Raw genomic sequence first — 90,376 nt, forward strand, 5'->3', positions numbered from 1 at the left:
TGGTCATGATTTCTGTCCTTGGAACCATGATTTCCTTGGCAACACGATCATCGAATTCAAAGATGTTGTTTACATATTTAAATTCCGACTGGTTAATCTCTCCGCTTTTATAGCTATCTGATAGGATGAAACGCAATTCTTCTTCCGTATGGGCTATTTCGCTTTCGGATGCTGGCTTGAAGCCAAATAAGCCGACAACTAATCGGGAAGAATGATTCAGGGCCCAGATGAAGGGAAAGGCTATCTTATGGAAAAATATCAGCGGGCCGGCTATTGCCAAGGCCACTTGCTCAGCCTTTTGGATGGCAACCGTCTTTGGAGCCAATTCACCTACAACCACATTCAGGAACGTAATCAGGGAAAATGAAATGACGAATGTCAGAATGCTTGTGACTTCTTGAGGGATATTCAAGGCATTGAATATTGGCCCAACCAATTTGAGGACGGTCGGTTGTCCAATCCACCCCAATCCAAGGGCGGTAACGGTAATTCCAAGCTGTGTCGCGGATAGGTACTCATCAAGATTGGATGTAACCTTCTTAGCCGCAATGGCTTTTTTGTTTCCCTCTTCAATCAATTGATCGATCCTGGAGCTACGAACCCTTATGATCGAAAATTCAGAGGCTACAAAAAAGGCCGTTAAAGCGATTAAAATAATGACGAATAAAAAACTTAATATGTCCAATTAGTGTGGGACTTGATTGAATCGCCAGTTGTGCCGAACGATTTAATTATCCCAGTCACCTCCCAAAACCAATAATGAATGAAATGATATTAAAGTATAAAATGTTAGATGAAAAATAAGTCTTGTCTATCTTGTATGAAAATTATGCTGGTTTATATTTTCAATCTATAGGATCATTCACCTCGATTAGTAGTGGAACCTACATATTAGTATAAGTAACTGGACGTCAATCAGTCAAAAATTTCACACTAAAAACCTAAGTAAAAAAGGATGTTTATCCATTATTTGGTTTTCAATTGTATGGAAAAGGTCGTTAGGAAATCGGTAGAGTGGCAGGTTAAGGTTCCTTGATGCTTTAAAACGATTTCTTTACAGACGAATAGTCCCAATCCCGTTCCTCTTTTTTTGGTGGTGATGAATGGTTCAAAAATATTCGGCAGGACGTCGTCAGGTATCTTCGGCCCGTTATTCGATATATTTAAAGTAAGAATGCCGGGTGGTGACTCAGAGCCTGAAATGTAAATGGATGGGGAAGGCATCCCTGCAACAACATCAAGAGCATTTAAAATAATATTAAGTAAAACTTGACGGAATTCTTCTTTAGAACCGGAAATTACGGCATCCTCGGCAATATTACATGTAATGGAAGCATTTACTTCCAAGATGCTGGGATATAAAAATTCGATCACCTCATTCACAAGCTGAGCAATGGAAAATAAATCAGGTGATGATGCTGAAGTTTCCTTTTTGGAAATATTAAGAAATTGTGTGATCCGGTAATTGAGCTGATCCAATTCCTTTGATATGATATCAAGGTATTTTATCTCGGGTTGTTCTGCCTGTAACAATTGTATGAATCCCATGATGGAAGTCAGTGGATTTCTGAATTCATGGACAAAGCTTGAGGTCATTTGGCCAAGGAGCGTCAAACGGTCTTTATGGTTTGGGCTTATGAATTGATAGCGTTCTTCCAGTTCCATCGTTTTCAATTCGGTATAATGGGATAATGCAAAATGAATGAGTTTATCGAAGTAAACGTTTATTTGCTTAATTAGATCCGATATTTCTTCTTTTGGTGCTTCAGAATTCAATACGTGCTCAATGATGATGGATCTCCCGATGGTTGAAGTGGAAAAGAAATTTTCCATATCCAATTGCTTATTGACTCGATCAGACGCAATCTTTTCCCCTACGACCTGCAGTACATCGCCTATTTCAGTATCCGATTTTCCAAGCTGATCCATTAGCAGATTAAAAATATTTTCCACTTCTCCTTTAAAATACCCCAGATATCCGTCCGGTAAATGCAGCAACTCATCTTTCCATTTGGAAATGATGCTGGTTTTTTGAGAAGATAAAAAGTGAATGGTCATTTCTCGATTAGATACCATTTTGCCCTCCATACTGTAGGAAAATGAATTTACTTTTGACCCAGTAAGTGCTTTATTAGAATAAAATTACAAAATATCAAAATAATTACATCTTGTTTTCATGATAACAGATTACTGTTACTTTAACATGTGTCAATTGGATAAATATTCGGCAATCATTCAATAAATCCCTTTTTTTGACACAGTTTTATTACAGTAATTACAAGAAATAATAGCAAAAAAAGGTATCCGTAAAGTTAATGACGGTTACCTTTTTTATGAAATGCATATGGTTCGATGTGAACGATCACATGCTGGATATTATATTCCTTCAAAAGATTCTCTTCGATTTTAACCGTAATATCATGACCTTGAATGACAGTCAAAAGAGGGTTAACATGAACGGTAGTTTCGAGCAGGATTTCACTTCCGTGCATCCGGGCTTTAATTTCACTCATGTCTTTAACACCTTCTGTCAATATAATGGTTTGTCCGATCTTTTGCAGGAGCTGCTCATCGAAACCATCGGTTAAAGAGATGGAGGCATCACGAAAGATATCCCAGGCCGTTTTGCATATGATGACCCCCACGACTGCTGCAGCTATCGCATCCAGCCAAGGGATTCCCATCTTGGTACCGATGATTCCAATGAAAGCACCAACACTGACAAGGGCATCGGAACGATTATCCTGTGCAACGGCATAGATGGAAGAGCTGTTGATCTTTTTACTTAATGATAAGTTAAAACGGTAGATTCCGTACATGAAGATTGCAGAGAATAGGGCGACATAACCGGTCAGCATACTGGGAACGGTTGTTGAATCTTGGTGAAAGAAGGATTCAATGGCACTGAATACAACCTGGAGGCCCACGGTGATCATGATGAAGGCAGCTACCAACGAGGCTACGGTTTCCGCCCGTAAGTGACCATATGAATGATTATCATCAGGAGGTCTCTTTGAAATTTTTAAACCGATCAATACGGCTACGGAGGCGATGATGTCAGTCGTATTATTTAAACCATCAGCCCAAAGGCCTTTAGAATCTCCGAAATAACCGAATGACAATTTAAGAGCAGACAAGAATATGTAAGCGGCGATGCTTATGTAGGCGCCTTTTTCAGCTGAAATCGAATGTTTATCCATGTCCATTCCCTCCCCAATGTAAATTAGGCTTAATAAAGATACCAAATCAAACCTTAGTGAGTCTATAGAAAAATTGTCGTATTTAGCCATCTAACTTGGTTAATAGCAGGTGTATTGAAGGTCTGTAAAGAAGTTGGATAAATGAAAGAATATCGCCATAAAATGGGGATGGCATGTTTTGATGACATGTACATTTACTTTAATTGTAATATTCTAACCGATGATCGAAAATTAAATACTTCCAAAGGGGAGCCAAAAAGGCTGAGAGTGAACGGTTTTAGTTCAGACCTTTTGAAACCTGATGGTTGGCACTGGTGCAGGGATGTGGTTTTGGATACAAGCAATACTGGGCGGCAATGGCGCCCCGGTGCTTTTGGGCTGCATCAATGTATTACTGAAAAATCCCATTAATAAAAAGGCCGGATTCTATTAGAATCCGGCCTTTTTTCGAAGTATGATCAACTAATGCCATTCAGGGAGAACCGGCTCAATCTTCATTTTGCAATGAATACCGAACAGGGTGCGTTTTTCGCAATGGAACTACTAGTACTGCCAAGGAAGAATTTTTCCAAACCGCTCTTAGCGCTATTGCCGACAACGATCAGATCAGCTGAAGTTCTTGCTGCAAAGTCACATACGCTATCTGGCGCATGTCCTTCCAATAGTTCGAATTTCCCCTGGACTTGACATTCACTTAACAATCTCAACGTATTACTTTCTGCGTTCAGAATACTATTCTCGACGGCGGAAGGGGTGTCATTTACCTTTTGATTTCGTGGCTGATCAACTTCAACAACGGGATGTGTTTGGACTGGATCCACATAAAATCCGGCAGCAGGCACGAACCCTGGAGCCGAGGCGTCACCCATGATCCGCTGTTCAACCTTATCATTTAAGACATGAACTACGGTCAACTCGGCTTTTGGAAAGGCCTTTTTCAATGTTGCTCCATATTCGACGGCCCGTTTACTCTCTTCATTTCCATCAAAAGCGACGACAATATGTTTTAAGTCTTTCATTAATATCATCTCTCCCCATTTTAAGACCTTAAAAGTGTTATACCCACTTTTAAATGGCTTCACGCCTTTAATCGGTATATAGATTGCTATTTACGGGTAAAGGATAGATACGGGCATAGTCAAAATGGTAGGATGAAATCTGGTCCTTCATTTACTTGGCATGCACGGAAGATGAGGGGATTCATCGGCAAAGGTGCCGATATCCGAGTATAGTGCAAAAAGAAAAGGGCGCCTAGCTTCGGCCTTTTATTCAATCGACGAGTTTTCTTTAATAAAAAGGGTAAAATATTTTTAATGAAACATGTCGCAGATGGGAAAATGGGGGTACAAATGAGAGGGTTAGTGAAATTAGGACTAATTATAATATTGGCAATTGTGGTTTTAGGCGCCGGTTCACTATTGTATTTCAGGCAGGGTGCAGATATAAGCCATCTTGAAAATAATCTTCAGCAACCGACAGGAATCTATGATCTGGATGGGAATCTTGCCAGTACGATCACGGCAAATAAATCCGAAGGTGTTGCGATAGATGAAATACCGGAACATATGAAACAAGCGGTGGTTTCCATTGAGGATCACCGTTTTTATGAACATCACGGCATAGATTATCAAGGGATTATGCGGGCTTTGGTTGAAAATGCGAAGGCTGGAAGTGTTGTTGAAGGCGGGAGCACGCTCACCCAGCAGCTTGTGAAGATCACGATGCTGGAATCGGATCGAACACTGAAGAGGAAGATAGAAGAGTTTTTTCTAGCACAGGAAGTTGAAGATAAATATACAAAAGATGAAATTCTGGAAATGTATTTGAATCAAGTATACTTTGGCCATGGGGCATGGGGAATCAAAAAGGCTGCAAATATTTATTTTTCCAAAGAAGTCTCTGAATTGACCGTTGCCGAGGGAGCTTTGCTGGCGGGTGTCATAAACTTGCCATCCAAACTTGATCCATACAAGAATTTAGACGGGGCAGTGAAGCGGCGTGATTTGGTTCTTTCCAGAATGGCGGAACATGGTTATTTGACGAAAGATGAAGAAGCAGCTGCAAAAAAAGATTCGGTGACACTTCTTATGGGGGAGAAGGAAACCGATCCACTAAGAGGTAAGTATCCTTATTATGTCGATCATGTTTTATCGGAAGCAACGAGTAAATATGGAATCAAACTTGAGGATCTGCTTTCAAAGGGCTATAAAATTTACACGACCCTGGACCAATCCATGCAGCAGGCTACAGAAACCGTGTATGGGAATCCAGCCAATTTTCCAGTTGGAACGAGTACCGAAGAACTGGTTCAAAGCGGGTCTGTCCTCCTTGATCCTGAAACGGGAGGCATAAATGCACTTGTCGGCGGTAGAGGCCAGCATCAATTCATGGGATATAACCGGGCAACCCAGCTGACAAGGTCTCCTGGTTCATCGATTAAGCCGCTTGTCGTTTATACGCCAGCTGTTGAAGAGGGATATGATATCACTGACCCTTTAAAGGATGAGAAAATGAGCTTCGGTGAATATGAGCCAACAAACCTGAGTGGTGAATATAAAGGAGAAGTCCCCATGTATGAAGCGGTGATGAATTCCTTGAATGTTCCAACGGTTTGGCTATTGAATGAGATTGGCATCGATAAGGGGCTTGATTCACTTAAGCGGTTTGGGATTCCATATGACAAGAATGATCGGAACCTGTCGATAGCACTGGGAGGGATGCAAAAAGGTGTGTCCCCGCTGCAGATGGCAGGAGCCTTTTCAGCTTTCGCCAACGAAGGGGAACGGATGGAAACCCATGCCATTGTAAGAATAGAAAATGCCGATGGAAAAGAGGTTGCCGCCTGGGAAGAGAAAAGCACCAAAGTGACCTCTGCAGGCGCCGTCGACAAAATGAATGCCATGCTGCTTGGAACAGTGGAATATGGCACAGCGAAAAACGCGGCAGTTTCCGGTTATGAAATAGCAGGTAAAACAGGTTCCACACAAGTTCCAATCGAAGGAATATCAGGAGTTAAAGATCAATGGTTCATCGGTTATTCACCTTCGCTGGTCGGTGCTGTATGGGCCGGATATGATAAGACGGACGAAAAACATTATTTAACGACACACAGCAGTCAGGGAAGTGCACTCATCTTTCAAAAAATAATGTCGCAAGCTTTACAGAATCAAGCGGCCCAATCTTTTAAAGCTCAAGATATCGGACCGCTAATAGCTGAACAAGAGGCACTTATAGCTGAGCAACAGGAAAGGGAAGAAGAGGAGAAAAGGAGACAATATTGGATTGATAAAGGAAATGAGATTCGGGAAGGTTTGAATAAATGGAGGGACTGGGAGGTTCCATGGTGATTCTCAGATAAGGGAAGTATGGCACATGCTCATTAAATAAAATTAACAAACTGAGACTGTCAATCATTTGACAGTCTCAGTTTGTCGGCGAAAGGGAGCGGATTTCTGAAATCAACTGAATAATTTATAAGAATAAACTGTAGGCAAACTGCTTTTGCTCCAAAAGGAGGTTCGCAATTTTAAAGGGAGAAACTTGGTTATCCTTCATGTTTTTTTATTTGTTTATACAGATGAAGCCCTCATTGAAGAAATTTGCGAGACTCCTGCCGAATAACTGGCTAGCCGAGACCCCACAGACGCTTGCGTCGAGGAGGCTTGGCAGACAGTCGGCGGAAAGGGAGCGGATTTCTGAAATCTATACGTTGTTAAAATAAAAAAACTGCAGGCAAACTCGCGTTTGGCTACAGTTTTTCATCATTTTAAAAAATTAGATTTGCTATTATGCTGATTACGACGATTGCGCCAATCACCATTAAAATGGTTCTCATTTCTATACACCCTCTTCATGAAGTAGTCGGAATCATTTAAATATTAACGGTTTGGTTCGATTGGAAACCGAAAGCACTTTCATCATTTTCTTCACAAATAGCCTGTACTTTTTCTAGCATGGCATGTACATTCTCGCCTTCAAGGATGACTTTCATGGTTGCACACTCTTGAAGAATGAGCACAAAGGATACGAAAGTCGAAAGTTTCTTGGCATCGACCAATTTATGGTTACAGATAAAATATATATTCCCTTTAAACTCTTTTGTTACTTGATATAGGTTCATGATTTGTCGCATGGATAATCTTTTATTTGTTTTAATGTCAGAAGAAATCACTTTATTCATGTCGTTTGCTCCTTTTGTTTTTATACTTTTGAAAAGCATAATCAAGATGTCAATTTGGCTACAACTTTTTAAAAAATGAACAAGTATGTTTGTTTTTTTATGTAATTGTTAGCGGGTCATGTTGTATATTTACCCGGGTAAAAGATTTTGAAACCTATTTGAAAATTCCTATTTTTGAAGGGAGAAGGAAAAATGCTCACACTTATAAAAAATGGGGAGCTTTATGGTCCGGAATATATGGGCCAAAAAGATATCCTCTTGGTTGGAAAGCAAATTGGCTTCATCGAGGACAAGATTGATGTACCTGCCAATTTCGTTGAATTCGAAGTGATTGATGCGAGTGGCCAAATCGTGGCTCCGGGTTTTATAGATGCTCACGTACATATTATCGGCGGAGGCGGGGAAGGGGGCTTTAAAACGAGGACTCCTGAAATCCAATTAACAGATGCCACTTTAGCGGGTATAACGACATTGGTAGGGGTAATCGGAACGGATGGAACGACTAGGACGATGCCAGCACTGCTTGCTAAAGCGAGAGCGCTTGAAGAAGAAGGAATTAGCTGCTTCGTTCAGACGGGTTCCTATCAAGTTCCAGTCAAGACGTTAACCGGCAAGATCGAAGACGATTTGATTCTTGTGGATAAAATTATCGGTGTTGGCGAAATAGCCATTGCCGATCATCGTTCCTCGCAGCCGACTGCAGCTGAACTGGCTAAACTGGCCTCCCAGGCGCGTAATGGAGGTCTGCTGTCCGGGAAAAGCGGTGTCGTCAACATTCATGTCGGCGACAGTCTAGATCATTTGCATGTAATTGAGGAAGTTGTCGAGACAACGGAAATACCGATCACTCAGTTCTACCCTACACATATAAACCGAAATCCGCATTTATTCAATGCAGGGGTGGAATATGCAAAAAAAGGGGGTTATATCGATTTTACGACAAGTACGATCGAGAAGTTCCTTGAAGAAGGAGAGGTCAAAGCAAGTACAGCAATAAAAAGGGCACTGGAAGAAGGCGTTGAAATCGGGCAGATCACCATAACTTCAGATGGACAAGCCAGCCTGCCTGACTTCGATGGAAGCGGCAACCTGCGCGGTTTGAACATTGGTACATGCATGTCCTTATATGATTGTGTTGTCGATGCCGTCCTCGAGGATGGAGTGACAATTGCCGATGCCATACGGGTTGCGACGGCAAACCCGGCAAACATTTTAAAACTTTCTGCAAAGGGACAGCTTGCGGTAGGTAAGGACGCCGATATCATCATTATGAATAAACAAACTTTAGAAATAAAATGTGTAATCGCGATGGGGCAGGTCATGGTCAAGGATGGTCAAGCAGTCGTGAAAGGAACATTTGAAAAATAGAGCTTTCTAATTTTGTTGGCAGGGCATTCCGCGAATGGATTGCGGTTATACCACGAGCTATTTCCGGTGCGTGTCATAGCCCCCATCAATCATGAAATGTAAAAAGACCCATAATTATATAATGGGTCTCAGTTTGTCGACAAAGGGGTTCGATTGATCTAATCCCAAACCATTATTTTAAAAGTAAACTTGGATTTATGAAACTCTCATTGGATTGAAGGAATTTGCGATATCTCCTGCAGGGAATAGTTGGCTAGCCGAGACCCCGGAGACGTTTACTTTGATGAGGCTTGGCAGACAGTAGGCGGAAAGGAAGCGGATTACTGAAATCAATTGGAACGTTTTTATTAGAAAAAACTGCAGGCTGTTCTATCCCGAAGCATGACTTTAAATAAGATTCTAGGACTGTCCTTAAAGGTTTTTTCCTGTAATCCTCATTGAATTGAAGAAATTTGCGACACTCCTGCCGAATAGCTGGCTAGCCGAGACCCCACAGCCGCTAACGGCGAGGAGGCTTGGCAGACAGTCGGCGGAAAGGGAGCGGATTTCTGAAATCAACTGGAATTTTTAAAAGGAAAAAAACTGCAGGCAAACTGGCTTTTCTTCGAGTTTGTCTACAGTCTAAGACCCATTTATTATATAATGGGTCTTTTTTTGTGCTGGATACTTTTTGGATAGGTTTTGAATCGACCGAGCATCTCAACAATTTGTAGGTAATCAATATGAAATTTCCCCACTAAAGGTTCTCGTTTTCAAAATGAAGGTGAGGTATCAGAAAACATATTCTAAATAAAGGTAATATGCGAAAAATTCATTCTATTTAACATATTATTAAAAACTTGGATGTATTATCCTTTTATATAAGGAAATGTAGTTTATGAAACAGCATTTAATCACAGACATAAAGACCGATAAAACATTTTGGGCTGTTATTTCATGACTGTTCAAAACCTTGGTAAGTTTGCGAAACAAATCTATCTTAAGGGGAGAAATGAAATGGAAAAGACGGGAAACCCAATAATGAAAGCGCATTCAGGCGGAACTGAGCCGGAAATGTTTCAAGTATTGACTCCTGATGGTGAAATCATTGAAGCGATTGATGGAAAAATCGATAAATCACTTATGTTAAAGATGTATGAGAGCATGCTTCTGCTCAGAACATTTGACCGAAAATCAATTAATCTCCAGCGCCAAGGCAGGATTGGAACATATGCACCTTTCGAAGGACAGGAAGCATCACAGGTAGGGAGCGCTTTAGCGTTGTCGGCTGGGGATTGGATGTTTCCCACATACCGTGATCATGGAGCGGCAATCATTCATGGGCAGGAATTATACCGTGTTTTCCTATACTGGATGGCGCATTTTGACGGCTCAATTTGTCCAGAAGGAAAAAGGATTTTGCCACCAAGTGTTCCTATTGCCACTCAAATGGTTCATGCGGTTGGAACGGCTTGGGCAAGTAAGATCAAAGGTGAAAAGAATGTTAGCATTGCTTATTTTGGTGATGGAGCCACTTCTGAAGGTGACTTTCATGAGGCACTGAATTTTGCTGGCGTTCATAAAACCCCGACAATCTTTTTCTGCCAAAATAATGGCTACGCAATCAGTGTGCCTTTTGAAAAGCAATCGGCATCCAAAACGATATCCCAGCGGGCTGTTGCTTATGACATCCATGGGGTGCGGGTGGATGGAAATGATATTTTTGCAGTATGGCTGACTGTAAAGGAGGCTGTCGAAAGAGCGCTTAAAGGGGAAGGACCTACATTAATCGAAGCCATTACCTTTCGCTATGGCGCCCATACTACTGCAGACAATCCGAACATTTATCGCGATCAGGACGAAATTTCAACGTTCTGGAGGGAAAACCGCGATCCCATTACACGTCTTAGAAAGTATTTGAATAAAGAGGGTCATTGGAATGACGAGCAGGAGGAATTGGTGTTAAAACAATTCAACGAACTGATCGATGCACACCTTCAAAGAGCCGAAGGGTATCCAAAATCCGACCCGCTCGAAATGTTTAACCATGTATATGCCGAGGAGTCATGGCATCTAAAGGAACAGAAGCAGGAATTGAACCAAATCTTAAGGAAAGGCGGGAAGAAATAATGGGCAAAAATTTAACGATGCTCCAGGCTATTACGGAAGCGCTCGACCAAATGCTGGGCCATGATGATCGCGTGATGATCTTGGGTGAGGATATTGGAGTGAATGGCGGGGTTTTTCGATCGACGGAAGGGCTTTATGAGAAGTATGGAAAAGATCGAGTTGTGGATACGCCATTAGCTGAATCCGGAATCATCGGCTCTGCGATAGGTTTAGCCCTTAACGGAATGCTGCCCATAGTGGAGATCCAGTTTCTCGCCTTTATTTATCCGGGATTCGAGCAACTCGTTTCCCACGCTGCCCGTATGAGGTATCGTACTCGTGGGCAATTTGGGGTGCCACTCGTAATCCGTACGCCATATGGTGCCGGTATCAGGGGTCCTGAACTTCATTCCGAAAGTGTCGAAACCTTCTTTGCCCATACTCCGGGTTTAAAGGTGGTTGCACCAAGTAATCCATATGACGCAAAAGGGCTGCTCATTTCAGCGCTCGAAGATCCAGATCCGGTGATTTTTTTGGAACCGACTAAATTGTATCGGGCTTTTAAGGAAGAAGTTCCCGACGAAATGTACCGAATACCAATCGGTCAAGCAAAAGTGGTCCAGGAGGGAAGCGACCTGACCATTTTTGCATGGGGGGCCATGTTAAGGGAGGCATTGAATGCCGCTAAAAAGATTGAAGCGGAAAAAGGCTGGAAGTGTGAAGTGGTCGATCTACGAACATTATACCCTCTGGATAGGGATACGATCGTGCAATCCATTAAAAAGACAGGTCGTGCATTAATCGTCCATGAAGCCCATAAGACTGCCGGATTAGGTGCCGAGATCATCTCCATTATTAATGATGAAGCTCTTATTTACCTGAAAGCGCCGATTAAGCGTGTAACAGGATTTGATGTACCGGTTCCGCCGTTTACGATAGAAGATCATTATTTACCGACTGTGGACCGTGTAAAACAAGGTATAGTCGAAACGATATCATTTTAATTGTGGTTTTAAGGGAGAAGGAGGATGACGCATGATGGAATTTAAACTTCCTGATGTAGGGGAAGGGATGCATGAAGGGGAAATTATCCAATGGCTCATCAAAGAAGGGGATGCGGTAAAACAGGATCAACCGATTGTTGAGGTGCAAACGGATAAAGTCAATGCGGAATTGACTGCTCCCGCACCGGGAGTGGTCAAGAAAATATTTTTTTCCGAAGGGGATATCGTGGAAGTGGGAACCACAATATTCACAATTCAGGAAGAGAACGATATTTCAGTTCCGGATGCAGGCATTATTGAAGAAGAAAACCAAGTCGTGCAATCTGACGATGTAAAAGTGAATCCAGAGCATATTACGACTAAACAGCATCATGAGGCAGTGCGTGCGTTGGCAACGCCATTCGTGCGTCAAATGGCGAGGGAAATGAAGGTTGATATCGAGAAGGTTAAAGGCACGGGTCCGGCTGGGCGAATTACCGAAAGTGACGTGAAGCAGTTTAAAGAAAATAACTCGATTATACGTGAAAATGCCAAACACGATAATGACAAGATTGTTCAAGATACGATGAAGGATGCCATCCAGGCAAAAGGAGTGGGAAATGAGCGGGAAGAGCGGATTCCGCTTAAAGGCATTCGTAAAAAAATCGCTGAACATATGGTAAAGTCGGTTTCGACCATTCCTCATGTAACCCATGTAGATGAATTGGAAATGGACCGATTGAAGGAATTTAAAAATCAATTAAAGGAGTACTCCGATGATAAGGATATTAAATTGACCTTTTTGCCATTTTTCGTTAAAGCCATTGTCATCGCCTTAAAGGAGTTCAAAACATTAAACGCTTCAATTGATGAAGGAACCAATGAAATCATCCTGAAAAATTATTATCATATTGGGATTGCAACGAATACAAAAGAGGGTCTCATTGTTCCAGTCATAAAACATGCCGATCAAAAAACCATTTTCCAACTGGCTGATGAAATCAGGCAATTGGCGGCACAAGCCCGTGAAGGAAAGTTGAGCATAGATCAAATCACAGGCAGTACATTTACCATAAGCAATGTTGGACCGATCGGAGGGATGCACGCGACCCCGATCATTAACTATCCGGAAGCGGCCATATTAGCTTTGCATAAAATGGAACATCGTATGGTCGTTCGCGATTTGGAAGGTGTTATCCGTTTAATGATGAATATGTCTCTTTCTTTCGATCATCGTTTGATTGACGGGGTAACAGCGGTGCAGTTTACCAATAGAATCAAGGAATTACTGGAAAATCCAATTCGTTTAGTTGTGGAGATGAGATAAATGGTAGTTGGGGAAGTTGCTGTAGAGACGGATGTTGTCATCATGGGAGGAGGTCCGGGGGGATATGCTGCGGCTATCCGTCTCGGCCAGTTAGGAAAATCGGTCGTGCTTGTTGAAAAGGATAAGCTGGGCGGGGTTTGCCTTAATCGGGGCTGTATACCTTCAAAGGCATTGATTCACGCAGCTGATCAATACCAAAGGCTTAACGATTTAGGGAAAATGGGAATCCGGCTGTCTCAGGAAAGAACCACTATGGACTTGGGAGTTTGGCAGGATTGGAAAGCGGGCATCACATCTCAGTTGGGGCAAGGTATTGCCCATTTGTGTAAGGAAAATGGAGTGACGGTGGTTAAAGGTCAAGCAACCTTTTTATCTGATGACCGCATTGGAGTCGAAACCGATGGCGATTTTGAAACCTATAAGTTTGAACAGGCAATTATTGCGACGGGGTCCAGGCCTTTCATTCCATCCTTCATTAAAGTCGATGGAGAATATATATTGGATTCGACCTCATCTTTGCAGCTGCAGGAAGTTCCATCAAGCTTGTCGATCATTGGCGGTGGATATATCGGAATCGAATTGGGTATGGCATTTGCAAAGCTAGGTACTAAAGTGTCCATCATTGAAATGGCCAATCGCATACTCCCCCAAGTTGCTGAAAACCTGGTAAAGGAAGTCATCCGGAATGCCAAGAAGCTTGGGATGAATATCAAAACATCCTCAAGGGTAGAAAAGGCGACTGTATTGGATGGCCATGTACATCTTCATGTGTCCTCGAAAGAACAGGGGACGGAAGTGGTCGTGAGCGAAAAGACCCTGGTTACAATTGGCAGGATGCCTAACACTGAAGAAATCGGCCTGAATCGGGCTGGAGTGACGGTTGGTGAAAAAGGCCATATAGCAGTTGATATGGAATGCCGTACAAATGTGCCGCACATCTTTGCCATCGGTGACACTACACCTGGTCCAGCTCTTGCCCATCGAGCCTCCAAACAGGGAATCGTGGCAGCTGAAGTGATAGGGGGGTTGCCAAGTGCCGTTGACTCACCTTATGTTCCCTATGTAATCTTCTCGGAACCACAAATAGCTGGTGTTGGTTTAAGCCGTGAAGAAGCTGAACAACAGGGATACAGCGTCAAGAGCGGCAAATTTCCGTTCAGTGCCAACGGAAGAGCGCTTGCAACGAATGAAACGGAAGGATTTGCTGAAGTGATCGTGGATGCTAATAGCCACATATTGCTCGGAATGCATATGGTAGGTGCCGATGCTTCCAACCTTATAGGTGAAGGGGTCCTTGCCCTTGAGCTGGCGGCTCGGGTCGAGGATATAGCCCTCAGCATGCATCCTCATCCAACTTTGACCGAGGGGTGGATGGAAGCGGCTGAGGCAGTTTTGGGACATGCGATTCACATCGTAAATAAATAGGAAAAAGTAAAGTCATGGGGATTGCCAATGTAGTCCCCGATTAGAGTGTTTTATTTTAATGGAGTCAGAAACCTGTCATTGGTCCCCGAAAGGCAAGGCTATCAGCAGCAAATTCACTCCATTTCGAAAATCTGGCCCGGCGTTTGACCAAACAGGAGCCGTATTAGCCTGCGATGATTCCTCTTGTAAAACTAACGGCATATTGATATCATTTTTACTTTGGGGAAGTATGAGAAAAGTTTTCAAGAAGGCTTTGCATCCTTCCACTCCTAAACCATAACGGTTGATGAGATAACTTATCCATTCGCCATTCAACGATTGAAATGGTTTTGATTTTTTATATGTGAAAATTATGGAATGAAGGAGGCAGTTGTAATGGATTCAAATGGCGGGTCACTGCAAAAGAAATTATTGCCGCGACATATTAGCATGATGGCAATGGGAGGGGCAATAGGTACTGGGATTTTTAAAGGAAGTGCCGAAACCATATCGTTAGCAGGGCCAGGAGTCATATTCACTTATATTTTTGCAGGATTATTATTGCTTGTAGTCATGGGTGCTATAGCAGAAATGGCAATTGTCTATCCAAATACGAATATGAAAGGTTTCGTTCAGAAGGCATTCGGTAAGCGCTTTTCCTTCATCGTAGGCTGGATGTATTGTTTCATGTGGCTGTCCGTATGTGTCATTGAGGTAGTGGTGGCAGGAAGCTTCTTGCAGTATTGGCTCCCAGCAATCCCGCTATGGATATTAAGTTTAGGGTGTACGGCTTTCATCATTGGGATTAACATGATGAATGTCAAAAATTATGGTGAATTTGAATTTTGGTTTGCTGGCATTAAAATTACCATGATCATCGTATTCATCATATTGGGAGTCTGTATTTTATTTGGAGTCATCCCAAGCGGCGGATCTAATTATCTGCAAAACTTCACAGGGCATGGAGGATTTTTCCCAAATGGGTGGATGTCCATCTTTTCGGCATTACTGATCGTCATGTTCTCGTATGGCGGTTCCGAGTTAATAGGGGTGACGGTAACGGAAGCAAAGGATGCGGAACGCATTTTACCGAAGGTCATTAAAAACTATATTTGGAGAGTCGTATTATTTTTCACCTTACCAATACTTGTAATCTGCGGTTTGATTCCGTGGAACGAAATTAGCGACCAGGCAAGTCCGTTTGTACAAGTTTTGTCAATGTCAGGTTTTCAGGGGTCTGCACATATCATGAATTTCATTTTGATTACGGCCGTCTTATCTGCTGCTAACTCTGGAATATATGGGTGTACTCGGATGCTGCATTCTTTAGCTGCAGAAGGGGAAGCTCCCAAGTCGTTCTCTTATGTATCAAAAAATGGCGTTCCCTTGTATAGTTTGATATTAAGTGCATTTGTATTGGTCGTCGGCTCCATGATTACTTTCGTTGCACAGGACAAGGCATTTACTTTATTAATGGCGTTTCCGGGTTTTGTAGTATCACTTGTATGGATCAGCATCTGTTTAGCGCAGCTAAAACTTCGCAATTCATATCCCAAAGCTCCGAGTTTTAAATTGTGGGGCTTTCCATATGTAACCTTGTTTGCCGTAATCACCTTAAGCATCATTTGTGTCACGTTCGTGTTCAGTGAACAGAATCGGATCAGTATCATTGCTTGCCTGATTGTATTGGCTGCATTAATCTCGATTTCGATTTTTAAATTTAAAAGTGTGGATGAACAGGAAACACCTATTATAGAAAAGGATATTGCTAAATAAATCCACGTAAAAGATACGGCATGGGCAAAGGCGTCCATGTCGTATCTTTCATTAATAATCATCGATATACTGTAACTTCATTTCAATCGGTCATGAACCAGATGTTTTATTGATTATATGTTGCAAGGATGCTATGAATCTCTCGTTTTCAAGCGGAGTGCCGATGGTCACGCGGATAGTATTATCATAGCCTAGCAAATGACCGGAACGGATGATGACACCTTGAATTAATAATTTCTCAAAAATATCCCTGCCAGGCTGGTTCAGTTTGACCATCAAGAAGTTGGCATGTGAAGGGAAGAATGTTAAACCCATCTTGCTTAGTTCGTTTTCTAAATATCTTCTTCCTTCCCCATTCTTACGAACACAATTCTCAACAAATGGATGGTCATCGAGGGAAGCGAATGCCGCAGCCTGTGCTAAACGATTGGTATTGAAGGGTTCCTTCACTTTAACTAGCTCTTGGATGATGGAAGCATCCATTAAACCGTATCCAATCCTTAATGCAGCAAGGCCATAAATCTTTGAAAAAGTGCGTAAGATAACCAGATTTGAATGCATATTTAGAAGTGGCAAGGTCTTTAAATATTCTGCATCATCGACATATTCATAGTATGCTTCATCAACGATCAGTAAAATATGTTTCGGCACCTTCTCGATAAAAGAGCGCAACTTTTCTTTTTGAACGATTGTTCCTGTTGGATTATTGGGATTACAGATAAATATCATTCTTGTTTTTTCCGTTATGGCCTCATACATGCCCTGCAGGTCATGTACACCATTAATAAGTGGTATCTTTACAGGTGTCCCGCCGTCAATCAATACATTCGTTTCATACCGTGGAAATGTCACATCAGCCATGATGACTTCATCATTTTGTTGGATATAGGTTCTTGTTAACAAACGTATCACTTCATCAGATCCATTGCCCAATATGATATGATCTTTATTGATATTCAATTTCCTTGCCAGCTTTTCAGCTAATGACGGGGCCATACCTTCAGGATAAAAGGAGGTTTGCTCCATTTCGGTAAGCATGGCTTCTTTTGCTAGAGTTGAGCAACCGAATGGATTCTCATTGGATGCCAATTTAACGATCGTTTCAAGACCGAGCTCACGTTGCACTTCTTCAATTGGCTTGCCGGAAACATATGGGCTAATGCTTTCGATGTTTTGCCGAACCGGGATTTTCGTAAAGGTCAATGCAGGTTCCTCCCTTTGGTAAATTCTGAATTTTCTTTTTCTATTTGATTATTTTAATGATAGAATATTAACTGGTAAAATTACATACAAAAATGAATGTGTTTTTCGCTATCCATACAACATTTTAAAGAAATATAAGCTTATATTCCTTCATTATGAAAGGCGGTTGCTTCATGGATGAAATAGATGTCAGTTTACTGGAACTTTTACAAAGAGATGGACGCATTACGATTAGTGAACTATCGAAGAAATTGGCGCTCAGTCGACCTAGCATCTCTGAACGTATGTATCGCCTGCAAGAAAAGGGGATCATTGAGGGGTTCAGTGCAAGGGTTTCACCTCTGGCAATAGGAAGGGGTGTACTTGTGTTCATCCAGGTGAGTGAACTTAAGGTTCCTGTTTCCGATTTTGAGCAATTGGTGAAAAATGATTTAGACATTATCGAGTGCCATCGTGTAACAGGAACGGTTGGATATTTTTTGAAAGCGGCTTTAGCTGATATGGACAGCATGAGATTACTGATAGATCGATTAATACCCTATGGACATCTGAATACATCCGTGGTTTTGACATCCCCGGTACCTTCCCGTGCCATTCTTCCAAGGATTAATGAAATGGAGGATCATGGGGCGAAATCCTAGGTGATAATTCAGCGGAAATGGATTCGGTGACCGGTCAAACTAGAAAGTAGGTTTTTTACAGAAAGGAACGAGGCGCGGCGCCTGTTCCTTTTTTGGTGTTATTGTAAATCCATCAATGCCCCGAAATATTGCTGGGCGGTTGTAAAACAAATGAATGCCAATAGTTCAGAAATCTCTTCATCACTGAATGCCTCCTTCAACACGTGGAAAAACTTTTCCTCTGTTTTTTCACGTTGCAAGAGGAATACTTCCGCAAAGGCGATTGCATAGCTTTCTTTCATATCTTCCGGCTTTAATGGAATTCCTTTTGCCTGACAGTATGAGCAGCCATTACCGTAGGCCAGCACCCTTCTGACGTTTTCCTTTAACTTTTTCGAAAGTTTCCCATCTGCAGATATGCAATCTGAGAGGTCCGACCATTTATTCGAAATCTCTTCAGAATGAAATAATCTTTGAAATGGACTGGATCCCTGCGATGATTTTTTTATTCTTGTCATATACATCTCCCCTTTGAGATAATCTTAATATAAAAAACCAGGAATATTAATTCCGTTTGTAAAGCTTTCCGGATGAATAATGAATAAATGTAAAGAAAAGAAGGGGAATAATAATAAAATGAAAATAGATGAAAAAGACCGGAGCATCCTTGCTGAATTAACGCTGAATAGCCGAATATCCATGAGGGAATTGGCAAAGAAAGTAAACCTCTCAGCCCCCACCGTTGCCGAGAGGGTACGGCAAATGGAGTCGTTCGGCATCATTAAAGGGTATGTTGCCGAGATTGATCAAAAAAAAATCGGCTTTCCGATTGAGTGCATCGTGGAAGCAACGATAAAAAATGGCGAATATGAGAAATTCAAAAAGTATATTTCCAAGGAGCCGAATGTCGACTTTTGTTATCGAATTGCCGGGCAGGCTTGCTTTATGCTGAAAATCCACAGTGAAAGCCTTGAAGAAGTGGAGGAATTCATCAATCGGACCATTCCTTTTGCGGCAACCGTTACCCATGTGATCCTTTCACAGGTGGAGCGGGAACTGGAATGAGTATGTGTGCAGCGCCTGGATACTTCCAGGTGTTTTTTTTGTGATCAATGCTTTCTGTGATTCAAGAAAGAATAAGCTGATGGAATAAGGGGTACATGTAATAACGATGAACATGGATTCTAATCAGAAAAGATGGGGTGAGGTATCATGGAGGGAACGAACGACTATAAACCTGAACTAGCCAGAGAAGCAGTTAATGTGATTGAAAATGTAGCTGGAAAACATCCTGGTTATCGGCGTGCACATGCAAGGGGGTATGTTTATGAGGGGGTTTTTACCCCAAACGGGAAAGCGTCCCCATTAACGGTGGCTTCGCATCTTCAGGGTGAAGCCGTGCCGGCGATCATTCGGTTTTCAAATAGCTCGCCGATTCCAAGCCATCCTGATGCCATTTCCCCTGTAAAGGGCATGGCCGTCAAGTTTCAATTGCCGAATGGAGAGGTGTCAGATCTTATTACTGTGACCATTCCGTTATTCTTCGCGAAAACACCGGAAGCGTTTGTAGATATTGCTGGTTTTTTCAAATCTGCCAAAGAAGGTTTCCCCAATCTGAAAGAGCTTGCAAAAATCCTGTGGAAATACCCTGAAAGCAGGGCAAGCCTGCAAATGCTTAAAGAAATGCGTTCTCCAGCCAGTTTTTCAACATGTCAATATTACTCCATTCATGCATTCTATTTCATTAATGCGGAAGGAAGGCGGCAGGCCATCAAGTACGAGTGGGTACCTGATGCCGGCCTTAGTATGCTAGATAAAAAGGATTTGGCCAAGCATTCGCCAGAGTATCTGAATGAAGAAATGGAAGAGAGGCTCAAGCGAGGTCCGGTGGGCTTTAAATTGAACATACAAATAGGAGGGGAAGATGACCCGACTGACGATCCAACCACAGCTTGGTCGGAAGATAAACAGGTAATCACGATTGGGCATTTAATGATCACCAAAAAATCGGATGTGCTTAAAGATACTTTAATGTTTGATCCAACCAATATTCCTGAAGGAATCGAGTGCTCGGAAGACCGAATCTTGCATTTTCGCCATAGCGCGTATGCCGTTTCATATGAACGTCGGATAAATAACCAATGAATGATCAAAAAAAGGGAACCCCTGGGGTTCCCTTCAGACTGTCAAGCCAAAAAGGATTATAGTAAAAGGAAAAGTCTTGTTTTAATTTCATGGTTCGGGATCGTCAAAAGGGTTTCTATCTAAATATTAAAACAAAGTTGATTGGAACGGATTCGAGACTCCTGCGGAAAGGAAATCAAAGTTTCGTGAAGTTTACATTTTTCCGGACCTGAAAATGGTGTAGAGCATAAGTAAGAACATCAGGGTTGCAACGACAAATCCAATCTCGATAACCGGTATTTTCCATAGGATCAAGGTTTCCCCACCTATTGCAGAGCCGATAATGAGACCAACCATTATTATGCTGAATGCTAGCAGGATAATACTGAACGACAGCCGGTTCGAGATTTGATCAAGCTTATGTAAAAAAACTTGAAGTTCGGGAATGTTGATATCGAGCCGCAATTTCCCTTTTTTAATGATACCTGTCACTTCCTTGATATCCTTGGGAAGTTCGGCAATGGCTTCAGCAGACTCAATGAATTGATTCCATGCGTTTTTCGCAATGTTTTTTGGGTTGTAGCGTTCCTTAAAAAGCCTTTCACCAAAAGGTTCAGCTGCCTTCATGATGCTGAAATTCGGATCTAACCCTTCGACAATGGCCTCCATCGTAAGCAGAGCCTTGCCGAGCATCGTGAATTCGGGAGGGATTTGGACTTGATGCCGATTGGCAACCGTGAACAGGTCATTGACTGCTCCGCCTAAGCTGATTTGGCTCAATGGGATATCATAATATTTATTTCGCAGTTCATCAATATCCCCCCTTAATGGGGCCATATCGATTTCATCCGTCAGGAGGCCCATATCTGAAAGCGTCTTGATCAATCCATTGGTGCTTCCGCGTTTCAGATTGATGACAAGCGAGGCGAACTGATACTTCGTTTCTTCCTCCAGACGTCCCACCATTCCGAAATCCATGAGTGCGACGACATTTCCTGGCAAAATGATGATATTGCCAGGGTGGGGATCGCCGTGGTAAAAGCCATCGATCAATATTTGCTGAAGCATGGAGTTAGCTAATCTTTCCGCGATCTTCCGGCGATCATAACCTTCATCATCAAGCCGTTTATAATGATTGATCTTAATTCCTTGAATGAAATCCATCGTCAGGACCCTTTTTGTGGAAAACTCCCAATGGATCCTTGGTACCTTAAACCCTTGATCATCGATGAATTGCTTGGCAATTCTTTCCCCGTTTCGACCCTCGTAGTTATAATCGAGTTCTGCGCGGAGTGATTTAGCGAATTCATCAATCATTTTTCTGATTTGATAGCGTCTTGCCCAAGATATGCGAGCTTCCATAAGCCTTGCCAAATCATCGAGAATTTCCAAATCCGTTTCCACTGTCGGCAGAATATCGGGCCGCTGCACTTTGATTGCTACGACTTCCTGTGACGGAAGCCGTGCCGTATGGACCTGTCCAATCGAAGCGGTTGCCAGAGGGGTTTCATTAAATTCAAGAAAAATGTTTTCCAAAGAATCACCCAATTCGGCTTCGACAATTTTGCGAACCCTATCAAATGGAAAGGGGGTCACCTGGTCCTGCAGCTTTTCAAGTTCGCGGACGATCTCGTCAGGAACGAAATCACGCCTCGTACTTGCAATCTGACCAAGTTTAATGAATGTAGGTCCCAAGCTTTGTAATATCGTATGCAGCCGCTCTCCGATTGAGCGGAGGTTCAGGTTTTCATCGGGTTGGAGTTTCGATTCCGCTTTGCTCTCGGATAATCCCAGGCGATAGATGAAGTAACCGAAACCATTTTTCAAGAAGGCATTAATGATTTCTTGGTAACGATGTGCGTGTTTCAGTCGCTTGCGAAACATTCAAGTACCTCCTGTCACGATTGTAAGTCTTGGTTCTGTTTCTCCAAAATTACGATACGGCGCTCCAATTCCTGAACTTCCTCTTTAGTTGCCAAGTTTAAGCCATTGAGCGCTTGATTGACTTTGGCCTTGACGGAATCATCCAGCTGCTTTTGGGCTTGTTCCCCTTTTTCGACCCATTGCTTAATAAGGACCCTGGAGTCTTCTTTGCTGATATCGCCTTTTTTGACAAGAGAGTCCACTGCTTTTTCAATTTGCTCTTTTGTAGCAGCGGCAGCACCTAATCCTAAAGAAAACACATTTTTTAATAAGTCCATTTTTACATTCCTCCAATATAAATTTTTACACTGTAAGAAAGATAATGACGGATGCCTTTCACCGTGGTTCATTCTTGTTGTTACTATCTATCATACATTACTTTAGGGCAGCTAGAAAAATATAAGGGTCCTGCTGATTATTGATGATAGGAAATTGTTTGAAGTGAAGCGAATTGGATATTATGATAGGGACAAATCTGTGAAAGTGAGGATGAAATAATGGGTTTCAAAAATAAAACGGTGATTGTAACAGGCGCTTCGAATGGTATAGGGAGAGGCGTGGCAAAGGGATATGCAGAAAGCGGCGCTTCAGTCGTTCTCGCAGATTTGGACGAGCGGGAAGGTCTTCTGTATGTGGAAGAGCTCAAAAGTAACGGTCATGAAGCCATGTTCGTCAAAACGGATGTACGCAAGGAAGCTGACATTCAACATTTGATGGATGTAACTCTAAAAACATATAAGACCATTGATATATTAATCAATAATGCAGGTAAGGCATTATTCAAATCGCTTTATGATCTGACGATTGAGGAATGGGACGATATGACGAATACGAATTTGCGCAGTGTTTTCCTTTGTTCACGGGCCGTGGCAGAAGCGATGCGGAAAAATGAAAAGGGAGGTGCAATCATCAATTTAGCATCAACCAGAGCGAAGATGTCTGAGCCGGATTCGGAATCATATGCAGCGACAAAAGGAGGGATCAAAGCACTGACACATGCACTTGCCGCTTCTTTAGGCAAAGAGAATATTACGGTCAATTCGATTTCTCCGGGGTGGATTGAAACGGGAGATTATGAATCGCTGAGGGATAAAGATCACCAGCAGCATTTTTCCAATCGGGTTGGCAAACCGGAAGATATTGCAAGGGCCTGTCTTTATTTGACGGCAACGGAAAATGATTTCGTTACGGGTGCGGATCTTATCATCGATGGAGGCATGACAAGAAAAATGATGTACGAGGAGTGACCTCATTTTTTTCGATAAAGATATTGCAGTTCAGTCCCGAGCTCACGGTTGAGCAGCTGTTCCATTTCTTCAAGCTCTTTTATGCCGATAGGGGGATCGGCAGCTGTCCAGTGAATGGTATAAACAAAATAGTAATCTCTTATTTTTCGGAAAATAACAGGCGAATTCGGGAATTGATCAAAAATTGCCCTGATATTATAGCCTCTCATGTAGGACCACTTAACAAGCTGCATGTAGCTACCCATCCTTTTCAAAAGAGATCAATGACTGCCATGATGGCAGCCATTGGTCCGGTTCTTATTTATCGTTGAATAAATTGAATAAGCCTCTAGCCACGCTGCCTTCCTCGGATGATCCTCCATTTTGCGGCGCTGCAGCAAATACACGGCTGGCAAGCCGGCTGAATGGCAAAGATTGCACCCAGACGGTTCCGGGTCCTTTTAATGTTGCAAAGAATAAACCTTCGCCTCCGAATAAAGCGGTTTTCACGCCTTTTACAGTTTCAATATTATAATCTACCCCGCTAGTCATTGCCACTAAACATCCTGTATCGACGCGTAAGATTTCTCCTGCTGCCAATTCCTTTCTATGGATCGTGCCGCCGGCATGAACGAAGGTCATTCCATCTCCTTCAAGTTTTTGCATGATGAAGCCTTCACCGCCAAAGAAGCCTGCCCCTATTTTTCTTTGAAACTCAATTCCGACCGAAACTCCTTTTGCTGCCGCCAGGAAAGCGTCTTTTTGACAAATGATTTTCCCTCCTAGCTCGCTTAAATCCATCGGAATGATTTTACCTGGATAAGGCGAGGCGAATGAAACGTGTTTTTTATCTCGTCCTTCATTTGTAAACGCCGTCATGAAAAGACTCTCACCAGTAAGGAGCCGTTTCCCGGCACCGAATAGCTTACCCATCATTCCGCTGTCACCATTCGAAGACCCATCGCCAAAGATGGTTTCCATCTTGATTTGATCTTCCATCATCATTAAACTTCCAGCTTCGGCAATCACCGTTTCTTGAGGATCCAATTCCACTTCAACAAACTGCATGTCATCTCCATATAATTTAAAATCTATTTCATGGTTATTCATTTTCCATTCCTCCTATCAATCTTATTTTCATTGTAAAAGATAAACTCTTAACCTGCCAATATTTTTCAATTTTCCGCCGTAATTTATATATTTTTTGTTTTCACGGGTATATCTAGTAAAATGTAGGAAGAAAAACAGCATGACACTTAAGCTGAAATGAACCTTTTCTTAAGTGTAGGAGGAGACAGCCATGGAGACTTACATATTATCATTGGACCAGGGAACGACAAGTTCCCGGGCCATTTTATTTAATAAAAGCGGGGAAGTTTTGCATATTGCCCAAAAGGAATTTACCCAATATTTTCTAAATCCTGGATGGGTGGAGCATAACGCCAATGAAATTTGGGGTTCCATCCTATCGGTAATCGCTTCCTGTCTATCGGAAATGAATGTAAAGCCTGAACAGATCGCTGGAATTGGCATAACGAATCAACGGGAGACGACCGTTGTATGGGATAAGGAAACAGGTCAGCCGATCCATCATGCCATCGTCTGGCAATCCCGGCAGACAAGCGAAATTTGCACGCAATTGAAGGATGGGGGTCTCGATGACTTATTTTTACAGAAAACCGGTTTGTTGATTGATGCTTATTTTTCCGGTACAAAGGTGAAATGGATTCTCGACCATGTAGATGGGGCACGGGAAAAGGCTGAAAACGGAGACTTATTGTTTGGTACGATCGATACGTGGCTGATATGGAAACTTTCGGGTGGTAAAGCACATGTAACCGATTATTCGAATGCTTCAAGGACGCTGATGTATAACATTCATGACCTGAAGTGGGACGAAGAGCTGCTGGAAATCCTGCAAGTGCCGCAATCGATGCTCCCGGATGTTCGTTCTTCATCGGAGATATACGGGAATACAGCGCCACATCATTTCTTTGGACACGAAATCCCGATTGCCGGAGCAGCGGGAGATCAACAGGCCGCTTTGTTCGGCCAAGAATGCTTTGAAAAAGGAATGGCTAAGAATACGTATGGCACCGGATGCTTTATGCTGATGAATACAGGAGAAAAGGCAGTGAAATCAGAGCATGGCCTTTTGACCACGATTGCATGGGGGCTGAATGGAAAAGTCGAATATGCCTTGGAAGGCAGTATTTTTGTCGCAGGTTCGGCCATACAATGGTTAAGGGATGGGCTGAAACTCTTACATGATCCGAAGGACAGTGAAAAGTATGCTTTGCGGGTCACTTCAGCCGATGGTGTTTATGTAGTTCCCGCATTTGTTGGATTAGGTACCCCTTATTGGGATAGTGATGTCAGGGGAGCTGTATTCGGACTGACAAGGGGGACATCGAAGGAGCATTTCGTCCGGGCAACATTGGAAGCGTTGGCCTACCAGACAAAAGATGTCCTTAAGGCCATGGAAGTCGATTCAGGGATTAACCTAAAGGCATTGAGGGTCGATGGCGGCGTTGTCAAAAACAACTTCTTGATGGAATTTCAAAGCGGCCTCTTGAATGTACCAGTCGAAAGACCGGTTATTAGTGAAACGACAGCGTTAGGCGCAGCGTATTTGGCTGGGCTCGCTGTCGGATATTGGAAAGATCAGGAAGAGATTTCAAAGCTGTGGGCAGTCGATAAGAAATTCGAACCCGGGATGGAGGAACAGGAACGGAAGGATTTATATAATGGCTGGAAAAAGGCAGTTAAGGCGGCTAGGGTTTTTAAATAGAGTAAGTAAGGGTATCAATACAGGAGAGATGAATAACAGAACGTATAAACCTAAAAAAGGGGTGGTAATATGTTAGTTAAGGATTTCATGATAAGGGAAGTCTACGTAGCCCGTCCTGATTTTACATTAAAGGAAATTCTGCGGATCTTAATCGAAAATAAAGTGGGCGGGGTCCCCGTTGTGGATGAACATGATAAGTTATTGGGAATGGTGACGGACGGGGATATCCTTCGTTATTTGACCCCTGCTGAGGAAGCCATCATGGGATATTTCACCTACATTACGGTTCTTCCCGGTGAAGAATTGGATGAAAAGGTTACATCCAAAATGAATGATAAAGTCTCACAAATCATTAAAAATAAAAAGATTACAAAGCTATCCCCCGAGGACCCGTTAGATGAATTGATAAAGGTACTTTCCAAGCATCATTTCAAGAAAATCCCCGTCGTGGACAAAAATGATAAAGTTGTCGGCATCATCAGCAGGGGAGATGCACTTAGGGTCCTTTATAAGGAATTCGTTCAAAAGCTGGAATAAATGTTTACAAAAAAAGGCCTGCTCGTAATCGAGCAGGCCTTTTTTTGTAAACATCATTGAGTGCTTTCTACTGCCTTATCTGCATCAGATTCACCTTTTGCTCTTTTTTCCTTCAATTTAAAGTAGGCGTCCATTACATCCCGCCCGATCCGTTTGTTAATATCATCAGAAGGCTGGCCTTGATACACCCAAGGGACGACGACAGAGAATGCCACTTCCGGATTATTGTGAGGTGCATAACCTACAAGCGTCAGATTGATAGTTGGGACCGGTGCGCTATATTGATCTCTCCGCGGTCCGTCGTAAAAGGCCTCGGCAGTACCCGTTTTTGCTGCCGCACGGTAGGATTTCCCGCCGAAATATTTATATGCCGTCCCGCCTGGCTCCTGGGCAACCTGTCTGAATCCTTCCTGGACACGCTGGATCCAAACGTCTTTCCCGCCTAAATCGTTTAACACTTTGGGGCTCATTGTTTTAAAGACGCTGCCCAATTCATTATGTTCGTTGGATGGATTCCTGATTTCCTTGACCATATGTGGCTCAAGCCTTTTTCCGCCATTTGCAATCGTCGAAACATACTGTGCCAATTGCATTGGGGTATATGTATCAAACTGCCCGATCGATAAATCCAGCAGCAATCCATCTGTCGAATCGACGCCTTTAAATCCGACTGATTCGTTAGGCAGGTCGATGCCGGTACGGACACCCAATCCGAATTGGGCAAAATGATTCCGCATGATCGCATAGGCTTCTCGATTAATTCCTAGCGGCTGATTTGGAACATAATGCCCGCCGCCAATTTTGATTGCCGTCATGAACATATAGACATTCGACGATTTCTTTAACGCGGTGACATCCGTTACATACCCTAAAGGGCTATAAGATTTTTTCTTAATGTTCCCTCCTAAATAAAGTGTTTGGTCGTAAACAGCCGATCCCGGGGAAATGGCTCCAGTCTGAAAGCCCGTGTAGACCGTAGCCCCTTTAACAGATGACCCCATCGTATAGGAGGTCGTAATGTTTCCAAGGGCAAAATCGTTCATTTCGGTCAATCCGGTCTTACTGTTACGGCCGTATTGCCTGCCGGCCATCGTAAGCACCTCGCCTGTATTCGGGTCCATTAAAACGACGAAGGCACGATCCAATAAGTAGGTATTTCCTTTGGCCTTGGATCTGCGTAATTCGCTCTCGATGATTTTTTCAACCTGCTGCTGCAGCTCCATATCAATTGTAAGGATCAAGTCTTTTCCGCTTTGCCCTTCAGTGAGGGTATTCGTTTTGATGACTTCCCCTTTGCTCAGCACATTTTCAATCCGCGTCTTTTGGCCGCGGAGGACATCTTCATATTGTTTTTCGATATAACTTTTTCCGACCCGATCATTCCTGGTATAGTCGCGTGCCAGATAATAGTCGATATTTTCACTGGGGATGCCTTCTTCGGAAGAAGAGACCTTGCCAAGAACCGAGCGGAGGGTTTCGTCGTACTTATAGGTCCTTTCCCAATCCGTCGTTACATCAACGCCTGGCATTTCATCCAAATGTTCACTGACCCTGGCGAATTCCTCAGTGGTGACATCTTTATTCTTCACGATCGACGGTGCGAGGGCATAGCCACTATTGAATTCCCGGAAGATGGCGATCACTTCCAATTCATCCTTGCTGAATTCCTTGATATTCTCATCGGTTACCCGTTCCATTTGAAGCTTGTATAAATCTTTTTGCTCCAGTTTCTTTTCGACTACTTTCTTCTTCTCGGCCTTGGTGATCAAGGCATCGGCTTCTTTCGGATGTTTTAAAATCCAAAAATCCTTTTTATCCGGCAGGGTCACCTTTTTGATATCCTTTTCTATCAAGGTAGCAAGGACCTCTGCCGTCTTCACCATATCGGCCGTTTTCGTATTCGGGTATTTCGTATAAGTGATGGCATTACGCGGCTCATTATCAACGACCGGATTAAAGTTGCGGTCATACATCTTGCCACGGGGAACGGGGGTATTGGCCACATCGTTTTCCGTTCGGTCGACTTCACGGAGGTAATCATCCCCATATACGATTTGGACGATCCCAAGCCGGATTATTAAGCTTGAAAATAAAATGAATATTAAAAAGAACATAAAGTTCAGTCGGAAAGGAATTGGGGTTTTTTTCTTTTTTTCTTTGGCCATCATTAACATTCCTTTCTAGTAATAGTAAAAAATAAGAAAATTCCTATCTCCAATGATATATAAAATTAACTTATTTTTCTATGCTTTATCCGTAAATTTATCTATATTTCCAAAAGATTGTTTTGTAGTTATATAATTCCTAGTAATCTCATAATTGGGAAAATTGATATAAATATAAAGGCCAATGAGTTCGAAGGGGTTTTAATAGATAAGGAGAGGGTGAAGCCCCGCAGCGACAATCATGAGGAGAGATGCATATATGAGTCGCTACTGTGACCAAAGTGCTTGGAATTTGTAAATGAATGAAAAATGACTTTAAACCCTTAGAATCCATTCACAATGACTTAAGTACCATGATAAGCATTAATTTGCTTCATATTTCCTAACGGGAGTTTGAGTCGCGACACTGATGATCTCATTGAAATATCCGCATAGCTCAAGCCATTTTTCAGGGTATATATAGATGAAACGCTCGATCGTTTCTAGAGAGTGAAGCACAAGGCAATCGATTTGCCCCATTTTTTTATTTTGTAAATTGAATAGAAGCTCATGCGGGATGGTGTAATAAGGGTGGAGTTGATACGGATTCAGTATGACCGGGGAAATATTCTTCTCTTCTATATACTTGTCCGTCACAATCTTTTGGATTGCAAAGCTTTCATCCGTATGTAAATCCCCGATTTTGTAATTTGGATTCAATAGTACAATGCCTCTCATTTGATTCACCCATTCTTTTTGCTAACCATTCTTGCCAAATGGGGGATGGGATATTCAAAGTAAGAGGCTTCATGCTAGAAAATGGCTTTCATTCCGTTAAGGGTTTTGAGCTGCTTGACATTTTCGAGCACCTCGTTGGTCAGGTCCGCCTTTTTAATGATCGGTAAGCTTCGTAAATCTTCTATGAAGCTTTCATTCGTGAACCAATCAAAGGAATGGGGAGGAAAGAATAGTTGATCTTCCCATGCATCATGAAGAGTGGGGCTGTAGACTTTATCATCTTTTGAGGTGGATGCATCGGAGGTATATATGCTTCCCCAGTAATCCTCTCTGGAACCCGTGTGGTGAATCTCTTTTGTAAATTGGCCAACACCGCGGAAAACCGCCGGATGCTGAAAAAGAAGCTGATATAAAAATTTCCCCGTTTCAATACGCTGTTTCGGGTCGGCAAAGCGTTCGACGGTAAGGCCTGTCAAGGAATGAAGTCCTTTTTGCTTGTTTGCATAAGGAAAGATCACTTTCATGAAGCCTAAGTATTCCTGAAGCTGAAAATCAAGCCTGCGGAGGATTTCACCATGACGGGTGCGTTTTAATATCCTTTCCTGAAGCATTCTTTGTTCATTGATGATAAGGGCCGTTGTCAAAAGGGGTGAATGGGGCTCTTCGATGAAAGATTCCCAAATCGGGGCCATGAATCTTGAAATGCGGAATACTGGTAAATACCTTCTTAGCGGAAGTTCTTTTTGTTTAGAATGTTCATATAAAAGAAGCTGGGGGAAGGCATCTGCAAATATCGCTGAATTGGCGCGCTCAAGGAACAGGAAAAATTTCTGCCGTTCCTCTCTGTCAAGGAGATGGGTCATGGTTGAACTTTTCAAGTCAGTCATATGGTATCCTCCATTCCTCGAAACCATATGTGCTAAAAAAGCCCAATGTACTTCTGGATTACGATTGTAAAAGGCAAGATATGCTTGTGTTCTTGTGATATTGTTCCGGTTCAAGGCAGCCGTCTCGGTTCGAATGGTTTTTATAAGAGCGGTTTCTTCAGGAAAAAAAGCTTTTGACTCATCAAAAGGCTGAAAGAGCTCTTTTTGTAAACGGGATTTTAGCGTGTCATATCTTTCAGCATCGATGATGGGTTTTGTTTTGGCAGGGTGTTTGCCCATCAGCTTCTGTAAATATTGGGAGAGCATACAATCACCACGAATGTTTTTCGATCATTATATGCAGAGCCGTCAAGAAAGGGGCGTTGCATTTGCAACGCCCCCAAGGTGATGTCATCGGTTATTTTTCTTCTTCTTTTCCCGGTACAATAAAATATAATAAACTATCCAGAAAAGAAACACAGGAATGAAGGATAAAAATCTATATTGGATCGGTACGGCAAATAAGATGAAAATGGCTGATAATAAAAAGGGTACCGCCAGGAGTATATATTTTCTCCATTGCATATGCTGAACCTCCTTAGGTTACGTCATTCTTATAAGAATAAAGGATTATCCATCAATAATCTAGAAAAGTCGCAATTGACAAAGATATGCAAACGTAGTAATCTTTAAGCATAAGTTAAATATTACCATTAATTAATGAAAATGGAGGCGAACGTCATGACTAAATCAGTTAAGCACAGTGATGTCATAATCGAATATCATACGTCCGCCTGCCCTGAGACCTTGTCTTTCTAGACAAGAGATCCGACGTGTTCATTGATCATTTTAAAGCGCAGGTTGTGGAATTTTCGCGGCCTGCGCTTTTATATGTGTATTACGCATCTAAAAAAGCTTCCGCTAATTGGCGGGGGCTTTTTGGCATTTGGGATACAGGTGCATTAGCATCCTTTCCATATAAAAGATAGGAGGAATGTTAAATGAGACAAAAGACATTGGATATCTTATTGCAGCCGGGAGATCCGGAAAGCGGTTAGCGAGTGAAAGGTTTGACCAAAAGGGAGGGGAATTCATGTTTGCGATTTTTAAAAAGCTGTCCTGGTTCTTTAAAGAACAGTGGCAGCGTTACACCTTGGCGATTTTATTTCTATGTCTAGTGAATATCTTGGAGGTCATCCCGCCAAAACTTGTCGGGAATGCCATCGATGATATGAACAATGGCAGCATGACACAGGAAGGGGTCATGAAATACTTTATTTATTTGCTCATGGTACTGATCGGCAGTTACCTATTTGGTTACTTATGGAGTTATTTGTTATTCGGCGGCGGAAACTTGGTCGAACGAAAACTAAGGTCCGGATTTATGGGCCATTTGCTGAAAATGACGCCGAGCTTTTATGAAAAAAACCGTACAGGGGATTTAATGGCAAGGGCAACCAATGATTTAAAGGCAATATCCCTCACAGCTGGTTTCGGGATATTGACCCTCGTTGACGCGGTGCTATTCACCATTACTGTAGTAGTCATGATGGGAGCCACGATCAGCTGGCAGTTGACGATTGCGGCAGTGCTACCGCTTCCGATCATGGCAGTGATGATGCAAATCTATGTAAAGAAAATTTACAAACGTTTTACGGATGCACAAGCAGCCTTTGGCACTTTAAATGACAAGGTCCTGGAATCCATTTCAGGTGTCCGTGTTATCCGCGCCTATGTCCAGGAACGGGAAGATGAAAAGCGGTTTGAGGAAATGACCGAGGATGTATATCGCAAAAATCTAGCCGTGGCAAGAATCGACGCCCTTTTTGATCCGACGATCAGCATTATCATCGGCATCAGTTATTTAATCGGGCTGGGCTATGGGGCTTATCTCGTGTTTCAACAGGCCATAACGCTTGGCGGACTTGTTTCGTTCAATGTGTACCTAGGCATGTTAATCTGGCCGATGATCGCGGTGGGTGAACTGATCAATGTCATGCAAAGGGGAAATGCTTCGCTAGACCGTGTTCAGGATACCCTTTCATATGAAGCGGATGTGAAGAATTCATTGGGGCTGGAGAGTATTACGAATCCGGGAAATATCCAATTCAATTCAGTGTATTTTACATACCCTTCCTCAACGGTTGTGAATCTATCCAATATTTCCGTTCAGCTTGAACGCGGTCAAACATTGGGGATAGTGGGGAAAACAGGTAGTGGAAAAACGACATTCGTGAAGCAATTGCTGCGGCAATATCCTTTAGGAACAGGTGAAATCGCTTTTGCAGGCATGCCGCTGGAGCAACTGAACCTTGAAGATATCCGTAAATGGATCGGCTACGTTCCACAGGACCATTTTTTATTCTCGAGGTCTGTTAGGGAAAATATCTTATTCGGTAAAATGGATGCAACGGAAGATGAACTGGCTGAAGCTATCCGGCTTGCGGATTTTGAGAAGGACTTAATGATGCTGCCAAACCGTCTTGAGACACTCGTCGGTGAGAAGGGTGTCGCTTTATCTGGAGGGCAAAAGCAGCGGATCTCGATTGCCAGGGCACTGATCAAAAATCCGGAAATCCTTATATTGGATGATTCCTTATCCGCTGTAGATGCAAATACGGAAACGACGATCATCGAAAATATCCAAAATGAACGGGCAGGGAAAACGACGATCATCACAACCCATCGCTTATCAGCCGTTCAGCACGCGGACAGGATTATCGTGTTGGACAGCGGAGAGATCATCGAAGAGGGGACTCATGCGGATTTACTGCTGAATGATGGCTGGTATAGGGAGCAATATGAAAGACAGCAGGTTGACGAAGGGACGGAGGTGAAGGCATGAAGGTCGTAAAGAAACTTTTTAATTATGCTGCCCTTTATAAAAAATTGATCATTGGCGCCCTAATCATGCTGGCACTTTCGGTAGCGGCCGATTTAACGGGTCCTTTCGTTGCCAAGAAAATCATCGATTCACATATACTTGGCATCGAATCTTCCTGGTATGAAACGGGTAAAGGAAAAGATGCTGTTAAGTATGGTGGAAATTGGTATAAACGGGCCGATTACTTTTCGAAAGGTGAGAAGAAAGGCAGGGAAGTCCATGTTTTGCAGGTTGGCAATCAATTTGTCTTCGTAAATGAAGATGTCCCTATCGATGGGCGCAGAACTTTGGAAGACCAAACATTGATCATCAAGAAAGACGGGAAAGAGCAACGTGCGCAAGCAGTGAAATTGACGAGTCAGGAAGTGATGCGGTTTTACCAACCGGAAATCCCGCGGATCATTAAGCTTGTGGCTTTTTATTTTAGTCTCGTCATCCTTTCCTCCATTTTTCAATATGGGCAGAGTTTTTATTTACAGAAATCGGCGAACCGAATCATACAGAAGATGCGAAATGATATATTTACGCATATTTCCCGTCTGCCGATACGTTATTTCGATAACATGCCAGCGGGTAAAGTTGTAGCCAGGGTCACTAATGATACGGAAGCGATCCGGGAATTATATGTAACTGTGCTCGCCAACTTTTTCTCGAGTACAATTAATATCTTCGGCGTTCTAATTGCTTTGTATATTCTGGATCCATATGTTGGAGCCATTGGCACTTTACTTATTCCAATCATCGCTATCTGGACGATGGTATACCGTAAATTCGCCTCGAAATATAATCACATCATTCGGGAACGGGTCAGCGATATTAACGGGATGATCAATGAATCCATTTCTGGAATGAGCATCATTCAGGCATTTGGACGTGAAAAGGAGACGAAGCAATCCTTTGAAAACCTGAACCGTGAGCATTATTCCTATCAAAATAAAATGCTACATTTGAATTCGTTGACGGGCGGAAACCTGATTGGCGTCATTAAGGTTTTGGCGCTAATGGCATTCGTCTGGTATTTCGGCGGGATTTCCCTTACAGCGAGTTCAGCCATTTCTTTAGGGATGATGTATGCAATTGTTGATTTGATCAGCCGCCTGCTTCATCCGCTTCATGGAATCGTCAATCAGTTCGCAAAACTTGAACAGGCACTTGTTGCAGGGGAGCGGGCATTCAGTTTATTGGATGAGCAGGGATTGGCAGTCAGTGATGAAAGCATATCCAGGTACAAAGGAAACGTGCAATTCGAAAATGTTTCTTTTGGTTATAAGGATAATGAATATGTGTTAAGGGACATCTCCTTCTCCGCCAAACAAGGGGAAACGGTCGCTTTGGTTGGCCATACCGGGTCAGGAAAAAGTTCCATAATGAATTTATTGTTCCGCTTTTATGACAGCAGTGAAGGGCAAATTAAAATCGATGGCACGAATATATTGGATATCCCTCATCAGACGCTTCGGGAGCATATGGGAATCGTCCTTCAGGATCCCTATTTATTTACTGGCACCATCGCCTCCAATATCAGTCTGAATCATAAAGGCATCACAAGGGAAATGGTTGAAAAATCATTAAGAGATGTCGGGGGGGACAAAGTGCTGAAGCATCTTCCTTTAGGGCTGGACGAACCCGTGATCGAAAAAGGGGGAACGCTGTCTTCCGGGCAGCGGCAGCTAATCTCTTTTGCCCGTGCTCTTGCATTCAATCCGGCCATATTGATTTTGGATGAAGCGACAGCAAGCATCGACACCGAAACCGAGGCGATTATCCAGGAGGGAATGGAAGTGCTGAAAAAAGGGAGAACGACCTTCATCATTGCACATAGACTTTCCACGATAAAAAATGCCGACCAAATTCTTGTACTTGATAAAGGGCGGATTGCAGAGCTTGGTACACATGAGGAATTAATGGAACTAAAAGGGAAGTATTATCAAATGTATGAACTACAGGCTGGTCCGCATAAAGGCATGGCTGGCTGAACACAATTGAATAAGGGTGGAAAATCAAGATAAACTATAATGAGGGTGCCGTTTTTGGTACCTTCAAGCATAATGATTGATAATAGTAATCATTACGTTTAACATATACCTATACTGACTTATGAGGTGATAATAGTGAAACAAGAAATTCATCCCGATTATCAACAAGTGGTATTCATGGATACCAACAGTGGGTATAAATTTTTGACAGGCTCCACGAAAACGTCCAATGAAACGATCGTTTGGGAAGACGGCCAAACGTATCCATTATTAAAAGTGGAAATCAGTTCGGATACGCACCCTTTTTATACTGGAAAGCAGAAGTTTGCTGAAAAAGGCGGACGGGTGGATCGCTTCCTGGATAAATATAATATGAAGAAATGAGAGTCAGGCCATCGGGAAATCGATGGCCTTTTTTTATGACTGGGTTGAAAATGTATTAATAATGAGGCACCCTTTTCCCTTGCATCATTTTGCAGCAATTGCTTCCCCTTTTGCAATATTAACGAGGGCCGCATCGAAGTCCTTGATTAAATCGTCCGGATTTTCAAGTCCGACAGAGAGACGAAGTAAGCTGTTCGTGATGCCGCGCTTTTCCCTTTCATCAGCAGGCATGGCAGCATGGGACATTTTGGCCGGGTAGGATAATATAGATTCGACCGCTCCTAGGCTTACGGCAAAAACAGGGAGCTCGACAGTGTTCACGAAGGAACGGAAGATTTCCTCACTTTCCAATTCAAATGATAGGACCGCCCCTGCTCCAAGTGACTGGCCTTTCTGGATGGTGTGCTGTGGATGATCGGCCAGGCCGGGATAATACACTTTTTTCACCAAGGGCTGCTCCTTTAAGTAGGCTGCAATCTTTTCTGCCCCTTTTTGTGAATGTTCCATTCTAACTGACAAGGTTTTCAAACCTCTCATTACAAGCCAGGCATCCTGGACACCAAGTACCGCTCCAAAGGAGTTTTGAAGGGAACCGAGTCTTCCTGCCAATTCCGGATCTTTCACTACCGCAAGCCCAGCTACTACATCACTATGTCCGGATAAAAACTTCGTCGCACTATGAAGGACAACATCAGCGCCCAGATTCAGTGGTTTTTGCAATGCCGGCGTCAAGAATGTATTATCAACAAAACTTAAGGCACCGGCTTTTTTGGCGATATCACATACGGCTTGAATATCGGTCACTTTAAGTAACGGATTTGAAGGCGTTTCGATGTATATGGCCCTGGTATTTGGCTGAACGGCCGCTTTGATGCTTTCAAGGTCCGTCATGTCAACGAAGGTATGCTCAATATTGAAACGAGTCAATACGCTTGTGACCATCCTGAACGTTCCGCCATACACATCTTCGGAAATGACGATATGGTCCCCGGCAGACAATAGCAGGAAGGCTGTTGAAATGGCAGCCATACCTGATGAAAAGGCAAAGCCGTGAGTGCCTTCCTCAAGTTCGGCAATGATATCTTCAAGTGCCTCGCGAGTAGGGTTCCCGCTTCTGCTGTAGTCATATTTGCCGAATTGATCGATATCGGATTGATGGAAAGTCGATGCATGCTGAATGGGGACGCTCACACCGCCCGTTGCCGGATCGAATTTATGTTGATTATGAAGTAATTTCGTTTCAAAGCTAAAATCATGACCTGTCATCGTAGTGCCTCCCTTTTTACATGTGCGAATGCCTGCTGCAAGTCATCAATCAAATCATCGCTGTCCTCTATGCCAACGGAGAAGCGGAGCAGGCGATTACAAACCCCATTTGCCGTTCTGACTTCAAGCGGTATATCGGCATGTGTTTGTGTGGCAGGATAGGTGATGAAGCTTTCAACCCCTCCAAGACTTTCTGCAAAGGAAATTAATGAGAGCGATTGTAAAAATGGGTTGACCGCCGCTTCATCAATGATACGGAAAGAAATCATGCCGCCTCTGCCGGGATACAATACGTCCGTAACACAATCATGCTCAGATAAGTAATCTACAAGTATCTTGGCATTCTTTTCATGACGCTCCATCCGCAATGCCAGGGTTTTCATTCCGCGCATCAACAGCCAAGAATCAAATGGGCTCAAGACAGCTCCAGTACCATTATGATGGAAGGCAAGTGAATCACATAATTCAGCGCCGCTGGCAACGATCAGTCCGGCAAGCACATCATTATGACCACCGAGATACTTGGTTGCACTGTGAATCACAATATCCGCTCCAAGCAGGATGGGTTGTTGAATAAGAGGCGTGTAAAAAGTGTTATCAACGATTAACAATAAATTATTTCGTTTGGCCAATGCGGCAACGGCGCTAATGTCCGTTTGCTGCATAAGAGGGTTAGTGGGAGTTTCGATGAAGATGGCTTTCGTGTGAGGAGTGATGGCTTTTTCGATATCCTCCAAACAACATGTGTTTACATAGTCACACTGCAATCCCCATTTTTTAAAACCTTGTTCTAACAGACGATATGTACCGCCATAAAGGTCTTCGCTGACAATCCATGCATCACCGGATTTAAAAAGGGCGAGTATAGTGGAGATGGCGGCCATTCCTGAACTGCAGGCATAACCTTGGTCGCCTTTTTCCAGATCGGCGATGGATCGCTCCAATAGCTGGCGTGTAGGGTTACCTGTCCTAGTGTAGTCGAATCCCGTCGATTGGCCAATTCCTTCGTGGCGAAAAGCTGTTGAAAAGTATACCGGCGGATTGACTGTTCCTGTCGCCGTTTCACTGCGATTTCCTAATTGAGCCAGATATGTTTCAGTTTTGTACATGTTTTTCACTGCTCCTTTGAGTTATATAAAATAAAAAAAAGTCTTCTTTAAGAAGAAGACTTTGATTAAGTAGGGACGAGTCATTCTTCTTATCTTCCAAGTTCACAAACTTGTGGAATTAGCACCTTTTCATTGGTTTGAAACAAATGAAGGTTGCTGAGGTGTCATCGGGCCATTCCCTCTACCTCTCTCGATAAGAGTTTAGATTATTCAATTTCTTTTGAATTTACTATATATACAAAATGCTGTCAAGAACATTTGGGAGAGATAATGCTTTGATGTTCATGACCAGGTCAATCGGAGCCTAGCGGTGTCAACACTTTACGTGTCTAAAAAAAATATCCGAATTTTCATATAAACATGAAGGAATTCATGGATTTTTCAGAAAAATGGAAAGGGTCAACCGGATATTTTTGCTTTAAAATAATAAAGTTTGTACAATGTATGGAGAGAAAGAATAATACGACATTATTCATTTCATATGCAAAATGTCTTCAATGAATAGTGCAAACATAGGAGGAGAACACATGGAATACAGAATCGAACGAGATACGATGGGTGAAGTGAAAGTTCCTGCTGATAAATATTGGGGAGCACAAACTGAGAGAAGCCGTAACAATTTCAAAATCGGTAACGAAAAAATGCCGATTGAATTAGTTCGTGCATTTGCATATGTTAAACAAGCTGCGGCAAAGGTTAACTATGATCTTGGTGATCTTTCGGAAGTTAAAAAGAATGCCATCGTCAAGATTTGCGGCGAAATCCTTGAAGGTACGCTTGATGAGCATTTCCCGCTTGTAGTTTGGCAAACGGGAAGCGGCACGCAAAGTAATATGAACGTGAATGAAGTGGTCGCCAACAAAGGGAATGAATGGTTAAAAGAAAATGGTGAATCGGAAACCCTTCACCCGAATGATGATGTTAACAAGGCACAAAGCTCGAATGATACTTTCCCGACCGCCATGCATATTGCAGCCTTTATGGAAGTCGCTGAAAAATTGGTTCCTGCCATCAAAGCACTTCGTGATACATTCTATACAAAAGAAAAAGAATTTTGGGATGTCGTGAAAATTGGCCGGACACATCTTCAAGATGCTACACCATTAACATTAGGACAAGAAATTTCCGGTTGGAAAGCGATGCTCGATAAAGATCTGGCGATGATTGAGGAAAGCAGCCAAAAATTATTGAACCTTGCTCTAGGCGGAACGGCTGTAGGAACCGGAATCAATACAAAAAAAGAATTCCCGGGACTTTCTGCCAAACAAATTGCAGCGGATACAGGTTATCCTTTTGTCACATCTGATAATAAGTTTCATGCATTGACAAGCCATAACGAAATCGTTTATGCACACGGTGCTTTGAAAGCATTGGCAGCGGATCTAATGAAAATTGCGAACGATGTCAGATGGCTGGCAAGTGGCCCTAGAAGCGGAATCGGCGAAATAGCGATTCCGGAAAACGAGCCAGGCAGCTCCATCATGCCAGGTAAAGTCAATCCAACACAAAGTGAAGCGCTTACCATGATTGCAACACAAATCGTTGGTAACGATGCTACAATTGGCTTTGCAGCAAGCCAAGGTAACTTTGAATTGAATGTATTCAAACCAGTCATCATCTATAACTTCCTGCAAACGGTCAAATTATTGACGGAAGGCATTCATTCATTCAACGATAATTGTGCGGTTGGCATCACTGCAAATGAAGATAAAATCAAAGAAAATGTAGAACGGTCCCTTATGTTGGTAACAGCATTGAACCCGCATATCGGTTATGAAAAAGCAGCCAAGATCGCCAAAACTGCATTCAAGGACAACTCTACGTTAAAAGAAGCGGCGTTGAAATTGGAGTTCCTGACGGAAGATGAATTCAAAGCATGGGTCGATCCTGCTAACATGGTTAATAAATAATTGCATAGTTGTGCCCTCCCTCTGGTATTAGGGAGGGTGTTTCCATGTGTTAAAATATTGGAATCAACAAATACTGAAATCATAAGTATGGGAACAGGAGGAAAAACAATGTCTTTATGCCCGCTTTGCAACGGTCTAAGAAAAATTCATGTGAATTGCCCTGAATGCGGCAGTGATCTTGAGGATAAAGGGAAATTCATGGACTACGCTGATGATTACAGTGCTTATATGGATAGCGACATACTTAAGGAAAACGACGGATACCCTCAATCCCTTCAAAAAGGCCAATGCCCGCATCTCATGAAATGCCCTGAATGCGGACATGATGAAGTGGTATTGGTCCAGGAATAAATCAACCCCTTATTTGAATAAACGTAAAAAAAAGACCCATTATGAATGGGTCCCAGTTTTAGACAAAAGGGGTTCGGATTAAAAAAATTCCGCCCCCTTTTGAAATTCCATTTAAATTTTAGCCTAAAGTTAAGTGAGCAAACAGGTCTGTATCTTAAAAGCGACGTTCATAATTTTTCCCGAATGTTGAGAAATGAGGCACTTTATCATGAAACCAAAGCCTAAGAACCAACGGTAAGCATATTTGTTTCAACTTCTTCAATTGTTTTACACATTGAACGAATACCGAAGTTATATTGAATGAAAGTCAGTTTGACTAATATAACTGGATCAATACTTGGGNNTTTACGAACCAAATGGTTCGCAGGCACCAGTCGATCTTAAGTAATCATTTCAAGTTGATCTTGCTTAATAGAATCATGTTTAGAAAGCATCCTCATCCTCAAGTTTTAATAAAATTCTATTTTAAAACAATAAAGACTTTAGCAGAAGGGTTCTATCTAAAAAGTTAAAACAAAGTTGATTGGAGCGAAAGGTGCGATACTCCTGCGGGAAAATAGAGTCCAGGGGAGACCCCGCAGGCGCAAAGGCGCCGAGGAGGCTCCCGGCCCGCCCGCGGAAAGCGAGTGCCTTACGTTCCAATTGCACAAACCCAAAAAAACTGTAGACAAACTCGATTTTCATCGAGTTTGTCTACAGTCTGAGACCCATTATGAATGGGTCTTTTTACGTTTAATTGGCAGATAACTTCATGCTTTCCTGCATCTGTTCATCTTCTTCAACTAAAATGCGATGTTCGGTCCCTTTGTCAAAAAAGTGTGCTTTATTCATGTCGAGGGCAAGTTCGATCTTTTCCCCTGCCTGGATAATATTCTTGGCATCGACCCGTGCAACGAAGTCCTGCCCCTCTAATGTGGAGTAGAGCATGATCTCCGCGCCCATGAGTTCGGCTACATCAATTTGGGTCGTGAATGTAGAGTTAGGGGACTCCGTGAAGTAAGCTCCTTCATTATGGAAATCCTCCGGACGTATGCCAAGGATTACATCTTTTCCGACATATCCTTGATCACGCAGCATTTTCATTTTCAATTCAGGTATTTCAAGCGTTTGTTCGCCTATTTTAATTGTGCCTTCTTTTAATGTTCCGGTAAAGAAGTTCATGGCAGGCGATCCGATAAAGCCGCCGACGAAAACGTTTATCGGTTTCTCATAAACGTCCTTTGGGGCACCGACCTGTTGGATGATACCATCCTTCATTACAACAAGACGTGTCGCCATGGTCATTGCCTCTGTTTGGTCATGCGTGACATATATCGTTGTGGTGTCGAGCCGTTTATGTAGTTTAGCGATTTCAGCACGCATTTGAACCCGCAGCTTTGCGTCGAGATTGGATAATGGCTCATCCATCAAGAAAACCTTTGCGTCCCTTACAATTGCACGGCCAAGTGCCACACGCTGGCGCTGACCGCCTGAAAGCGCTTTAGGTTTCCTGTTTAGCAGCTCTTCAAGTCCGAGAATCCTTGCCGCTTCATTGACCCTTTGCTTGATTTCCGCTTTTGCCGTTTTCCTGAGCTTTAATCCGAATGCCATATTGTCATATACGGTCATGTGAGGATATAAGGCATAGTTCTGGAAAACCATCGCAATATCACGATCTTTAGGAGGGACATCATTGACTCGCTTGCCGTCTATGTATAAATCGCCTTGGGAAATGTCCTCCAGTCCGGCAATCATCCTTAATGTCGTCGATTTGCCGCATCCGGAAGGTCCCACAAAAACTATGAATTCCTTATCGGCAACACGAAGGTTGAAGTCTTTAACAGCCGTCACCTTTTTATCATAAATCTTGAATATATGATCTAACACTAACTCTGCCATGAAAAAATCCCCCTTTTTAGAATGATTACTTGTACCAATTAGCTATAGTCTAAGCTATCAGTTTAGAAAAAAGTATGGGCACATTGCACAAAAAAGGATGATATTACCTCTTTGTAATGGAAATTAATCATTCAGTAAAAATATCAAGTACGCAGTAAGGGCATGACGGAAGTTTCTAATATCGAGACCAGTTCTTTCAGAGAATTTATCGATTCGGTATTGTAAGCTGTTCCGATGGATATAAAGCTGTTTGGCGGCATAGGTGGCATTGGAATTACATTCGATATACGTTTTAATCGTTTTGATAAGCTCAGTATCCTGCTTGGTCTTGCCAAGAATTTCATTGATATACCACTTTGCATTCTTAAAGGATGGGTCATTTATTAATGAATGAGGGATGATGTCTGCCAAATCAGTCACCTTTAGATCCGGCAGATGCACCTGTGCCAAATCAAAACACTTTTTCTCCCGAGCCCAGTGATGGTGAAGGTCTTGATTTACAGGGTGAAAGCGCCCGGTGAACATACGCGTCTTTACATAAAAGTCACTTTCAAGCGTGGAAGAAATGGCGATTAGTTCTTTATTTGATAATGATTCCTCCTTGTCCGTTTCAATTAAGACTCCTGCCGTTTCATTTTCCCAGATAATAGCTGCGTCAGAAGGAACGAAAGCGAGGAAGGCCTCTTCAAAATCGGAGTTGGAAAAATCAGCATGAGTCAGCTTGAAATGAAGGAATCGAACATTCTCCCAGCTCGTTAAAGGCAATGGTGCATTCGGTTCGGATAAAAAAAATTTCCATGATGAGTCTGGATGTGCATTGAGGTTATTTTGGTTTATGGAAGGAGCAAAAAGCAGTTCCAATAAACGGATTTCTTCGGCTGTGATTTCTGAACGGGGAATGCCAAGTATACTTCTTGAGTCTTCGAACCAAACATATTCAGAAATATCATCAGTATCCTTTTTATTGGTAAGAGCGTTCGGGAATTTTTGTTTAAGATTTTCAAGCATCGTTTCCACCTTCTTTCTCCCTTTCCGTATCATTATAGCGAAAAAGAATAAAGTTCAAAAGAATAGGATATTGCTAGTTTTTTCGAGAAGGGAAATTCATGGTTCTAAAAGAGAGTTCAAAGAAAAGTTGCAAGTATTATTAATGTTAGGAAAGGGTATTGCGTATGCTTTATTGAATATCGTTAATGAGGAGGGAATCTTATGAACATTTTAATATTGGGCGGTACACGGTTTTTAGGCAGGTATTTAGCAAAAGCTGCGATAGAGAAAGGGCATGATGTCACACTTTTTAATCGTGGAAGCGATCCTTATGTCTTTCCCGAAATAGAACAGTTAAAAGGGGACCGCGACGGGGATCTGGAAATGTTGAAAGGGAGACAGTGGGATGCAGTCATTGACACATCAGGATTTATCCCTCGAACTGTATCGAAATCTTGCAGATTGCTTAATTCTGTTAAACATTATACATATATTTCAAGCATCTCAGTTTATAGTGATCCAACCGAGCCAGGAATTGATGAAAATGGAGAGGTTCATACACTAAATGATGATAAAGCAGAAGAGATCACCCGCGGAACTGCTGGACCGATATACGGTGAATATTATGGACCGTTAAAATCATTAAGCGAAAAAGCCGCTGAAAAAGAACTGCCGGGGAAAGTCTTGTCAATTCGTGCAGGGCAAATAGTGGGTCCATATGATTACACTGACCGATTGCCGTACTGGCTTAAAAGAATAGCGGAAGGGGGAGAAATTTTATCTCCTGGACGCCCTGGACGTCCAATCCAAGTTATCGATGCAAGGGACTTGGCTCAATGGATCATCCAAATGATGGAAAAAAGTATGACGGGTACGTATAATGCCGTTGGACCAGATTACACACTGACTATGGGGCAATTACTTGAAGGCTGCAAAAAGGTAACAAGAAGTAATGCTGAATTTACATGGGTATCTGAAAAATTTTTAAATGACAATAAAGTAGAGCCGTGGGGAGAAATGCCTTTATGGATACCAGAAGAATTCCCATTACCTGGAGGAAAGGAACCTTTGAATGGGTTTTTGGCTGTCGATAACAATAAAGCCATCAATAATGGGCTAACATTCCGTCCCCTATCAGAAACTCTCGAAGATATATGGAATTGGGAAAAGGGCCGTCCGGAATCTGCCGATAGAAAAGTAGGCATCCACAGACAGCATGAAAGTGTTCTCCTCGGATTATGGAAACAGACTGTAGGTTGAAACCTTCTTTTATTATACTGAAGTATTGACGGCACATTATGTGTGCTTGGTGAAAAGGATGATTTAAACAAACAATGTGAAGGAATTAAAAAAACGATGAGGTAATAACCCCATCGTTTTTTTTAGTCCATGGATCTGCTTGCGTGGTTTGTGAGGATTTCAAGGTTTTCCATGGCGGCCGCCACTTTTTCCTTGTTGATATCAGGGAAAAGAAGATGGATGTCTTCACCTTCTTTTACAGAGTGGGCTGCAATCTGTTGAAGTTCCGCTTTATGTTCAACCGTCAGGCCAATATCAAGCAATGTCATCGGCAGTTTGAGCACCTGGTAGATTGGCAGCAATTGTTTGATTTCCGAGAATTTCCCTTCTAGCACAAGCTGGACTAAAATGCCATATGCCACTTTTTCCCCATGAAGTAAATGGTGAGCTTGCGTGATGGAAGTCATGCCATTATGAATGGAGTGGGCACCGGAAACGCGCAGGTATTGGTCGCCAAAGCCTCCAACTAGACCGCTGGTGATGATGTTCGTTTCAATGACACGCTGCAGCGCGTCTGTCCATTTACCCTTTTCCAAATCAGCTAGGGCTTCCTCGCCATATGTCAGTAAAACTTCCTGGCATTGCCTTGCGGCTATATGGGCCAATTCAATACAAACGGACTTCGTGGCAATCTTTTCGGCCAATGCATTACCCTCGTACCATTTCGCCAATGTATCGCCGATTCCAGCCCGTAAATAGTTAATCGGCGATTAAGAAGAATTCCTGGTTCTATAAATAACATCCAAGCGCTTTTTTCATGAATATCATAGCGGACATATGAACCATAATCATCATAGATGACACTCAACGGTGTCCATGCAGCGCAGGTGGAAGCCAGGGTTGGAATGAGGATGATTTCCTTTTGAAGCGAGTTTCCGGCTGATTTGGCGAGGTCGAGCAGCTTACCGCCGCCAATGCCGATTAATGCATCCGCACCGTGTTCAAGAGCAGACTTCTTGACGCGTTCAATTTCCGCATCACTGCATTCCCCGCCGTATGTGAAAAAGATCGTCTCAATATTTTCTAAGGCAGGAAAAAAGGGTTCAGCAACTTCCCATGATTTTCTCCCATGAATAACGAGCACTTTACGAATGTTTCCTTTACTCAGTTTTGCTTCCAGTGTTTCAAGGACATTAGCTTTACAGGCGTAATAAGCGGGGCCGCTGCGGACCTCCAGTAAGGTATTCATATTCGTACTCCTTAATGAAAGGCCTGTTCCCGGTAAAGGGGAAGCAGGCCTCGATTATTTGATCAATTCATCCAGTCTGGTTTTCCGAATCCGGAAAATTTGTCATCGACCACTTTTTCCAAACTGGTCGGATTCCGCTACTGATATAATATCCTTGGCAAATTGAGCGTCTACATCTTTTGTATTCACTGCAACAACGTTTCGTTACATATCCGGCATCTTTTCTAAAACAAGGGCATCCTCGAGGTCCTTTTTCGCTTGCAAGAGCGAAGTTGCCAGTGACCGCCGATAGGTCAACACTGTCTGTTGCCTAGGGGCAATTGAGCGGATTTGAATGGTTTGAGTTGGAAGTTAGGTCGACAGTGAAGGGATATTAAACAATAATCCAGCATTTACATCCAGGTTAATCATTCCAATATTTCCTTGTCAAAAAGGTAAAGCGGTACTACATTTATTATAGTAAAGTTAAAAAAAGGAAGATAAAACTATTTTTGTACAATGATGGGGAGGCAATAGAATGATAGAGATTAAGACGATAAATGATGTGGTTTGTGTGCACGGGATTCCTGGCGGGAACAAGTCGGGGATGAGTGTTAATGTTTTTTTAACGGATGGCCTATTGATAGATACTGGCGCACAGATTTTATTGGAAGAGCTTATTCCATTCTATGAGGCCGCAAACTTCGACTCAGTGGCCCTGACTCACTATCATGAAGACCATACGGGGGGCGCTGCCTGGATACAGGAACATAAAAAGGTGCCGCTTTTCATTCACCCGATGTCAGTCGAGGTTTGTGCAAAGGATGCTGTATATCCTGAATATCGCAAAATTTTCTGGGGAAAGAGAGACGCTTTTAAAGCTGAGCCGCTAGGGAAGGCCATTCATTCCCGCACCCAAACTTGGGAGCCGATTTTTACCCCCGGCCATGCGAAGGACCATATGGTGTATTTGAATCACAGTAATGGCATGCTTTTTTCAGGAGACCTTTTCGTAACTCCAAAAACAAAACTTGTCTTACGGGAAGAGTCTGTCCCGGTCATCATCGATTCCATAAAAAGATTACTTCAATATGACTTCGGGGAAGTGTTTTGCTGCCATGCTGGGCATGTCCCTGATGGGAAGGAAATGTTTCGGAAAAAACTCGATTATTTGGAAAACCTCCAAGGTGAAATTTTACGCTTGCATTCTCAAGGGCTGAACGTTCATGAAATCCAGCAGGTCGTTTTACCGAATCGCTATCCCCTTATCGAGATATCTGGGCATGAATGGGATTCAGAGCATATCATTACATCGATATTAAACGAAAATATTTTAAGTGCGAGGGAGAATGGAACTATTTGAATACTATCCGTTTAACGGTCTGACTGATATAAAGGAGAGCTCTCCATAAGAGAGCCCACATAATTCATTTATTGATATTGGGATCTGTTTCATCATAAAAATCATGTGCTTCTTCGATGTTTTGAAGGTCTGCGACTTCATACACATTTCCGCCCGCCATACCTTCATTGATGATACGGTCGATATCAAGGTAAACGGAGTCCTTGCCATCATATTCGGTATCCTTCAAAAATGTCATTTTTTCTTTATCCAAATTAAATCCCTCCTAGCCTTTTCTTTAGTTTAGGCAAAGGAGTTTTTTTTATTCTGTTTAGGGAATTCATGAATGTAAAGGGGGTTCATTCATATACATGGAAGATCATTAAGTCATGTATCATGCTTTTGAGTGTACTTTCATCTGTTTCGGAAGGCGGATTGGCTGTCCACTCGATGGTTCCATCTTTATGATATAAGGCTTGGACTGCCTGCTTGTTGAAATAAAAGGAAATTTTCCATCCTGGCAGATTCTTATGCAAAGGTGCCCATTGAAAATGAGTGATCATATGTATTACCTCCATCTATGCAGTTTCTCATTTAATTATAATGGAAAAACGGCAGCTGGAGGTGTTATTTAATTGTCAGGTTGGGAAAAGTTAATTCAATAAAAAGATTTTTTAAATGCAAAAGCCTGTTTGTTTCAATTTCCTCCTCATCGAATTGCATGGGCTTTGAGTTCACTTCGTATATGAAGAGCGAGCCCGATTCGTCTTCCCCTATATCAATGGAAAACTCTCCGAGAAACCCGATTTTTTTTGAAAGTATCTCTCCGCATTTTTGGGCGATATTCGCTAATTGTCGATTCAGGCTTCTTGATTGCAGGTCTTTATAAGGAAAAATCTTACCCCCTCGGGGAGTGTGGGTGGTGATTTCCTGAGTTTGTGACATCCTTACCGCTTTGCCGGTCACTTTATAAAAACCTTTTTCATAATGGACGAGAATCCGGTAATCATAACGATGTCCAAAAAGTTTTTTTGGTATGATCGCCTGTTGAGCAAGGTAGTTCCTTTTTAATAAATCGATTTTTTTTGCTTCCCAGAATGACGCGAAGTCCGGGAAGGACTCACTATGCTTTAAGCTATTGAACAATAGTGTAGCATCATCATTTTTGATTATGGTATAAATGCCCTTACCTTGGCTTCCTTTGCAGGGTTTAAGGTATATATGCCTGTAGGTCTCCAGGAAAGCATCAAGGCAGCCGCTGTTTCGCAAGACCATGGTGGGCGGTAGGTGATTGGTGAGGGATCCATCTTCCATTAATGCTTCGAACATCACATATTTATCTATGAAACAGGGGTTGAATAGATTCATTCGGCATTCTTTAAAATATTTGATGAGCTGTTGAAATTCCTCTGACGCCTCATAGCTCCTCGAGGGGATACGGTTATAGACGATGTCAGGGAAGGGCACTTTACTTTCGATCCACTTGTTTGAAACGGAGGAAAAAACATACCCTCTCATCGATTCGGAATGAAGGGCATTTCCTGTGAATACATACGCCAATATTCCATGTTTCAATAAATATAATGATAGGTCCCGAAAAAGGGTCAGGTTTCCACCCAAACCTGATTCCTTTTTGGGATTGGAAACAGTCAGTATTCCGACGACAAGCATCCGGTTACCTGGAAATATGGTGATTGGAATTAGGGGTTGATTCGAATGGTCCTTTTTATAGCTGATTTCCTCTTCTGCAGATCCTGCAAAAAGTTCAGCATTCTCATGATTGTGGTACCAATTTTCAGTGGGGATATCGTAAAAAACGTTCATCGCGGCACACTGATTGATTTCGTAATGGTCTGTTCCGTAAGATAAATGGCATAATCAAGGCTAAGTTTTCTGGTCAGCAATTCAAAATCCTTGAGTTTTGGATGGGAGAAGATGGAACGTCCCGGTTTGGAATTGGCTTCAAACATCCAAACCTGCCCTTTTTTATCCAATCCAAAATCAAATCCTATTTCTGCAATGATGCCGTCCAAGTTCTTTTCTATACTGTCACTTAAAATCAGTGCGGCTTCCGATAGCTTTCGTTCGACTTCTTTCGCCTCATCGTCATCTCCAAACAGTTCCGCAACCGTTTTGATGACACCCCCGCTTTTAATATGGGTCGTGACGCTGCCGGCACCGGCGATTTTTGCGGCAATCGCGGTTACCTGCCATTTTCCATTACTGTCCTTGTTCGTATGGACCCGAAAATCCACTGGACGTTTTTCAAATCGAATTAGTGGGATGCCCTGCTGCACGATAAGATTCTCAAGCGGCTTGTCGTGAAAAATATGTTTAACGATGGATTCCAGTGTGGAAAACTTTTGCAGTTTTTTTTCTTTTGCTTCATTCGTATAGCGGCAATAATAAACATCCTCATGCTTATCATAAAGAATTTGGTGAATCCCCAAGCCGAGGCTGCCGTGAATGGGCTTTATATAAACTTGCCGGTAATGGGAAAGAAGGGTTTCCACGACGGACATGGATTGAAATGGATACGTTTCCGGCAAATATGGTAGTGCCCGCTCATCTGCGCATAACCTTTCATTTACATCCCATTTATTGAAAAAACCAGGATTATACCATGGAATTGTATACTCTTTTTGAAATTTCTGCTTCACTTCTTTAGGTCCATCGCGGCTTTCCGTCAACCGATTTGGGAGACGGTCATAGATGACATTAGGAAAAGGAAATTCATTAATGTGCCAGTCATCGTTATCAAACACATAACCTTTGATTGTCTCCTCATCCCAATTGATTACATTCTCTCCAAAAACAAAGGGGATACAGCCTGTGGTCCTGCTAAGCGAAAGGAGCTTTGCGAAAAATTCCGATCTCTCGCCTAATGGTTTGTTTGAAAGGCCGGTGAATCCTGAGGAAAAGATTCCGACTAGCGGTCCGATATGAATGCTCTTGCCGTATATGAATAAATGAAGGGGAATATCTGTATGATCGAATATTAGAGATTCCGCAAGACTTTCGGAAAGGACGATTGATTGATTGACGGCCGGGTTTTGTTTGACGATGGCAGGACATGAATGTCGTCCGAAATAAATTAATTCAATCTCTGCCAAATCTCCAAGCTCTGAAGGGTAGTAGAGAACATTGCCGGGGATAGCGGCAATTTCGGCAGGATAAGTCTTTCTCACTTTTTATTCACCTGCTTTCTGAAGATGTTCGGCTAAATACTGGCTATATTGAAACGGTGCGCGATGAATATCTTTCATGGTCTCCGGCTGTAGTGACTGAATGATTTTCCTTCCGGGCTTCGAGTTAATGTCCATTATCCATATTTGGCCTTTTTTATCGATGCCCAGATCGATTCCCAACTCGAATAGCCTTTCAAAGACAGCTTCGGTTTCTGCGGGCAGGGTGCGAAGGATATGCTGAATCTTTTGTTCGACGGCAATCGAAATCGTTTCCGGGTTTCTTTTGATGAAAGTATCCAATGAAATGGCTTCCCCGCCTGTGGCAAGATTTGAGGTGATTCCGTCTTTTTGTCCCGTACGAATTCCGCGGCCCCTTTCCATCCATTGATTCTTCTCGTTTTTTTGAAGTAAAATCCGTAAATCGAATGGCTCGTTATTTTGGTTGCAAAGTTCCAAATATGGCTGGCAGAGGTAACGGTATCGATTCAATAAATGCTGCAGCCATTTGTTAAGCTGAGATTTGGAGGAGAATTGGCGGTCATATTTGTTGCCCTTTTTCGTCATGGATACCAAGGTGCCATCTTCGGTTTTTGAAAGAAGATAGATCCCTGTACCGCCTGCACCGAATTCAGGTTTGATGATGATTTTATCCAGGCGTTCCAAATGACCGGTAATATCTTCAGGTGTCGTCACTTGTACGGTCTCTGGAAAAAATGCCTGTAGGTGTGGATGGTTTTTTAGGATTTGATACACTTCCCACTTACCAGGAAGACCCAGCCCTAAGAAATTCGAGTTATCTTTTAACCAATCGATTTTGTGCCGCGTTTCCGTTGACTCACGGACTAATCCGTGAAAACAGCGATCATATACAAAATCAGGTAAATCAAAAGATGCGGTGATCCAAGTTTCGTTCTCGGCATCAAAACGCTCGCCGCGGACTTTTTTCAGGTCCATATCAATATTTTCCGGTGAGAATTTACAAACTTTCATATTAAATGATTTAGCGGTTTTTGCTATTTCGGTGAAGTAGTTGTTTTCATGTGTATCCGACGCGGCCATTAATCCTATTAACACGTGCTAGCAACTCCTTTTATGGATGGTTTTCGCGGTTAAGGGCAAGCATGAAATCTATGATGGATTTTACTGATGGACGAAAGGTTTCATAGTTGCCTTGAAATTTTTTCGAAGGTTTTGAATTCACTTCGATGATCCATGGATGGGTATCGGTATCCAGTGCTAAATCGATCCCTAGCTCACCGAATGAATCGTCATGGTTTTCGACCAAGGCCTGGGCAGTGTTTTTAGCGAGCCGTACGAGCTTTTGATAAATGCGGCTGGCGTCCTGAAGGTCAAATGCTTCCTTTAGAAAATCCGGCCCATTTTTCATCAATCCGCCTTGTGCAAGATTGGAAACGATAGTGCCAGGGTCCCCAATCCGGGCAACCATTGATGAAACTTTCCATTCAAGGTGATCGTTCCGGTGAAGAAGTATGCGGAAATCAACTTTTCTCTGATCGGTCTCGAATAGGGAAATCCCTTTTTGAAGAATGAAGGATTTTTTTCTGGAAAATCTTTTTAAGGTTTCGTACAATTTTTCATCTGTATCAGCAAAATGTACATCCTGGAGATGTCCGGATTGCTCGATTTTCCATTTTCCAGCTACTTGCGTTAATCTGCAAATATTCCTGCCTTGGCTGCCTGATTCGGGTTTGAAGTAGATTACCGAATGCTTTTCTATAAATGTCAAGAAAGATTCCTTTTCGTTAAAAAGTATCGTCTCTGGCAAATTTGGCAACAGCTCATCTTCTAAGATTAGCAGCTCATGTACATCATGTTTGGAGAGGAACCTTCCATTGAACATCGGTATCGACCGTTCCTCCAGTTCAGTTTTAAACAGCTTGAAAGAATGCGATTCCTCAAGTTTGCGTGAATGTATCCGGTTATAAAATACATCAGGAATGGGGAGGGGCAAGGTTTGCCAGCCATCTTGCACTGGCAGGTAGCCTTCCACAACTCCGTCTTGAAGAGACTGCAGTTTCACTAAATAAAAGGGGATGCCCTGCTGATTACAATATGATCTCATTTCCTGATAAAATTTTTCCATCTCGCCGAATGTCCCGTCTTGCAAGGGAGTCTGGTTCATGAGTGAAGCGAAGAAAGGGCCTATTTTAATTGACCTTCCTTCCGCATGGTATGAGACGGAGATTGGATCGGAAAAAACGGGTAAGGATAAAGTTTGGTTCATTTCATATGAAAGTTTCAATGTAGGCTGGGATGACGGGAATGGCTGGACAAGTGCAGGGACCGAACGGCATCCAGCCATGATCGTTACGGGTTCTCCAAATTGAAGGCCCCATTCCGCAAATAGTTTTTCTTCGATAAACAGTAGCGCCTTCTTTCTCATCTCTGCGGGATTTACCGTAATGAAAACTTTCTGATGGTTAAGGTTCATAATAATTCCCCGTTTGCACTAAGTTTGATATCCTTTTATAATTAAATGATGGGCAAATGTGGATAACACATTCTATGTTTTTTTAATTAGAAGGTGTCATCAAGCCTCTATTTAAAGCAATAAAAGGAGAAAATTCATGGAGTTTTGGTTAAAGATACTGTTTATGGTCGTCGTAGGTGCTGTAATAGGTGGCTTCACTAATTTACTAGCTATCAGAATGCTGTTCAGACCGTATAAACCAATCTATATTTTAGGGAAACAGCTGCCGTTGACACCAGGGTTGATTCCGAAGCGGCAGGATGAGTTAGCCAAACAGTTAGGCAAATTGGTGGTTGATCATTTAATCACGCCAGAGAGCATTCAAAGTAAAGTCATCAATGATGCTTCTATACAGAATATGAAAATTTTCGTGAAGGCAGAAGTAAAGAAAGCATTGTCCACGGAAAAAAGTACCGCTCAATTGCTTGATCAATTGGGAATGAAGAATTCTTCATTTACGTTAGAACAGAGATTACAAACATTCATTCTTGGTAAATATGAAACATGGTCTGAAGAGAACAGGAGCAAGAGCTTGAAGGAGATCGTCCCGCAGAACATTCAGCAAAAAGCCCTCGACTCGATTCCTGATTTGTCACGTTTCATCGTGAAAAAGGGAAAAGAATATTTTGACAGTGCAGAAGGCAAAAGCCGTCTTGAAGACATGTTGGATGATTTTTTCAAGGAACGGGGCAAGCTGATCAATTTAATTCAGATGTTTATTGGAAATGAAAAGTTAATTGATAAGATTCAGCCGGAAATCCTTAAATTCTTTGAACAATCGAGAACGATTGATTTATTGACAGTGATGATGGTGAAAGAGTGGGGAAATCTCGAGAAATGGGATGTAGAAAAAATCGAGGGAATGATCGGGAGAGAAACGATAAAACAATTGATTGCCAAAAAAACGACAGAAATGCTGCCTGTCGCTTCGATCATGAATAAGCCGGTTCGAGAATTGACTGCCAATTTCTCGGACACCATTGTGGAGAAGGGCGTCCCGATCTTCGTGGAAAAAGGTGCCGAGTATTTAATCAATCATTTTCAGCCGTTATTCCAAAAACTGCATTTGGACGATATCGTGGAAGAACAGGTTTCGTCATTTTCGGTGTCCCGACTTGAGGAAATGGTCGCTTCCATCACGAAGAAGGAATTGTCGATGATCACATACCTTGGGGCTTTACTTGGTGGAATCATCGGTTTATTTCAAGGTTTCGTAACTGTTTTAATAGGATGACGTGTAATTCGCAATCGGATTTGTTATAGTGGAAAAGGTGTAGGAATACAATGATTACCGGGAGGGGAAATAAAATGAGTAACGTATATGATGCAGCGTATGAAATGGAAAAGGCAATTAGGGCAAGTAATGAATATGCCGATTTGCAACGCTTATATGATCTTGTCAATTCTGATGAAGCAACAAAGGGAATGTTTGAAAACTTCCGTAATCTGCAGATGTCATTGCAGCAAAAGCAAATGATGGGACAGGAGATTGCACCGGAAGAGGTTGAGCAAGCACAAAAGACGGTACAGCTTGTCCAACAAAACCCAACTATTTCACAATTGATGGAAGCTGAACAACGGATGAGTATGGTCATCGCAGACCTCAATAAAATTATCATGAAGCCGCTTGAAGATTTATATGGCTTACCTGAACAACAGCAATAAGCAGTTAAAGACTCCCTTCCATAATGGTTGGGGGTTTTTTTGTTCCCTGAAAGCTCCGGTGCAAGGGGCGTGAATCACTATTTGTTCTATTCTCGAAATTTTAGTCATAAATTTGAAAGAGGATACTACAGATGGGGGAGATCAGCATGGTATATCGTCTGCTTGCGGTCAATATCGACGGGACATTGCTCCAGTCGAATGGCCGTTTAAATAAATCGACTAAAGAAGCAATAGATTATGTTCACCAAAAAGGTGTCCATGTTGCACTTGTGACGTCAAGAAACTATCACTCAGCAAAAAAAGTGGCCAAAGCCCTAAAAATAAATCCAATGATCGTTGCTCAGCAAGGAGCCTTTGTCGGAGCTTCCATAGAAAAGCCGATAATGGTAAAAAGAATATCAGAAGAACTGACTGCAGAGCTCGTGCAAATGCTTGAAAAGACCACGTGCCAAATAATGCTCATTCATGAAAAATACTCGCTGGGCAATCGGGTGAACCTCCCGGAGAATTTGCTTGGTAAATCGGTTATGTATTTGAATGATCAAAATATTTATGCTCAAAATTATGTGGATGATATCAGTGAAGAGCTTATTGACCAGCCAATGGCCCCGACGAAGATGGACATTATATTTCCAGAAAAAAATGCTCGAAATGATATGTTGAAATTGATAAAGGAAATGTTCCCTGAGGTGGATGCAATCTTACATCCAGGACATAAGCTGACAATCGTTCCGAAGGGTGTTTCTAAATGGAGCGGTGTATTGTATTTAGCTGACCATTTAGAGGTGAAAAGAACGGAAATCGTCTCGATTGGAGATGGATTGGATGATATGGAGATGATTGCCGGTTCTGGTCTGGGCGTTGCCATGGGCAATGCGGATGAGGAAGTAAGGAAAGTGGCAAAATGGGTGACGCGCTCCAATGACCAAGATGGTGTTGCCTATATGCTGAGGGAATTCTTCCGGAAACAGCATCCAATCGATTTTTTACAAAAGATGAATATGCTTAAGTGAATGGCGGGGTTCCCTCATATAGAAGGGGCCCCATTCAAATAATGCCGCTTGCGAGGCCTGTTGCATTTCATAAATAATTATAAGCTTCTTTCCATAAACTAAAGGAAAATCAGTAATGGAAAGGAAGTATTCAATGGGTGTAATCAATGCAAAAGAAGTGCAAGTCGGTGACGAGGTGTTTGTGATTTATAATAATCCCCACGTACCTACCGTTTCGAATATAAGGGCAGCGGAAATCGTTCCGCATCCCAAAGATCCCAATGCAGTTGCCTTGTTCCTGAACGAAACATTTCATACAATTGAGGACGATGATGCTTTGTTTACTTCGGAAGCCGCAGCGGAAAAAGCATACAGTGATTATATGGATAACCAGATGACTTGAAGTGACGTTTACTTCGCTTTACGGAAAGAGAATGAATAAATGAAAGCCCTCGCTTAAACAGCGGGGGCTCCTTTTGATTATATTTACGAGTAAAAGTTCGGAATTCACGAGTATTTGCTGCAAACTCACGAGTAAAAGCTCGGAATTCACGAGTATTTGCCCCAAACTCACGAGTAAAAGCTCCGAATTCACGAGTAAAGGCCCCAAACTCACGAGTAAACGCTCGGAACTCACGAGTATTCGCTCCAAACTTACGTATTAATGCACCTATACTCATTGTCAGAGGCCATTAGTGATTAAAATGCCTATTTGACTGTAATTAAAAAACCGCCACTCCTATTTCAAGAAATAAAGAGTGACAGTTATGGCTTAATCTCAGTTATTGGATTGTATTAAGAGTTTCATTGCGTGTATTTGTCCAATATGATTGGCTTCGTGGAGCACTACGAAATTAATGAATTCCCCAACCGTTTCCATTCCGTTGAAAGGCTGTGCAGCTTTTTCTGTCAATCGTTCCTCCGGAATTTCAAGAAGTCGATCAAGTTGTTCTTGCAGTTGTTGCTTTAAAACTTCAACGGAAGGTACATCCCCGGTCCAGTCGGCGGGTTTTGATCCATATCCGAATAACTGGCTGTAATTCTCTGGCAAATTACTGTTGGAGTTCAATAAAAATTTTTCCGCTGCAGTAAGAACATGTCCAAGATGCCAATGGATCGTATTATTAAAACCTTCAGGCTGCACATCCATAAATTCTGGATTGATACCCTCTATTTCTTTTAAAAGATTGCTGCGCATGGCTGTCAGCTGATTTTTCACATAATTCATTTTACATTCCCCTTTCAATCCTTTTTTCAAAACACTATCTCATGAAATTATAGCAAGGATATTTCAATATTATCAAATTTTAGATAAGCCTTTTCAAAAGGGGGAAGGCTTATCAATTTACAATTAATTTCATTTTAAGGGTTGTAATTGTCAGATAATTTATTATAATTAAAATAATGTTAGATAAACTTACATAACTATGTAAAGTTAAAGGGCGGAATGTTGGGTCGGATAATGGTAATTGATTGAAACGATGCATTGAAAGAGTTGCATCTGAACTTAAGAGGTAGGTATTTGGGATATTTGGCGGTATAGATTGGTAAAAGGAGAGAGGGTATGCGTTTAACAGCGAGAGAACAGGAAAAGTTATTGGTTGTAGTGGCGGCAGATTTGGCACGAAGGCGAAAAGATCGAGGCTTGAAATTGAACTATCCGGAAGCCATTGCCCTGATCACCTATGAAATTGTGGAAGGGGCCAGGGATGGGAAATCGGTATCGGAATTGATGCAATTTGGAAGGACGATTCTTTCAAGTGAAGATGTTATGGAAGGGATCCCAGAGATTATTCATGATATTCAAGTTGAGGCGACTTTCCCGGACGGTACAAAGCTTGTGACAGTTCATAATCCGATTCAGTAAAGGGGGAATCCCATGATACCAGGTGAATATATCCTGAAAAAAGAACCGGTCATATGTAACGAGGGAAAAAGTTCAACGGTCATAACTGTCATCAACAGGGGAGACCGTCCGATACAGATTGGCTCACACTTTCACTTTTATGAAGTGAATCCTGGACTGGAGTTCAATCGTGAGGATGCTTTTGGGAAAAGACTGAACATTCCTGCCGGTACAGCCGTCCGTTTTGAGCCGGGGGATGCGAAGGAAATCGAACTGGTTCCATTCAGCGGCAAGAGGGAAGTTTATGGATTAAGCAATAAAACGAATGGTCCGCTTGATAAGGAGTGAAAATATGAGCCATGAAATGTCACGTAAGCAATATGCCGACATGTTTGGTCCAACAACAGGAGATTTAATCAGATTGGCAGATACCGAGCTTTTCATAGAAGTGGAAAAGGATTTTACAAAGTACGGTGATGAAGTGAAATTTGGCGGGGGCAAAGTGATCCGTGATGGTATGGGGCAACATCCAACCGCTACAAGAGATGAAGTGATGGATCTTGTTTTCACCAACGCGATCATCATCGATTATACCGGCATTTATAAGACGGATATCGGCGTGAAAGATGGAAATATTGCAGCTATCGGAAAAGCGGGAAATCCCCTATTGATGGATGGGGTGACAATGGTGATAGGAGCCGCTACCGAAATAATTGCAGCTGAAGGAAAAATCGTTACTGCCGGAGGGATTGACGCCCACATCCATTTCATTGCCCCGCAGCAAATCGAGACTGCACTATCAAGCGGGATCACGACAATGATCGGCGGGGGAACCGGACCTGCAACGGGAACGAATGCCACGACTTGTACTCCGGGAGCTTGGAATATACATAAAATGCTCGAAGCGGCAGATCATTTCCCTATGAACCTTGGTTTTTTAGGCAAAGGCAATTCCTCGGCCAAAGAACCGCTTGTTGAACAAATAGAAGCTGGTGCGATCGGGTTGAAATTACATGAAGATTGGGGTACGACGGCTGCAGCGATCGATACTAGTTTAATAGTGGCAGATGAATATGATGTTCAAGTGGCGATTCATTCCGACACGCTAAATGAAGGTGGTTTCGTCGAGGATACGATCAAAGCCATCGACGGCCGTGTCATTCATACATATCATACCGAAGGAGCGGGCGGGGGACATGCCCCTGATATCATCAAGGCGGCTAGTTATCCCAATATTCTCCCGTCCTCGACGAACCCTACCCGTCCATACACGATCAATACGTTGGAAGAGCATTTGGATATGCTGATGGTATGCCATCATTTAGATCCATCCGTTCCGGAAGATATCGCTTTTGCCGATTCCCGGATAAGAAAAGAGACGATTGCCGCTGAAGACATTCTGCATGACCTGGGCGTTTTTAGCATGATCAGCTCCGATTCCCAAGCGATGGGGCGTGTAGGTGAGGTTATCCTGCGGACATGGCAGACAGCCGATAAGATGAAAAAGCAGCGTGGCAAAATGTTGGAGGAGGCAGGGGAAGGAGACAATTTCCGTGTTAAGCGTTATGTTGCAAAATATACGATAAATCCTGCAATCACACATGGAATCTCTGATGTCGTCGGATCTGTGGAAGAAGGGAAATTCGCGGACTTGGTGCTATGGGATCCTGCCTTTTTCGGGGTTAAACCGGACATGATTCTAAAAGGGGGCATGATTGCGCACAGTATGATGGGAGATCCGAATGCCTCGATTCCAACGCCGCAACCCGTGTTATATCGCCCGATGTTTGCAAGTTTTGGAAAGGCAATTGCGAGTACGTCAATTACGTTCCTGTCAAAAGCGTCATATGAAGCGGGAATTCATGATGACCTTGGGTTGAAAAAAATAGTGAAGACTGTCTCGAACATTCGCAATCTTACAAAAAAAGATATGAAGTTAAACGGGGAGACCCCCGTTATAGAAGTTGATCCGCAAACATATGAAGTGACGGTGGATGGTGATTTAATTACGTGTGAGCCAGCGGAAATCCTGCCGATGGCGCAACGATACTTTTTATTCTGAGGTGATGGCATGATAGTTGAAGAAGTATTGGGAAATATAGAGTTTATTGAAAAAAAGGCGAAGCATATGGAAAAGGTTTATCTGGAAAGCGATGCATTAAGAAAACGGATACTAAGGGTTAAAACGGATCATGGAAATGAAATTGGGATACGCCTTAAAGAAAACAAGGATTTGATGGATGGGGACATCCTTTATATGGATGAAAATAATATGATTGTGATCCATACGATAGATGACGATATTTTGACGATCCTGCCTACAACCCTAGGGCAGATGGGCGATATAGCGCATCAATTGGGAAATCGCCACTTACCTGCCCAGTTTGATGGCGATGAAATGCTTGTTCAATATGATTACCTGGTGGAAGAGCTTTTAATGGAACTGGATATACCGTTTCGCCGTGAAAAGAGAAAGGTAAAGCAGGCATTCCGTCACATCGGCCATTCACATGATTGAACGTTTGTTTCCGTTGATCCAGCTTTGTGATTCCAATTTTCCTTCTGGGTCGTTCTCCCATTCATTCGGGATGGAGACCTACATTCAAGAAGGGAAGTTACATGATGGAGCTTCTTTAAAGGCGTTTTTGAAGGTATACATTTCAAAATCTTTAACCTATACAGATGGACTGGGGTGCCGGCTTGCATATGAATTCGTAAGTAGTCATAGGGCTGAAGAAATATGGGATCTGGATGAGAAGCTTTATGCCGCATGTTCGGCCCGGGAATCCCGGGAGGCCTCGAAAAGAATTGGGCAGCAGATGGCTAAACTATGCTCGAACTTATATCCGTCCGAAGAGTTATCTGCATACTTGAAGAAAATCCAAGGAAAACAATGTTATGGACATCCGGCCATTGTATTTGCGCTTGTATGTACCGAACTGAACATTACCGTAGAAATGGCCATTCATGCCTGTTTGTATGCAGGCGTGTCCTCGCTGATTCAAAATGCAGTAAGAGGAATCCCTTTGGGTCAGACAGCTGGACAATCCTTGTTATTATGGACACATGATGTTATCCAGACAGCTGTTGCATTCATTAAAGGACTTCCGGAGGGTGAACTCGGACGGACACTGCCGGGATTGGAAATCGCTCAAATGAGGCATGAGCAATTACATGTAAGACTATTTATGAGTTAACCAGAAAAGAGGTGACAGATTTACCTCATATGGAGGTAAATCGATATAGATGAAACAAGTAGTCAAAATAGGTGTAGGCGGCCCGGTTGGTGCCGGAAAAACGATGCTTGTCGAGAAGCTGACACGGGTAATGGAAAATGACTTCAGCATGGCAGTTGTAACGAATGATATATATACAAAAGAAGATGCGCTGTTTTTAATGAAAAATGGTGTACTTCCTGAAAATCGCATCATCGGTGTGGAAACCGGCGGCTGTCCGCATACAGCGATACGTGAGGACGCTTCGATGAACTTTGCAGCCATTGATGAATTGATGGAACTCCATCCGGAACTGGATTTGATTTTTGTGGAGAGCGGCGGTGATAATTTAGCCGCGACCTTCAGCCCTGAACTCGTTGACTTTTCCATCTATATCATTGATGTCGCACAAGGGGAGAAAATTCCCCGGAAAGGTGGCCAGGGAATGATTAAATCGGATTTATTCATCATTAATAAAACGGACTTGGCCCCGTATGTAGGAGCAAGTCTGGAAGTGATGGAGAAGGATACATTAACGACCCGAGGGGATAAACCTTTCTTTTTTACTAACTTAAAAGACGAAAAAGGATTGACTGATGTCGTGAACTGGATAAAGTCAGAGGCATTTCTTATAGGACTTGAGCAGTGAGTTGGACAGGCAGCATTCGCTTAAAAGCAGTCCTGAAAAATAATCGTACAATAGTGAAGGATACTTATTATGACGGGGCATTCAAATTGTCCCGTCCTGTGTTTCTTGATAAACTTTCACCTACCTATTTTCTCATTCATGTTGGGGGGGGCTATGTAGGAGGGGACAGATACCATCAGCTCTTTTGTTTGGAAGAAGGGGCTACAATGACGTTGACGACACAGTCGGCGACAAAGGTATACAAAACGATGGGTGAGCCGGCAATGCAGGAAACCGAGATGGAATTAAAAAAGGGGAGTTTTCTTACCTATGTGCAGGACCCTATAATTGCCTATGAATCTGCTCGATATAGTCAGAATATGACGATACATATGGAAAGTGGAGCGGGATTGTTGCTGACGGATATATTTACACCGGGATGGTCAGAGCGTAAGACGGAATTTACATATGATTGGATCCGCTCCAAACTAAACGTGTTCCATGATGGTAAAAGGCTGATAATGGACCACTTGCTTCTGAATCCTTCAGACGAGATGGACTCTATGCTCTTATTGGAAGGATACAGTCATTTTGGCTCATTATTATTGATACATGAAGAGGTGGATGGGGAAATCATTAACGAACTGGATGAAATGCTTTCCCCGTTAAGAAGCAATGTTAGAATAGGTTTTTCCCGGCTGCCAATACGTGGTTTGATACTGCGGATTTTAGCAAATCAAACTCAACAGATAGAAAAGGTATTTTCTGTTTGTGAGGATCTCTTCCGAAGGAGGGTCCTGCGGGAGGATGCAATCTTTTATCGTAAATATTAGCAAAGGGAAAGGAGGGGTTTTATGGAAATGAGTTTATTGCTTGTTTTAGCGATTGGATTTGCATTAGGCATCAAGCATGCCCTGGAGCCCGATCATATCATTGCCGTTTCTACGATTGCGAGCCAAAGCAAGAAAATATGGAAATCTTCACTTGCAGGCGTATTTTGGGGAATAGGCCATACTCTTACTCTTTTGGTGTTCGGTGTCATCCTGATCCTTTTGAAAAACGAAATTCCGGAAGCTTGGGCAATGTCATTGGAATTTCTTGTGGGAATCATGTTGGTATATTTAGGTATCACGACGATTTTTTCTTGGAAGCAAACGGAGCAGCATGACCATACAGGACGGGCTACCTATCTGAAATCGATGTTAGTGGGAATCGTCCATGGACTTGCCGGCAGTGCTGCAATGGTCCTTCTTACTATGAGTACGATAGATGCAGCGTGGCAGGGGGCAATCTACATTATCATATTTGGTGTAGGTACTTGTATAGGCATGCTTCTGTTCACCACGATTTTAAGCATCCCCTTTGTCACAAGTTCTTCTTCCAAAAAAGTCAATCGTTCACTCATCCGATTGACAGGTGTGATAAGCACGGTTTTCGGAATCTATTATATGTACAATCTGGGTATCAACGAGGAACTATTTTCAGTTTGGTTTGGTTGAAGGAATACCGGGGTCAGGAACTCTCAAGCCAAAAGCTTGAGGGTTTTTTTCTGTTAATAAATCAATAAACATTCCTATTACTCTGTTGGGTGGACTAGTATAATGAAATATATTGGATAATTAATCCATTGGGGTATGAGGAGATGACATATATTGAAAAGGAAACCGCTCCTGGTTGCACTTAGCCTATTATCAATAACGATAGCTTCAGGTTGTACAACAAAGCAAGAACATATTTCCGTTCAAAAATATGAAGGTAAACACTACAAATTTGAAGCATATAAAGAAAAGATAGAAATGGGGAAAACAGAAAAAACAAAAGAAATAGTAAAGAATGCAGATTGGGAAGAATTCGCGTTGGAGGAAGATCATCCTGAGGCGGACTTCATCTTTTATTTTAATGATGAGAAAAACGAAGGCGGACTTACCGTATATTATGTTTGGGTTAATCCTGATGAAAATATTGTAGAATTGACGAAGGATGAACATAGCCAGTATGTACAGTTAAATAGAAAGGATTCTGAAATTATATTAAGACTGCTGGATTAAAGTATAGGAGAAGATCCGAACTTCCAAAAACATCCAGAAAAGCATTTTTTTAGCATCTAAACGCCATATTAAGTGCTTTGATGAATTAAATGAACCAGAAAAGGTTGACTACATAAACCTATTATCCAAGATTAGAAAAGCTCAGAGGGAAGTATTAGGGATAGAACACGTTTATTATTTTTACAATGAGGATACTATCCACCATTTTCATACTTGGATGGTTCCTAGGTATGACTGGATGTACGAGGTTTGGGCGTTCGGTGGAATCAGTTAGACCGGTTTTGCTGCATGCAAGAAACAGATTGAATGATGTTGAAAAAATTTAAAAAGTGTAATGGATGGAATCGAGGCATTAAAAAAAGAACTGAACTCTTAAATTCTTTGACAACACCTTGTTGAAAAAAATGCGAAAGAAACCGGACTTCCCATACAAGTCCGGTTTCTTTCATTCAGCTCAGACTGAATCAGTCTTCTTATTCGTTGTCCTCAATAGTGGCATCGTACAGCAACGGAAAGAGCCACCGGACTTGATGATTTCGCTTATATCGACTTCAATGACTTCGTATCCCCGTTCTCGAAGCTGACTATTTACCTGTTTATTACAAGGAAGACTGAATAATTTTTTATTCCCGATCGAAAGCACATTGGTTCCTAATGTGAATTGTTCTTCCTTCGTCACTTCGATCATGTCATAACGTGAAGCTAATACATCCATCTCTTTTTTTGTAAAGGACTCTGGAAAAATAAGCGCTTCTGTAGGTGATATGATATTGAAAACACAATCTAAATGAAGGAATTTTTCAATGAAAGGAACCGCGATGACATCGTATTCCGGTAATAAGGTTTGAAGATGCTTGATAGATGTTTCATCCGTTCTTTCACTGATTCCAACATAGATGGTCTTTCCGTCAATAATGACATCCCCGCCCTCGATATGATCTTTGTGGAGGGTGAAAAATGGGATACCATTCGTTTCGAGCCAGGATTTCAGTATTTGTTCTTCACCCTGCCTGATACTTGTTGCCAACTCAGCTACGTAAACGGTATTCCCAAGGGTGAAACCGATATCCCTCGTGAAGACTTGTTCTGGATATGTAAATTGAGGTGGAAGCTTTATGACTTCAATCCCTTCATGTTCAAGAGCTTTTACAAATTGGGCGTGCTGCTCCAAGGCAAGTGCTTGATCGATATTTTCTTCTTGATACTCTTTTTGTGTTTCGTTAATGATCTCCCGGATTTCCATATAACGAGGTTCACAGACGATCACCCGTGATAGCTTTGAATATTCACTCGCACAATAAGCTTCCAGTTCTTCGTTTATTTTGTTTGCCATAAATGAGCTCCCTCTAAATATAATTGTATCTTTACTATTTCCTCTTTTTTCTAGAAAGAAACATAAAAAATATATCTTGGAACTGTACCGTTAAAATTTGATGGTTTAAAAATAACATTTCAGATTACGCTCCTAATAAATGATTCCGGATATACCTGTTTGATCCTTTCAATTCGAAGAAATCGGGTTTGCCTGCAGTTTTTTATTTAAAAAACGTTCCGTAGATTTCAGAAATCCGCTCCCTTTCCGAATCCCGTTATTGTCGTCATACTGATAGGATCTGGTTTAGATCCATTTTTTATTTGAAATATCTTCAAGATAACCCCAAATTCAAAATAATCGTAAAACGCACCTAGGGAAAAAGGATTATTTTTTTTCTGGTCGAATATATAATGAAGACGTTTTCAATATAAGGGGGAGATTGTAATGATGGATACACCATTGATCATGACTCAAATCATTGAGAGAGCTGAAAAGTATTTTCCGAAGAAAGAGGTAGTTTCGCGTACGGATGGTGGAATTCACACATTTACATATGCAGAGATTGCTGAGCGTACAAGAAGGCTGACCAGTAATCTTGAAAAGTTCGGCATTCAAACAGGTGACCGTATTGGAACACTTGCCTGGAACCATCATCGGCATTTAGAAGCTTATTTTGCGATTCCTTGTCATGGTGCTGTCCTACATACAATCAATATGCGTCTGTCTCCTCAACATGTTTCTTATATCGTCAATAGTGCGGAGGATCGATTATTATTGATAGACTCGGATGTCATTCCCCTCTTGGAAGCAATTAAAGATGAGTTAACGACAGTGGAAGGGTATATCATAATGACGGATAAAGAGGAGCTCCCTGATACGACCCTTTCACCCATTTATCATTATGAAAAATTATTAGCCGAAGGGAATCCGAAACAGCCATTCATTCAAACCTTGGATGAAAATGCACCTGCCGGCATATGTTATACTTCCGCCACGACCGGGAATCCAAAAGGTGTGGTTTATTCACATCGCGGAATTTTGTTGCATGCGATTGCACTGGGGCTTGCCGACTCCACAGCATTAAGCGAACGTGATGTGGCTCTTCCTGTCGTGCCTATGTTTCACGTAAATGCCTGGGGAATGCCTTTTGCCAGTGTTTGGTTTGGAACGAAGATGGTTTTGCCGGGACCCTATTTCACCCCAAAGATTTTGGCTGAGCTTATAGAAACGGAGAAGGTTACAATCGCAGCGGGGGTTCCGACGATATGGCTGGGCTTATTGAAGGAGCTGGAAGAAGGCGGCCATGATACGAGCAGCATTCGCGCTGTTTTATGCGGAGGGTCGGCTGCTCCGAAAAGCATGATTAAGACCTTTGAACAAAAGTATGGGATACCATTCCTGCATGCCTATGGAATGACTGAAACAAGCCCGCTCGTATTCGTATCCAAACCAAAAAGCTATCAGGAAGACCTCCCTGAAGAAGAACTTTATGAGTTGAAGGCCAAACAGGGCCTTGTTTCGCCAATGATAGAAATTAAAGTGATCGGTCAGGACGGCGAAGTGAAACCTGATGGAAAAGAAATGGGCGAATTGCTGGTCAGGGGTCCTTGGATAGCGAATGAGTATTTTAAGGATGAGCGTTCAGAGGATACGTTTAAAGATGGCTGGCTGTATACGGGAGATGTTGTCACGATTGATGAAGAAGGATTCGTGAAAATCGTCGACCGGACGAAGGACCTGATCAAAAGCGGCGGTGAGTGGATTTCTTCCGTAGATATAGAGAATGCATTAATGGCTCATGAAGGAATCTTTGAGGCGGCGGTAATTGCAGTGCCTCACGAAAAATGGCAGGAACGGCCGATTGCCTGTGTTGTGTTGAAGGACGCATACAAGGGGCAAGTGTCCCAGGAAGACATCATCGAATTTTTAATGCCGCAGTTTGCAAAATGGTGGCTGCCGGATGAAGTGGTCTTTTTGGATGAAATCCCGAAAACGGGTGTTGGGAAGTTCTTGAAAAGGGCATTGCGTGATCAGCTTCAGGATAAATATATCAAGAAATAGTATGTTTGTTTAATTGTAACTTTTCGCCCTATTCTGATAATGGGGAGAAATATATAATAGAGTCATAGAACGAAAGAGGAGGAAATAAATTGAGTATTGAATCGACATCACCTGCAGGCACTGTTTTAGTCACATATTCGGACAGGACGGCCACTGTTGCAATGAACCGTCCAGAGGCGATGAATGCTTTAAATCCGAAAATGTTGCATGATTTTATTCATGCCCTGAAGGAAGTAAGTGAGAATGATGATGTGGATGTCGTCATTTTAAAAGGGAATGGGAATGCATTTTCCGCAGGTGGTGACATTAAGATGATGCTCTCACCTGGAAAAGAAAATGCTTTCGATGAACTGATGGATGGAATCAGTGAATTGGTGACCACTCTATATTTCATGCCTAAATTGACCATCAGTGCCATTCATGGTGCAGCTGCAGGGCTTGGGTTAAGTATAGCTCTTGCAACCGATCATCTTATTGCCGATTCTGAAAGTAAGGTTGCGATGAATTTTATCGGGATTGGATTAATTCCTGATGGGGGCGGACACTTCTTCCTTGAACGTCGTCTTGGTGAAGTGGGGGCAAAAGAATTGATCTGGGAAGGTAAAGTGCTTACTGCGCTTGAAGCTAAAGAAAAGGGCCTCATTCATGAAGTGGCTGACGGAACCTTGGAACATGCGGTAGAGAAGAAAGTGCAATCGTGGCTGCAAAGCCCGGTTCAGGCCATGATTAAAACGAAAAAGATCCTTAGTGAAAAAAACCGCCCACTATTGATTAAGATCCTTGAGATTGAAAAAGCTGCTCAGATGAAAATGCGCCAAACAGCGGACCACCAAGAGGGAATAAAAGCTTTCGTGGAAAAAAGGAAACCGAACTTCATCGGAAAATGAATGAAAAAGGCGTCATTTTTTTAGTGACGACCCTTGTTTTAGACAAAAGGGGTTCGGAAAACGTATCTTTCATCAAATGATGTTCCCGAACCAACTTACCCAAAACAACACCATCAACTCCTCAGGTATGGTTTCTATCTAAATGTTATAAAAAAGTTGATTGGAGCGGGTGTGCGAGACTCCTGCGGGAAAAGCGCGTCCAAGGGAGACCCCGCAGGCGCTAGCCGAGGAGGCTCTCCGGACCGCCCGCGGAAAGCGAGTGCCTGTAGCGGAAATCAACGGCCAAATTGTACAAGCCATAAAAAAACTGTAGGCCGTCACGTTATTGTGACGGCCTTTCTATATAGATTAAAGAGGAAGATGCGGGAAACTTGATCATATATTTAGTGATTGCGCTCCATTTTCAATCAGCGATGAAAAAGTAATAAAGCGCCAGAAGGTGATGTACAGCGATGTGTTTGATCTTGATAGTTTTTTTCCTTCAATAGGTTTTGTCCCAATTCTTTTGCTTGTTCATCATTCTCGGCTGTAAATGATTCATCCAATAGTTTTTCCCCTGACGGTTCAAAAACGGTTAATTTGTATATTCTGCTCATTTTCAAAAACCCCCTTATCAAAAATGTTTTTGTCTTAGGAACTGTAATGAAAATTTTATCATTATCTGTCAATTTTGACTATTATTATGTGAGGGGAAAGTATTAAGACAGGGAATATTGATAAGTAGCTGAATATCTTGAAAATTGATTGAAAATGACTATACCGAACTAACTTTATATTTTTTTCTTTAAGTTTGGAAAGAATGAACACAAAACCTATTTATACTAGAGGAATTCTTTCTTTAAAATGAAAAATCATAAATGATATAATAAACCTGAGTAAAAGTGCATCCAGGAAGTGTATGGTACGAAGGGGGATTTTTTGAATGACGGTAAAAATCGTTAATAATATCACTGAATTGATAGGAGATACACCTGTTGTAAGGATTAATCATTTAACTGCGGAGGGTGACGCTGAAGTATTTGTGAAACTTGAATATTTCAATCCGAGCCGCAGCGTAAAGGATCGGGCTGCCTTCAACTTAATTAGGCAGGCTGAATTGGATGGTATCATTCAATCCGGGGCCACGATCATAGAACCAACATCAGGGAATACAGGTATTGGGCTTGCTATGAATGCCGCGGCAAAGGGGTATCGGGCGATTATGGTCATGCCGGATAATATGTCGAAAGAAAGAATCAATATCTTAAAGGCATACGGAGCGGAAGTTGTCCTTACCCCTGCATCAGAGCGGATGCCGGGAGCCATTCGTAAAGCTGAGGAACTAGCAGCAGAGATTCCTAATAGCTTTATTCCGCAGCAATTCGAAAACCAAGCCAACCCTGATATTCACAGGGTGACGACAGCAGTCGAGATTCTAGATCAGATGGATGGGAACCTGGATGTGTTTGTCGCTACTGCTGGAACGGGAGGAACGATAACCGGTACAGGTGAAGCCTTAAAAGAACATCTGCCGGATTTAAGGGTTGTCGTTGTCGAGCCTAAGGGTTCACCGGTTCTTTCCGGCGGAAAGCCTGGTCCTCATAAGTTAGTGGGTACGAGCCCTGGTTTTATCCCCAACATCTTAAATACAGAAGTATTTGATGAAATCGTTCAAGCGGCTGATGAAGATGCGATATCCACCATGAAGGATATGGCTTCGAAAGAAGGCATATTGATTGGACCTTCAGGAGGTGCCTCTGTCTGGACTGCCCTGCAGGAAGCCCGTCGTCTCGGAAGTGGAAAACGAGTATTGTGCATTGCACCGGATAATGGTGAACGCTATTTAAGTATGGATATTTTTAAATGATGAAAAAGACCGAATGCCGTGCATGAAATATTGTTCACGCCATTCGGTCTTTTTCCTGTTGAATTTGCCCATACTGGAATATCTAGGTACCATGATGACGGATTAAATTAATAATGTATGGGAAAGTATGTTCTGTCCATGTTAGAATTAAATGTGAAATGTTGAAAGAAATCGAGGTGACACTTTTGAGCGGTGTGAAGTTCATTCATGCGGCGGATCTCCATTTGGATAGTCCCTTTTCAGGGTTGAAGGATGTGCCGTCATCTATATTAAAGGAATTAAGGGAAAGCCCGTTTAAAGCTTTTCAAACTATCATTAATGAAGCAATTTCCCGTCAAGTTGACTTTATCGTGTTATCGGGAGATCTATTTGATGGGGAAAATCGGAGTCTCCGGACACAGGTCCGCTTTCGGACCGAAATGGAAAAACTCCAGCAGCATCAGATACCTGCCTATATCATTCATGGTAACCATGATCATCTCAGCGGCTCGTGGATTACTGTGGAGCTGCCGGATAATGTCCACGTATTTTCAAGGCAAACCGAAGTGAAACGGTTTGAAAAAATCGATGGGACGACTGTCCACCTTTATGGGTTCAGTTATCCACGCCGTCACGTAAGGGAGAGAATGATCGAAACCTACATAAAAGCTGAAGGGGCCGATTATCATATAGGTCTGCTTCATGGGAATTTGGAAGGCAATACCGAACATAGCCCATACGCCCCTTTTTCATTGAAGGAACTAGCTGCCAAAGATTTCGATTACTGGGCATTAGGCCATATTCATAAGCATCAGGTGGTTTCAGAAGATCCGCTAGTGATATACCCAGGAAATATTCAAGGCAGGAACAGAAAGGAGTCTGGCGTTAAAGGGTGCCTGCTTGTCGAATTAGACGGGGACATGAAGCGTCATTCCTTTATTGAAACCTCTGTAGTGATATGGGAAAGCGAAACAATTGAAATAACCGCGGAAGGTGGATTTGATGCCCTGTTCAAGCAATGCAAGGAAGTTATTGAACGGAAGGGCTTCGATGGGAGAAGCTTTCTTTTGGAACTGAAGCTGGATGCAGGTGACGAAGCAGGGGCTTCCGGGGAATATCTTGAAGAATTGACACGGATCTTGCAGGAAGAGGACCAAGGGGAATCGTTTGTCTGGGTGTATAAAATCAAAGTCATCCAGTCGATGCCGCTGATTAGGTCAAATGAAACAATATTGCCATTTATGGCTGAGGTATCAATGCTTGCATCTGAATTTGATGATGCGGATGCTGCTCTGGCCCCGCTTTATATTCATCCGGGTGCAAGAAGGTTTCTTGATTCAATAGGGCCCGAAGAGCAGAGGGAACTTTTGGATGAAGCGGAAAGATGGCTTTTGCAAGTTTTTGAAGCGAATAAATGAGTGTAGGAGGAGGAACGGATTTGATTATTAAAGACCTCCATGTTTATGGTTACGGCAAACTGGAAAATCAGCGTTTTCCTGAATTGGGACAGCTGCAGATTTTCTTTGGGGAAAATGAATCGGGCAAGTCAACCATCATGTCCTTCATTCATAGTATGCTGTTTGGTTTTCCGACAAAGGTTCAAAACGAACCCCGTTACGAGCCCAAAATGCATGCCAAATATGGCGGAAGGCTCAGTCTCATAACAAAAAAAGATGGGGAAATCATTATTGAACGTGTGAAGGGAAAAGCTACTGGCGATGTAAAATTGACCTTCGAGGATGGAAGGGTCGGCGGCGAGGAAGAATTGAATGAGATTCTCCATGGCGTTGATAAAAACTATTACCAAGCCATTTTTTCTTTCGATCTTCAAGGGCTGCAGGGATTACATACACTAAGTGAAGGGACCATGAGTAAATATCTGCTTTCAGCTGGGCTGATCGGGAATGATAAACTTCTTGAAGCCGAAACGAAATTGCAAAAAGAGCTCGATTCAAGGTTCAAGCCATCAGGCCAAAAGCCTTTACTGAATGTGAGACTGAAAGAACTTAAGGAATTGCAGAAAAAAGTGAAAGCTTCAGAAGAAGAACAGCAGTCATATACGGCATTACTTCAGGAAGAAGCAAAACTTAAGGAGGAGCTCTACAAAGTCACGGAAGATATTCAAGAGATTGAAGAAACCCTTGTTAACGTGAGTGCTTTTTTGCGAATTAAACCCTTGGTTGAAGAACGGGGGGAACTTGAGGCCGAAATAAGTAAAATTCCGGATGTAAGTTTTCCTGTTGATGGCATTAAAAGACTTGAACAGCTACAGGCAGTTGGAATGCCCATGAAAGCCCAACTTGCGGCATTGACTGAGAAAATGGACAAACTTGAGGGAAAACTCACGAAAATCGAAATCAATCCGTTCATCAAGGAGCATAAAGAGCAAATTGAACATGCAATCGATCAAGGGACATTGCTGGAGAAGCTCGAGCTGGATATGAGAAAAGCGGAACACGAAAGGCTGTTGGAAGAAAAGAATATCGAAAAGGTGAAGCAGGAATTATTCTTGGATGTTTCTGATGATGAAATAAGAAAACTGGATATCAGTACATTCATGAAGGAAAAGGTGAAAAGGGCGGAGAGGGAAAAGCATCAACTCCAAAATGATAAAAAACAGCTTGATGAGAAATATGAACTGCAAAAGGGAAGTCTTGAAACGACAGAAGCCCGCTTGAAGGAGATAAAGGCCCAGTTAATGCCAGATGAAAAAAGAAGCGAGCTGGAGTCCTTATACAACAAGCAGAATAACATCGAGTTTGAAGCAGCACAATCCCTTATTCTTGATGAACAAATACTTGAACTTGAAGAGCAATTGGCATTACAGAGGAAGAAGGAAGCGGGTAATCGTAAACGTTCACATATCATGAATGGCAGTTTAATAGTACTTCTTTGTTTAGGTGCGATCGGAAGTTATTTCAGTGAACAGATTTTGTTGGGGATTATACTTCTAGCGGGGGCAGTTCTGTTTGCGGTTTCCAGGTATCTTTTTAAAGGTGATGATATATTGTCCGGATATATCAGGCAATTGGATGAGATGAAAAGGAAAAGGGCTGCAATTGGGAGTGAAACCAATAGAGGGAGTGAAGGAGAGTCGATGGGGCGGCTGCTTGAACTGGACCAACGTCTCCAAAGGCGTTTTGAAAGTGAAAGTTTCAAATACGAAGAAAGGGAGGTAGCGTTTGAATCGACCATTCAGGAATATGCCGATTGGGAAGCTAGCAGGGACCGATTGGATAAAGAATTGAGGAGCATCTTAAGCGGTTGGGGCCTGTCTTATCCCGGAATGGAAATCAATCTTGAATCTGTATTTGAACTTCTTGAGAAATGGAAGGAAGCCGTTGATAGGAAATATGAAACAATCAAGCGGCATAATTTTCTGCAGGCAGAATTTGAGGGTAAATCAAAGGCTTTATTTCATTTTGCACACAGCCTTGATTTTGAACCATCCACATGGCGGGAAGCGATTGGGCTATTGAAACGGGAATTGAATAGAGCGGTTGAATTCTCCGTTCAACTAACACAATGGATGCAGGAACGAAGTCGTTTGACGAACGAAATCGAGCAGCTGACGATGGAAAATGGCTATCTTGATGCAGAAATGGAAACGCTTTTTAAGTTAGCGAAGGTCAAGGACGAGGAAGAATTCAGGCATGACGCTGCATTGTCCGAAAAGAAAATCACTTTACAAAAACAGCTTGATTTGATTACCATTCAAATTGGGCATTCCAGAATGCTGCCTGATCAAATCCAATCTTACTTAAAACAGGGGATCAATACTTATACATTTGAAAATTTAGAACGGAAACGGAAGGATTCTGTAAAGGTGAAATCTCTTTTATTAGAAAAGCAGGCGGATGCGAAGCATAAGATAAAACAGCTTGAAGCTTCAGGGATTTATGATGACTTGCTTCATCGTTTTTATGAAGAAAAAGCTGCTTTTAACGAAGAGGCGAAGGAATGGGCGAAATTGGCAATAGCCAAAAGCTTATTGAATAAAACATTGGACCGATATAAAAGGGAACGCCTGCCGAAGGTCATCGCTGATGCCGAGCGGCATTTTTCCTTTTTAACGAATGGAAGCTATCGTAAAATCATACTTGATCAGTCGGGAGAAGGAATTTGGGTACAGCGCAGTGATGGTTTAAGTTTCAGGGTTGAAGAGGTCAGCCGCGGGACAGCAGAGCAAATTTATGTTTCCCTAAGGCTCGCACTTGCTGATCATACTTTTGAAAATGATTCATTCCCTCTCATCATTGATGATAGTTTCGTCAATTTTGATGCGGAGAGGACAAAACGGATGCTTGAGTTATTGAAAAAAGTTTCGGAAAAGCGGCAAATTTTATTTTTTACTTGTCACCGATATATAATGGAGTGCTTTAGCGAAAATCAAGTGATTCGTCTATCCAGCCCCGTATTGCGCCAAGATATGAATGATTTGATCATCCCCGAAATATAATGGGTTTTAAACTATAAAAAAAGAGAGTGAAGTCATTGAATATGAATGAGTTTGTAAGCCACCATGATTCTTCTTTGAAGTTAATCATCGAAAAGGAGTTTCCTGGTAAACGATGTGTTGGGGGAAAATATTCTGCCACAGGACATAGAATCACTTTATATGAGAGAGATATCGAAATTCAGTGTGAACGCTCCCTAGGCTCGCTTGCAAGGCTTGAGGAATATATATGGGTGATCCTCACACATGAGATGGGCCACGCATTAGACCCCGATCTTGCTGTGCTTAGTGAGGAGCTACACAGTACAGGAAAATCAGAAATCCTTTATCAAATAGAGATCAATGCATGGAATATTGCAGAAGGATTAATTCCTTTTATCGATCAGGATTTATTTACCTTCATTAGGGATGAATCCCTGGCACATTGTACAAATCGCCTGCTGGTCGGTTAAAAAGCTCTCCATATGGAGGGCTTTTTTTTCACTAAATGCAGATTCCGACGCTAGCCCGGCGGAAAAGTACGGCCTGGTGAATCGGGAAGCTGCATGCATGATATGGGAAAATGGTATTAATGTTTCCAAAGGAAGCTTCATATCTTTAAAGGAGCATTCACTTTAATGAATCATTTAAGAGGAATGGACATGGAGTTTTTGGTTTATATTCTTTTTTAAGATTGACAGTGAGAATCATTTTCATTAAACTGGTATTATTAGACTAAAAGGGGAGTATTTTAATGCGACCAGCTATTAACACACAGTCTTTATCGCTCGGTTATGGTGATAAATTAATTATAAATGATATGAATATAGAAATACCCAAAGGGGAGATCACCGTGTTCATCGGTGCTAATGGATGTGGAAAGTCAACTCTTCTAAGGTCTGTTGCCCGATTGTTAAAACCTCAATCAGGCTCAGTTTTGCTCGAAGGTAAAGCGATTTCAACCATGTCATCGAAGGATGTAGCAAGAAAGATGGCGATTCTTCCGCAATCCCCGGTTGCTCCTGAAGGACTAACAGTCTATCAGCTTGTTAAACAAGGAAGATATCCTTATCAAAGTTGGTTAAAACAGTGGAGTTCCATGGATGAAGAAAAAGTTCAAAAGGCGATTGAAGCAACGAACCTGACCGATTTAAAGGATCAGGCAGTCGATGAATTATCGGGGGGCCAGAAGCAACGGGCATGGATAGCAATGACGCTGGCTCAGGATACGGACATCATTTTATTGGATGAACCGACTACATATCTTGATATGACCCATCAAATCGAAATTTTGGACTTATTGTTCGACTTGAATGAGTTTGAGAACCGAACGATCGTGATGGTGCTTCATGACTTGAATTTAGCTTGCCGTTATGCGGATAATCTGGTGGCACTTAAAGATGGGGCGATACATGCTCAAGGCCGGCCAGAGGATATCATCACGTCTGAATTGGTACAGCATGTTTTCAGCATGGAATGTCAAATATCCTTTGATCCAATTTTCGGCAGTCCCATGTGCGTCCCGTTTGGTAAAGGCCGCTACGCCCAAAGTCAGGTAAAAGTGCTGGCCAATGCATAACCTCACACCATCCATTGAAAAAGAGCTGCAAGGATATCGCATATCCTTTCGAGATGAAGCCAAAGTTTCCAAGACCTTCAATCATGCTGATGAGCTTATTCAGTATGCACAAGCCCGGACTGGGGCGGAATCGTCAAGGATAGCCATTTCAATGTGGTTCAGACGCTATGCTTTTTTTGTCACGGCACAATTTTATATGTTAAGCAAACATCGGCTTATCTGGGAAGGCACACTTCAGGACATTGGCGTTTTGGATGATCCAGAAGATGAACAATGGCTCCCGAATTTTTTGCTGAAAACTAACAACTGGAGCAATGTCACGGAAAAGGAAAGCCCTTCTGCCCTCCATTCGATATTAAGCAGCTTTGGTGCTGATGCCATTCGCTTCTTTTCCGGATCTGCTAAAATATCGAAACTAATACTCTGGGAAAATATTTGGAGCTATACAGTATGGATGTATAGTGAGTTATTGAAGCAGACTGATATAAAGACGCGAGTTGAAAAGGACATTGAAAAGCTGCTTGAAGATGAAGTTTGGCTGAATATTGAAACGCGTTCCCCCTTTAAACGATTCATTGGGGAAAAAAGCGTTCCGGCGTCCATGAATCCTTATAAACGGGTGACATGCTGTTTATATTACCGAATTGAGGGCCAGGTAAAGTGCGCGTATTGTCCGAACAAAAACTGTTGAAATAGATTTGATTGGAGAGCCAGGCTTGGGGTCAAGCCTGGTTTTCTTGTGGAGTGATTAGAAAGACGGTCAGCTTAGGGTTTTCCTGTCCATTGTCCATCACTTATTAACGAAAACTAAACGCATTAACGAGATTGGTATGTTATAATGTTGATATTTAATTGAACGGAGGCAGTCGCATGGGAAATGGGATCATACACTACGGAATTGGTGAAGTAGTAGATATATATATGTACATTAAAACGAGTACAAAAGCGGTGGCAAGTAATGGAAAGCCGTTTTTAACATTGATTTTGTGCGATAAAACCGGGGAGATCGAGGCAAAGCTATGGGATGTTTCTGAGGCTGATGAGAAAACATACAGTGCGGAAGCTACGGTGAAAGTTCAAGGGGAAGTCCAGAATTATCGAGGACGCAGCCAATTGAAAATCCGTAATATTAGAATTACTTCAGATGCTGATGGGGTCACGAAAGCCGATTTAATTCAGACGGCGCCTTTAAGTCAGGAAGAAATGATGGAAACCATCACTCAATTCATTTTTGAAATGAGGAATCCGAATATCCAAAGGGTGACTAGGCACCTCATTAAAAAATATCAGAATGAATTCCTGACATTTCCTGCTGCCACGAAGAACCATCATGAGTATATGTCGGGACTGGCCTATCACGTTGTATCGATGTTAGGACTGGCTAAGGCCATTTCAACCCTATATCCTTCGCTCAATAAGGACCTTTTGTATGCAGGAGTCATTCTGCATGACCTTGGAAAGGTACATGAGCTATCTGGACCTGTTTCGACTGTTTATACAGTGGAAGGGAACTTGTTGGGGCATATCACCATCATGGTGAATGAAGTGGGTAAAGCTGCAGAGGAATTGGGCATTGAAGCGGAAGAAATCATGATTCTCAAGCACCTGATATTAAGCCACCATGGTAAAGCGGAATGGGGCAGTCCAAAACCGCCAATGGTGAGGGAAGCGGAAGTGCTGCATTATATTGATAATATGGATGCCAAGATAAACATGATGGACCGGGCCTTGGAAAAAGTGAAACCGGGTGAATTTACGGAAAGAGTTTTCGCACTCGATAATCGTTCATTCTATAAACCAACATTTTAATGAAATATGCTTCTTTCTCGATGGAGAAAGAAGCATATTTTTTTTGTTCGCGCATATTCTCTAGTAAATGAATAGTAGATTTTTTGGGAGGGAATGGGACATGCCAATTTGGATCTGGTTCGTGTTTATTGGGATAATTGTCAGTGCAGTCATGTCAATTTGGACAGCTAGGCAGGAACGCCTCATAGATGATGCTTGGATTGAAAAGGAAGGTCAGAAATACATTGAACGCATGGAAGAAGAGCGCGAGAGGCGTAAAAAGGATATAAATCAGGGAGCATAGCTCGAATGATGAAAAAAAGCGACAGGTAAAGTCCTGTCGCTTTTTACTATTCAATTATTTTTCAGCTTCAGCTGCGTCACCAGTACTGATGGCATCTTTTAGATCTTTGTCATTAATCTTCACGTCTGCTTTTTTGACTTCTGAATTCAAGATGTCCTGAACTTTAGTTTGGTCAATTTGAGCGACTTTCAAATCATATTCAAGATCTTTTTTCATATCTTCGTATGATTCTTTTTCTTTTGTATCAAGAAGTTGGATGATATGGTAGCCATAATCGGATTTAATCGGCTTGCTGATTTCGTTTTTCTTCATTTTGTAAGCTTGCTCTTCAAATGCAGGAACCATTTCACCTTGTCCGAACCAGCCTAGCTCCCCGCCTTTTTCAGCTGTGCCTGTGTCTGTTGAATATTCTTTTGCAAGTTTAGCGAAGTCTTCGCCTTTGTCCAATTTAGCTTTAACTTCGTTGGCTGTTTTTTGGTCTTCCACTAGAATATGTCTCGCTTTGATTTGTGGTTTATAGTCTTCATAAGCTTTTTTCACATCAGCTTCTTTAACTTTTATATCGGCAACGGCTGCTTTTTCTTGAAGCATGCCGATTTTAAGTGCACGTTTAAGATCATCTTCGCTCTTATATCCGGAAGAAGCAAGGGCCGTTTCGAAATTTTCACCCATTTGCTCTTTAAGTTCGTCCGTTTTAGCTTTAACTTCTTTATCCGTTACTGTATATTTTTCAGAAAGAACTTTTTCATAAACAAGTTCTTGAAGAACGGTTTCACCATAACGGTCTTTCATTACATTGTAAAATTCTTCTTTAGTTATATCCCCCGCTTTAGTTTCCACGACTGCTTCCTTGTCGCTGTTGCATGCTGTAAGTCCAATCAGCCCTGCAGTAACAGCAATCGATAATGCCCACTTCTTCATAAAAACAACTCCTAGTTATAAGTTTCTGGTTTGCTATTTTTTCGTATTTCCACAAAATTAACTATAACATATTCTGGTTACTTTACAAAAAATAATATATTGGTGCATGAATAAGAATTTTTTGAAAAATGGGTGTACGCCTACCCAGATATTAATCCATTACATATGATAAATCGAGGACAACAAAAGGGGGTAGCATAATGGGTAATGAATTTAACGGAGGCTTCGCTTTGTTAGTGGTGTTATTCATTTTATTAATAATTGTAGGAGCAGCCTTTTGCTAATCGGCTGCAAAATTAATAATGGAAAGAGCCCACTCCTTTTGCCATGGAGTTGAATAGGATAGGGTAGCCGCTCAACAAAAAAGATTGAAGTGATTCTCAAGCTATGAAAGGAATGGATTCCTTTTGGCGGATATAAGAGTGTGCATGAAATTACTATTACTTAAGAATGGAAAGGAGGAAGATCAATGTCTGGAGGAATAGGTGGAGGCTTTGCTCTAATTGTCGTTCTTTTCATCCTGTTAGTTATCATTGGAGCTTCTTGGTTATAAACTCATAAACAAAAGGCGAAGCTGTTGCTTCGCCCTTTTTCTTTATGTGGATAATGCTCCGGGTATCACCAATGTATGTAACAAATGATGGCCATCATTTGTTGCTCATCTCTACGTATACAAAATTTCAATATAGGAGGATAATAACATAATAGTAATTAATACATTAATGGTCCTGAATACTTTAGGCTGCCGGTCTTCAGCAATTTCCTTTTGAATGCATAAAGAGTTTGTCATTCTATTAATATTATAAAGGATCAAAATAGCAAAAATAATAAACCAGAACGAGATCAAAACCTAAAATCCCTCCTTGCAAAACATCATGTATAAATACGATACCAAATTATAATGAAAAAAGATACCTAAAAATCTTATCAGTCAGCTTTATGAATAAATAAGAAATCACTTTTGAATAAGTATATCGTAACCTTCGAGATGTTCCTCGATAAAAGAATGCCTTGGGGAACCAACCAGGTTTTTTATATAAATAAAATCCGATACGCATAATCCGGTGTGCAGGGATAATAAAATAGTGAAATAATGGATGTAATGCGGAAAACTAAGGGCACAACCGATCAATATAACAGACATAATGAAGAAAGGCAACACAAGGGTCAAGAGATAAAGATGCTTTCGAATCGGATCATGCACATTGACTCTGCAAGTAAGCACAAGGTTCCACTTCAAGGACCAAGAAGTTTTTACTTTTTTACATAATAATCTTAAAGGTAAATAGTGTAATAGTTTGTGAACAGGATATAATAAGAGCAATAGGCTAAAAAATACCATTGTTTGATCGCCATACAAAATAACATGGGTTGAAAAGACACTTAATAATGTATAGATCAGAACAAATGACACCAATATAGTAAAAACTGTAAAAAAGAGCAGACGGCAATTCCCATATTGTTTTGCCACGTCAATTGTTTTCCACGAATTCATTTCGAAATCAGCCCTCCAAAGCTGTTGAATATACTTACATACATTACGATGAATGGGTGGAAAAAGCAATGAAATTCTTGGATTAAGTTTAAGATAAAAACACTTTGGTGCGTAAGCATGCTAAGGGCGATCAAGGCCAGGTTTTGAAACAGGGATCAGGCGGATTACTGAGTGTGAAAAATCAAAAATTGGGATATAAGCCTTTATGTAAAATTGAATGATCGATTGGGGATTAGTGAAGTATGAAAAATATGAATGAAGAAATAGAAATACTCCGTTTTCATCAACGGCTTTTATTAAACCTTATACGCAACCCGGAGGCCAAGTTGGACTATCTATTTGTGGAAAAAAATTTCACGAAGAAGGAAGCGGAAGAATTATTGGAAACATGTGATATCCTGAGCAAACGCTATGAAATAGAAAAAGCGGAAGGGTATATGAACTTTCGACCGCTTTTTAAACAATTTGAAAGAAAGGTTAATCCAAAAATAACCACAAAGGAATGCATTGATGCATGCCTCTCACAGGGTTTATATGTATCATTCATGAAGGAAATGGATAGAGTATGAGATTAAACTGGTTCAGTTTCTTTCTCTATCTTTTTTTTTGTGATTTTACCCTCCACGTCAGTAAACTCCTGATCAATGTTATCGAAGGATCGTTCAAAGATTTGCATGAAGTCTTCACCGTATATATTTCGGATGATGGCCATCATTTCAATCATATCCGGAAACTTGCCATAAAGCTCACGCAGTGGAAGTGCACCCGAGAAAGCAGAGTTCTTACTTGGGTCATATGTCTCCATTAAATCAAGTAGAATTTTTTCACCTTCCGCCGTGATCTCTATATACGTATTCCTTTTGTCATTTTCTTTTTTTGAAAATGTTAAGTACCCGCGTTCCTCTAATTTTTTTGAAAAGTTAAATGCCGTAGAAACATGCATGACCCCAAATTTTGCAACATCTGAAATGGATGAGCCATTAAGGTGGTAGGCAATCCAAAGAATATGGTGCTCATTGATATTTAAATCATAGGGCTTGATCCATTGCTGCCAATCTTTTTCAATTGATTTCCATAATGCTTTGCTTAATTGTGCAATTCGTTGACTAAAAATCATTGCCTCTTTCATAGAATAATTTTTATTCTGCATATTATGGGCTCACCTACTTATAAGATTCTATATATTTATTATGACAATAAAATAAAAATTAATAAAGATAAATATTTGCAAAATTTTTAGAAAATTTTAGTTATTTTAATGAATTCTCCATTCTTCTCCAATAAACCATGTAATTTATTGGGAAAAATGGAGAATCAAGCTTGTGTGACTCATGTAAGCTATTAATTTTTAGAAGAAGGGGCGGCAGCTTCCAATTCTTTCAATGAATTTTCAATTTCCTGAACGTTCTTCAATAATTCATTCTTATTGGGTTCGATTTCCCGCTTCCAGTTCTCGATGACGACCTGAACATCCGAAATGAACGTTTTAACCGTTTCTTTGCAGATTTGTGAAGCTTCCATCGTGTCATCTTTAATGTTTAGCATTTTCACCTTTAACTCATCAATTGTATTCTTAATTTCGTCGGTATTCGTTTTGATGCGGACCCGTAGGTCTTTACCTGAACTTGGCGTTGAAAGTAAGGTTGCCGCACCAGCTACTACTGTTCCGGTCAAAAAGCCAATTAGTAATGATTTTGCTTTCATTAGGATCACCTCATTTTATAATATGTTTTCGCTTTCCATGGTCTGAATCCCTGCTGCATCAATTGGAAATTATGATAAATAGGGAGAGAAATACTATTGATATCAAAATACCATAATTTTCATCCTTATGGAAGAGTATCGACCATTTTATCTTTATATCACAAAAATATTTTTTTAAACTTAGAGAGTAAAAATATAATATTTAAAAATAACTTGAAGCTTTATTAATAATGCTTCATATAAAGGGAAGAGCAGCATATAGATAATAAAAACAAGCTGTCGGAACATGGATGGCACTGGTGGGTTAATAATGAAAATCATTTTTTTATTAGGCCTGGTATGCCTGTGCGGAATGGGGTATTTTCTAAGGCAAGCAAAAACTCCTGGCATCTATCCGCCCAAGAGGGTGCTCCAGGCTAGAGCCTTCGCTATGGGTCTCCCAGGGGTTTTACTGCTTTTCATTTGGTTTATGTGGATATTGATTCATTGACCATTGGAGGATGATTCTGACTAGAATTCCAGATTCATAAGATTGGAAAAAAAGCACCGGACATTCCGGTGCTTTTTTAGGTATGATGATCCTGCTGCTTAAGCATTAATGGGTATATTTGATTTTCTTACGATGCCGTTCACAATTGGATAAATGATGACCATCGCAACTGTGTTTAACAGTACGGCAGGAAGTACAACAGCGCCGAAAAGTGCAACGAAAGGCCCTGGAAGCGAAACGATATAATAAGCCGATCCAAGGAAGACAGCGCCGGAAATCAATGTTCCTACGGCAGTCAAGATACTAACGGTGACAACGGATGTTGAAAACTTCTTAAGACTGATGAATAAAAGGTAAAACAGAAAGGCTGTTGCCAATTTGTCTATGATATTTGGAATCTGTCCTGCAGGAAATGTAGTTGTCATGGCAGAGATGGCTCCAGCAGCCAGGGCGACAATGAATACATTCTTCTTCGCGGGAAACAGGGTAATTGCCAAAAACATCATCAACAGCATCATATCCGGTTTCATTCCAAGGAAGAATCCAGGTACGATAAAATGCAGGGCAGCCCCAATCCCGATTAATAGGGACAGTGACACAAGGGTTTTCGTTTTCATTTACTCATCTCTCCTATTCTCATCTCAACTAACATCTTTTCTTCAACAATGCACTATTGCCTGTTGCAAGAAGTTTAAAATAGTATATCATAAGACCTATTTTTTTAGAAGTTATATTTGTTTGAATTAAAGGGTTTGAGCTTCCTTCGCTTTATACGATTCCTGGAATTTCTTCATGAAATCAGCAAGGTCCTGGCAATGGGATAGAGGGACCGCATTATAGATGGATGCTCTGCAGCCGCCGATGGAACGGTGACCGTTCAGTCCTACGAATCCGGCTTGCTTCACTTCTTTAAGGAATTGTACTTCAGCTTCTTCAGACGGAAGCGTGAACGTTACATTCATTAATGAACGGCTGTCCGGTAGGGCATGGCCTTTATAAAAACCATCACTGCCGTCGATGGCATCGTAAATGACTTTTGCTTTTTCTTCATTGATTTCAGCAATCTTTTCCACGCCGCCCTGTTCTTTTGCCCAATCCAACACAAGGGACAATAAGTAAATGGCCAATGTCGGAGGAGTGTTGTATAAAGAATTATTTTTCGAATGGATAGAATAGTTCATCATGGATGGGATTTTGTCATTATCGGTAATTAAATCTTTACGGATGATTACGACTGTGATTCCCGACGGACCTAGATTCTTTTGTGCACCTGCATAGATGATGCCGAATTTACTAATATCAATCTTTTTGCTGAGAATATCACTTGACATATCGGCTACTAAAGGAATGTTGCCTGTTTCCGGGAAGTCCTTCCACTGTGTTCCGTAAATCGTATTATTGCTTGTGATATGAAGATATGCGGCATCATCATTCAATTCGATGTCTTCGACTTTAGGGATGAACGTATATTTTTCATCTTTGGATGAAGCGACTACGGCCGTTTCACCAACCTTTTTGGCTTCTTTTAATGCTTTTTCCGACCAAGAACCAGTGAGGACATAATCTGCCCTTTTTCCATCATTCAAAATGTTCATGGGAATCATGGAAAATTGTAGACTTGCTCCTCCTTGCAGCAGCAGAACTTCATAATTTTCAGGAATTTCCAAAAGGTCTTTTAATGATTGAATGGCATGGTTATGAATTTTTTCGAATTCCGAACTTCTGTGGCTTAATTCCATGACGGACATACCGGAATCCTCAATGTTCAACCATTCGTTTTGAGCTCTTTGTAAAACTTCTAAGGGAAGGGCGGCTGGCCCAGCGTTAAAATTGCGTGCACGTTTCAATTTTTTTCCTCCTATACGACTATGTGATAAAGTATTTGAGACTATTCATATATCCTACCAGAAAACTAAATTCAATAGGAGGAAAATTTAGAATTTTAAGTGACAATCCGTTTTAATGATGTGCCAATGTAAAAAAGGTCCTGCACTTTAAAGTGAGGACCAAATCGGGATCATTGTTTTTATGCAACAAGCGTGCTAAAGTTCGATTCTTTTTTAAAAGAAATAACGTAAGGAGAAAGAAACTTTCACCGCCATCACGGTCTTATTTTAAATGCTGTGCAATGGAGTCAGCGATTTGTTTCAGGTCATCTGGTGTATAGTCGCTGGTATTCGTTTTCCAAACAGCCCCAAAGCCGTCACCTTCTCCATGCCGAGGAATTAAATGCATATGAAAATGGAAAACGGACTGTCCTGCAGCCTCTCCGTTATTATTTAAAGTGTTCAGGCCTACAGGTTGGAATTCCTGTTTCAGGGCGCGGGCAATTTCCGGCACCACTTCAAAAAGATTCTTGGCGATCTCCGGTGTCAACTCATAAAGATTTTCCTTATGTACTTTAGGTATTACCAGCGTATGGCCTTTTGTTACTTGACTGATATCGAGAAAGGCCAATACATGTTCATTTTCGAAAACTTTACTGCTTGGAATTTCCCCATCGATTATTTTGCAAAAAATGCAATCACTCATAAAAAAACGCTCCTTTAAAAGTTAATGTATTTGGTTAATCGTACCATAGCTTGAATCCTTGAGAAAAGGAAAAATCATAAAAACAGGATGCAACATAAGTTGCACCCTGCCTGTCGAAAAAGGGGGTTAAGCTTCAAAATTCGCATTAGCATAAATTCTCTGCGACAAACACCTCATCTACATTTTAGTAAAATACGGTTATTATCTGATTAGAGATTTTCCATTCAAAGCAACCATCTCCTATATCTTTAAAGTTTCATCAACTTTCAAAGCATAATTGATAATTATTGAATGATTTTTCTGCTTTTACGTGCAAGAGAACCATCTCCTTGCTCGAAACGATTTTTTTTATGAAGCTTCTGGTTTAATTCAGTTATACGTCTTTAACTGACACCTCATTTACAATATGATGTGAATCATTTGTAATAAAACTTATGGGCATTTCAGTGTAATACGTCTTTAACTGACACCTCATTTACAATATGATGTGAATCACACGTAATGACTAACCCCTTCTTCCTTATTTATGATGACCACCAAGGAGGGAAAATATAATTAGTTATTTATGGAAATTTTGTTCCGGGAACACTCGACTATATTAAAGCAGGAGAATTTGATAAAATGGAAATAAGAACCTCTATATAGAAAGGGTCGTTTATATGTCCTTATTGGAAATAAAGCAATTAGTGGGCGGATACACGAAAACGCCGGTTTTAAAAGGAATAAGTTTTGACATCCAGCCAAATGAGCTAGTGGGGTTAATCGGGCTCAACGGGGCTGGGAAAAGTACGACGATTAAACATATCATCGGACTCATGGAGCCGAAAGGCGGAAGTGTCTCGATTCATGGTAAAACACTTGCCCAGGACCCGGATACATATCGTAAACAATTCACTTATGTTCCAGAAACGCCAATCTTGTATGATGAGCTTACACTTGAGGAGCATTTAAAGCTTACGGCCATGGCACATGGTTTGGCGGAAGCCACATATAAAGAAAGGATGGACATTCTGTTAAAGGAATTCCATATGGAGAAAAGGCTTAAATGGTTCCCGGCCCATTTTTCAAAGGGAATGAAGCAAAAGGTCATGATCATGTGCGCTTTTTTAGTACAGCCGTCTTTATATATCGTCGACGAACCATTCGTAGGTCTTGATCCATTAGGCATTCAATCCCTGCTTGATTTGATGAGGAAGATGAAAGAGAGCGGAGCGGGAATTTTAATGTCTACACACATACTGGCGACTGCCGAGAGGTATTGTGATTCTTTCATCATACTGCATAATGGAGAGATTCGCGCAAAAGGCAATCTTGAGCAGCTTCGTGAACAATTTTCAATGCCGGGGGCAACTCTAGACGATTTATATATCCAATTGACGAAGGAAGAAATCGGTTATGAATAGTCAAAATCTCTGGAAGGAAAGATATTTAGGCTATATAAATGAAACGCAAAAATATCTTCGCTATATTTTTAATGGCCATCTTGTTTTTGTCATGGTATTGGTTCTTGGTGGTTTGGCTTATTATTACAGTGATTGGGTGAAGACGTTAAATAGTGATTTCCCTGCTGAATTGATCATGGCCTTTGTTTTATCGATCATTGTGACCAGAAGCCCGATAAATACTTTTTTGAAAGAACCCGATACGGTATTCCTGCTTCCGCTTGAAACGAAGTTGAGAAGCTATTTCAAGAATTCACTGATATTAAGTTGGGTCATGCAGGGCTTTATTCTTCTGGTTGTCCTAATTGCATCTATACCGATGTATTCGAAGGTTACGGGTGCAGGAGGTAAGGACCTTGGAATCATCCTTGCCGTTTTGCTTATTTTGAAGTTTTTGAATTTAACCATGCGCTGGCTGGTATTGAAATATCAGGATACATCAGTGAGCCATTGGGACTCACTCATCCGCTTTTTACTTAATGGAGTGATTCTTTATTTCATCTGTTCAAGGGCAAATATACTGTTTGCACTTATAACCTTTTTATTATTGTTAGGACTTTACATGTATTATCGAAGCGCAACCAAAGGTTTTGTGTTGAAGTGGGAACGGCTGGTGGAATTGGAAAACAAACGGATGAATTCTTTTTATCGAATAGCGAACATGTTTACTGATGTTCCTCATTTGAAAGGGAAGGTAGCGAGAAGGAAATGGATGGACTGGCTATTATCACTCATTCCGTATGGTGATAAATCCACTTATACCTATCTTTACGCCCGTACTCTGCTGCGATCCAATGATTATGTGGGACTTTGTTTTCGTTTAACTATCATAGGGTCCGTGATCTTAAGTGTATTCACTAACATATGGGCACATTTGATTGTAACGTTCATGTTCCTATTCATGACAGCCCTGCAGCTGCTGCCGGTTTGGAAGGCTCATGAATGGAAAGTATGGGTCTCACTATATCCATTGCCAGCAAAAATGAGGGAATCTGCAGTCATAAAGCTAATTTCCTATTTCCTATTATTCGAGGACCTTATCTTCAGTTTGGTCCTGCTAGTGAAAGGGGAATGGATGTCCGCTTTAGCCGCCTTGGCAATGGGGTTTGTTTTCATCTTCGGTTTTAAAATTTATGCAGTAAAGAAAATTAAAAACTTTTAAGCAAAAGCTGATTTTTTCATAAAATCAGCTTTTGCTTTTAAGAAAAGAAAATTGAAAATAAAAGCCTCATAGGGGGTATATACATATTTAACGGAGGTGTTAAATGATGGATGAATATGAACAAAAGGCAATATCGGAACTAGTATCATGGAAAAAGAAAGTAGCCAAGAAATCCGGCAGGCTTGAGCGGATGTCCAAAAAGGCGCAAATCAAATTGAATAGTTATATTCCGGACCGAGTGCACAAAATGATTACTGATAGTATTAAAGGGATGATAGAGGCCGTATTATCAGGTTCTAAATATATGTCTAAAGAAAAAAATGTAGTGCTACTATCCTTGCAGCAAAAAGAAGAGTGGGTTGCGGAAACGGTAACGGCCTATCGGAAAACGGCCGTTATAGAAGGTGTGGGAACCGGAGCGGCAGGGCTTTTAATTGGATTGGCTGATTTCCCATTACTGCTTAGTATCAAGATGAAATTATTATTCGAACTATCCCGTATATACGGTTTCGATCCAAATAAATATGAGGAAAGATTGTTCATTCTCCATATCTTCCAGATGGCATTTTCAAGCGAGGAGAAGAAGTTGGAAACATTACGGGTAATAGAGGATTGGGATTCAGGGAAATGGCCGGAAATAGACTGGCAAGAATTTCAGCAGGAATATCGCGATCACATCGATGTCATCAAAATGTTCCAGCTCGTTCCAGGTTTTGGGGCAGCTGTCGGTGGATATGCCAATCATCATTTATTGGAACATCTTGGGGAGACGGCTGTCAATTGTTACCGAATCAGACTGCTTAAAGAGTAAGGGACGGGGATACCCCGTCCCTTTACCATTACCGCAATAGCGATTCATTCACTTTTTGTGATGATTGTTTCTTATTGTGATAGGTTACCGCTGCAGTGCCTAATATTTTGGCTGCAATGAGCATCGCTTTTTCATCAATGTCAAACAAAGGATGATGATGCGGATATGTATGTTCATTTTTTGGCCTGGCTCCCGTAAAGAAGAATGTACCTTTTACATTTTGTAAATAATAAGAAAAGTCTTCACCTGTCATATCCGGGTCAATTTCCTCTGTAATTAAAACTTCCTTGACGGACTCAGTGCTTTCGATGAGGAATTTAGTTTCCTCAACATGTGGAATAACAGCTGGATAACCTTGAAAGTATTTATATTCATAGGTGCAGTCCGCTGCCAGGCAGGTTCCTTTAACAATCCGCTCCATTTCTTCGCTAATGAATGAACGGACATCTTCCTTGAATGTGCGGACAGTCCCGATTATTTTAGCCTTATCTGCAATGACGTTAAAGGCATTATCTGCTACAAAGGAACCGACGGTAATGACTGCAGAATCTATTGGGTTAAGGCGGCGGCTTACGATTTGCTGCAGGGCCATGACGAGCTGAGAGCCGACTACGATTGCATCACGGGTTTTATGCGGCTGGGCTCCATGTCCGCCCTGCCCTTGAATGGTGATTTCAAAACGGTCAGCAGCGGCCATAAGGGGTCCATAAGCGTATTGGACAGTTCCGGTTGGGGCCGTGGCCCATAAATGGGTGCCGAAAATTACATCGACCCCATCAAGGCAGCCAGCCTCAATCATCGGTTTGGCACCCCCTGGAGCATATTCTTCTGCATGCTGGTGGATAAATATATATTCACCTTCGAGCTCATCCTTCAGTTCATTCAGACTTTTTGCAAGGACAAGGAGTGTCGCTGTATGGCCATCGTGTCCACACGCATGCATTACCCCGGGGACGGAAGATTTATAGGGAACTTCTTTTTCATCTTGAATGGGCAAGGCGTCGAAATCAGCGCGCAATGCAACGGTTTTACCAGGCTTACTGCCTGTGACTTTGGCAATAACACCATTACCGCCTACATTCGTCCGGTGTTCGATTCCAAGTTTTTTATAATATTCAGCGATGAAGGCCGCCGTTTGGGTTTCTTGAAAAGAAAGCTCGGGATGTTGATGAAGATAACGCCTGATGGAAACCATTTCTTCATATGAACCATCTAGAAGATCGTGTAATCGCTGTATCATTTTGCACCTCCCAATGATTGGATTAATTGTAAATAGTATATCATATTCTGAATAATCCAAAGTGAATTAAATACCTCGAGGAGAGATATATAATGATTAAATATTCCTGGGTTGCCATGGTTTTGCTCTGCATGTTGCTATTCTTTTATTTGATGAATGAAGTCCAGGGTAAGGAGACTTTAGCGTTTGATACATATATTGCGAAACTTTTTTCAATAGGTGAAAATACTTTTTCGTTCACTTTCTTCAAGTTCATTACCTATCTTGGGAAATCCATGTTCATTGGTATTGGAAGCTTACTATGTGTTCTATATTTGTGGATAATAAAGAAGGATTATTGGACCATGGCCGTCTTCTCTATCGGAATTGCTGGGGGTGATGTATTAAATGGGTGGATAAAAAATCATGTTAAAAGAGTGCGCCCTGAACATCCTTTGATGGAGACCGCTGGCTTCAGTTTTCCAAGTGCCCACACAATGGTGGGCCTTGTTTTCTTCAGTATGGTTGCTTATTTAATCATGAAAGAAATTAAAGGGAACTCATTGAAATGGGCGGTGGGAATCGGTATCGTTTGTCTGGTTCTGCTAATCGGTGTCAGCAGGATCGCTATGAAAGTTCATTTTCCAACTGATATCTTGGCAGGTTATGCATTAGGAGCGGCATATAGTTTAACCTTGTTTAAATTGTTTAAATTCCTGGGGCCTAGAGTCCTTTGAAAAAAGGAATCAGATGAAATATATGTAAATATCCGTTGCATTTCCCCGGAAATAAAGAAGGAATTTGTCGGATTGTTATAGGGTTTCATGATTTTTTAGCGTCCAAATTAACGTTTTGTATTACTATGAAGAGGCCCATCCTTTTAGAGTTTGTCTACAGTCTTTTTATGGCTTTTACAATTTGAACGTTGATTTCCACTCCAGGCACTCGCTTTCCGCGGGCGGTCCGGGAGCCTCCTCGGCTTGCGCCTGCGGGGTCTCCCCTAGACGCGCTTTTCCCGCAGGAGTCTCGCACCTTTCGCTCCAATCAACTCTGTTATAAAATTTAGATAGAACCTCTTTTGCCTACAGTCTTTTTTGTTTTAAAATGGAAGTATTAAAACTTGAGGTGATGAGGATGCTTTCTAAACATGATTCTATTCAGCGAGATCAACTTGAAATGATTACTTTAGATCAATTGGTGCCAGCGAACCATTTGGTTCGTAAAATTGAGGCTGCCATTGACTTCTCTTTCATTTATGATTTGGTGAAAGATATGTATTCA

Annotated in this window: 94 protein-coding genes, 2 pseudogenes and 1 riboswitch (1 of these 97 only partly in view); of the genes and pseudogenes, 55 read left to right on the plus strand and 41 right to left on the minus strand. The window is 41.8% G+C overall.

Going from position 1 to position 90,376, the window contains the following annotated elements:
- From J7E52_RS02185 to J7E52_RS02195, 3 genes are all read right to left on the minus strand, one after another.
- Positions 1-685 carry the 5' portion of a hemolysin family protein gene (locus J7E52_RS02185; RefSeq protein WP_214743481.1) on the minus strand. Its footprint begins 647 nt before the window's first position, so 685 of the gene's 1,332 nt are visible here — the first part of the coding sequence; it begins with the start codon at positions 683-685; the stop codon falls past the left edge of the window.
- 281 nt (positions 686-966) lie between these two features.
- A complete protein-coding gene (locus J7E52_RS02190) occupies positions 967-2,076 on the minus strand; it encodes a histidine kinase N-terminal domain-containing protein (protein WP_214743482.1) in 1,110 nt (369 codons plus the stop codon).
- Positions 2,077-2,312: 236 nt separating this feature from the next.
- A complete protein-coding gene (locus J7E52_RS02195) occupies positions 2,313-3,206 on the minus strand; it encodes a cation diffusion facilitator family transporter (RefSeq protein ID WP_396020225.1) in 894 nt (297 codons plus the stop codon).
- Between the two features lie 135 nt (positions 3,207-3,341).
- On the opposite strand from J7E52_RS02195, the gene J7E52_RS02200 reads away from it, so the two are divergent.
- Positions 3,342-3,611 (plus strand): hypothetical protein, encoded by a 270-nt coding sequence (locus J7E52_RS02200; protein WP_214743484.1) that lies wholly within the window; start codon positions 3,342-3,344, stop codon positions 3,609-3,611.
- 83 nt (positions 3,612-3,694) lie between these two features.
- Here the strand turns inward: J7E52_RS02200 and J7E52_RS02205 are convergent, their stop codons facing one another.
- Positions 3,695-4,219, minus strand: a complete 525-nt coding sequence (locus J7E52_RS02205; RefSeq protein ID WP_214743485.1) for a universal stress protein — start codon at positions 4,217-4,219, stop codon at positions 3,695-3,697.
- A gap of 330 nt (positions 4,220-4,549) precedes the next feature.
- Between J7E52_RS02205 and J7E52_RS02210 the strand changes: the two genes are divergently transcribed.
- Complete coding sequence (locus J7E52_RS02210) at positions 4,550-6,547, plus strand: transglycosylase domain-containing protein (protein ID WP_286197366.1); 1,998 nt, start codon at positions 4,550-4,552, stop codon at positions 6,545-6,547.
- 524 nt (positions 6,548-7,071) lie between these two features.
- Here J7E52_RS02210 and J7E52_RS02215 read toward each other — a convergent pair.
- Positions 7,072-7,380, minus strand: a complete 309-nt coding sequence (locus tag J7E52_RS02215; RefSeq protein ID WP_214743487.1) for a hypothetical protein — start codon at positions 7,378-7,380, stop codon at positions 7,072-7,074.
- Between the two features lie 192 nt (positions 7,381-7,572).
- On the opposite strand from J7E52_RS02215, the gene iadA reads away from it, so the two are divergent.
- From iadA to lpdA, 5 genes are all read left to right on the plus strand, one after another.
- Entirely contained in the window at positions 7,573-8,748 is a 1,176-nt protein-coding gene (gene iadA, locus J7E52_RS02220; protein WP_214743488.1) for a beta-aspartyl-peptidase, read from the plus strand.
- 996 nt (positions 8,749-9,744) lie between these two features.
- Positions 9,745-10,857, plus strand: coding sequence for a pyruvate dehydrogenase (acetyl-transferring) E1 component subunit alpha (gene pdhA, locus J7E52_RS02225; RefSeq protein WP_286197367.1), 1,113 nt, complete (start codon positions 9,745-9,747; stop codon positions 10,855-10,857).
- Positions 10,857-11,840, plus strand: coding sequence for an alpha-ketoacid dehydrogenase subunit beta (locus J7E52_RS02230; RefSeq protein ID WP_101224443.1), 984 nt, complete (start codon positions 10,857-10,859; stop codon positions 11,838-11,840). The genes pdhA and J7E52_RS02230 overlap by 1 nt, the downstream gene beginning before the upstream one ends.
- Before the next feature lie 31 nt (positions 11,841-11,871).
- Positions 11,872-13,146 carry a dihydrolipoamide acetyltransferase family protein gene (locus tag J7E52_RS02235; protein ID WP_214743489.1) on the plus strand — a complete coding sequence of 425 codons (1,275 nt, stop codon included), beginning with the start codon at positions 11,872-11,874 and terminating at the stop codon, positions 13,144-13,146.
- A complete protein-coding gene (gene lpdA / locus J7E52_RS02240) occupies positions 13,147-14,571 on the plus strand; it encodes a dihydrolipoyl dehydrogenase (RefSeq protein ID WP_214743490.1) in 1,425 nt (474 codons plus the stop codon).
- A 75-nt stretch (positions 14,572-14,646) separates the two neighbouring features.
- Here lpdA and J7E52_RS02245 read toward each other — a convergent pair whose 3' ends face one another.
- Complete coding sequence (locus J7E52_RS02245) at positions 14,647-14,817, minus strand: hypothetical protein (RefSeq protein WP_214743491.1); 171 nt, start codon at positions 14,815-14,817, stop codon at positions 14,647-14,649.
- 129 nt (positions 14,818-14,946) lie between these two features.
- Here J7E52_RS02245 and J7E52_RS02250 point away from each other — a divergent pair, with 129 nt between their 5' ends.
- A complete protein-coding gene (locus tag J7E52_RS02250) occupies positions 14,947-16,326 on the plus strand; it encodes an amino acid permease (RefSeq protein WP_214743492.1) in 1,380 nt (459 codons plus the stop codon).
- Positions 16,327-16,416: 90 nt separating this feature from the next.
- On the opposite strand, the gene hisC is transcribed toward J7E52_RS02250, so the two are convergent.
- Positions 16,417-17,529 carry a histidinol-phosphate transaminase gene (hisC, locus tag J7E52_RS02255; protein WP_214743493.1) on the minus strand — a complete coding sequence of 371 codons (1,113 nt, stop codon included), beginning with the start codon at positions 17,527-17,529 and terminating at the stop codon, positions 16,417-16,419.
- A gap of 173 nt (positions 17,530-17,702) precedes the next feature.
- On the opposite strand from hisC, the gene J7E52_RS02260 reads away from it, so the two are divergent.
- The gene (locus J7E52_RS02260; RefSeq protein WP_214743494.1) at positions 17,703-18,170 is read left to right on the plus strand and encodes an Lrp/AsnC family transcriptional regulator; all 468 of its coding nucleotides are present in this window, start codon (positions 17,703-17,705) and stop codon (positions 18,168-18,170) included.
- A 98-nt stretch (positions 18,171-18,268) separates the two neighbouring features.
- On the opposite strand, the gene J7E52_RS02265 is transcribed toward J7E52_RS02260, so the two are convergent.
- Positions 18,269-18,667: a carboxymuconolactone decarboxylase family protein gene (locus J7E52_RS02265; protein WP_214743495.1), complete on the minus strand. Its 399-nt coding sequence runs from the start codon at positions 18,665-18,667 to the stop codon at positions 18,269-18,271.
- 118 nt (positions 18,668-18,785) lie between these two features.
- On the opposite strand from J7E52_RS02265, the gene J7E52_RS02270 reads away from it, so the two are divergent.
- Positions 18,786-19,214, plus strand: a complete 429-nt coding sequence (locus tag J7E52_RS02270; RefSeq protein WP_214743496.1) for an Lrp/AsnC family transcriptional regulator — start codon at positions 18,786-18,788, stop codon at positions 19,212-19,214.
- 147 nt (positions 19,215-19,361) lie between these two features.
- Positions 19,362-20,294, plus strand: coding sequence for a catalase family peroxidase (locus J7E52_RS02275; RefSeq protein WP_214743497.1), 933 nt, complete (start codon positions 19,362-19,364; stop codon positions 20,292-20,294).
- 192 nt (positions 20,295-20,486) lie between these two features.
- On the opposite strand, the gene J7E52_RS02280 is transcribed toward J7E52_RS02275, so the two are convergent.
- Positions 20,487-22,157 carry an ABC1 kinase family protein gene (locus J7E52_RS02280; protein WP_214743498.1) on the minus strand — a complete coding sequence of 557 codons (1,671 nt, stop codon included), beginning with the start codon at positions 22,155-22,157 and terminating at the stop codon, positions 20,487-20,489.
- A 14-nt stretch (positions 22,158-22,171) separates the two neighbouring features.
- Complete coding sequence (locus J7E52_RS02285; RefSeq protein ID WP_214743499.1) at positions 22,172-22,474, minus strand: phasin family protein; 303 nt, start codon at positions 22,472-22,474, stop codon at positions 22,172-22,174.
- 219 nt (positions 22,475-22,693) lie between these two features.
- On the opposite strand from J7E52_RS02285, the gene J7E52_RS02290 reads away from it, so the two are divergent.
- Positions 22,694-23,443 (plus strand): glucose 1-dehydrogenase, encoded by a 750-nt coding sequence (locus tag J7E52_RS02290; RefSeq protein ID WP_214743500.1) that lies wholly within the window; start codon positions 22,694-22,696, stop codon positions 23,441-23,443.
- Between the two features lie 2 nt (positions 23,444-23,445).
- Here the strand turns inward: J7E52_RS02290 and J7E52_RS02295 are convergent, their stop codons facing one another.
- On the minus strand, positions 23,446-23,676 hold the full coding sequence (locus J7E52_RS02295) for a hypothetical protein (protein WP_214743501.1): 231 nt from the start codon (positions 23,674-23,676) through the stop codon (positions 23,446-23,448).
- Between the two features lie 64 nt (positions 23,677-23,740).
- Positions 23,741-24,532 carry a TIGR00266 family protein gene (locus J7E52_RS02300; RefSeq protein ID WP_214743502.1) on the minus strand — a complete coding sequence of 264 codons (792 nt, stop codon included), beginning with the start codon at positions 24,530-24,532 and terminating at the stop codon, positions 23,741-23,743.
- A 190-nt stretch (positions 24,533-24,722) separates the two neighbouring features.
- Here J7E52_RS02300 and glpK point away from each other — a divergent pair, with 190 nt between their 5' ends.
- Both glpK and J7E52_RS02310 read left to right on the plus strand, forming a co-directional pair.
- Positions 24,723-26,213 (plus strand): glycerol kinase GlpK, encoded by a 1,491-nt coding sequence (gene glpK, locus J7E52_RS02305; protein ID WP_214743503.1) that lies wholly within the window; start codon positions 24,723-24,725, stop codon positions 26,211-26,213.
- Positions 26,214-26,282: 69 nt separating this feature from the next.
- Positions 26,283-26,750: a CBS domain-containing protein gene (locus tag J7E52_RS02310; protein ID WP_214743504.1), complete on the plus strand. Its 468-nt coding sequence runs from the start codon at positions 26,283-26,285 to the stop codon at positions 26,748-26,750.
- A gap of 53 nt (positions 26,751-26,803) precedes the next feature.
- On the opposite strand, the gene J7E52_RS02315 is transcribed toward J7E52_RS02310, so the two are convergent.
- The 4 genes from J7E52_RS02315 to J7E52_RS02330 all read right to left on the minus strand — a co-directional run bounded on the left by J7E52_RS02315 (position 26,804) and on the right by J7E52_RS02330 (position 31,083).
- On the minus strand, positions 26,804-28,915 hold the full coding sequence (locus J7E52_RS02315) for a penicillin-binding transpeptidase domain-containing protein (protein WP_214743582.1): 2,112 nt from the start codon (positions 28,913-28,915) through the stop codon (positions 26,804-26,806).
- A 363-nt stretch (positions 28,916-29,278) separates the two neighbouring features.
- Positions 29,279-29,632: a hypothetical protein gene (locus tag J7E52_RS02320; RefSeq protein WP_214743505.1), complete on the minus strand. Its 354-nt coding sequence runs from the start codon at positions 29,630-29,632 to the stop codon at positions 29,279-29,281.
- Between the two features lie 74 nt (positions 29,633-29,706).
- Positions 29,707-30,825: a DUF2515 family protein gene (locus tag J7E52_RS02325; protein ID WP_214743506.1), complete on the minus strand. Its 1,119-nt coding sequence runs from the start codon at positions 30,823-30,825 to the stop codon at positions 29,707-29,709.
- An 84-nt stretch (positions 30,826-30,909) separates the two neighbouring features.
- Positions 30,910-31,083 carry a hypothetical protein gene (locus J7E52_RS02330; RefSeq protein ID WP_214743507.1) on the minus strand — a complete coding sequence of 58 codons (174 nt, stop codon included), beginning with the start codon at positions 31,081-31,083 and terminating at the stop codon, positions 30,910-30,912.
- A gap of 508 nt (positions 31,084-31,591) precedes the next feature.
- Here J7E52_RS02330 and J7E52_RS02335 point away from each other — a divergent pair.
- The 3 genes from J7E52_RS02335 to J7E52_RS02345 all read left to right on the plus strand — a co-directional run bounded on the left by J7E52_RS02335 (position 31,592) and on the right by J7E52_RS02345 (position 35,742).
- Complete coding sequence (locus J7E52_RS02335) at positions 31,592-33,343, plus strand: ABC transporter ATP-binding protein (protein ID WP_214743583.1); 1,752 nt, start codon at positions 31,592-31,594, stop codon at positions 33,341-33,343.
- A complete protein-coding gene (locus J7E52_RS02340; protein WP_214743508.1) occupies positions 33,340-35,358 on the plus strand; it encodes an ABC transporter ATP-binding protein in 2,019 nt (672 codons plus the stop codon). Before J7E52_RS02335 ends, J7E52_RS02340 begins: the two co-directional genes overlap by 4 nt.
- 135 nt (positions 35,359-35,493) lie before the next feature.
- Positions 35,494-35,742 carry a type B 50S ribosomal protein L31 gene (locus J7E52_RS02345; protein WP_134782924.1) on the plus strand — a complete coding sequence of 83 codons (249 nt, stop codon included), beginning with the start codon at positions 35,494-35,496 and terminating at the stop codon, positions 35,740-35,742.
- 84 nt (positions 35,743-35,826) lie between these two features.
- Here J7E52_RS02345 and metC read toward each other — a convergent pair whose 3' ends face one another.
- Positions 35,827-37,008 (minus strand): cystathionine beta-lyase, encoded by a 1,182-nt coding sequence (gene metC, locus J7E52_RS02350; RefSeq protein WP_214743509.1) that lies wholly within the window; start codon positions 37,006-37,008, stop codon positions 35,827-35,829.
- The gene (locus J7E52_RS02355; RefSeq protein ID WP_214743510.1) at positions 37,005-38,117 is read right to left on the minus strand and encodes a methionine biosynthesis PLP-dependent protein; all 1,113 of its coding nucleotides are present in this window, start codon (positions 38,115-38,117) and stop codon (positions 37,005-37,007) included. The genes metC and J7E52_RS02355 overlap by 4 nt, the downstream gene beginning before the upstream one ends.
- An 86-nt stretch (positions 38,118-38,203) precedes the next feature.
- A riboswitch (SAM riboswitch) is annotated at positions 38,204-38,317 on the minus strand.
- 327 nt (positions 38,318-38,644) lie between these two features.
- Between J7E52_RS02355 and fumC the strand changes: the two genes are divergently transcribed.
- Both fumC and J7E52_RS02365 read left to right on the plus strand, forming a co-directional pair.
- Positions 38,645-40,027: a class II fumarate hydratase gene (gene fumC, locus J7E52_RS02360; protein ID WP_214743511.1), complete on the plus strand. Its 1,383-nt coding sequence runs from the start codon at positions 38,645-38,647 to the stop codon at positions 40,025-40,027.
- A 108-nt stretch (positions 40,028-40,135) separates the two neighbouring features.
- Positions 40,136-40,378: a hypothetical protein gene (locus J7E52_RS02365; RefSeq protein ID WP_214743512.1), complete on the plus strand. Its 243-nt coding sequence runs from the start codon at positions 40,136-40,138 to the stop codon at positions 40,376-40,378.
- A gap of 157 nt (positions 40,379-40,535) precedes the next feature.
- On the opposite strand, the pseudogene J7E52_RS02370 reads toward J7E52_RS02365, so the two are convergent.
- The 3 genes and pseudogenes from J7E52_RS02370 to J7E52_RS02380 all read right to left on the minus strand — a co-directional run.
- Positions 40,536-40,752 (minus strand): annotated as a pseudogene (locus J7E52_RS02370) (transposase); the annotation flags it as partial.
- A gap of 358 nt (positions 40,753-41,110) precedes the next feature.
- Positions 41,111-42,256 (minus strand): ABC transporter ATP-binding protein, encoded by a 1,146-nt coding sequence (locus J7E52_RS02375; protein ID WP_214743513.1) that lies wholly within the window; start codon positions 42,254-42,256, stop codon positions 41,111-41,113.
- A 123-nt stretch (positions 42,257-42,379) separates the two neighbouring features.
- Positions 42,380-43,264, minus strand: a complete 885-nt coding sequence (locus J7E52_RS02380; RefSeq protein ID WP_214743514.1) for a PucR family transcriptional regulator — start codon at positions 43,262-43,264, stop codon at positions 42,380-42,382.
- Between the two features lie 201 nt (positions 43,265-43,465).
- Here J7E52_RS02380 and J7E52_RS02385 point away from each other — a divergent pair, with 201 nt between their 5' ends.
- Positions 43,466-44,503 carry an NAD-dependent epimerase/dehydratase family protein gene (locus tag J7E52_RS02385; RefSeq protein ID WP_214743515.1) on the plus strand — a complete coding sequence of 346 codons (1,038 nt, stop codon included), beginning with the start codon at positions 43,466-43,468 and terminating at the stop codon, positions 44,501-44,503.
- 122 nt (positions 44,504-44,625) lie between these two features.
- On the opposite strand, the gene J7E52_RS26755 is transcribed toward J7E52_RS02385, so the two are convergent.
- Positions 44,626-45,186 (minus strand): dehydroquinate synthase/iron-containing alcohol dehydrogenase family protein, encoded by a 561-nt coding sequence (locus J7E52_RS26755; protein WP_483861529.1) that lies wholly within the window; start codon positions 45,184-45,186, stop codon positions 44,626-44,628.
- Positions 45,135-45,731 carry an iron-containing alcohol dehydrogenase gene (locus J7E52_RS26760; protein WP_286197370.1) on the minus strand — a complete coding sequence of 199 codons (597 nt, stop codon included), beginning with the start codon at positions 45,729-45,731 and terminating at the stop codon, positions 45,135-45,137. Before J7E52_RS26760 ends, J7E52_RS26755 begins: the two co-directional genes overlap by 52 nt.
- 517 nt (positions 45,732-46,248) lie before the next feature.
- Here J7E52_RS26760 and J7E52_RS02395 point away from each other — a divergent pair.
- Complete coding sequence (locus tag J7E52_RS02395) at positions 46,249-47,073, plus strand: MBL fold metallo-hydrolase (protein WP_214743516.1); 825 nt, start codon at positions 46,249-46,251, stop codon at positions 47,071-47,073.
- 64 nt (positions 47,074-47,137) lie between these two features.
- Here J7E52_RS02395 and J7E52_RS02400 read toward each other — a convergent pair whose 3' ends face one another.
- The 6 genes from J7E52_RS02400 to J7E52_RS02425 form a co-directional block, all read right to left on the minus strand.
- Entirely contained in the window at positions 47,138-47,326 is a 189-nt protein-coding gene (locus J7E52_RS02400) for a hypothetical protein (protein WP_137017041.1), read from the minus strand.
- An 85-nt stretch (positions 47,327-47,411) separates the two neighbouring features.
- Positions 47,412-47,615 (minus strand): YheE family protein, encoded by a 204-nt coding sequence (locus J7E52_RS02405; protein WP_214743517.1) that lies wholly within the window; start codon positions 47,613-47,615, stop codon positions 47,412-47,414.
- Between the two features lie 64 nt (positions 47,616-47,679).
- Positions 47,680-48,876, minus strand: a complete 1,197-nt coding sequence (locus tag J7E52_RS02410) for a YheC/YheD family endospore coat-associated protein (RefSeq protein WP_214743518.1) — start codon at positions 48,874-48,876, stop codon at positions 47,680-47,682.
- Positions 48,873-50,240, minus strand: coding sequence for a YheC/YheD family endospore coat-associated protein (locus tag J7E52_RS27260; RefSeq protein ID WP_214743519.1), 1,368 nt, complete (start codon positions 50,238-50,240; stop codon positions 48,873-48,875). The genes J7E52_RS02410 and J7E52_RS27260 overlap by 4 nt, the downstream gene beginning before the upstream one ends.
- A 3-nt stretch (positions 50,241-50,243) precedes the next feature.
- On the minus strand, positions 50,244-51,314 hold the full coding sequence (locus J7E52_RS02420; RefSeq protein WP_214743520.1) for a YheC/YheD family endospore coat-associated protein: 1,071 nt from the start codon (positions 51,312-51,314) through the stop codon (positions 50,244-50,246).
- 16 nt (positions 51,315-51,330) lie between these two features.
- Positions 51,331-52,344, minus strand: coding sequence for a YheC/YheD family endospore coat-associated protein (locus J7E52_RS02425; protein WP_214743521.1), 1,014 nt, complete (start codon positions 52,342-52,344; stop codon positions 51,331-51,333).
- Positions 52,345-52,381: 37 nt separating this feature from the next.
- Here J7E52_RS02425 and J7E52_RS02430 point away from each other — a divergent pair, with 37 nt between their 5' ends.
- From J7E52_RS02430 to J7E52_RS02450, 5 genes are all read left to right on the plus strand, one after another.
- On the plus strand, positions 52,382-52,588 hold the full coding sequence (locus tag J7E52_RS02430) for a hypothetical protein (RefSeq protein ID WP_214743522.1): 207 nt from the start codon (positions 52,382-52,384) through the stop codon (positions 52,586-52,588).
- Positions 52,589-52,828: 240 nt separating this feature from the next.
- Positions 52,829-53,965: a DUF445 domain-containing protein gene (locus J7E52_RS02435; RefSeq protein ID WP_214743523.1), complete on the plus strand. Its 1,137-nt coding sequence runs from the start codon at positions 52,829-52,831 to the stop codon at positions 53,963-53,965.
- A gap of 74 nt (positions 53,966-54,039) precedes the next feature.
- Entirely contained in the window at positions 54,040-54,396 is a 357-nt protein-coding gene (locus J7E52_RS02440; protein ID WP_034314741.1) for a YlbF/YmcA family competence regulator, read from the plus strand.
- A 131-nt stretch (positions 54,397-54,527) separates the two neighbouring features.
- Entirely contained in the window at positions 54,528-55,409 is an 882-nt protein-coding gene (locus J7E52_RS02445; protein WP_286197371.1) for a Cof-type HAD-IIB family hydrolase, read from the plus strand.
- 115 nt (positions 55,410-55,524) lie between these two features.
- Positions 55,525-55,791 (plus strand): transcriptional regulator SplA domain-containing protein, encoded by a 267-nt coding sequence (locus J7E52_RS02450; protein WP_396020226.1) that lies wholly within the window; start codon positions 55,525-55,527, stop codon positions 55,789-55,791.
- A gap of 375 nt (positions 55,792-56,166) precedes the next feature.
- Here J7E52_RS02450 and J7E52_RS02455 read toward each other — a convergent pair whose 3' ends face one another.
- Entirely contained in the window at positions 56,167-56,616 is a 450-nt protein-coding gene (locus tag J7E52_RS02455) for a DinB family protein (protein WP_214743524.1), read from the minus strand.
- A 336-nt stretch (positions 56,617-56,952) separates the two neighbouring features.
- Here J7E52_RS02455 and J7E52_RS02460 point away from each other — a divergent pair, with 336 nt between their 5' ends.
- From J7E52_RS02460 to J7E52_RS27585, 10 genes and pseudogenes are all read left to right on the plus strand, one after another.
- Positions 56,953-57,255 carry an urease subunit gamma gene (locus J7E52_RS02460; protein ID WP_214743525.1) on the plus strand — a complete coding sequence of 101 codons (303 nt, stop codon included), beginning with the start codon at positions 56,953-56,955 and terminating at the stop codon, positions 57,253-57,255.
- Between the two features lie 12 nt (positions 57,256-57,267).
- Entirely contained in the window at positions 57,268-57,582 is a 315-nt protein-coding gene (locus J7E52_RS02465; protein ID WP_214743526.1) for an urease subunit beta, read from the plus strand.
- A 4-nt stretch (positions 57,583-57,586) separates the two neighbouring features.
- Positions 57,587-59,296, plus strand: coding sequence for an urease subunit alpha (gene ureC, locus J7E52_RS02470; protein ID WP_214743527.1), 1,710 nt, complete (start codon positions 57,587-57,589; stop codon positions 59,294-59,296).
- 9 nt (positions 59,297-59,305) lie between these two features.
- Entirely contained in the window at positions 59,306-59,752 is a 447-nt protein-coding gene (ureE, locus tag J7E52_RS02475) for an urease accessory protein UreE (protein WP_063232276.1), read from the plus strand.
- The gene (locus tag J7E52_RS02480) at positions 59,745-60,431 is read left to right on the plus strand and encodes an urease accessory protein UreF (protein ID WP_214743528.1); all 687 of its coding nucleotides are present in this window, start codon (positions 59,745-59,747) and stop codon (positions 60,429-60,431) included. The genes ureE and J7E52_RS02480 overlap by 8 nt, the downstream gene beginning before the upstream one ends.
- Positions 60,432-60,480: 49 nt before the next feature.
- Positions 60,481-61,098: an urease accessory protein UreG gene (gene ureG, locus J7E52_RS02485; protein WP_214743529.1), complete on the plus strand. Its 618-nt coding sequence runs from the start codon at positions 60,481-60,483 to the stop codon at positions 61,096-61,098.
- The gene (locus J7E52_RS02490; protein WP_214743530.1) at positions 61,095-61,910 is read left to right on the plus strand and encodes an urease accessory protein UreD; all 816 of its coding nucleotides are present in this window, start codon (positions 61,095-61,097) and stop codon (positions 61,908-61,910) included. The genes ureG and J7E52_RS02490 overlap by 4 nt, the downstream gene beginning before the upstream one ends.
- A 21-nt stretch (positions 61,911-61,931) precedes the next feature.
- Positions 61,932-62,576 (plus strand): HoxN/HupN/NixA family nickel/cobalt transporter, encoded by a 645-nt coding sequence (locus tag J7E52_RS02495; RefSeq protein WP_214743531.1) that lies wholly within the window; start codon positions 61,932-61,934, stop codon positions 62,574-62,576.
- Between the two features lie 153 nt (positions 62,577-62,729).
- Complete coding sequence (locus J7E52_RS02500; RefSeq protein ID WP_214743532.1) at positions 62,730-63,125, plus strand: hypothetical protein; 396 nt, start codon at positions 62,730-62,732, stop codon at positions 63,123-63,125.
- Between the two features lie 46 nt (positions 63,126-63,171).
- Positions 63,172-63,501: pseudogene (locus J7E52_RS27585) on the plus strand (HIT family protein); the annotation flags it as partial.
- Positions 63,502-63,579: 78 nt separating this feature from the next.
- On the opposite strand, the gene J7E52_RS02505 reads toward J7E52_RS27585, so the two are convergent.
- Positions 63,580-64,458, minus strand: a complete 879-nt coding sequence (locus J7E52_RS02505; protein ID WP_214743533.1) for a dimethylarginine dimethylaminohydrolase family protein — start codon at positions 64,456-64,458, stop codon at positions 63,580-63,582.
- A gap of 426 nt (positions 64,459-64,884) precedes the next feature.
- Here J7E52_RS02505 and J7E52_RS02510 point away from each other — a divergent pair, with 426 nt between their 5' ends.
- Entirely contained in the window at positions 64,885-66,501 is a 1,617-nt protein-coding gene (locus J7E52_RS02510; RefSeq protein ID WP_214743534.1) for a long-chain fatty acid--CoA ligase, read from the plus strand.
- A 95-nt stretch (positions 66,502-66,596) separates the two neighbouring features.
- Positions 66,597-67,388: an enoyl-CoA hydratase gene (locus J7E52_RS02515; RefSeq protein WP_214743586.1), complete on the plus strand. Its 792-nt coding sequence runs from the start codon at positions 66,597-66,599 to the stop codon at positions 67,386-67,388.
- A gap of 407 nt (positions 67,389-67,795) precedes the next feature.
- Here the strand turns inward: J7E52_RS02515 and J7E52_RS02520 are convergent, their stop codons facing one another.
- On the minus strand, positions 67,796-67,984 hold the full coding sequence (locus J7E52_RS02520) for a YhzD family protein (protein WP_048677954.1): 189 nt from the start codon (positions 67,982-67,984) through the stop codon (positions 67,796-67,798).
- Between the two features lie 326 nt (positions 67,985-68,310).
- On the opposite strand from J7E52_RS02520, the gene cysK reads away from it, so the two are divergent.
- From cysK to J7E52_RS02560, 8 genes are all read left to right on the plus strand, one after another.
- Positions 68,311-69,234 (plus strand): cysteine synthase A, encoded by a 924-nt coding sequence (gene cysK / locus J7E52_RS02525; protein ID WP_214743535.1) that lies wholly within the window; start codon positions 68,311-68,313, stop codon positions 69,232-69,234.
- Between the two features lie 158 nt (positions 69,235-69,392).
- The gene (locus J7E52_RS02530) at positions 69,393-70,631 is read left to right on the plus strand and encodes a metallophosphoesterase family protein (RefSeq protein WP_214743536.1); all 1,239 of its coding nucleotides are present in this window, start codon (positions 69,393-69,395) and stop codon (positions 70,629-70,631) included.
- 20 nt (positions 70,632-70,651) lie between these two features.
- Positions 70,652-73,672 carry an ATP-binding protein gene (locus J7E52_RS02535; protein WP_214743537.1) on the plus strand — a complete coding sequence of 1,007 codons (3,021 nt, stop codon included), beginning with the start codon at positions 70,652-70,654 and terminating at the stop codon, positions 73,670-73,672.
- Positions 73,673-73,713: 41 nt separating this feature from the next.
- Positions 73,714-74,121, plus strand: a complete 408-nt coding sequence (locus tag J7E52_RS02540; protein WP_286197376.1) for a metallopeptidase family protein — start codon at positions 73,714-73,716, stop codon at positions 74,119-74,121.
- A gap of 281 nt (positions 74,122-74,402) precedes the next feature.
- On the plus strand, positions 74,403-75,227 hold the full coding sequence (locus J7E52_RS02545) for an ABC transporter ATP-binding protein (RefSeq protein WP_214743539.1): 825 nt from the start codon (positions 74,403-74,405) through the stop codon (positions 75,225-75,227).
- Positions 75,220-75,918 (plus strand): (2Fe-2S)-binding protein, encoded by a 699-nt coding sequence (locus J7E52_RS02550; protein WP_214743540.1) that lies wholly within the window; start codon positions 75,220-75,222, stop codon positions 75,916-75,918. Before J7E52_RS02545 ends, J7E52_RS02550 begins: the two co-directional genes overlap by 8 nt.
- A gap of 179 nt (positions 75,919-76,097) precedes the next feature.
- Positions 76,098-77,036 (plus strand): 3'-5' exoribonuclease YhaM, encoded by a 939-nt coding sequence (gene yhaM / locus J7E52_RS02555; RefSeq protein ID WP_214743541.1) that lies wholly within the window; start codon positions 76,098-76,100, stop codon positions 77,034-77,036.
- Between the two features lie 100 nt (positions 77,037-77,136).
- Complete coding sequence (locus J7E52_RS02560; RefSeq protein WP_053344914.1) at positions 77,137-77,319, plus strand: sporulation YhaL family protein; 183 nt, start codon at positions 77,137-77,139, stop codon at positions 77,317-77,319.
- A gap of 54 nt (positions 77,320-77,373) precedes the next feature.
- Here the strand turns inward: J7E52_RS02560 and J7E52_RS02565 are convergent, their stop codons facing one another.
- Positions 77,374-78,240: a peptidylprolyl isomerase gene (locus tag J7E52_RS02565; RefSeq protein WP_214743542.1), complete on the minus strand. Its 867-nt coding sequence runs from the start codon at positions 78,238-78,240 to the stop codon at positions 77,374-77,376.
- Between the two features lie 200 nt (positions 78,241-78,440).
- Between J7E52_RS02565 and J7E52_RS02570 the strand changes: the two genes are divergently transcribed.
- Positions 78,441-78,524, plus strand: coding sequence for a YjcZ family sporulation protein (locus tag J7E52_RS02570; RefSeq protein WP_106026634.1), 84 nt, complete (start codon positions 78,441-78,443; stop codon positions 78,522-78,524).
- A 185-nt stretch (positions 78,525-78,709) separates the two neighbouring features.
- Entirely contained in the window at positions 78,710-78,793 is an 84-nt protein-coding gene (locus J7E52_RS02575; protein WP_034314699.1) for a YjcZ family sporulation protein, read from the plus strand.
- Positions 78,794-78,904: 111 nt separating this feature from the next.
- Here J7E52_RS02575 and J7E52_RS26780 read toward each other — a convergent pair whose 3' ends face one another.
- Positions 78,905-79,087, minus strand: a complete 183-nt coding sequence (locus tag J7E52_RS26780; RefSeq protein WP_034314696.1) for a hypothetical protein — start codon at positions 79,085-79,087, stop codon at positions 78,905-78,907.
- 108 nt (positions 79,088-79,195) lie between these two features.
- Complete coding sequence (locus tag J7E52_RS27340) at positions 79,196-79,735, minus strand: DUF3267 domain-containing protein (RefSeq protein WP_214743543.1); 540 nt, start codon at positions 79,733-79,735, stop codon at positions 79,196-79,198.
- 242 nt (positions 79,736-79,977) lie between these two features.
- Here J7E52_RS27340 and J7E52_RS02585 point away from each other — a divergent pair, with 242 nt between their 5' ends.
- Positions 79,978-80,304: a DUF1878 family protein gene (locus tag J7E52_RS02585; protein WP_214743544.1), complete on the plus strand. Its 327-nt coding sequence runs from the start codon at positions 79,978-79,980 to the stop codon at positions 80,302-80,304.
- 2 nt (positions 80,305-80,306) lie between these two features.
- On the opposite strand, the gene J7E52_RS02590 is transcribed toward J7E52_RS02585, so the two are convergent.
- The gene (locus J7E52_RS02590) at positions 80,307-80,885 is read right to left on the minus strand and encodes an HTH-type transcriptional regulator Hpr (RefSeq protein ID WP_034314691.1); all 579 of its coding nucleotides are present in this window, start codon (positions 80,883-80,885) and stop codon (positions 80,307-80,309) included.
- 191 nt (positions 80,886-81,076) lie between these two features.
- On the minus strand, positions 81,077-81,439 hold the full coding sequence (locus J7E52_RS02595) for a YtxH domain-containing protein (protein ID WP_214743545.1): 363 nt from the start codon (positions 81,437-81,439) through the stop codon (positions 81,077-81,079).
- Between the two features lie 310 nt (positions 81,440-81,749).
- On the opposite strand from J7E52_RS02595, the gene yhzF reads away from it, so the two are divergent.
- Positions 81,750-81,929, plus strand: a complete 180-nt coding sequence (gene yhzF, locus J7E52_RS27590; RefSeq protein WP_483861530.1) for a membrane protein YhzF — start codon at positions 81,750-81,752, stop codon at positions 81,927-81,929.
- Between the two features lie 98 nt (positions 81,930-82,027).
- Here the strand turns inward: yhzF and J7E52_RS02600 are convergent, their stop codons facing one another.
- From J7E52_RS02600 to J7E52_RS02610, 3 genes are all read right to left on the minus strand, one after another.
- A complete protein-coding gene (locus J7E52_RS02600; RefSeq protein ID WP_034314684.1) occupies positions 82,028-82,546 on the minus strand; it encodes a tryptophan transporter in 519 nt (172 codons plus the stop codon).
- A 126-nt stretch (positions 82,547-82,672) separates the two neighbouring features.
- A complete protein-coding gene (gene serC / locus J7E52_RS02605) occupies positions 82,673-83,776 on the minus strand; it encodes a 3-phosphoserine/phosphohydroxythreonine transaminase (protein WP_214743546.1) in 1,104 nt (367 codons plus the stop codon).
- A 262-nt stretch (positions 83,777-84,038) separates the two neighbouring features.
- Entirely contained in the window at positions 84,039-84,461 is a 423-nt protein-coding gene (locus J7E52_RS02610; protein ID WP_214743547.1) for an HIT family protein, read from the minus strand.
- Positions 84,462-85,120: 659 nt separating this feature from the next.
- Between J7E52_RS02610 and J7E52_RS02615 the strand changes: the two genes are divergently transcribed.
- The 3 genes from J7E52_RS02615 (at position 85,121) to J7E52_RS02625 (ending at position 87,876) form a co-directional block, all read left to right on the plus strand.
- Positions 85,121-85,864, plus strand: coding sequence for an ABC transporter ATP-binding protein (locus J7E52_RS02615; protein ID WP_214743548.1), 744 nt, complete (start codon positions 85,121-85,123; stop codon positions 85,862-85,864).
- The gene (locus J7E52_RS02620; protein WP_214743549.1) at positions 85,857-87,065 is read left to right on the plus strand and encodes an ABC transporter permease; all 1,209 of its coding nucleotides are present in this window, start codon (positions 85,857-85,859) and stop codon (positions 87,063-87,065) included. Before J7E52_RS02615 ends, J7E52_RS02620 begins: the two co-directional genes overlap by 8 nt.
- Before the next feature lie 106 nt (positions 87,066-87,171).
- Positions 87,172-87,876 carry an EcsC family protein gene (locus J7E52_RS02625; protein WP_214743587.1) on the plus strand — a complete coding sequence of 235 codons (705 nt, stop codon included), beginning with the start codon at positions 87,172-87,174 and terminating at the stop codon, positions 87,874-87,876.
- A gap of 28 nt (positions 87,877-87,904) precedes the next feature.
- On the opposite strand, the gene J7E52_RS02630 is transcribed toward J7E52_RS02625, so the two are convergent.
- The gene (locus tag J7E52_RS02630; protein ID WP_214743550.1) at positions 87,905-89,116 is read right to left on the minus strand and encodes a M20 family metallopeptidase; all 1,212 of its coding nucleotides are present in this window, start codon (positions 89,114-89,116) and stop codon (positions 87,905-87,907) included.
- 92 nt (positions 89,117-89,208) lie between these two features.
- Between J7E52_RS02630 and J7E52_RS02635 the strand changes: the two genes are divergently transcribed.
- A complete protein-coding gene (locus tag J7E52_RS02635; protein WP_214743551.1) occupies positions 89,209-89,832 on the plus strand; it encodes a phosphatase PAP2 family protein in 624 nt (207 codons plus the stop codon).
- A 397-nt stretch (positions 89,833-90,229) separates the two neighbouring features.
- Positions 90,230-90,376 (plus strand): transposase (locus tag J7E52_RS26785; protein WP_483861531.1); only part of this gene is annotated, 147 nt, incomplete at its 3' end.

The sequence above is a fragment of the Bacillus sp. ISL-34 genome, assembly GCF_018613325.1.
GTDB lineage: Bacteria > Bacillota > Bacilli > Bacillales > DSM-1321 > Peribacillus.

Coding starts and splice junctions, on each gene's coding strand:
- J7E52_RS02190 (WP_214743482.1), bottom strand. CDS start 2,076: ATGGTATCTAATCGAGAAATGACCATTCACTTTTTATCTTCTCAAAAA.
- J7E52_RS02195 (WP_396020225.1), bottom strand. CDS start 3,206: ATGGACATGGATAAACATTCGATTTCAGCTGAAAAAGGCGCCTACATA.
- J7E52_RS02200 (WP_214743484.1), top strand. CDS start 3,342: ATGAAAGAATATCGCCATAAAATGGGGATGGCATGTTTTGATGACATG.
- J7E52_RS02205 (WP_214743485.1), bottom strand. CDS start 4,219: ATGAAAGACTTAAAACATATTGTCGTCGCTTTTGATGGAAATGAAGAG.
- J7E52_RS02210 (WP_286197366.1), top strand. CDS start 4,550: ATGAGAGGGTTAGTGAAATTAGGACTAATTATAATATTGGCAATTGTG.
- J7E52_RS02215 (WP_214743487.1), bottom strand. CDS start 7,380: ATGAATAAAGTGATTTCTTCTGACATTAAAACAAATAAAAGATTATCC.
- iadA (WP_214743488.1), top strand. CDS start 7,573: ATGCTCACACTTATAAAAAATGGGGAGCTTTATGGTCCGGAATATATG.
- pdhA (WP_286197367.1), top strand. CDS start 9,745: ATGGAAAAGACGGGAAACCCAATAATGAAAGCGCATTCAGGCGGAACT.
- J7E52_RS02230 (WP_101224443.1), top strand. CDS start 10,857: ATGGGCAAAAATTTAACGATGCTCCAGGCTATTACGGAAGCGCTCGAC.
- J7E52_RS02235 (WP_214743489.1), top strand. CDS start 11,872: ATGATGGAATTTAAACTTCCTGATGTAGGGGAAGGGATGCATGAAGGG.
- lpdA (WP_214743490.1), top strand. CDS start 13,147: ATGGTAGTTGGGGAAGTTGCTGTAGAGACGGATGTTGTCATCATGGGA.
- J7E52_RS02250 (WP_214743492.1), top strand. CDS start 14,947: ATGGATTCAAATGGCGGGTCACTGCAAAAGAAATTATTGCCGCGACAT.
- J7E52_RS02260 (WP_214743494.1), top strand. CDS start 17,703: ATGGATGAAATAGATGTCAGTTTACTGGAACTTTTACAAAGAGATGGA.
- J7E52_RS02265 (WP_214743495.1), bottom strand. CDS start 18,667: ATGACAAGAATAAAAAAATCATCGCAGGGATCCAGTCCATTTCAAAGA.
- J7E52_RS02270 (WP_214743496.1), top strand. CDS start 18,786: ATGAAAATAGATGAAAAAGACCGGAGCATCCTTGCTGAATTAACGCTG.
- J7E52_RS02275 (WP_214743497.1), top strand. CDS start 19,362: ATGGAGGGAACGAACGACTATAAACCTGAACTAGCCAGAGAAGCAGTT.
- J7E52_RS02280 (WP_214743498.1), bottom strand. CDS start 22,157: ATGTTTCGCAAGCGACTGAAACACGCACATCGTTACCAAGAAATCATT.
- J7E52_RS02285 (WP_214743499.1), bottom strand. CDS start 22,474: ATGGACTTATTAAAAAATGTGTTTTCTTTAGGATTAGGTGCTGCCGCT.
- J7E52_RS02290 (WP_214743500.1), top strand. CDS start 22,694: ATGGGTTTCAAAAATAAAACGGTGATTGTAACAGGCGCTTCGAATGGT.
- J7E52_RS02295 (WP_214743501.1), bottom strand. CDS start 23,676: ATGCAGCTTGTTAAGTGGTCCTACATGAGAGGCTATAATATCAGGGCA.
- J7E52_RS02300 (WP_214743502.1), bottom strand. CDS start 24,532: ATGAATAACCATGAAATAGATTTTAAATTATATGGAGATGACATGCAG.
- glpK (WP_214743503.1), top strand. CDS start 24,723: ATGGAGACTTACATATTATCATTGGACCAGGGAACGACAAGTTCCCGG.
- J7E52_RS02310 (WP_214743504.1), top strand. CDS start 26,283: ATGTTAGTTAAGGATTTCATGATAAGGGAAGTCTACGTAGCCCGTCCT.
- J7E52_RS02315 (WP_214743582.1), bottom strand. CDS start 28,915: ATGGCCAAAGAAAAAAAGAAAAAAACCCCAATTCCTTTCCGACTGAAC.
- J7E52_RS02320 (WP_214743505.1), bottom strand. CDS start 29,632: ATGAGAGGCATTGTACTATTGAATCCAAATTACAAAATCGGGGATTTA.
- J7E52_RS02325 (WP_214743506.1), bottom strand. CDS start 30,825: ATGCTCTCCCAATATTTACAGAAGCTGATGGGCAAACACCCTGCCAAA.
- J7E52_RS02330 (WP_214743507.1), bottom strand. CDS start 31,083: ATGCAATGGAGAAAATATATACTCCTGGCGGTACCCTTTTTATTATCA.
- J7E52_RS02335 (WP_214743583.1), top strand. CDS start 31,592: ATGTTTGCGATTTTTAAAAAGCTGTCCTGGTTCTTTAAAGAACAGTGG.
- J7E52_RS02340 (WP_214743508.1), top strand. CDS start 33,340: ATGAAGGTCGTAAAGAAACTTTTTAATTATGCTGCCCTTTATAAAAAA.
- metC (WP_214743509.1), bottom strand. CDS start 37,008: ATGACAGGTCATGATTTTAGCTTTGAAACGAAATTACTTCATAATCAA.
- J7E52_RS02355 (WP_214743510.1), bottom strand. CDS start 38,117: ATGTACAAAACTGAAACATATCTGGCTCAATTAGGAAATCGCAGTGAA.
- fumC (WP_214743511.1), top strand. CDS start 38,645: ATGGAATACAGAATCGAACGAGATACGATGGGTGAAGTGAAAGTTCCT.
- J7E52_RS02365 (WP_214743512.1), top strand. CDS start 40,136: ATGTCTTTATGCCCGCTTTGCAACGGTCTAAGAAAAATTCATGTGAAT.
- J7E52_RS02375 (WP_214743513.1), bottom strand. CDS start 42,256: ATGGCAGAGTTAGTGTTAGATCATATATTCAAGATTTATGATAAAAAG.
- J7E52_RS02380 (WP_214743514.1), bottom strand. CDS start 43,264: ATGCTTGAAAATCTTAAACAAAAATTCCCGAACGCTCTTACCAATAAA.
- J7E52_RS02385 (WP_214743515.1), top strand. CDS start 43,466: ATGAACATTTTAATATTGGGCGGTACACGGTTTTTAGGCAGGTATTTA.
- J7E52_RS26760 (WP_286197370.1), bottom strand. CDS start 45,731: ATGAATACCTTACTGGAGGTCCGCAGCGGCCCCGCTTATTACGCCTGT.
- J7E52_RS02395 (WP_214743516.1), top strand. CDS start 46,249: ATGATAGAGATTAAGACGATAAATGATGTGGTTTGTGTGCACGGGATT.
- J7E52_RS02405 (WP_214743517.1), bottom strand. CDS start 47,615: ATGATCACTCATTTTCAATGGGCACCTTTGCATAAGAATCTGCCAGGA.
- J7E52_RS02410 (WP_214743518.1), bottom strand. CDS start 48,876: ATGAACGTTTTTTACGATATCCCCACTGAAAATTGGTACCACAATCAT.
- J7E52_RS02425 (WP_214743521.1), bottom strand. CDS start 52,344: ATGGAAAAATTTTATCAGGAAATGAGATCATATTGTAATCAGCAGGGC.
- J7E52_RS02430 (WP_214743522.1), top strand. CDS start 52,382: ATGAGTGAAGCGAAGAAAGGGCCTATTTTAATTGACCTTCCTTCCGCA.
- J7E52_RS02435 (WP_214743523.1), top strand. CDS start 52,829: ATGGAGTTTTGGTTAAAGATACTGTTTATGGTCGTCGTAGGTGCTGTA.
- J7E52_RS02440 (WP_034314741.1), top strand. CDS start 54,040: ATGAGTAACGTATATGATGCAGCGTATGAAATGGAAAAGGCAATTAGG.
- J7E52_RS02445 (WP_286197371.1), top strand. CDS start 54,528: ATGGGGGAGATCAGCATGGTATATCGTCTGCTTGCGGTCAATATCGAC.
- J7E52_RS02450 (WP_396020226.1), top strand. CDS start 55,525: ATGGAAAGGAAGTATTCAATGGGTGTAATCAATGCAAAAGAAGTGCAA.
- J7E52_RS02455 (WP_214743524.1), bottom strand. CDS start 56,616: ATGAATTATGTGAAAAATCAGCTGACAGCCATGCGCAGCAATCTTTTA.
- J7E52_RS02460 (WP_214743525.1), top strand. CDS start 56,953: ATGCGTTTAACAGCGAGAGAACAGGAAAAGTTATTGGTTGTAGTGGCG.
- J7E52_RS02465 (WP_214743526.1), top strand. CDS start 57,268: ATGATACCAGGTGAATATATCCTGAAAAAAGAACCGGTCATATGTAAC.
- ureC (WP_214743527.1), top strand. CDS start 57,587: ATGAGCCATGAAATGTCACGTAAGCAATATGCCGACATGTTTGGTCCA.
- ureE (WP_063232276.1), top strand. CDS start 59,306: ATGATAGTTGAAGAAGTATTGGGAAATATAGAGTTTATTGAAAAAAAG.
- J7E52_RS02480 (WP_214743528.1), top strand. CDS start 59,745: ATGATTGAACGTTTGTTTCCGTTGATCCAGCTTTGTGATTCCAATTTT.
- ureG (WP_214743529.1), top strand. CDS start 60,481: ATGAAACAAGTAGTCAAAATAGGTGTAGGCGGCCCGGTTGGTGCCGGA.
- J7E52_RS02495 (WP_214743531.1), top strand. CDS start 61,932: ATGGAAATGAGTTTATTGCTTGTTTTAGCGATTGGATTTGCATTAGGC.
- J7E52_RS02505 (WP_214743533.1), bottom strand. CDS start 64,458: ATGGCAAACAAAATAAACGAAGAACTGGAAGCTTATTGTGCGAGTGAA.
- J7E52_RS02510 (WP_214743534.1), top strand. CDS start 64,885: ATGATGGATACACCATTGATCATGACTCAAATCATTGAGAGAGCTGAA.
- J7E52_RS02520 (WP_048677954.1), bottom strand. CDS start 67,984: ATGAGCAGAATATACAAATTAACCGTTTTTGAACCGTCAGGGGAAAAA.
- cysK (WP_214743535.1), top strand. CDS start 68,311: ATGACGGTAAAAATCGTTAATAATATCACTGAATTGATAGGAGATACA.
- J7E52_RS02530 (WP_214743536.1), top strand. CDS start 69,393: ATGTTGAAAGAAATCGAGGTGACACTTTTGAGCGGTGTGAAGTTCATT.
- J7E52_RS02540 (WP_286197376.1), top strand. CDS start 73,714: ATGAATGAGTTTGTAAGCCACCATGATTCTTCTTTGAAGTTAATCATC.
- J7E52_RS02545 (WP_214743539.1), top strand. CDS start 74,403: ATGCGACCAGCTATTAACACACAGTCTTTATCGCTCGGTTATGGTGAT.
- J7E52_RS02550 (WP_214743540.1), top strand. CDS start 75,220: ATGCATAACCTCACACCATCCATTGAAAAAGAGCTGCAAGGATATCGC.
- yhaM (WP_214743541.1), top strand. CDS start 76,098: ATGGGAAATGGGATCATACACTACGGAATTGGTGAAGTAGTAGATATA.
- J7E52_RS02560 (WP_053344914.1), top strand. CDS start 77,137: ATGCCAATTTGGATCTGGTTCGTGTTTATTGGGATAATTGTCAGTGCA.
- J7E52_RS02565 (WP_214743542.1), bottom strand. CDS start 78,240: ATGAAGAAGTGGGCATTATCGATTGCTGTTACTGCAGGGCTGATTGGA.
- J7E52_RS02570 (WP_106026634.1), top strand. CDS start 78,441: ATGGGTAATGAATTTAACGGAGGCTTCGCTTTGTTAGTGGTGTTATTC.
- J7E52_RS02575 (WP_034314699.1), top strand. CDS start 78,710: ATGTCTGGAGGAATAGGTGGAGGCTTTGCTCTAATTGTCGTTCTTTTC.
- J7E52_RS27340 (WP_214743543.1), bottom strand. CDS start 79,735: ATGAATTCGTGGAAAACAATTGACGTGGCAAAACAATATGGGAATTGC.
- J7E52_RS02585 (WP_214743544.1), top strand. CDS start 79,978: ATGAAAAATATGAATGAAGAAATAGAAATACTCCGTTTTCATCAACGG.
- J7E52_RS02590 (WP_034314691.1), bottom strand. CDS start 80,885: ATGCAGAATAAAAATTATTCTATGAAAGAGGCAATGATTTTTAGTCAA.
- J7E52_RS02595 (WP_214743545.1), bottom strand. CDS start 81,439: ATGAAAGCAAAATCATTACTAATTGGCTTTTTGACCGGAACAGTAGTA.
- yhzF (WP_483861530.1), top strand. CDS start 81,750: ATGAAAATCATTTTTTTATTAGGCCTGGTATGCCTGTGCGGAATGGGG.
- J7E52_RS02600 (WP_034314684.1), bottom strand. CDS start 82,546: ATGAAAACGAAAACCCTTGTGTCACTGTCCCTATTAATCGGGATTGGG.
- J7E52_RS02610 (WP_214743547.1), bottom strand. CDS start 84,461: ATGAGTGATTGCATTTTTTGCAAAATAATCGATGGGGAAATTCCAAGC.
- J7E52_RS02615 (WP_214743548.1), top strand. CDS start 85,121: ATGTCCTTATTGGAAATAAAGCAATTAGTGGGCGGATACACGAAAACG.
- J7E52_RS02620 (WP_214743549.1), top strand. CDS start 85,857: ATGAATAGTCAAAATCTCTGGAAGGAAAGATATTTAGGCTATATAAAT.
- J7E52_RS02625 (WP_214743587.1), top strand. CDS start 87,172: ATGGATGAATATGAACAAAAGGCAATATCGGAACTAGTATCATGGAAA.
- J7E52_RS02630 (WP_214743550.1), bottom strand. CDS start 89,116: ATGATACAGCGATTACACGATCTTCTAGATGGTTCATATGAAGAAATG.
- J7E52_RS02635 (WP_214743551.1), top strand. CDS start 89,209: ATGATTAAATATTCCTGGGTTGCCATGGTTTTGCTCTGCATGTTGCTA.